The sequence below is a fragment of the Amycolatopsis sp. 3B14 genome (assembly GCF_050958625.1).
In the GTDB taxonomy this organism is placed as follows: Bacteria; Actinomycetota; Actinomycetes; order Mycobacteriales; family Pseudonocardiaceae; genus Amycolatopsis_E; species Amycolatopsis_E thermoflava.
In genome coordinates this window covers 55,697-157,454 of sequence record NZ_JBHZEN010000043.1, presented here as the reverse complement: position 1 = coordinate 157,454, position 101,758 = coordinate 55,697, and the positions used below count along the sequence as shown (strand labels likewise).

Sequence of the window (101,758 nt, the reverse complement as noted above, 5' to 3'; positions counted from 1 at the left end):
ACGGGATGACCACCCAGCTTCCTGTGTTTTGGTCCTGCCAAAGAAAAAGCCGGGCTCCGTGAGCGGAGCCCGGCTTTTCTTCTTACGTGGCCGGTACGGTGAGCGCCGGCGGCGGGGCGCCCGTCAGCGCGTTCAGCAGTTCCGTGAGCTTCTGGATCAGCGTCTTCAGCAGGTCCGCCACGATGTCCAGGGGCGGCGGCGGGTTCTGCAGCGGCGAGGCCGACGGCGTCTGCTTGACGGTGTTCGCCTGGGACGGGTCCGCGATGATCCGGCTGGCCGTCTCGGCGTCGTTCTTCGCGGACGCTGCCGTGTCCCTCGTGTCCGACTGGACGGTGTACTTCTCACCCGCGGCGAGGTCGCCGAGCAGCGGGCTCATCTGGCCGAGCGCCCGTTGCGTGCCGGGGACGTCGGCCGAGTAAGCCGAGTCGACCAGCTGGGTGCGCAGCTGCAGCAGCTGCTCACCGGCGGCCTGGGTGCTGGACGTGCCCTTCCCGTCAGCCGCGGCGACAGCGGCTCCGGTCAGCGCCAGAACGCTGCCGGCCACCACCGCGGCGACGACCCGGGCGAACTTCCCTCTCATTCCCTACCTCCTGGTGTGGGTGACCTGACCCGGGCGTGAAGTACCAACCTCGTCGCCGGTGAATCGCCGCGCCACCCGATCCGGGAGTGTTCACCACCCTTCTGTGTGGGTGACCCCGATACGAAGGCCGCCCGGTGAGCCACAAAGGACTCACCGGGCCGCTGCTCCGTGGTGGGAGACTACTTGCCGAACGCTTCGGCGACCTTGTCGCCGAGGGTCTTGTCGACGTTGCGCCAGTACTCGAACACGCGCTCGAGCACCGGCTCGGACACGCCCTTCTTGGCGTGGCCGATGATGTTGCTCGCGAGGCGCTCGCGCTGCGCGTCGTCCATCACCTTGCGCACCAGGGTGCCCGCCTGGCCGAAGTCGTCGTCCTCGGCGTGCAGGCGATAGGCGGAGCGGATGACCTCGTCGACCACCCCGTAGGACGACACCGTCTCGCCGGCGTAGGCCGCGTCGGCGTGCGGGCCGCCGAACGAGTTCGGCGCGTACACCGGGTCGCCCGGGTTCTGGTAGCGCATCGCGCCGTCCCGGGAGTAGCTGTTCACCGGCGACTTCGGCGCGTTCACCGGCAGCTGCGCGAAGTTCGCGCCGATCCGGTAGCGGTGCGCGTCCGGGTAGGCGAACAGGCGGCCCTGCAGCATCTTGTCCGGCGACGGCCCGATACCCGGCACCATGTTGGCCGGCGAGAACGCGGCCTGCTCGATCTCCGCGAAGTAGTTCGACGGGTTGCGGTCGAGCACGTAGCGGCCGACCTTGATCAGCGGGTAGTCGCCGTGCGGCCACACCTTTGTCAGGTCGAACGGGTTGAAGCGGTAGTCCGCCGCTTCCTCGTACGGCATGACCTGGACGTAGAGGGTCCAGCTCGGGTGGTCGCCCCGCTCGATCGCGGTCCACAGGTCGCGGATGTAGTAGTCGGCGTCCTCACCCGCGATGCGGTCCGCGTCCGCCTGCGTCAGGTAGCCGATGCCCTGGTCGGTCTTGAAGTGGTACTTCACCCAGAACTTCTCGCCGCCCGCGTTCTCCCACAGGTAGGTGTGCGAGCCGAACCCGTCCATCTCGCGCCAGTTCGAGGGGATGCCGCGGTCACCCATCAGCCAGGTGACCTGGTGGGCCGACTCCGGGCGCAGGGTCCAGAAGTCCCACTGGATGTTGTGGTCGCGCAGGTGGTTGTCGGCGCGGCGCTTCTGCGAGTGGATGAAGTCGGGGAACTTGATCGGGTCCCGGATGAAGAACACCGGCGTGTTGTTGCCGACGATGTCGTAGTTGCCCTGCGTGGTGTAGAGCTTCACGGCGAACCCACGCGGGTCGCGCCAGGTGTCGGGCGAGCCGTTCTCACCGGCCACCGACGAGAAGCGGATGAGGCTCTCGGTGCGGGTGCCCGGCTGGAAGACGGCGGCCTTGGTGAACTGGCTGACGTCCTCGGTGACCTCGAGGAAACCGAACGCACCGCCGCCCTTCGCGTGCACCACACGCTCCGGGACGCGCTCGCGGTTGAAGTGCGCGTTCTTCTCGATGAGGTAGTGGTCCTGCAGCAGGATCGGGCCGTTGGCGCCCAGAGTCAGCGAATCGTTGTCGCTGGCCACCGGGATGCCCACGTTGTTGGTGGTCGGCTTGGTCACGCCGAGCCCTCCTTCTCGTGGTGGGTGGTGGAACAGGCGGGGCACAGGCCCCAGAAGACGACCTCCGCCTCCTCGACGACGAACCCGGCGGTGTTCGAGGGTTCGAGGCAGGGCGCCGCGCCGTGGACGCAGTCGACGTCCTCGGCCCGGCCGCAGCCGCGGCAGACGAGGTGGTGGTGTTTGTCCCCGGTACGCGTCTCGAACCGGGCCGGGTGCCCGGCCGGCTCGACGCGCCGCACCAGGTCCGCGTTCGCGCAGGCGCCCAGGACGTCGTAGACCGTCTGGGTGGACACCGATCCGAGCACGTTCCGCACGCCGGCCGCGACCTGGTCGGCGGTCGAGTGGGGGTGCCCGGCGAGCCACTCGAGGACGGCGACCCGCGGAGCGGTGATCCGCAGGCCGACGGCCTTGAGCTGGTCCCGCACGGGGCTGGTCTGGTGGGGCATCGACAACCACCATGCCGCCTAATCTGGAACGAGTCAAGATAAAAACTGGAACGAGTCCAGAAAACTGCCCGAGTGGGTGAGGCGAGCCGACAGCCCACCCGCGCGCGAGGCACCTACAGCGGCAGCCCGTCCTCCAGCAGCGTGACCGCCTTGTCGATCACGTCCACCAGGTTCTCCGGGGCCTCGGCCGCACTGAAGTACGCCGCGAAGACCACGCCGATCACCGCTCCGGACCAGACCCGCACAGTGAAGTCGCCGGGGTCCCGGCCTGCTCGTTCGGCCGCGGCCTCGGCCAGCATGCCGAGCCCCGCGGCGATGTGTTCGATCATCCGGTTGCGCAGTTCGGGCACGCTGAACACCAGCCGCTGCCGGGCACGCTCCAGTTCGGACTCCTCGGCGTCCAGCCGCGCGAACACCTGGGCGCACGCGGCCCGCACCGCCTGGAGCGGGGTCAGCTCGGCGGGCTGCTCCACGAACGCCTTCATCAGCACCGGATCGAGGCGGTCGTAGAGGACCGTGTCCTCCTTGGTCGGGAAGTAGCGGAAGAAGGTGCTCTGCGAAACCTCGGCCGCCGCGGCGATCTGCTCGATCGTCGTCTCCGCGTAGCCCTGCGCGGCGAACAACCGCAGCGCGTGGCCCTGGATCGCGGCCCGCGTCCGCGCCTTCTTCCGCTCCCGCAACCCGAGCGGCTGCTCACCCCGCGACGAACTCATGCCCCGATTCTGCCCCCGCCACGTCCTGCGCCTGGCGCGGCAGGAACAGCGCGGCGAGCACGGCGCCCACCAGCGCGAACCCGGCGCACACCCACAGCGTCGCCGACATGCCCGCGACGAAGGACTCGCGCACCGACCCGAGCAGCGCGGGCACCCGCGCGGCGACCTGCACACCGGCCGCGGCGCTGTCCCGGACCGCTTCGGCCACGTCGTCCGGCAAGCCGGCGATGTCGACCCCACCCCGGTACCCCGCGTTCAGCACCGTGCCGAGGATCGCGACGCCCAACGTGCCACCGACCTGCCGCATCGCCTGCAGCACGCCACCGCCGACGCCGCTGCGGCCCGGGCTCAGCGCCCCCATCGCGATGTCCATCGACGGCGGCAACGCGAAGCCCAGCCCGAGGCCGACCAGTGACACCCACACCGCCGCGTAGCCGTACCCGTCGCCTGTCCCGGTGGCGGTCCCGGCCACCAGCCCGCCGGTCATCAGCACAAACCCCGTGCTCACCAGCACCCGCGCGCCCAGCCGCGGACGCAACCACTCCGCGACCCGCACCCCGACGAGCAGACCGCCGACCACCGGCAACAGCCGCAACCCGGTGCCGAGCGCGTCCGTGGCGTACACCGCCTGGAAGTATTGCGGCAACAGGAACAACGCGCCCATCATCGCGAAGGACGCCAGCGTCGCGAGCACGGCGCCCCAGCGGAACCCGGGCGAGGCGAACAACCCGAGGTCCAGCAACGGCTGGGCGGCCCGGGCCTGGTGGACGACGAACCCGGCCAGCAACGCGAGCCCGCCGAGCACCGGCCCGAGCACGGCGGCCGACCCCCAGCCGCGGTCACCCGCCTCGACCAGTCCGTAGGTCAGCGCGACGAGGCTCGCGCTGGACAGGACGACACCAGGGAGGTCGACCCGCCTGCCGCGGTCGCCGGGCAGATCCGGCACCAGCCAGGCCAGCAGGACCAGGCCGACGAGCACCGCGGGCACGTTGAGCAGGAACACCGAGCCCCACCAGAAGTTGTCCAGCAGCCACCCGCCGACCACCGGCCCGAGCGGGATGCCGACCGCCATCGCCGCGGCCCACACGGCGATGGCCCGCGCGCGGTCGGCGCCCGGGAACAGCGCGTTCAGCACCGACATCGACAGCGGCACCAGTGCCGCCGCGCCCAGGCCGAGGAACGCCCGCGCCGCGATCAGCATCCCGGCCGAACCGGCGTAGGCACAGGCCACCGAAGCCAGGCCGAAGACCGCGAGACCACCGAGCAGGAACCGCTTCGTGCCGAACTTGTCGCCGAGCAGGCCGGCCGGGAGCAGCCCCGCGGCAAGCACCAGGGTGTACGCGTTCGAGAACCACTGCAGCTCGCTCGTGGACGCGTCCAGGTCGACGGCCAGCGTCGGCAAGGCCACCGACAGGACTGTCACATCGAGTCCGAACGCCAGCAACGCCACGGCCAGCGCGCCCAGCGCCCACCACCGCTTCGACCCGTCCATCCCGCCTCCAAACTGAGAGTCACTACTTTTTGATAGTAACTGTCAGTTTTCCGCAGCGGCAAGCGGTGCAAAAGGAGTTGCACGGCCGTGCCAGAGTGGGAGCATGTCCCTCCAGCCGTATCGCCAGGTACTCGCCCTGCCCGGGGTCCGCACGGCGATGCTGCTGTTCTTCTTCACCCGCCTGCCGATGACCGCCACCGGGATCACGCTGACCCTGCACGTCGTCAGCGACCTCGGCCGCGGGTACGGCGAGGCGGGTCTCGTCGGGACAGCGACGATGCTGGGCAGCGCACTCGGCGCGCCGGTCGTCGGCCGGATGATCGACCGCTACGGGCTGCGCGCGGTCACCTCGGTGTGCGGTCTCACCTCCGCGGCGTTCTGGCTGGCCACCCCGCACCTGCCGTACGCGGCGCTGCTCGTGACCGCGCTGCCGGCGGGCGCGCTCGTGCTGCCTGCCAGCTCGATCGCCCGCCAGGTGCTGACCGCGCTGGTGCCGCCCGAGTCGCGGCGCTCGGCGTACTCACTCGACTCGATCCTGCTGGAGACGAGCTTCATGGTCGGCCCGAGCGCGGGCATCGCCCTGTCGACGCAGCTGTCCTCGACCGTCGCGCTGAGCGGGATCGGCGTCTGCTTCGCGCTCGGCACGCTCGCGCTGTGCTGGTTCAACCCGCCGATCCGGCACGAGGCCGAGGCGGTCACCGCCGAGCGGCCGCCGATGCGGGAGTGGCTCACCCCGCGGCTGGTCGGCGCCCTGCTGGTCGCATCGGGGGCGCTGTTCTGCCTGATGGGCACGGAACTGGCGACACTAGCCGCGCTGCGCGCCACCGGCGAGGTGGGCTGGACCGGCGTGGTGATCGCCGTGATGTGCGTCGCCTCGGCAATCGGCGGGATCGTGCACGGCGCGGTGCGGAAGTCGCTCTCGCAGGCGCGGCTGATGGTGCTGCTGACCGTGCTCGTGATCCCGGTCGGGCTGGCCACCGGACTGCCCTGGTGGCTGCTCGCGCTGGCCCTGGTGCCGACGAACCTGGCCTGCGCGCCGACGCTCGCGTCGACCGCCGAAGAGGTCACCGGCCTCGCGCCCCCGCGGGTGCGCGGCGAAGCGATGGGGCTGCTCGACGCCGCCACCCGCCTCGGCATGGCCGCGGGCAGCCCGGTGGTGGGGTTCGTGATCGACCACAGCGGCCCCGGCTGGGGCTTCGCGGCGGCGGGCCTGTTCGGGCTCGGCTTCGCCGCGGTCGCGTTCGGCCTGCGCCGCCGTTCGGCCCGGGTGCCGGCTGTGGCTCCGCTGTGAATGACCGGTTTGACCTATAAGTGCGGAACGCGGGTGGCGTGATCACGCGTTGGCCCGGTATGGACAGCACAGCCGGCGCCACCCTGCAGATGACGATCGAACCGCGGGCGCTGCTGGTCATCGCCGGGCTGCCCGGTTCGGGCAAGAGCACGCTGCTGCGCAGCACGCAGGCCAGCCGCCCGGTCGAGGTGCTCGACTCCGACCAGATGCGCGACCGGCTGGCCGCCGCACTGCGGCCGGGAACGCCGTACCGCCGCTACCGCCCTGCGGTGCACGTCCTGCACCGGCTGCGGGTGGTGCTCGCCGCGGTCCGCACGCCCGGCCCGGTCGTCGTGCACGACCCGGCGACCGGCGCGGCGACCAGGGCGTGGCTGATGCTGACCGGGCTGCTCACCGGTCGACGGCGGCACCTGCTGTGGGTGGACTGCACCCCGGAGGAGGCGCTGGCCGGGCAACGCGCGCGCGGCCGGGTGCTGCGGACCGCGTCGTTCTGCCGCCACCTCCGCCGCCTGCCGCGGGTCCGCGCCCTGCTGTTCGAGGGGCGGCCCCGCGGCTGGAACGAGACCACGGTCGTCGACCGGGAGACGGCGCGCCGTGGTCTCCACCTCGTGGTGCGTTAGGCGATCGCGTCGAGTTCGCTGATCGCGTCCGCCGGGAGGTCCATGGACGCGGCGGCCACGTTCTCCCGCAGGTGGGCGAGCGACGACGTGCCCGGGATGAGCAGGATGTTCGGCGACCGCTGCAGCAGCCAGGCCAGCGCGACAGCCATCGGGGTCGCGCCGAGGCGGGCGGCCACCGAGTTCAGCACCTCCGACTGCAGCGGCGAGAACCCGCCGAGCGGGAAGTACGGCACGTACGCGATGCCCTGCGCGGCCAGCGACTCGACCAGCTTGTCGTCCTCGCGGTGGGCCACGTTGTAGGCGTTCTGCACGCACACGACCGGCGCGATCGACTGCGCCTCGGCGACCTGCTCGGCGTTCACCGTGCTGATGCCGAGGTGCTTGATCAGCCCCTCCTGCTGCATCTCGACCAGCGCGGCGAACGGCTCGGCGATCGACCCGGGCACCGCGGAGTGGCCGTCGTCCCCGCCGCCGACGCGCAGGTTGACCACGTCGAGCGCGTCCACGCCGAGGTTGCGCAGGTTGTCGTGCACCTGGGCGCGCAGCTGCTCCGGCGAGCGCTGGTGCACCCAGGCGCCCTGGTCGTCGCGCACCGCGCCGACCTTGGTCACCACCACGATCCCGTCGTAGGGGTGCAGCGCCTCGCGGATGATCTGGTTCGTCACGTGCGGGCCGTAGAAGTCGGCGGTGTCGATGTGGTTGACACCCAGCTCGACGGCTTCGCGCAGGACCGCGACCGCGGCGTCCCGGTCCGCGGGCGGCCCGAACACGCCCGGGCCGGCCAGCTGCATCGCGCCGTAGCCCATGCGCCCGACGGTGAGCCCGTCGGTGAGGGTGAACGTGCCGCCGGCCAGTGTGTTCGCTGTCATGGAAATCCCTTCTCGGCTTGTTCCGGCTCCACGATCCCCCGCGTGCCGCGGAACAGGCAGAGCCCCGCCGATCCTAGGAGTCCCGGGGACAGCCGGCCTGCCGCCGCCTCACGTGCAGGCCTGACGCAGCCGGTCCAGGTTGGCGGTGTTCGTCTGGACCCAGTCGTTCACGTCGGACAGACCCTGTGACTTGCGCTGCTCCAGCGCGACGTAGGAGTCGGCGATCGCGAACAGGTTCTGCTGCAGCGTCTGGTCGGCCACCTGGTTGCCGAGGTCGCGCAGCTCCTCGGCCTTCTGCTGCGCCTGGGCGGACACCTCCTGCGCCGAGGCGTACGGGTTGAGGTTCGCCAGCCCGAGGGCCTGCGAGCACGCGCTCACCCGGTCCGCCGTCTCCGCGGCCTCCGCACAACCGGCCAGCACGACCGCCATCCCGACGACTCCGAGCACCCGCAGAATTCTCATAACGCCCAAACTACCGGTTCACGCTCCGGGCTCGGCGGCCTTCCACCAGCGCACTCCGACGACCGCGCCGATCACCGCCACGACACCGAACAGCACCCACCCGACGGGGAACCCGCCGCCGTTCGGGGACTCCTGCGCGGCCGGCACGACCGCCGGACTGGCACTGACCAGGCCGATCCGCACGGACAGGTCCTCCCGCGGCTTCGGGCCGACCGTCACCGGCCCGGCGCAGCCCGGGTCGCCGCCGGTGCCTGCGATCCGGAAGCCGCGGAACTCCTCGGCGAGGCCGGTGAGGTCGAAGCACACCCGGTACGACCCGTCGGGCAGGTCGTCGAGCAGGTACGAGCCGTCCGCGGCGGTGCGGGTGGTCGCCACCGGGCGCCCGCCGTCGTCGGCCAGCGTCACCGCGACGCCCGCCGCGCCGGGCTCACCCGCGTCCTGCGTGCCGTTGCCGTTGCGGTCCACCCACAGCAGGTCGCCGAGCCGGTTGCGCGCGGGCGTCAACCCGACGCCGATCGTGCTTTCGTCGCGGTGGCCGACACCCACGGCGACCGGCGGGGCGCACCCGCTCGCCAGGTCCACATCGGAATCCTTTGTGGACTCGCCGGCGCGCGGCTTGGTGAACTGGTACCCGGCGACCGGCGCGGGCAGCGCGGCGCGGTCGACGCACACCTGGTACGCGCCGTCCGGGATCCCGGTGAACTGGAACCGGCCGTCGGCGCCGGTGGTCGTCGACGCCTCCTCGCCACCGCCGGCGCGGAGCAGCTTGACCGGTACGCCGCTCGGGCCGGACTCGGTGGCGTCGGCGATGCCGTTGCGGTTCGTGTCCGCCCACACCCGGTCGCCGATCCGGTTGGCGGGCGCGGTCAGCCCCAGGTTCAGCGCGGTGTCCTCGCGCTTGCCGAGGCCGAGGGTCACCTGCGGGGTGCAGCCGGTCGCCGGGTCGGCGCCGGAGACCTCGCTCCCCTCCACCGGTGTGAAGTCGGCCGCGGCCTGCGGCAGGTTGGCCAGGTCGAAGCACACCGCGAACGAGCCGGACGGCAGGTCGTCGAAGGAGTACTTCCCGTCCTGGCCGGTGGTGGTCATGGCGAACTGGGTGCCGTCCGCGCCGCGCAGCTTCACCGGCACCCCGCCGATCCCCGGTTCCAGCGCGCTCGGCCGACCGTCGCCGTCGACGTCCTGCCAGACCAGCGCGGCGATTCGGTTGACCGGCGGGGCCAGACCGGCATCCATCGTGAAGTCCTGGGTGCGGCCGGGCGTCAGCTCGGCCGGCGCGGTGCAGCCGGTGGCCGGGTCGGGCGCCGAGTCCTGGCCCGGAGTGCCCGCGCGCTGCCTGGTGAGCTGGTAGTCGCCGTACTGGGGCGGGAGCTTCGCGGTGTCGAAGCACACCTGGTAGCTGCCGTCGGGCAGGTGCGAGAACTGGTACTGGCCGTGCGGGCCGGTGCTGGTCCCGGCGACCGGGGTGCCGTCGGCCTTCTGCAGCCGCACCCCGACGTCGGCGATGCCGGGCTCGCCCGGGTCCTGCAGTCCGTTGCGGTTGATGTCGGCCCACACCAGGTCGCCGATCCGGTTGAGGCCGCCGACCACGCCCGCGTCCACGGTGTGGTCGACCGAACCGGGCGGCCCGATCGCGACGCGCACCGAGCCGTTTTCGGGGTCCACATCGGAATCGAGCGACTGGTCGCCCGCGTGCGGGACAGTCCACTTCAGACCCTCGACCGGCGGGGATCCGGGCAGCGGACCGGTGTTCACCCCGCTGAAGTCGAACCGCAGGGTGTAGCAGCTGTTGGGCTGCAGGCCCTCGGCCGGGCCGAACAGGTAGCGCCCGGCGCCGTCGGTTGTCTCCTCCGCCAGCGGCGCCCCGCCGCCGTCGCAGCCCAGCAGCTGGACCCGCACGCCGGGCAGCGGCGGCTCGTCGCCGTCCTGCACGCCGTCGCCGTCGGTGTCGAACCACGTCCGGTCGCCGAGCTGCACCGGGCCGTCCATACCGCCGACGCCCATCGTGAGCGTGACGGCCTTGCCGCCGCCGACGTCGACGAACTCGGTCAGGCTGGCGCGGCTCTGGTCCTCGGCCGCGGGCTTGACGTCCGGCATGGACGCCGGGATCGAGGCGTCCACGCGGTACTTCCCGCCGGACAACGTCGTGGTCGTGAGCTGCGCCGTGCCGTCCGGCCCGGTGACGCCGCTGACGCTGGCGCCACTCGGGTCGGTGGCCACGACGAGGATGCCGCCGACCCCGGTCTCACCCCGGACGACCCGCACCGTGAGCGGGCCGTCGGTGTCGTCCGCGGTCGCCACGAGCAGGGGCGTGCCCATGCCGAGCACCACCACCGCGCACACGAACGCGGCCAGGACATGCCTTGTCACCGCGAGCTCCCCGACTTCTCCCTGCCATTGACTCGGCCCACACTAGAAGCGCGCCGACGTCGGGCCAGGGAGAAGTTGCCTCACTGTCGAGTGAATTCAGCGAGGCCGGGGCAACTCTGCGTGGCCGTCAGCTGAACTCGGGAGCCAGCTGCTCGGCGATCTCGTAGGTGTTCAGGGCCGCGCCCTTGCGCAGGTTGTCCCCGCACACGAAGAAGTCGAGCGTGTTCGGGAAGTCCAGCGCCTGGCGCACCCGTCCGACGTACGTCGGGTCGCCGCCGACGACCTCGGCCGGGCTCGGGAACTCACCCTTCTCCGGGTCGTCGACCAGCACGATCGACGGCTGCGCGGCGAACACCTTGTGCGCGGCCTCGACGGTGACCTCACGCGCGAAGGTGGCGTGCACCGCGAGCGAGTGCGTGGTGACGACCGGGACGCGGACGCAGGTCGCGGACACCTTGAGGTCCGGGATGCCGAGGATCTTCCGCGACTCGTTGCGGACCTTCAGCTCCTCGGAGAACCAGCCGTCGCCCTTGTAGGAACCGGCGGCCGGAACCACGTTCAACGCCAGCGGGGTGCCCGCGAACGGGCTGTCCGACAGCGGCAGACCTGCCGCCTCCAGCGCGGCCCGCACGTCGCCCGCCTTCGCGCCGAGGTCCTTTCCGGACACCGCGGCCAGCTCGGCCTGCAACCGGTCGATGCCGGGCTGGCCCGCGCCGGACGCCGCCTGGTAGGAGGCGACCACCAGCTCGGTCAGGCCGAACTCGCGGTGCAGCGCACCCAGGGCCGCCATCATCGACAGCGTCGTGCAGTTCGGGTTGGCGATGATGCCGCGCGGCCGCTCCCGCACCTTGTCCGAGTTCACCTCGGGCACCACCAGCGGTACGTCGTCGTCCATCCGGAACGCGCCGGAGTTGTCGACCGCGACCGCGCCGCGCTCGGCCGCGATCGGCGCCCACTCGGCGGACACCTCGTCCGGCACGTCGAACATGGCGACGTCGACGCCGTCGAAGGCCTCCGGGGACAGCGCGATGACGGTCAGTTCCTCGCCGCGCACGGTGATCTTCTTGCCCGCCGACCGCGGCGAGGCGATCAGCCGGATCTCACCCCACGGCACGCTCTCGCGCCCGTTGATGATGTCGATCATGACGGTGCCCACCGCGCCGGTCGCACCGACGAGAGCAAGGGTCGGAGACTGCTTTCCCATGATCAGCGACCACTCCCCGCGTACACGACGGCTTCCTCGTCGCCGCCAAGTTCGAATGCCTCGTGGATCGCGCGCACCGCGTCGTCCAGCTGCGCGTCCCGGATCAGGACCGAGATCCGGATCTCCGAGGTGTTGATGATCTCGATGTTGACGCCGACCTTGGCCAGCGCCTCGCAGAAGGTCGCGGTGACGCCGGGGTGCGAGCGCATGCCCGCGCCCACCAGCGAAACCTTGCCGACCTGGTCGTCGTAGAGCACGGAGTCGAACTCCAGCTCGCCCTTCAGCTTCTCCAGCTCCGCAACGGCCTTCGGACCGTTCGCCTTGGACAGCGTGAAGGTGATGTCGGTGCGGCCCGCGGTGTTGGAGACGTTCTGCAGCACCATGTCGATGTCGATCTCGGCGTCGGCGATGACCCGGAAGATCCGCCCCGCGGCGCCGGCGTGGTCCGGCACCCCGGTGACGGTGACCTTGGCCTCCGACCGGTCGTGCGCCACACCGGTGATCAACGCTTGTTCCACGGGGATCTCCTCAATCGAACCGGCCACGGTGGTGCCCGGCTTGTCGCTGTAGGACGAACGCACCCGGATCGGCACGCCGTAGCGGCGGGCGTACTCGACCGAGCGCAGGTGCAGGATCTTCGAACCGCTCGCGGCGAGTTCGAGCATCTCCTCGTACGGGATGGTGTCGAGTTTGCGCGCGTTGGGCACGATCCGCGGGTCGGCGGTGTACACGCCGTCCACATCGGAGTAGATCTCGCACGCGTCCGCGTTGAGCGCCGCGGCCAGCGCCACCGCGGTGGTGTCCGAACCGCCGCGGCCGAGCGTGGTGATGTCCTTGGTGTCCTGGGCGACGCCCTGGAACCCGGCGACCAGCGCGATGTAGCCCTGGTCGAGGGCCTCGGTGACCCGGCTCGGGGTCACGTCGATGATGCGCGCGTTACCGTGCACGCCCGTCGTGACCACACCCGCCTGGGATCCGGTGAACGACCACGCCTCGAAACCGTGTGCCGAAATCGCCATCGCGACAAGCGCGTTGGAAATGCGCTCCCCAGCGGTGAGCAGCATGTCCATCTCTCGTTCGGGCGGCACCGGGTTGACCTGCTGGGCCAGGTCGAGCAATTCGTCGGTGGTGTCACCCATGGCGGAGCAGACGACGACCACGTCGTTGCCCGCCTTCTTGGTGGCCACGATCCGTTCGGCCACGCGCTTGATGCGATCAGCGCTCTCCAGCGACGAACCGCCGTACTTCTGGACCACGAGCGCCACTTGTCTGCCGACCTCCTATTTCGCACCTTTCGGAGCAGCCTACCGGGGGTTACGGCCCTGGCCACCCCGTTATGTGGCTCCGGCCACTGCCACCGGCCGGACTCGTGGGAAAATGACCAACCGTGCAGGGCAGTGGCCAAACCGTTCGGCGACCGGAGCAAGCGGCCCCTGGCCTGCTGCTGGACCTGGCTGACCGGATCACCAGACGCCGGGCGCTCCTGCTGCCCGCGGCCGTGTACCTCGGTGTGCGGGCACTCGGTGTTGTGGTGCTCACGGTGTTCGCCGCGCTGCACGACACCGACCTGTTGTCTAGGATCGCCGCCTGGGACGGCCAGTGGTACCTCAAGATCGCGGCCTCCGGCTACGAACTCGAACCGACGACGGACGCGCTCGGCCACCTGAACCCGCACACGCCGCGGGCCTTCTTCCCGGGATACCCGTTCCTGATCCGGCTGCTGGCGCCCGCGCTCGGGTTTCCCGCGGCGGCGCTGGTGGTGTCGCTGTCCGCCGGGCTCTTCGCGGCGTACGGCCTGGCCCGCCTCGGCAGGCTGGCGCGCGGGGGCTCGCGCCGGGCGGGCTACATCCTGGTGGCCCTGTTCGCGGCGACGCCGATGAGCGTCGTGCTGACCATGGCCTACACCGAAGCGTTGTTCTGCGCGCTGGCGGTGTGGACGCTGGTCGCGGTACTGGAGCGGCGGTGGGAGCCGGCGGGCGTGTGCTGCCTGGCGGCCGGGTTGGTGCGGTCGACGGCGCTGGCGCTGGTCGTCGCGGTGGCGGTGGCCGCGCTGATGGCGTTGACGCGCCGGCAGGACGGCGGGCGTCCGCTCGTCGCGCTGGCGCTGGCGCCGGCCGGGTTGTTCGGTTACCTGTGGTGGACCGGGATGCGGGTGCGGCCGGAGTCCGGGTTCGAGGCCCAGCTGAGCACCTGGTCCGACCTGGAATGGCAGGGGTGGCGGACCCGGTTCGACGGCGGGGTGTCGACGGCCCGGTTCGTGGCCGAGGTGCTGACGGGCAGCGATTCGGCGATGAGCGTGCTGACGGTCGCGGTGATCGCCGGCGCGCTGATCGGCATGGCGGTGCTGGCCCGGCGCGAGACGGTGCTGGTGGCATACGCGGCCGGGGTGCTGATGATGTGCCTGGGGTCGAGCGCGCTGATGCACGCCAAGCCGCGCTTGCTGCTGCCCGCGTTCACGTTGCTGGTGCCGGTGGCGCTGGCGCTGGCCAAGCGGCGGACGAACACCGTGCTGTGGGTCTGCTCGGGAGTGGCGCTGGCGAGCGCGTGGTTCGGCGCGTTCGCGCTGACGGTTTGGCAGTATGCGATCTGATGCGAAAGCCAGCCGATTCCAGCGCGCCCCTGACCGACGTGATCGCGCAGCGGTGGAGCCCGCGCGCGCTCGACGAGACGCGGGAGGTCAGCTGGGACCAGCTGCGCGCCCTGCTGGAGGCCGCGCGGTGGGCGCCGTCGTTCGGGAACACCCAGCCGGCGCGGTTCCTGGCCGGCCGCCGTGGTGATGCGACGTTCCGGCAGATCCTCGGCACGCTGACCGAGCGGAACCAGGCGTGGGCGCACCGGGCGGGCGCCCTGCTGGTCGGGATAGTGGTGGCACGCAACGAAAAGGGCGAGATCCCCTACGCCGAGTACGGGCTCGGGCTGGCCGCGCAGAACCTCGTGCTGCAAGCCGTCGCGGAGGGGCTGGTGGCGCACCAGATGGCCGGCTTCGACGCCGACGCCGTCCGCGAGCGGTTCGCGGTGCCGGACGGAGCGGTCCCCCGGGTGGCGATCGCCGTCGGGCACGCCGGCGATCCCGCGGTGCTGGAGGTGGAGAAACTGATCGAGCGCGAACGGGCGGCCCGGAAACGGCTGCCGCTGGGCGAGTTCGCCTACACCGGCGAGTGGGGCACGCCCGCGTTCTAGCCGACGGAGGCGCCGCCGATGCGGCGGACGATCCGCGTGACGATCGACGAGACCACCAGCCAGAAGATCGCCGCGATGCCATAGTTCACCAGGACGCGCAGCTTCTCGTCGGCGGGCTCGAACAGGTCCTTGAAGCCCAGCGCCAGGCCGTCGGACCAGTCACGCACGAACGAGACGATCCCGTTGTCCCGGTTGGCCCCGCCGACCACGAAGATCACGTGCAGCACCAGGATGAGCGCGAAGATCAGGCCGACCCAGCGGACGATCCCGGCGATCAGTCCGACCGCCTGGTCCTTCACCCGCCCCCACGGCACCTGGCGCTTGGGTCGCGGCGAGGCGTCTTCGTCGACGTCGCTCTTGCGCTTCTCGGCGTGCTCGGCCATGCCGCCGAGTTTCCCACGCCACGCCCGCCTTGGCTACCTGCCAGTAACCGACCGGGTCACTTTCCAACATCATCGCGCCCGGGCTACAGTGAATCCGTGGCGCGTGCTCTCCTGCTTCGCTGCCGCGACGGGGCCTGATCCTGACCGGCCCCCCGTCGCGGGGCTTCGTCACGCCGCCGGTCGCCCGAAAACCCGGCAGGAGAGTTTCCCAGCAATGACCAGCTCCGATCCCACCGTGAGCCGCATCCGCAAGCCTTCGCGTCCCGCCCCCGCCGACCAGCCCGCGTGGAACCCGCAGCGCGGCAGTTCGATGCCGGTGCACCGCTACCAGCCCTGGTACAAGCTGGTGGAGAACATCGAACTGCCCGACCGCACCTGGCCGGACAAGCGCATCGAGCGCGCGCCGCTGTGGTGCGCGGTCGACCTGCGGGACGGCAACCAGGCCCTGATCGACCCGATGTCGCCGGCCCGCAAGCGCAAGTTCTTCGAGCTGCTGGTGCGCATGGGCTACAAGGAGATCGAGGTCGGCTTCCCGGCCGCGAGCCAGACCGACTTCGACTTCGTCCGCGAGATCATCGAGGACGGCGCGATCCCCGACGACGTGCGCATCCAGGTGCTGACCCAGTGCCGCCCCGAGCTGATCGAGCGCACCTTCCAGTCGCTGGAGGGCGCGCCGCAGGCGATCGTGCACATCTACAACTCGACGTCGATCCTGCAGCGCCGCGTGGTGTTCCGCGAGGAGCGCGAGGGCATCAAGAAGATCGCGCTGCAGGCCGCCGACCTGGTGGTCGAGTACGCGCAGAAGTACTCCGACACCGACTTCCGCTTCCAGTACTCGCCGGAGTCCTACACCGGCACCGAGCTGTCCTACGCCGCCGAGGTGTGCAACGCGGTCACCGACATCTGGCAGCCCACCCCGGAGCGGCCGGTCATCCTGAACCTGCCTGCGACCGTCGAGATGGCCACGCCGAACGTCTACGCCGACTCGATCGAGTGGATGGGCCGCAACCTGGACCGCCGGGACTCGGTGATCCTGTCGCTGCACCCGCACAACGACCGCGGCACCGGCATCGCCGCGGCCGAGCTGGGCTACCAGGCAGGCGCGGACCGCATCGAGGGCTGCCTGTTCGGCAACGGCGAGCGCACCGGCAACGTCGACCTGGTCGCGCTGGGCATGAACATGTTCAGCCAGGGCATCGACCCGCAGATCGACTTCTCCGACATCGACGAGATCAAGCGCACCGTCGAATACTGCAACCAGCTGCCGGTGCACGAGCGCACCCCGTGGGGCGGCGACCTGGTGTTCACCGCGTTCTCCGGCAGCCACCAGGACGCGATCAACAAGGGCTTCGACGCGCTGCACCGCGCCGCCGAGAAGGCCGGTGTACCGGTCGACGAGTTCCCGTGGGAGGTGCCCTACCTGCCCATCGACCCGAAGGACGTCGGCCGCAGCTACGAGGCCGTCATCCGGGTGAACTCGCAGTCGGGCAAGGGCGGCGTCGCCTACATCATGAAGACCGAGCACCAGCTCGACCTGCCGCGACGGCTGCAGATCGAGTTCTCGCAGGTCATCCAGCGCTACACGGACAGCGAGGGCGGCGAGGTCGACCCGCGCACGATGTGGGACGCGTTCGCGAAGGAGTACCTGGAGCCGCAGACGCCGCTGCAGCTGATCAGCCAGCACGTCACCGCGAACGGCGACTACCAGCTGCGCGCCACGGTGCGGGTGGACGGCGAGGAGCAGGAGATCACCGGTTCCGGCAACGGCCCGATCGCCGCGTTCTTCGACGCGTTGTCCACCGTGGGCTACGACCTGCGGCTGCTGGACTACAGCGAACACACCCTCACCCCCGGCGACGACGCCAAGGCCGCCTCCTACATCGAGTGCGCCATCGGCGACAAGGTGTTCTGGGGCATCGGCATCGACCCGTCCATCGTGACGGCTTCGCTGCGGGCGGTCGTGTCCGCGGTGAACCGCGCGCACCGCTGATTCCGGGAGAAGGCCGGCCGCTGGTGTGCGGCCGGCCTTTTCTCGTCAGTTCGCGACCGCGGCGGCGAACATGCCGGGCTGGTAGGAGCCGCCCTGGTTGCGCACGATCACGTTCATCCGGTTGGCGGCGTTGATCATCGCGACCAGTGTCACCAGCGCGGCGATCTGGTCGTCGTCGTAGTGCTTGCGCACCTGGGCCCACGTCTCGTCGGACACGCCCTGGTGCGCGTCCGCCAGGCGGGTGCCCTCCTCGGCGAGCGCCAGCGCCGCCCGCTCGGCCTCGGTGAACACCGTGGCCTCGCGCCAGACCGCGACCAGGTTGAGCCGCACCGCGCTCTCCCCGGCGGCCGCGGCCTCCTTGGTGTGCATGTCGACGCACGGGGCGCACCCGTTGATCTGGCTGGCGCGCAACGACACCAGCTCCTGTGTGGACTGCGGCAGGGCCGAGGTGTGCAGCACCGCGGCGACGTTCGCGAACCGCTTGGCGAGCTTGGCGCCGATCTCGTTGGACATCAGGTCGAACCGGGTTTCCACGGCTTCCTCCTCGTGTGGGGAACTGCTCGAACACGAGGCACCGGCCGTGCCGTGGATGTGACAGTGACGCCGGCCACAGTGTCAGTCGCGGAGCCGGGCCGCTTCGCAGAGCTCCTCGGCGCGGGGGGGAGGCGGCACGCCGCCGACCGGTCGAACACCAGGGGGTGGGCATGCTCCCGGGCTCCCACGGCCTGATCCGGTTCACCGGGCGGCGCCGGCGCGCCGGGCTAGGGCTGCTTCGTCACCGCGGCGGCCTCGGCGTGCAGCAGGTCCAGCACGGTGGCCACCGGCGGCCGGGTGCCGGCGCCGGTGCGCAGGACGGCTTCGATGAGCCGCGCCGCGCGGATGCCCGCCAGCGGCCGCCGCACGATCCGGCGCGACCAGGTCCCGGCCAGCGTGTAGCGCGGCAGCAACGCGATGCCGTGCCCGGCCGCGACCAGCGCCTCGATGATCCGGAAGTCGTTGATCCGCTGCTTGACCTGGGGACGCACCCCGGTCCGCACCGCCAGCGAGCGCAACACGTCGTCGACCGGGAAACCGACGTCCACCGAGATCCACTGCTCGCCGGCCAGCTCGGTGAGGTCCACGCGGCGGCGCTTCGCGAGGCGGTGGCCGAGCGGCAGCGCCACGTCCAGCGGCTCGCGCAGCAGCGGCACCACGTCGAGCCGCGCCGACGGGAACGGCTCGGCGTGCTCGTCCCGGTGGGTGACCACGATGTCGAAGTCGGCGACCAGCCCGGGCACCTCGGCCGGCGTCATGTCGACGTCCCGCACCTCGACGTCCAGGCCCTCGACCTCGGCGAACCGGTGCAGCAGCCCGGGCAGCAGCATCAACGCGGCGGACGGGAAGATCGCCACCCGCACCCGGCCGCGCGGCAGGCTGCGGAACACGTCCAGCTCGGCCTCGGCCCGGTCCACCGCGGCGATCACCTCGTCCGCCCGCACCACCAGCGCCCGCCCGGCGTCGGTGAGCCGCAGCCCCCGCCCCGCCGGTTCGGTGAGCACCAGCCCGACCTCCGCCTGCAACGCCCGGAGCTGCTGCGACACCGCCGACGGCGTGCAGTGCAGCGCTTTCGCCGCCGCCGTCACGCTCCCGCGGTCCGCGAACTCACGCAGCACCCGCAACCGCCCGACGTCCATGAAGCAACGCTACACAGTAGGTGCAAACAATCTCGATTGTTCTTCATAGTTGCGGCAGGCACGCTGAACAGGTCCCCACCCGCCGCCCCTCAAGGAGGCGCTGCGCGCCCATGTCTGTCCGCGACCGACTCCTCGCCCTGTTCGTCGTCGTCCTGTGGGGCCTCAACTTCATCGCGATGCACCCGATGCTCGGCCACTTCCCGCCACTGTTCGCCGCGGCGCTGCGCTTCGCCGTGATCGCGGTCCCGACGATCCTGTTCATCCCGCGACCGAAGGTGAAGCTGCGCTGGCTGATCGGGTTCGGGCTCGGCTTCGGCACCGGCCAGTTCGCGTTCCTGTTCCTCGCGCTGACCAACGGCATGCCGACCGGCCTCGCGTCGCTGGTGCTGCAGGCGTCCGCGCCGTTCACCGTCCTGCTCGGCGGGATCTTCCTGCGCGAACCGCTGTCCGCGCGGCAGCTGACCGGGATACTCGCCGCGGTGGCCGGGATGGGCGTGATCGCCTGGCACCGCGCGGAGAACGCCGTGCTGCTGCCGGTCGTGCTCACGCTCCTCGGCGCGCTGTGCTGGGCCGCGGGGAACCTCTGCTCACGTCAGGCCAGGCCCGACAACCCGATCCACTTCACGCTGTGGATGTCGGTGGTCCCGCCGATCCCCATGTTCGCGTTGTCCACGATCTTCGAAGGTCCGGCCGTGCAGTGGGAGTCGCTGGTCACGTTGGGCACCGGCGATGGCCTGCTCGGCCTGGCCGGGTTCACCTACGTCGTGCTGATCGGCACCGTCCTCGGGTCGAGCATCTGGACCGTGCTGATGCGCCGCAACCCGGCCAACGTGGTCGCGCCGTTCTCGCTGCTCGTGCCGGTGGTCGGGATGTCCGCGGCGTTCTTCGTGCTCGGCGAGACCCCGGCGCTGGTCGAGGTGCTGGCCGGCCTGGTCGTGGTGGCCGGGGTGCTGTACGGCTCGCTGCCGAGGCGTCAGCGCTCGGCGGGCGCGCTCCCCGACCTCGTCTCCTCGTGACGGCGGCCCATCCGCTTCTTGATGACGAGGCTGACCACCACACCCACCACAACGGCGACCGCCAGTGCGATGTAGGAGAACCGCGACAGCCACTTCTCCGCGACCACGCCGAGCGTGTACACCAGCGCCGTGGTGCCGCCCGCCCAGACGATCCCGCCGAGCGCGTTGGCGAGCAGGAAACGCGGGTAGTGCATGTGCAGCGACCCGGCGAGGGGACCGCACAGAATGCGCAGAATCGCGACAAAGCGGCCGAAGAAAACCGCCCAAACACCGCGTTTCCGGAACAATCTCTCGGCGGCCGCCACATGCGCCGGTCCGAAATGCTTGGGGAATTTCCGGCCCGCCCAGTCGAACAGGCGCTGTCCGCCCTTCCGCCCGATCAGGTAACCGATGCTGTCCCCGGCGATGGCGCCGCCGCTGGCGACGGCACCGATCAGCCAGGGGTTGAGCCCGTCGTGGTGCGAAGCCAGGAGAGCCGCGCTGACCAGCACGATCTCTCCCGGCAACGGGATCCCGAGGCTCTCCGCGCCGATCACCACGCCGACCGTGAGGTAGACCAGGAGCGGCGGGATGGTCTCCAGCCACGCGTCGATGTGCACGGTAAAGCCCCCTCGGGTACCCCGGCGGAATCGTCGCCAGGGTACCCCGGTCAGGGCTCCAGCATTTCGGCCACCGAAGCGGCCTGCGGAATAGCCGCATCGGGTGACAACTGCGCGGTCACCAATTCCGGTTTCACCTCGTGCGGCGTGATCCGGCCTGCCTGGATGTCCTCCGCCCAGTGGCAGGCGACCCGATGCCCGGCGCCGAGCTCCCGCAGCGCGGGCCGCTCGGTGTCGCACTTGGTCTCCTGCCGCCACGGGCAGCGGGTGTGGAACCGGCAGCCCGACGGCGGGTTGGCGGGCGAGGGCAGGTCGCCGGCGAGCAGGATCTGCTCGCGGCTGTCCTCCACCACCGGGTCCGGCACCGGGATCGCCGACAGCAGCGCCCGCGTGTACGGGTGCAGCGGCTCGGCGTAGAGCGACTCCGAGTCGGTCTCCTCCACCAGCGAGCCCAGGTACATCACGCCGATGCGGTCGGAGATGTGCCGGACGACCGCCAGGTCGTGGGCGATCACCAGGTAGGTCAGGCCCAGCGAGTCCTGCAGCTCCTCGAGCAGGTTGATCACCTGCGCCTGCACGGACACGTCCAGCGCGGACACCGGCTCGTCGGCGACGATCAGGTCCGGCTCAACGGCCAGCGCCCGCGCGATGCCGATGCGCTGGCGCTGCCCGCCGGAGAACTCGTGCGGGTACTTCCGCAGGGAACTCTCCGGCAGGCCGACGGCGTTCAGCAGCTCACGCAAGCGCTTGCGCGTGCTCTCCCGGTCCTTGTCCAGGCCGTGCGCCCGCATGCCCTCGATGAGGATCGATTCGACCGACTGCCGCGGGTCGAGGCTGGACAGCGGGTCCTGGAACACCATCTGCATCCGCCGCCGCATCTTCCGCAGCGACTCGCCCTTGAGCGTCGACAGGTCGGTGCCGTCGAACACCGCTCGGCCACCGGTCGGCTCCACCAGCCGCAGCAGGCTGCGGCCCAGCGTCGTCTTGCCACAGCCGGACTCGCCGACCAGGCCGTACGTCTCGCCGCGCTGGATCTCCAGGTCGACCCCGTCCACCGCGTAGACGTGCCCGACCGTGCGGTCCAGCACGAGACCGCGCTTGATCGGGAAGTGCACCTGCAGGCCTTCCACGCGCACCAGCGGTTCGGACATCAGCGCACCCCCTCGCCCGCGGCGACCGGGCGGCCCACCGGGTTGTGGCACCGCAGCATCCCGCCCGTGTCCGGTTCCAGTTCCGGCGTGACCTCCCGGCACAGGTCCAGCGCGTTCGGGCAGCGGGGCGCGAACGCGCACCCCTGCGACCACGGGATGTTGTCGGCGACCGACCCCTTGATCGGCACCAGCTTCTCCCCGCGCGGCGCGTCCAGCCGCGGGATCGAGGCCAGCAGCCCGTGCGTGTACGGGTGCCGGGCGGAGGCGAACAACGCGTGCCGCTCCGCCCGCTCGACCACCCGGCCGCCGTACATGACGTTGACCTCGTCACACAGCCCGGCGACCACGCCGAGGTCGTGCGTGATCATGATCAGCGCGGTGCCGGTGTCGCGCACCAGCTCGGACAGCAGCGCCAGGATCTGCGCCTGGATCGTCACGTCCAGCGCGGTGGTCGGCTCGTCCGCGATCAGCAGCCGTGGACGGCAGGCCAGCGCGATCGCGATGAGCGCGCGCTGCCGCATGCCGCCGGAGAGCTGGTGCGGGTACTCCGACAGCCGCCGGTTCGGGTCCGGGATGCCGACGCGGTCGAGCAGGTCCGCCGCCTCGGCCGTCGCCTGCTTGCGGTCCATCTTGCGGTGCCGTTCCAGCACCTCGGTGATCTGCAGCCCGATCGGGATCACCGGGTTCAGCGACGACAGCGGGTCCTGGAACACCATGCCCAGGTCGCGGCCGCGCCGGTCGCGCAGCTGCTTGTCGGACAGCCGCAGCAGGTCGGTGTCCTCGAACAGCACCTCGCCGGTGACCGTCGCGCCGCGCTTGGGCAGCAGGCCCATGATCGCGAGCGCGGTCACCGACTTGCCGCTGCCGGACTCGCCGACCAGGCCGACGGTGCGGCCCGGCTCGACGTCGAAACTGACCCCGTCCACCGCGGTGAACGGGCGGGTTCCCTTGCGGGAGAAGACGACCGACAGGTCGCGTACTTGCAGGAGACTCAACGCGCTACCGCCTGTTCTTCGGGTCGAGCGCCTCGCGCAGCGACTCGCCGAGCAGCGTGAACCCCAGCGCCACCACGACGATCGCGATGGCCGGGTAGAACGCCAGGCTCGGCTTGACGTCCAGCAGGGTCTGGGCCTGTGCCAGCATCAACCCCCACTCGGCGCGGCTGGGATCGTTGTCGCCGAGACCGAGGAACGACAGCGCCGCCACGTCGATGATCGACGTCGCCAGCGTCAGCGTCGCCTGCACGACCACCGGCCCGAGCGAATTCGGCAGCATGTGCCGGAACACGATCGTGCTGCGCCGCACGCCCAGCGCGGTCGCCGCGAGGACGTGGTCGCTCGATCTCTGCGAGAGCATCGCGCCGCGCAGCAGCCGCGCGAACACCGGCACGCTCACCACCGCCACCGCGATGATGACCGTCCACTGTGTCCCTTGCGAGAACAGCGCGGCCACCGAGATCGCCAGCAGCAGGGAGGGGATCGCGAGCAGGATGTCGGTGAACCGCATCAGCAGCGTGTCCACCCAGCCGCCCAGCGCGCCGGCCAGACCGCCGACGACCATGCCGACCACCAGCCCGATCAGGGTGGCGACGACACCGACGATCAGCGTCTGCTGCGCGCCGACCAGCAGGCGGGAGAAGAAGTCGTACCCGCGGTGGTCGCTGCCGAGCACGAACCCGTCCATCGGGCCGGGGATGAAGTCCGGCCGCAGGTTCACCCGCAGCTCGTCGTAGGGGATGTAGGGGTTCTTCGGCGCCAGGAACGGGGCCAGGATCGCCAGCAGCACGAACAGCACCGTGATGACCGCGCCGGTGATCGCCACCGGGTTGCGCAGCATCCGCCGGACCGCGTCCGCCGCGAGGCTGGTGCCGCCGGACTCGGCGAGGTCGTCGATGCGTTCGGCCTTGCGCCGCAACATGGAGGTCATCGCACCCGCACCCTCGGATCGATGATGGCGTAGGAGATGTCCACCAGGATGTTGACGACGACGTACACCAGGGCGGCCAGCAGCAGCAACGCCTGCAGCCGCGGGTAGTCGCGGCGCTCGATGCCCTGCGCCAGCAGGGATCCGAGCCCGTTCCAGTTGAACACCTTCTCGGTGAGCACGGCCCCGGCGAGCAGCAGGCCGGTCTGCAGGCCGATCGTCGTCGACACCGGCAGCAAGGCGTTGCGCAGCACGTGCCGCTGGCGGATCGTCGTCGTGGTCAGGCCCTTCGACTCCGCGGTGCGCACGAAGTCCTCCTGCTGCACGTCCAGCACCGAGGCGCGGGTGATTCGCACGATCACCGCGAACGGGATGCTGGCCAGCGCGACCGCGGGCAGGATCAGGTGCTTGATCGCGTCCCACGTCGCGTCCAGCTCGCCGGTGAGCAGGCCGTCCAGCGTGAAGAACCCGGTGATGTGGGTGGCGTCGATCGTGACGTCCTGACGCCCCGACGGCGGCAGGATGCCCAGTTTCTGCGCGAACACGTACTTGAGCAGCACGCCGAAGAAGAACACCGGCACCGCGACGCCGACCAGGGTGGTCAGCACGGTGGCGTTGTCCAGGAGCCTGCCCCGGTGACGGGCGGCCAGGTACCCCATCGGGATGCCGAAGCCGACCGCGAGGACCAGCGCCGCGATCGCGAGTTCGATGGTGGCGGGGAAGGCGCGCCCGATCTCGGCGAGCACGCTGTCGCCGCTGATCAGGGAAGCACCGAAGTCACCGGTGAGGACGCGGCCGAGGAACTTGAAGTACTGGACGAAGATCGGTTGATCCAGCCCGAGCACCGAGTTCAGCGACGCGATCTTCTCCGGCGTCGCCTTGTCGCCGAGCAGCGCGGTGGCGGGGCCACCGGGCAGCAGGCGGAGCCAGGCGAAGACCAGGATGGAGAGCACGAGGAGCGTCGGGATCGCTTGCAGCAGCCGACGGGTCAGGAATCGGAGCATGTGAGTGCCTCGGAATCCGCACCAAGGCGGGAAAGCGTGCCGGGCACGCTTCCCCGCCCTCGGTAGCGGAACTCAGCCCTTGGTGACCGTGTAGAAGCGCTCGTCGGTCAGCGGGGTCGGAATCAGGCCCTGGACGTCGGACCGGACCACGATTCCCGGAGGCGACGACGACAGCGGAACCGCGGGGACGTACTGCGAGATCAGCACGCTGGCGTTCTCGTAGGCCGCCTTCTTGGCGTCCGGGGTCGTCTGCGCGTCCGCAGTGGACAGCGCGTCGAAGATCTGCGGGTTGTCGAAGCCGAACTCGGCCTTCGGGCGCCCGAAGAACGTGCCGACGAAGTTGCCCGCGTCGGCGTAGTCACCGGTCCAGCCGAGCAGGTGCAGGTCCTGCTTGCCCGCCTTCTGCACGGAGTCCTTGTACCCGCCGTTCCACGGCTCCTGGACCACGTTGACCTTGATACCGACGGCCTTGAGGTCGTCGGTGATCGCGGCGGCGATGTCCACCGGGTTCGGCATGTAGGGCCGGGTGACCTCGGTCGGGACGTAGAAGTTCAGCGTCAGGTCGGACGCGCCCGCCTGGGCCAGCAGCTGCCTGGCGGTGTCCGGGTTGTAGCTGTACTTGGCCACCGCGTTGGTGTAGCCGGGCACGTTGTTCGGCAGGAACTGGTCCTGCGCGTAGGCGCCCTGCGGGAGCCGGTTCCTGACCAGCTGGTCCTTGTTGATGGCGTACTCGATCGCCTGGCGGACCCGCACGTCCTGCAGCTTCGGGTTGTTCTTCTGGTTGATGCCCAGGTACAGGATGTTGAAGGCGGGCCGGATCAGGACCTGGTCGCCTGCCTGCTTGAGCGAGTTGTAGTCCGCCGGGCTCGGGAAGTCGTAGCCGTCGATGGTGCCGGCCGCCAGCTCCTGCTTGCGGGCGTTCTCGTCCGGGATGATCTTGAAGATCAGCCTGGCGGTCTTGGCCTTCTCACCCCAGTAGTCCTCGTTGCGGACCAGGGTGATGGTGTTGTTGGCCTTGTCGAAGCTCTCGAACTTGTACGGCCCGGTGCCCGTCGGGTGGTCGGTGGCGTACGCCGGGTACGTGAACGCCTCACCGCTCTGCGTCACGTTGTCGGCGTCGTACTTCTTCAGCGCGTCCGGGCTCGACATCGACAGCGAGGTCAGGCCGAACGCGTCGGGGAACGCGCCCTTGGCCTTGTTGAGGTTGAGGACGGCGGTGGTCTCGTCCTTGGCCTCGCAGCTCTTGTAGACCGGGTCGCCGCTGATGTCACCTTCGTTCTGCGCGAAGCCCTCGAAGACGTCGCCGTAGTAGATCATCTGGCTCTGGGCGGCGGCGCCCTTCATGTTGTACCAGCGGTCGAAGTTGAAGCAGACCGCCGCGGCGTTGAACGGGGTGCCGTCGTGGAACTTGACGCCCTCGCGCAACGTGAAGGTCCAGGTGGTGTTGCCGTTGCTCGGCGTCCACGCGGTGGCCAGGCCGCCCTCCAGCTCGGTGGTGCCCGGCTTGTAGGTGACCAGGGTGTCGAACATCTGGCGGGCGGGGCGGAAACTCTCGCCGTCGTCGTTGAAGATCGGATCGAAGTTCTTCGGGGCGCCGGCCGCGCCGAAGATGAAGGTGTCGCTGGCGCTGTCGCCCGAGCCGCGCTCGGAAGCGCAAGCGGCCGTCGTGACCGCGAGGGCGCCGGCAAGCCCGATCAGGGCGATGCGGCGCAACCCAACTGCCCGCGTTGGGAGCATGGTGGCACTCCTAGGAGAATGTTCGGGTACGTGATCGACGACCCTAGTCCGCATGTTGGGAATTCGTTAAGTGCGTGAGGTTACGATCGCGCTACGTCAAACCGGACGCACGAACACATTCGGCTCATAGCGTTACGTTCAGTGCTCACCCTGCGTAAGATCGGACGAAAGTATTAGGCCGTTCGGGTGCACGTACTGGTGGGTAAGGTCAACGGCGAACCAACCACATTCGAACTTCTGCCACGCGGTCAGCGGGCCGCGAATGCCCTCGCCGTCCCTGGAGACTGCCCGTTCGAGCCGAGTTTCGGCGTCCGGGCCCGCGACCCAGCACAGCGCGGACAGGCGGGGCCGGATCGAGGCGCGGCCGGCGGACACCCCTTCCAGCACGACTACGTCGACCGGGTGAACCGTGCGCACCGGCCCCGGCCGCGGGTCGCCGGTGGTCCAGTCCAGCGGACGGTAGACGGCCGGGCGGCCCGCGGCGAGGGGGTCGAGGACCTCGGAGACGAGCCGCGGCCACCAGGCGACCGGGTCGTCCCATGTCGCGTAGTGGTCGGTGGCGACGACAGCGGTCGCCGCGCCGCGTGCCCGGAAGTCCGCGGCGAGTTCCGCCGCGAAGGTGGTCTTGCCCGCGCCGGACGGGCCGTCAACGGCGACCAGCCGGACCCGCCCGCAGCGGGGCGGGCCGGCCAGCACGTCGTCGACCAGTGTCAAAGGGCGCGGCGGCCGGAGAGGGCCCGGCCGAGGGTGAGCTCGTCGGCGAACTCGAGGTCGCCGCCCATCGGCAGACCGGACGCGAGCCGGGTGACGGTCAGGCCGGGGAAGTCCCGCAGCATCCGCACCAGGTAGGTCGCGGTGGCCTCGCCCTCGGTGTTCGGGTCGGTCGCGATGATCACCTCGGTGACCTGTTCCGCGCCGAGCCTGGCCAGCAGCTCGCGGATGCGCAGCTGGTCGGGGCCGATGCCGGACAGCGGGTCGAGCGCGCCGCCCAGCACGTGGTAGCGGCCCTTGAACTCGCGGGTGCGCTCGACGGCGAGCACGTCCTTCGGTTCCTCGACCACGCAGATCAGCGACGTGTCGCGCCGGGCGTCCCGGCAGATGCGGCACTGCTGCTGTTCGGAGACGTTGCCGCAGATCTCGCAGAACTGCACACCCTCCCGGACCTTGCCGAGCACGTCCTGCAGCCGGGCGATGTCGGCCGGGTCGGCGGCGAGCAGGTGGAACGCGATCCGCTGCGCGCTCTTCGGACCGATGCCGGGCAGGTGTCCCAGCTCGTCGATCAGGTCCTGGACTACGCCTTCGTACAACGGGGCCCGCTACTTCAGGCCGGGCAGACCGAGTCCGCCGAGGTCGGGCATGCCGCCGCCACCGCCGAGGGCGCCGGCGACCGGGCCGAGCTTCTCCTCGGTGAGCTTCTGGGCGCTGCTCATCGCGTCCCGCACCGCGGCGACCACCAGGTCGGCGAGCGTCTCGGTGTCCTCCGGGTCGACCGCCTTCGGGTCGATCTGCAGGGACTTCAGCTCCATGCCGCCGGTGACGGTCGCCTTGACCAGGCCACCGCCGGACGTGCCGGTCACCTCGGTGCGGGCGAGCTCCTCCTGCGCGGCGACGAGCTGCTGCTGCATCTGCTGCGCCTGCTGCAGGATGGCCTGCATGTCGGGCATTCCACCGCCGGGTTGCACCATGATCCCCGTTTCGTCGTGCTGTCCTGTGGGTCCCAGCGTAGCTCGCACGGCTGTGGCACCGTGTTCGCCGTGCGCAGTCTCGTGGGGTTGGTGTTGAGCGGGGTGTTCCTGGTCGCCGGGTGCTCGTCGCCGCCTGTTCCGTCCGACGTGGCCCGGGTGTCTTCGGCTCCCGCACCGTCGTCGTCGGTTGCCTCGTCGGTGGCGCGGGAGCCGCTGACGGTGGTGCTGGACCCCGGGCACAACGGCGGCAACGCGCGGCGGCCGGACGTGATCGGCGCCCCGGTGCCCGCCGGACGCGGCAAGACGAAGCCGTGCAACACGACGGGCACGGCGACGGACCGCGGGTACGCGGAGCACGCGTTCAACTGGGATGTGGCGCAGCGAGTGGGTTCACTGTTGGAGGCGCAGGGGGTGCGGGTGGTCTACACGCGCGCGGACGACACCGGGGTGGGCCCGTGCGTGGACGAACGCGCGGCGATCGGAAACCGAGCCGGTGCGGCGGCGGTGGTGTCGATCCACGCGGACGGCGCGACGGCGGCCGGCGCCAGGGGCTTCCACGTGGCGTACTCGGCACCCCCGCTGAACGCGGCGCAAGGCGCGCCGTCGGTGGACCTGGCCGAGGCGATGCGGTCGGGGTTGCTCGCCGGTGGGTTCCCGTTGTCCGACTACCTGGGTTCGGACGGCCTGGCCCCCCGGGACGATCTGGCCGGCCTGAACCTTTCGGAACGCCCGGCGGTCCTGGTGGAGTGCGGGAACATGCGGAATGCCGGAGAGGCCGCGGTGATGTCCAGTGTGGACGGACGTCAACGCTACGCCTCGGCGATCGCCGCCGGGGTGGTTGCGTTTTTGCGGGAGCACGCGGGTTTCTAAGCCCCAGCGCGAGTCCCACCTTCGCGGGCGCGAGTCCGACGCTCCCCGGCGCGAGTCCCACGTTGGCGGGCGCGAGTCCCACCTTCGCGGGCACGAGTCCCACGCTCCCCGGCATGAGTCTCACCTTCGCGGGCGCGGGTTGGTTGATCAGGCGCGCACGCAGTCTTCGGTCAACAGGTGTTTCCGGGGCCGCCGCCACGCGCGGCTTCCGCACGCCCCACTCCGTTGGGCCACTGGCTCCGCCGAGCCGCCCGCGCCAGGCGAGCGCGGCCGCCAACGGCTTCCGCATGAACGCGCTGCGCGCGGGTCAGTCGATCGGCTGCGCGCCCAGGTGTTCGGCCAGCAGGCGGCGCGCCAGTTCCTCCGGGTCGTTCTGCGGCGCGGGCATCGCGTCCGGCACTGGGCCGCCCGATTCGGCCATCATCGATTCCTCGTCGTCCGGCTCGGGCGGGAGGGGGATGTCGTCCGCGGGCTCCGGGGGTGGCTGCGGCGCCCTCGGCGCGGGCTCGGGCGGCGGGGCCGGGCTGGCCGCCGGTGTCGGGCGCTGGAAGGTCCGCTGTTGCTGCTGCGGGGCCTCCCTGGTGGGCGGATTCGGGCGCGGGCTCGGGCCGTCGCGGCGGGCCGAACCTCCTCCACCACCACCGCCGTGCACGCACCGCACCTGCCACGTTCCGCCGAGCACCTCGTGCAGCGCGCCGGCGATGAAGTCCGCGTTGCGCGGCTCCGACAACCGCCGCGCGAGGGGCTCCGCGCTGTGCGCCAGCACGACCACCGAACCCTCGACGCTCTGCACCGTGGCATTGATCATCATCGCCTCGGTGCTGCGGCTCGTCTTCCGGATGGCGGCCAGCAGGTCCGGCCAGACCCGGCGGATCGCGGCCGCGTCGATGCCTCCCGGCGCGGCCGCCTCGGCGGGGGCCTCGTCAGGGACCGCGGGCTCGGTGGGGCGGCGCACCGGCGCCTCCGGCGCCGCAGGACGCGCCACCGCCGCCGGACGCGACTCCACAGGACGCGCCTCCGCCGGAGCCGGAGCCGAAGCCGGGCGCACAGCCGCGGGGCTCTGCTCCGGCGCGGCGGTCGGCTCGGTGGCCCGGCGGGCGGGCGCTTCCGGCGCCGGACGCGCAGGAGCCTCGGCCGCCGGCCGCGACGGCGCGGCAGCCGCCGGGGCCGCCGCGCGTTGTGACGGCCGCTGGAACCGCTCGGGTGCAGCAGCGGCGACCTGACCGTCGGCGGCGGGCAGGCTTCCCCCGCCGCTCACCGTGACCCGCCGCTCCAGGCGCTCCAACCGCTGCAGCACCGCCGCTTCGCTTTCCGACGCCGACGGCAGCAGCATGCGGGCGCACAACAGTTCCAGCAGCAGCCGCGGCGCGGTGGCGCCCCGCATCTCCAGCAGGCCGTTGTGCACGATCTCCGCGTACCGGGTCAGCGTCGCCAGGCCGGCGCGCTCGGCCTGCGCCGTCATGCGGTCCAGTTCGTCCGCGGGCGCGGACACCAGGTTGCGCGCCGCCGCGTCCGGGACCGACCGCAGCAGCACCAGGTCACGCAGCCGGTCCAGCAGGTCGCTCGCGAAGCGGCGCGGCTCGTGCCCGGCCTCGACCAGGCGCTCGACCGTGCCGAACACCGCCGCCGAGTCGTCCGCGGCGAGGCCGTCGATCATGTCGTCGATCAGCGCCGAGTCGGTGACGCCGAGCAGCGAGATGGCCCTGTCGTAGGTCACGCCGTCCGGGCCCGCGCCGGCCAGCAGCTGGTCCAGCACCGACTGCGTGTCGCGCGCCGAGCCGCCGCCCGCGCGGATCACCAGCGGGTACACGGCCGGGTCGACGTGGATGCCCTCGGCTGCGACGTTGCGCTCCAGCAGGTCGCGCATCGCGCTCGGCGGGATCAGCCGGAACGGGTAGTGGTGCGTCCGCGACCGGATGGTGGGCAGCACCTTGTCCGGTTCGGTGGTCGCGAAGATGAAGATCAGGTGCTCCGGCGGCTCCTCGACGATCTTCAGCAGGGCGTTGAAGCCCTGCGTCGTGACCATGTGGGCCTCGTCGATGATGAACACCCGGTACCGCGACTCGGCAGGCGCGTAGAAGGCACGGTCACGCAGCTCGCGGGCGTCGTCGACACCACCGTGGCTGGCCGCGTCGAGTTCGGTGACGTCGATGCTGCCCGGCCCCTCCGGCGCCAGCGCGCGGCACGAGTCGCACTTGCCGCACGGGTCCGGGGTGGGGCCTTCGACGCAGTTCAGCGAGCGGGCCATGATGCGCGCGCTGGACGTCTTGCCGCAGCCGCGCGGCCCGCTGAACAGGTACGCGTGGTTGATGCGGCCCGCGGTGAGCGCGGCACGCAGCGGTTCGGTGACGTGCTCCTGCCCGACGACCTCGGCGAAGGTCGCCGGACGGTACTTGCGGTAGAGAGCCAGGGCCACGAGGCGAGAGTACCGGCCGCCACCGACAAGCTCGGACTAGCCTGCTGGGCGTGACCCGCCGCTTCTACGACCGGCTGGCCGCGGACTACCACCGCATCTACGCGGACTGGCCGTCGAGCGTCCGCCGTCAGGGCGAAGCACTGCACCGGCTGCTGGGCGGACACCCGCGGCGGGTGCTGGACTGCGCGTGCGGCATCGGCACCCAGGCCGTCGGCCTCGCCGCGCAGGGCCACGAGGTGACGGGCACCGATCTCAGCCCCGCCGCGCTCGCGCGGGTCACCGGCATCCCGGTCGCCGCCGCCGACATGCGTGCCCTGCCGTTCCCGGACGCGACGTTCGACGCGGTGGTGTGCGCCGACAACTCACTCCCGCACCTGCTGACGCCCGAGGACGTGCGCCGGGCGCTCACCGAAATGCACCGCGTCCTCCGCCGAGGCGGCCGGCTGATCGTGAGTACCCGCGACTACGACGAGGCCAGACGCACCCACCCCGCCGCCACGCGCCCATCAGTGCACGAGGCCCCGGACGGCCGCACGATCACTTTCCAACTCTGGCACTGGCACCCCGACGGCACCCATTACGACGTCGAACTCTTCCAGGTGTTCCCGGACCTGACGACGACGGTCCACACAACGACGTACTGGGCGATCACCCGAGCCGAACTGCAGGACTTCGTCGAAGCCGCTGGGTTCTCCACCCCAACATGGCACGAGCCTGAGGAGAGCGGATTCTTCCAGCCAATCCTGACGGCAAAAACCTGAGCTGGTCCAAACCCAACGCGCCCAGCGCCCGCCAGACCGAGGAGCTCGCACCGTGGGGGTCCGGGGGGTCGCCCCCCGAAAAAACACAGTGGACGAAGTCCCCTTTCAAGAAGGGCGAGGCCCTTCATGAAAGGGGACCCCCGCACCCGTCAGAGCCTGCTTATCCTTGCTGCCTTCCGGCCCTGGGGAGGTTCACAGGATGGACGCCGCGGGGGTCCGCCTCCAGTGTACTCAACCGGTCGTCGCGCCTGTCGTCAGGTCGTAGACCGTGCTGCCGCCCACCGTCTGAGCTGTGAAGTTCTCCGCCACCCACTGCGCGATCTCGCCGGAGCCGCCCCGGCCCATGCCGCCCATGCCGCCGGAGACGTAGTACGTGATCTCGCCGCGGGCGACGTACTGCTGGAACTCCGCCAGCGTCGGCGCGGGGTCCCCGCCGTTGAAGCCGCCGATGGCGATCACAGCGGTGTCGGAGTTCAGCGCGAGGCCGGCCGCGGACTGGGAGCCGTTGGTCGCCGCCGACCACTTGGTGGTCGTCTGCCGGAGCAGCGCGATCAGTTCGGCCGACTCGGCTCCTGCCCGGTCGCCGAAGCCCATGGAGTTGCCGGACGGCCCGGACGTCGGGATGGACCCGGTGTGCCCCTGGCTCGCGGTGACCACGGCGTACGCGGCCGGCGCGAGCAGTCCGGTGATCACCCCGGCGACGGCGAGGACGATCCCCGCGCGCCGGATCCGGTCGAGCCCGAAGAGCAGCCCGGCCACCACGAGCGCGGTCAGCACCAGCAGCACCCAGCGCAGCCACGGCTGCCAGTCCGGGGTGCGGGCCAGCAGGATGAAGTCCCACACCCCGGTCGCGGCGAGCATCAGCGCGAGCACGATCCGGGCGGCGAAGTTGTGCCGTCCGCGCCACAGTTCGACCGTGCCGATGCCGACCAGCCCGGCGATGCCCGGGGCGAGGGCCACCGTGTAGTACGGGTGGATCGTGCCGCTCATGAAGCTGAACACCAGCGCGGTGACGACCGTCCAGCCGCCCCACAGCAGCAGCGCGGCACGCGTGCGGTCCAGGCGCGGCGCGAACCGGGTGAACCACAGCCCGGCGGCCAGCGCGATCAGCGCGGCGGGCAGCAGCCACGAGATCTCCAGGCCGAACGCGGCGCCGAACATGCGGAACAGGCCGGTCTCGCCGCCGAACATGGTGTTGCCGCCCATGCCGCCGCCACCGCCGCCGTTGCCGTCGCCGCCGAAGATGCGGCCGAGGCCGTTGTAGCCGAAGGCCAGCTCCAGCGGCGTGTTGTCGGTGGACCCGCCGATGTAGGGCCGGGACTCGGTGGGCCACCACGCGACCGCCACGATCCACCAGCCGGTCGCCACCACGAGCGCGACCGCGGCGCCGAGAAGCTGCAGCAGCCGCCTGCCCAGCCCGGTCGGCGCCGCGACCAGGTACACCAGCGCGAACGCCGGCAGCACCAGGAACGCCTGCAGCATCTTGGTGAGGAACCCGAACCCGAGCGCGGCGCCGGCGAGCAGCAGCCAGCCGGTGCTCGCCCGGTCCAGCGCCCGGACGGTGCAGTAGGCGCCGGCCACCATCAGCAGCACCAGCAGCGCGTCCGGGTTGTTGAACTTGAACATCAGCGCCGCGACCGGCGTCAGCGCGAGCGCCGCCCCGGCGATCAGCCCCGCCAGCGGACCCGACGTGCGCCGCACCGCGGCGTACAGCAGCGCCACCGAACCGACGCCGCACAAGGCGTTGGGCAGCAGCATGCTGAAGCTGGAGAAGCCGAGCAGCCGCCCGGACAGCGCCATCAGCCACAGCGACGCGGGCGGTTTGTCGACCGTGATGACGTTGCCCGGGTCGAGCGACCCGAAGAACAACGCCTCCCAGTTCTTCGTCCCGGCCTGCACGGCCATGGCGTAGAAGTCGTTGGCGTAGCCGGACGCGCTCAGGTTCCACAGGTACAGCGCGGCGGTCGCGACCAGCAGGACGGCGACCGCCGGACGGACCCACGGGGGCCGTCCGGCCGTCCGCGTTCGCGCCGCGGCGGGGACCGGCCCGAGGCGGGCCGGATCGGAGGAAACAGCCGCAGTCGACATGTCGAGTCGGTTCTCCTATCGGTTCTTTCGGAAGACCCAGTTGCGGAACAGCAGGAACCGCAGGACGGTCGCGGCCAGGTTGGCCAGCACGAGCACCACCAGCTCGGCGAACCGGCCCGGTTCGGCGCCGGCGTGCAGGAGCGCGAGTGATCCGCTGGTCAGCGCCAGCCCGAGGCCGAAGACGATCAAGCCTTCGAACTGGTGCCGCCCGGCGCCCTTCGACCCGCGCACGCCGAAGGTGAACCGCCGGTTGGCCGCGGTGTTGGCGACCGCGGTGACCAGCAACGCGATCAGGTTCGCCGCCTGCGCGCCGACCCCGGTGCGCAGCAGGAGGTAGAGCACCAGGTAGGCCAGGGTGCTGCCGACGCCGATCGCGGCGAACCGGACGAGCTGCCTGGCCAGTTTCGGCGGGACGCCGGGTTCGGTGACGGCGATCGGGTGCCTCCCCAGCTGGGCGCGGATCTGGCTGATGGGCAGGGTGCCGCGGGCGAAGCCGCGGATCATCCTGGCGACGCCCTTGAGGTCCGCGGTGGCGGTGGCGACGATGTCGACCGACGAGTCCGGGTCGTCCACCCAGTCCACCGGCACCTCGTGGATGCGCAGGCCGGAGCGCTGCGCGAGGACGAGCAGCTCGGTGTCGAAGAACCAGCCGGTGTCCTCGACCAGCGGCAGCAGTTCGCGGGCGACGTCGGCGCGGATGGCCTTGAAACCGCACTGCGCGTCGGTGAACCGGGCGGCGAGTGCGCCGCGCAGGATCAGGTTGTAGCAGCGCGAGATGAACTCGCGCTTGGGTCCGCGCACCACCCGGGCGCCGCGCGCGAGCCGGGAGCCGATCGCGAGGTCGGAGTGCCCGGAGATGAGCGGCGCGACCAGCGGGAACAGTGCGGCGAGGTCGGTGGACAGGTCGACGTCCATGTAGGCCAGCACCTGGGCGTCGGAGGCGGACCAGACGGCGTTGAGCGCGCGGCCGCGGCCCTTCTGGTCCAGGTGCCGCACCTCGACCTCGGGCAGCTCTTCGGCGAGCGCCCGCGCGATCGCCAGCGTCGAGTCGGTGCTCGCGTTGTCGGCGACGGTGATGCGGAACGGGTAGGGCAGCGCGTCGGACAGGTAGGCGTGCAGGCGGCGCACGCAGGGCGCGAGGTCGGTCTCCTCGTTGTACACGGGGACGACGACGTCGAGGACCGGGGACGTGCTCCGTTGCGGTGGGTCGGCCGGCCGAGGTGCGGGAGAGGCGTCGGCGGAGGTCGTCATGAACACTGACGGTGGCCCGCCGCGTTGTGGCGATCATGTGCCCGAGCTGTGCGGAGCCTGTGAGCGGCTCCCGAAGGAGCTACCTGGGGAAACGCACCGTGAATTCGGTGTGACCCGGCTTGCTTTCGACGCCGACGCGGCCGCGGTGGGCGGCGACGACGGCGGCCACGATCGCCAGCCCGAGACCGGTGCTGCCGGCCGCGCGGGACCGGGACGTGTCGCCGCGGGCGAAGCGCTCGAACACCGTCGGCAGGACCTCCGGCGCGATGCCGGGACCATTGTCGGACACCCGCAGCACGACCTCGTCGCCCTCGACGGACAGCTTGGTAGTGACCACCGTGTCCGGCGGGGTGTGGGTGCGGGCGTTGTTGAGCAGGTTGAGCACGACCTGGTGCAGCTGGTCGGCGTCGCCGACGACGGTGATCGGGTCGGCCGGCACGTCGAGCAGCCACCGGTGGTCGCGCCCGGCGACATGCGCGTCGGACACCGCGTCGGCGACGATGCGGGAGAAGTCGACCGGCTCGTAGACGCGGTGCCGCCCGGAGTCCAGGCGCGCGAGCAGCAGCAGGTCCTCGACCAGGGTCGTCATCCGGGCCGATTCGGACTCGACGCGGCCCAACGCGAACGCGATGTCCGGCGGCACGCTGTCGCCGCTGTCGCCGCTGCGCCGCGCCAGCTCGGCGTACCCGCGGATGGCCGCGAGCGGCGTGCGCAGCTCGTGGCTGGCGTCGGCGACGAACTGCCGCACCCGGCTTTCGCTGGCCTGCCGCGCGTTCAGCGCCGCGCCGACGTGCCCGAGCATCTGGTTGAACGCCGCGCCGACCTTGCCGACCTCGGTGCGGGTGTCGGTGTCCACCGGCGGCACCCGGATCGACAACGCCACCTCGCCGCGGTCGAGCTGCAGCTGGGACACCTTCGATGCGGTGTCCGCCAGCCGGTCCAGCGGGCGCATGGTCTGCCGGATGGTGATCGCGCCGAGCCCGCCCGCGATGAGCAGCCCGCCGAGCGCGACCCCGCCGAAGATGAAGCCGAGCCGCCACAGCGTTTCGTCCACCTCCGCCAGCGGCAGCCCGGTGATCAGGAGCGCGCCGTCCGGCGCGCGCACCGACACGACCCGGTAGTCGCCGAGCTCGCCGAGGTCGACGCTGCGCCGCTTGCCGTCGGACGGCAGCGAGAGCAGCGTGCGCAGCTCCGCGGACGGCACCGGGTCGCTGGGGAACGGGTTGTTCGAGGACGTCGAACCCCCGCGCAGCACCCCGGCCCGCACGGCGCCGTCCGGGAACACGACGACGGCCAGCGTGCCGATGCCCTGCCCGGGGACCCGCAGCGAATCCGGCGGCGGCTGGTTGGGCGAGCCGTTCCAGGAGCCCGGCGGCGGCTGGCGGGTGCCGCGTTCGCTCGCGGCGGCCAGGCGGTCGTCGAGCTGGTGGTAGAGGAAGCTGCGCAGCGCGATCTCGGTGACCAGGCCGACGACCAGGCACACGAGGGCGAGCAGCGCGATGACCTGCGCGATCAGCTTGCCGCGCAGGGAGGAGGGCAGGAGCCGCCGCGGGCGGGCGTGCTCAGCCTGCCGGTTTGAGGACATACCCCGCGCCACGCATGGTGTGGATCATCGGCTCCCTGCCTGCGTCGATCTTCTTCCGCAGGTAGGAAATGTAGAGCTCCACGATGTTGGCCTGACCGCCGAAGTCGTAACTCCACACCCGGTCCAGGATCTGGGCCTTGGACAGCACCCGCTTCGGGTTGCGCATCAGGAAGCGGAGCAGCTCGAACTCGGTCGCGGTCAGCGAGATCGGGTCGCCGCCGCGGAACACCTCGCGGCTGTCCTCGTCCAGGGTCAGGTCGCCGACTGTCAGCGTCGACCCCTCGTTGGCGGACACCACCCGCGAGCGGCGCAGCAGCGCACGCAGCCGCAGCACGACCTCTTCCAGGCTGAACGGCTTGGTGACGTAGTCGTCGCCGCCCGCGGTCAGCCCGGCGATGCGGTCCTCGACCGCGTCCCGCGCGGTGAGGAACAGCACGGGCAGGTGCGGCGCCTCGGCACGCAGCTTGCTCAGCACCTCCAGGCCGCTGGAGTCGGGCAGCATCACGTCGAGGACGACGGCGTCCGGGCGGAAGTCGCGGGCGACGCGGACCGCCTCGGTGCCGGTGCCCGCGCTGCGGGTCTCCCAGCCCTCCATGCGCAGGGCCATCGACACCAGCTCGGCCAGGGTCTCCTCGTCGTCGACCACGAGGACGCGCACCGCCGAGCCGTCGGGGTGCTTGAGGTCGGCCTTGCCCGAGCCGGTCGGCGCGGCGTTCATGCTGGTCATGGTCCCATCTTCGGCCGCCCCCGTGGGTCCTCCCTGTGACCCGTCTGTGTGTTCCCTGTGAGCGGTGGCCGCGCACAGCGTCCGCCCACCTCGCACACAGCCTGCGCACAGCCGGGCCGCCGAACCTGTGGGGTGGCAGGGGTGGACCCTGCCGCGACCGAACGCGAAAGGGACACGATGAGCACGGAGCCGACGACCACCGAGGCACCTGCCGCCGCGTGGGGCGACCCGCAGCCGCCCGCGCCGAAGTGGTCCGGCAGGAAGACCGCGATCGCCGCGGCCGTCGCGGTCGTCATCGCCGCCGTCGGCGGGGTCGCGATCTACGCGGGCACCTCATCCGAGGCGAACCAGCAGGGCGGGATGGGCGGCTTCCCGGGTGGGGGACGCATGATGGGTGGCGGCACCGCGTCGATCCTGCGCGAGGCGCTGCACGGCGACTTCACGGTGTCCGCCGACGGCGGTTACGCGGTCGAGCGGTTCCAGACCGGCGAGGTCAGCGCGCTGAGCGCCACCTCGATCACGGTGAAAAGCAAGGACGGCTACACCCAGACCTACGTGATCGACTCGTCGACGGAGAAGGCGGACAACCTGGCGACCGGCTCGACGGTCACGGTGCTGGCGAAGGTCTCCGGCGACACCGCCACGGCCACGTCGATCACGGACGGCTCGGCCCAACAGAGCTTCCCCGGTGGGCAGCAGGGCGGCTTCCCCGGTGGTCAGGGCGGGTTTCCGGGCGGCGGCAGCAGGCCGTCGAACTGATCCGGCCGGCGCTTCCGGGTCGTCCGGCGACCCGGAAGCGCCACTCGCCCGTATGTGGTCAATAACACACGAGTTTCGATAATCCCGGATCAGTGCAGGTCGAACTGGCCCGCCTTGACCCCCTCGAGGAAGGCCGCCCACTCGCCGGCGTCGAACACGAAGACCGGGCTGCTCGCCAGCTTGGTGTCGCGCACCCCGACGAGCCCTGGCGCGGCGAGGTTGACCTCCACGCAGTTCCCGCCGTTGGGCTCGCTGGCGAAGGACTTCTGCCACTTCGACTCGTCGAACAGGTGCGCCGCCGTCTGCGGGTCGTAATCCACCGGTCGCGGGTATTCCGGCATCAGTCCCTACCTCCGTGCCTGAGGTTCCGTCCCGCCGCGTGGCGAAGCGGGGCGATCCCTGGTCCTTTCGTTGGAACCACATGGGTCCAGTCGGGTGATGCAAACTTTGACCACTCGACACTGGGATTATTCCAGGAGTAGGATTATTCCCGCCGGTCGGGTCGATCACAGACCCGAGTCGCGTGTTCTGGGGGAGGTCGACGGTGCTCGGAGTGGACGTCGCGGAGCGGCCCGCGGCCCCGTGCCGGCCGGACCCGTTCATGGTCGTCGGCAAGGTCAACGGCCGGGACGAGGCCGCTCGCGTCGGCAGCCCGGCGGAAGCGCTTTCCCGGATGCTCGCCTGGCTCGCGGCGGACGCCGACGCCTCGGCGGTCTGGTACCTGCGCGAGGACTGGCCGGGCCCGGTCACCGTGATCGGCAGGCAAGCACCTGGCACCGTCCGCGAGACCCGCCGGTGCGCGCACCTGTTCCCGCTCGAACCCGGCGCGGTCCTGTGCGGCGCGCTGACCGCCGGCTGCGGCGCGCGCCTCCGGCTGCCGGAGATCGAATGGCTGCCCCTCGGCGCCGGCATGCCGTGCGAGCACTGCCTCGCCACGGCCGGCGTCTGCCGGAATCCCCGGCCGCTACTGGAAGGGGGACGGAGATGACCGTCCGGATCCTGACCGACTCGACGGTTCCGCACCGGAGCGAGCCGGCGGTGGAGACACCCGCCCGCCGCCGGTGGACGCTGCTGCCCCGCTCGTTCCGGCGGCACTGGCACGCGTGGCGGCACAGCGCGGAACTGGCGCTGCCCCGACCCCGCGGCTGACGGCTACCGCCCCGCCGCGCAACCGCAGCACCGCGTCGCCGAACCGGTACTCGTAGCGGCACTCCTCGCCGACCGCGGGCGGTTTCGGCAGATCCTGGCGGTCATCCCCGCTTCCGGCCCACTCCGCACCACCCGATCGACATCGACGGGTTCGCCACGAAGTTCCGCGTCACCGGGGACGGCGCCTCGTCCAGCCGCCACTGCGGCAGCCACACCACGCCCGGCTCCACCATTTCGAAGTCGCCGAAGAACGACACGATCTCGTCGTGCCTCCGGGAGAACGCGGGCGTGCCGGACTTCTCGTACAGCTCGAACGCCGCCCGGATGCTCGCCGCGTACTCCGCGGGCACGTCCAGGTCGTCGAACGTCGCGTGGGAGATCACCAGGTACGAGCCGGCGGGCAGGCGCGCGCGGTAGCGGGCCAGCATTTCGCCGGCGGGCTCGGCGTTCGGGATGAAGTGCAGCGCCGCGCAGAAGATCAACGCGATCGGCCGGGTCCGGTCGAGCACCCCGGCGCCCATCGCGGCCTGCCACACCGCGTCCGGGTCGCGCTGGTCCGCGCGGACGATCGCGTGCCGCTCCGGGTCGCCCTCGCGCTCCAGCAGCAACTGCCCGTGCGCGACGGCGACCTGTTCACGATCCACGTACACGCAACGGCTGCGCGGATCGAGCGCGTCGGCGATCCGGTGCACGGTGCCGACCGTGGGCCCGCCGGAGCCGACGTCGAGGAACTGGTCGATCCCGTTGCGCACGCAGTAGCGCAGCACCCGCTCCAGGAACTCCAGGTTGGCGCGCGCGATCAGGGGCGCGAACGGGACCTCGGCCAGCACCTTGTCCCCGAGGACGCGGTCCATCGCCCAGTTCCCCGTGCCGCCCAGGTAGTAGTCGTACATCCGGACGGCGTTGGGCCGGTCCAGGTCCACGTTGTCCTGATCCGGTTCAGCCACGCCCAACCCCCGACAAGTTGATCTTGAACGAAGCCTAGGCTCCCATCGCGACGCGGTACTGATCGGCCATGTTCTTCAGGAACTCGCGCGTCTCCTGCCGTTCCAGCGCCGCGCCGCGCAGGCGGTCCCACGCGTCCACGAACAGCTGGAAGTCCTTCTGGTCGTCCAGGTAGATCCCGCCCGCCGAGTGTTCGATGTAGACGAAGTCCCTGGTGCGGTCGGGGAAGCGCATGATCGTGAAGTCGTTGGGCACCGCGGCCAGCCGGGCCCCGAACGGCAGCACGTGGATGTACACCCGCTGGCGCCGGTCCAGCTCCAGCAGGTGCTCGATCTGGTCCAGCATCACCGCGGGCGCCCGGCCGCCGGGAGCGCGGTGCAGCGCGGCCTCGCTGATGATGAACCGGTAGTACGGCGGCTGCGGCTGGTCGAAGACGGACTTGCGGTCCAGCCGGTTGCGCACCAGCGACGTCACGTCGGTGGCGCCGAACTCGGTGAACTGCTTGAGCATGTAGTGCTCGGACTGCAGCGGGCCGGGGATGCGCTCGCCGTGCCACGTCATGATCTCGACGGCCGCGGGCTCGAGGTCGGTGAACGTCCGGAACCAGTGCGGCACGACGGACCGGTAGCCGGACCAGGCGCCCCGCTGCCCGGCCGCGGCGCGCGCCAGGCTCATGAGCGCCTCCGACTCGTCGCCGTTGATGCCGAACGCCTCCAGCATGGTGCGCACGTCGCCGAGCTTGACGCCCACCGCGCCGGACTCGATCTTGTTGACCTTGCCCTGCGTGCACCCGAGCACCTCGGCGACCTGCTGCTGGGTCATCTTCGCGGCCAGTCGCGCGTGCCGGAGCTCGTTGCCGAGTTGCTTGCGACGGGAAGTAACGGTGCTAGCCATTGCCTATTTCCGCGCCCTCACCCGCTCCACGGCACCTCGTCCCGCCTCGTCCCCTGGTAGTGGAACCCATGACCGTACTCCATGCCGCACCGTAGCGCGGCGATGACTGGATGGAGTTTGGCAGGAAAAGTGGTTGAACGCTAGTTACCCACGCGTTCACCTGCGGGAACAGGGCTTCGCGCTAGGGTGCGGAGAGAGCTTCGAGAGGGAAGGCTGCGCATGAGCAAGAAGGCGAGCATCGGCGTCACGGGCCTGGCCGTCATGGGCCGGAACCTGGCGCGCAACCTGGCGCGGCACGGGCACACCGTCGCCCTGCACAACCGCTCGGAACAGCGCACACGCGACCTGGTGGAGCAGTTCGGCGACGAAGGCGAATTCATCCCCACCTACTCCGCGCAGGAGTTCGTGGACGCGCTCGAGCGGCCGCGCAAGCTGGTGATCATGGTCAAGGCCGGCGCCCCGACGGACGCGGTCATCGAGGAGTTCGCGCCGCTGCTCGAAGAGGGCGACGTGATCGTCGACGCGGGCAACGCGCACTTCGCCGACACCCGGCGCCGCGAGGCCGCCCTGCGCGAGCGCGGACTGCACTTCGTCGGCACCGGCGTCTCCGGCGGCGAGGAGGGCGCGCTGCACGGGCCGAGCATCATGCCCGGCGGATCGAAGGAGTCCTACGAGTCGCTCGGGCCGCTGTTCGAGAGCATCTCGGCGAAGGTCGACGGCGACCCATGCTGCACCCACATCGGCCCGGACGGCGCCGGGCACTTCGTGAAGATGGTGCACAACGGCATCGAGTACTCCGACATGCAGCTGATCGCGGAGTCGTTCGACCTGCTGCGCGGCGCGCTCGGGTACGAGCCGGCGCAGATCGCGGAGGTGTTCCGGACCTGGAACACCGGCAGGCTGGACTCGTACCTGATCGAGATCACCGCCGAGGTGCTGGCGCACACCGACGCCGCGACCGGCAAGCCGTTCGTCGACGTGGTGACCGACCAGGCCGAGCAGAAGGGCACCGGCCGCTGGACCGTGCAGATCGGCCTGGACCTCGGCGTGCCGATCAGCGGCATCGCGGAGGCGGTGTTCGCGCGGTCCCTGTCCGGCAGCGCGGACCTGCGCACGGCCAGCCGCGGCCTGCCCGGCCCGTCGCGTGCCCCGCTGACCGGTGCGGCGGCGGAGACCTTCGCCGACGACGTCGAGCGCGCGCTGTACGCGTCGAAGATCGTCGCCTACGCGCAGGGCTTCAACCAGATCCAGGCAGGCGGCGCGGAGTACGGCTGGGACATCGACCTCGGCGCGCTGGCCGCGATCTGGCGCGGCGGCTGCATCATCCGGGCGAAGTTCCTGGACGACATCCGCTCCGCCTACGCCGCCGAGCCGGGCCTGCCGACGCTGCTCACCGCGGGCGACTTCCGCAAGGCCGTCGAGGACGCGCAGGACTCGTGGCGGTCGGTGATCTCCACCGCGGTGCGGCTGGGCATCCCGACGCCGGGCTTCTCGACCGCGCTGGCCTACTACGACGGCCTGCGCGCCGAGCGACTCCCGGCCGCCCTGGTGCAGGGCCAGCGCGACTTCTTCGGCGCGCACACCTACCGCCGGGTCGACCGGGAGGGCTCGTTCCACACCCGCTGGGCCGAGGACGGCCGTCCCGAGGTTGAGGCATAGCTGGACGCAAAGCGTCGCCGTCGAGGGTGGTGGCACGGAAGCGGCCGGCCCTGATCGGCGCGTGACGGGCGCCCGCGCGGCGCCCGTCACGCGTCCGGGAACATGCCCCGCAGCATCTCCCGGATCTGCCCCTCGACGGCGTCCTTCGTGATCCCGAGTTCGGTGAGCACGTCGTAGGCCGGGCCCTCGGCCTGGTCGAGCAGGGCGAGCAGCATGTGCTCGGTGCCGACGTAGTTGTGCCCCAGCCGCAAGGCTTCCCGCACGGTGAGCTGGATGACCTTGCGGCCGCCGGCACTGAACGGGATGTGCGCGGGCAGCTCGCCGTCCACCGGCGGCGGGAGGGTCGCGTTGACGCGTTCGCCGACCGATTCCGGTGTCACGCCGAGGTTTTCCACCGCCTTCGCCGCGAGCCCGTCCCGCTCGCCGATCACGCCGATCAGGATGTGCGTGGTCTCGATCTGCTCGTTGCCCGCACCCCGCGCGACCTTCTCGGCGTTGACGATCGCCCGGCGGGCGCGTTCGGTGAAGCGGCTGAACGCCTCCAGGCCGGCGCCGGGGGAATCCTTCGGCACGAACCGCTTCTGCGCCGCCTGCTTGGAAACGCCCATGCTGGCGCCGATTTCCGTCCACGACGCGCCGCTCCGCCGCGCCTGGTCGACGAAGTGGCCGATCAGGTGGTCGGCCACGTCGCCGAGGTGCTCGCCGAGGAGCACCGCGTCGGAGAGCTGCTGGAGCGGGTCGGAGTCCGGGTGCTGCCGCTTGATGGCCTCGATCAAGTCGTCGAGGCGGACTGAACTGGTCATGCGTCAACCCTAGGTTGACGATCTTGGGCCGTCAACCCGGGGTTGACGTTTCCGCTTCAGGCGAACGGCAGCCCGACCGCTTCGGCGAGCGCTTCTGGACGCGGCTCCCGAACCCGGCCAGATCGAGAACCGTGGCGTTGGGCGATGCGGACGCCGACGGTTGTAGCCGGTCTGGCTGGGCAGGTAGCGGAACGCGCCGGGCATCCGGGCGGGCAGGAACCGCAGCCAGCGGGCCTCGGAGGTGAACCCCCCGCAGCGCCTGACCCACGGCCAGGGTGACCAGCTCGGCGTCAGCTTCGGCGGTCTGCTTGTTCGGCGCCGGCCCGCCAGGTCTGTCGTCACAAACGGAACCTGGACACCCTTCGTCCCTCTCCGGTCACCACCCAGACTTACGCATTACTCGTCCAGGCGAACGGCAGCCCCACGTAGTTCTCCGCCACGCTCGTCGCCGCGGCACGGGACGACGCTGTGTACCGCAGTTGCGACAGCTGGAGCCGCCGGGTGAAGTCGTCCGCCGACGGGTCCACGTGCAGCATCGAGGTCATGTACCAGGAGAAGTGCTCGGCCCGCCACACGCGCCGCAGGCAGGTGTCCGAATAGGACTCCGCCAGCTCGCTCCGCTTGTGCTGCAACAGTTCCACCAGCGCACGGGACAGCACGCGCACGTCGGCGACGGCCAGGTTCATGCCCTTCGCCCCGGTCGGCGGCACGATGTGCGCCGCGTCGCCGGCGAGGAACAGTCGTCCGTACTGCATGGGCTCGGTGACGAAGCTGCGCATCGGCGTGATGCCCTTGTCCAGGATCGGCCCCTCGCGCAGCACGAAGTCGTGCGCGTTCGTGGTGAGCCGGACGTCCAGCTCGGACCAGATGCGGTCGTCGGACCAGTTTTCGATCTTCTCGTCGCTGGGCACCTGCAGGTAGAGCCGCGTGATCTCCGGCGAGCGCATGCTGTGCAGGGCGAACCCGCGCTCGTGGTGGGTGTAGATCAGCTCCTCGTGCGACGGCGGGGTCTGCGCCAGCACACCCAGCCAGGCGAACGGATACTCGCGGTCGAAGGTCTTGACCTTGTCCGCGGGGATCGTCGGCCGGCTGACGCCGTGGAAGCCGTCGCACCCGGCGATCACGTCGCACGCCAGGGTCTGCGCCGCGCCGTCGGAGTCCCGGTAGGTGATGCGCGGGCTTTCGGTGTCCACGTCGTGCAGTTCGACGTCGCTGACCTCGAACCGGATCGGGTAGCCCTTGGCCTCGTGCGCGGCGATCAGGTCCTTGACGATCTCCTGCTGCCCGTACACCGTGATCGACTTGCCGGTCAGCTCGGTGAGGGCGATGCGGTGGTCCTGCCCGTCGAACCGCAGCGAAAACCCGTGGTGCGGCAGGCCTTCGGCATCCAACCTCGTGCCGACGCCGATCTCCCGCAGCAGCTCGACCGTCGGGTGCTCGCAGACCCCGGCGCGCACCCGCTTCTCCACGTAGGCGCGGCTGCGCGTCTCGAGGACCACGGCGTCGACACCCTCGGCGTGCAGCAGGTACGACAAGAGCAGACCGGCCGGCCCGGCGCCGATGATCCCGACCTGTGTGCGCGTCACTGCGTCCTCCAAACTCCGCTGTTCCGGCACCCAGCATGCGGGTCGGCCCGGGCCGTGGGCCAGCAGGGCTTCCACTCAGCGGGAGCTCAGTGCTGCTCGGCGAGCCAGTCGTCGAACGAGGTCGGCGCGAGCCGGGCGCCCTCGCCGGGCAGCATCACCTCACCGGCCATCTCCGGCCCGAACAGGCCGGACCAGGTCGGCACGAACTTCGCCGACCGGCCGCGCGCCGCGTACGTGCGGCGCGCCATGTCGACGAGGTCCTGCGGATCCGGGCCGGCGAGGTCGAGGCGGTCGCGGAGCGGTTCGCCGGTGGCGACCTCGGCGAGCACGGCGGCCACGTCCGCGGGGGCGATCGGCTGCACCAGCAGCGGCGCGATGGTCACCACCCCGTCCTGCTCGCCCCAGCCCGCGACCATCTCGGCGAAGTCGTGGAACTGGGCGGCGCGGACGATCGACCACGGCACCCGGCCGGCGGCGACCAGGCCCTCCTGCTCGCGCTTGCCCGCGTAGTGCGCGTTGCCCTCGACGCGGTCGACGCCGAGGATCGACAGCAGGACGTGGTGCCGCACCCCGGCGCGTTCCTCGGCCGCGAGCAGGTTGCGCGTGGCGTTCCCGAAGTAGGCGACCGTCTCGTCTCTGCCCATCGGCGGTGCGCTGAGGGCGTCGACGACCGCGTCGACGCCGGTCAGGGCGTCGTCCAGGCCCGCGCCGGTGGCGAGGTCGATCCCGAGCGAGCGGCTGATCCGCACCACTTCGTGCCCGTCCCGCTCGAGCGCGGCCACGGTGCGGCTGCCGATGTTGCCGGTGGCGCCGGCGACTGCGATTCGCATGCTTCCTCCTATTGTGGATTTCTTAGGTCCATAATATCGGAGATACACTGTGGTTGTGAAGCTGCCATCGAGCACCGAGTGGGTTCTGCACTGCGCCACCTCGCTGGCGCAGCTCGAGCCCGGGTCCACCGCGTCGACGGCGCAGCTCGCGGAGTACTTCGACCTGCCGGCGCCCTACCTCGCCAAGCAGCTGAAGGCGCTGGTCCGGGCCGGTGTGCTGACGGCGACGACCGGCCCCCGCGGCGGCTTCCGGCTGGCGAGGCCCGCGTCGGAGATCACACTGCTGGAGATCGTCGAGGCGGTGGATGGGGCGTCCGCGCCGTACGAGTGCCGGGAGATCCGGCAGCGGGGCAGGGGCGCGCTGCCGCCCGAGGACTGCCGTGACACGTGCGTGCTGGCCGCGAAGATGGCGGAGGCCCACGAGGCCTGGCGGGCCAGCCTGGCGGCGGAGTCCCTGGGCGACATCGTGGCCGGACTGCCGGAGTGGGCGCCGGACCGCACGCGCCGCCTGCTGACCGGCATCACGCCGGCCCGCCGGACCAGCTGACACGCGGAGCAGCCGAGCCGGGGCACAACTGAGCCGCGGCGCCCGGGCACGCAGGTGCGCGGCAGCGCCCCACGGGGCACCGGCATCACACCCGCCCCGCCGGACCCAGCCACCCTCGGTGCTCAGCAGGACCGCAGCGGCTGGAGGCCCCGCGCCATCCCGGTGCCGCGCCTGGACTGCTCGAGCGCCCGCGGCGCCCAGCCCCCCCAGATCAGCGCGGCTCAGCGGGCGCCCGCGCGGGCTTCGGGCGTCGGCATCGGGTCGCGCACCGGGGCTGCCGCCGCGCTCACGGCGTCCCGCGCCGCCGAGAGCCCCGCGCGGGCACCGGCGTCACCACCAACCCGCCCCCTCAGCTGGGCTGCCGCAAGGCTCGCGGCGCCCCCAGCGTCCGCGAAATCCCCCGCGCCGCAGCGCGCACGGCCGGCACCATCGATCTCGGATCCGGCCCCGCGGCCGGGATGACGATCGAGATCGCCGCCACCACCGCGTCGTCCGCCCCGTACACCGGCGCCGCCACGGACAGGGACACCATCTCCACCTGCCGGTCGCTGATCACGTACCCGTCGCGCCGCACGTCGGCCAGTACCCGGCGCAGCTCGTCGGCACCGGTGATCGTCTTGGGGGTGTACCGGCGCAGCGGCGCGGCCAGCACCTGTTCCTGCACGTCGGACGGCGCGTGCGCGAGCAGCACGAGCCCGACGCCGGTCGCGTGCGCGGCCAGCCGCCCGCCGGGGCGGGACACGATGCTCACCGCGTTGCGCCCGGATATCCGCTCCACGTAGACGACATCCGGCACGTCGAGCACCGCGAGCTGCACGTTCTCGTGCGTGGCCTCGTACAGGTCCTCCAGGAACGGCATCGCCGCGTCACGCAGCACCGGCCCGCGCGGCGACAGCGACGCGACCTCCCACAGCCACAGCCCGACCCGGTACTGCCCGTCGTCCTGCCGTTCCAGCGCCCCGCGCCGCGCCAGCTCGCCGACCAGCCGGTGCGTGGTCGACAACGGCAGCCCGGTGCGGCGGCTCAGCTCGGACAGCGTCATCGCCGGGCGCTCGGGGGTGAACGCGGCCAGCACGTCCAGCACGCGGTCGACGACCGAGGGCGCCTGCGCCGATGTGTGCCGCATCAGCCCAGGTTAACGGCCCCACACGAGCTCGGCGGTTTCGACGATCCGCTCCAGCTTCGCCTTCTGCTCGTCCTGGGTGAGGTCGTTGCCCTCCTCCGTCGAGGAGAACCCGCACTGCCCGGACAGGCACAGCTGGTCCAGGTCGACGTAGCGCGCCGCCTCGTCGATGCGCCGCCGCAGCGAGTCGACCGACTCCAGCTCGCCGCGCTTGGTGGTGACCAGGCCGAGCACGACGTACTTGCCCTTCGGCACGAACCGCAGCGGCTCGAACCCGCCGGAGCGCTCGTCGTCGAACTCCAGGAAGTAGCCGTCCACCTCCAGCTCGTTGAACAGCGCGTCGGCGACGAAGTCGTACCCGCCGGAGGCCACCCACGAGGAGCGGAAGTTGCCGCGGCACAGGTGGGTGGTGACCGTCAGGCCCTCCGGGCGGCCGGCGAGCGCGGCGTTCATCGTCTTGATGTTGCGCACGTGCTGCTTGTCCGGGTCGCCGCCCATCTCCGCGACGAGCTGCCGCTGCGCCGGGTCGTTGAGGTAGGCGAGGCTGGTGTCGTCGAGCTGCAGGTAGGTGCAGCCCAGTTCGGCCATCCCGGCGATCTCCTTGGCGTACGCGGCGGCCAGATCGCGGTAGAACTCCTCCAGGTCGGGGTAGACCTGCTCGGAGACGGCGCGGCGGCCGCCCCGGTAGTAGATCATGCTGGGCGACGGGATGGTCTGCTTCGGCGTCTGTGTTTCGTCCACAATGGACTTGAGGAACGCGAAGTGGTCACCGAAGATCGTGCCGGACAGCCCGACCTTGCCGTCGACCTTCAGCCCAGCCGGGCTGAACTCGATGTCCCCGGCCGCGTTGTGGAACTTGACGTGCAGCCTCTCGTCGCTGCGGGAGATCCCGTCGAGGGCGTAGATGAAGTCCATGTGCCAGGAGGCGCGGCGGAACTCGCCGTCGGTCGCCGAGCGGAGCCCGACCTCGCGCTGCATCGCGACGACGTCGCGGATGGCGCTGTCCTCCACGGCCTTCAGGTCGTCGGCGCCGATGGCGCCATTGGCGAAGTCCTCGCGGGCCCGGTGGAGTTCGGCGGGCCGCAGCAGGCTGCCCACGTGATCGGCGCGGAACGGCGGTGTCGTGCGCACAGTCATGCCCCGATCTTCGGACAGCGCACCACCGCGCACAAGCCCGCCTTCCGCCCCGCGGCAACCCCCTTGCCGGCCGCGGGGCGGAGGCCGCGATCAGGCGGGCGGGCCGAGCACGACGACCGAGTTGTGGCCGCCCATGCCGAGCGACGACTTCACGGTCAGGCCGTCACCGATCGGCACCCGGCCGGTGAGCAGCTGCGGGTGCCCAGGGGCCACCGCGGGCGGCGCCGGGACGTACCCGCGGTCGTACCCGAGCGCGGCGACCGACACCTCCACCGCCGAGGCCGCACCCTGGCAGTGCCCGACGAGCGGCTTGACCGAGTACACCCCGGTCAACGGCCCGAACTCCTCTTCGAGGATGGTCGCCTCGGCGGTGTCGCACTGCTTGGTCCCCGGCCCGTGCGCGTTGAGGTAGCGCACCGCGGCGGCGGGCACCCCGGCGTTGGCCAGCGCGTCCCGGAAGCAGCCGCGGACCTGGCCGAGGTCCGGGTCGACCGAGGTCACGTGGTACCCGTCATGCGTCATCGCGCCGCCGAGGGCGACCGCGTACGGGCGGGTCGCGTTCCGCGACAGCACGAACGCGACCGACGCCTCGCCCATCAGGAACCCGCGGCTGCCCTCCTGGAACGGACGGCACGCCTCGAGCGGCTCGGTGTCGGTCACCGCCACCCCGAGCCGGACGAAATGCAGGACGTTCTCCGGCGTCGCGGAGATGTCGGTGGCGACGAACACCACGTCGTCCACGATGCCGGCGTCCAGCCACGCCTTGGCGGTGAGCAGCCCGGCATTGCCGGAGGCGCACATCGCCGAGACGTTCATCGCCGGGCCGTGGAACCCGTACTCCTGCATGAAGGTGGACATCGGCGTGGACGGCATCAGCCCGAGGTACTCGCGGGGCCGCAGGTCACGGCCCCGGTCGAGGTAGAACTCCCGCCAGAGGTCCACCTCGCCGAGCACGACGGCGTGCAGGAGTCCGACGCGCTTCCCGGGCTGCCAGCCGCGCTCCCCCGCGTCGGCGATCGCCTCCCTGGCCGCGGCGCGCATCGCCCGCGCGAACCGGCTCGGTCCGTCCATCGGGTTACCGCCGTCGGTCACCTTCGCCACCCAGCCGGGTTCGTCCGGGTGGGCGCCGTACCCGGCTTCCAGCCCGGCCGCGGGCTTGCCGGACGTCAGGCCGTCCCACAGGTGCTCGCGGCCCCAGCCGTAGCCGGTGACCGCTCCGATTCCGCAGATTGCCATTTGCCGCGAGTCCATCGCACTCGCCCCTCCTTCGTCATTGCCTCTACGATCCGTCCCGAGGAACGGACTCGTTCCAAGCCAACGTCGAGCAGCCGGAAGGGCATAACCGAGCGCAGTCCGCTGCCGGAGATTGGTGCGCAAGGACCACGGTGAAGCGGCCGAATGGTGTAATCGGACAGCAGAAGATGCTCGGCGGATCGGACGGAAGATGGAGCCAAACGCCAACCCCGGGGAAGGCGTGGCCGGCCTGTCCGTCGATCATGAACAAGTGATCGACCTGGCCCTGTCCGCCGATCGCGCCGTGATCTGGTCCTTCGGCTTCGCCGACGACGTCCTCACCTGGCGGCCCGGCCTCGACCGCCTGCTCGCGCTGCCCGGCGCGCCCGACGCGGAGATCCGCGCCAAGCTCGCCGAGCTGGTCGAGCCGCTGATGCTGGCCGCCCGCACCGCGCCGGTGTGGCACGACCTGGAGCTGGAGCAGCCCTACGAGACGCCGGCGGGCGACTCGCGGTGGATCCGGTTCCGCGCCCGCACGTTCGACGGCGGGCTCTTCGGCATCGCCACGGACGTCACGGACCGGCACGAGGACCGCCGCGAGCTGGCTGACCTCGCCGACCGCTACCGCCTGCTGGTCGAGCTGAGCCCGGACGGCATCGTCGTGCACCAGTACGGCGTGCTGACCTACGCCAACCCGGCCGCGGTCCGGTTCGTCGGGGCGGTCACCGCGTCCGAGCTGATCGGGCGCCCGATCACCGACTTCGTGGACCCGCCGTCGGTGCCGTCGATGCTGCGCCGGATCGCCGGGCTGAACGAGCCGGGCGCCACATCCGAGCCGGCGGAGGCGGTGCTGACCAGGCTGGACGGCGAACGGATCACCGTGGAGTCGGTGTCGGTGCGCACGACCTGGGAGGGCAAGCCGGCCTTCCAGGTGATCATGCGCGACGTCAGCGCGCAGAAGGCCGCCGAGGCCGCGCTGCGCTACCAGGCCGCGCTCGTGCAGCACGTCAGCGACGCGCTGATCGCGACCGACGCGCGGGGCCGCGTGACCAGCTGGAACCCGGCCGCCGAGAACATCTACGGCTGGCGCGCGGCCGACGCGCTGGGCCAGGAGGTCGGGCGGCTGGTCGGCGCGCCGCTCGACCCGGCCGACGTGCTCGCCCACGGCGGTGTCGCGCAGGCGACCCACCGCGCCGCGGACGGGTCCGCGCTGGCGGTGCGGGTGTCGGCGGCCGAGATGGACGACGGCTACGTGCTGGTGTGCGCGGACGAGACCGCCCGCCGCCGCGCGGAACGCCAGTTCAGCACGGTCGTCGCGGCCCTGGACGAGGGTGTGCTGGTGATCGGCCCGAACGGCCGGGTGATGTCGGCGAACCCCGCGGCCGAGCACATCCTCGGCGCGACCGAGGCGGAGCTGATCGGCGCGCCGCCGGACGCCTGGCCGCTCTACGACGAGGACGGGCGGCGGCTCGACCCGTCGGAGTACCCGTCCGCGCAGCTGCGCCGCGGCGGGGAGCCGCAGCAGGGCCGGGTGATGCGGGCCAAGCGCGCGGACGGCCGGATCGTGTGGCTGTCGGTGTCCTGCCGGGCGATGAACCCGGAGGACATGGCCTCCTCGGCGTTCGTGCTGTCGTTCAGCGACATCACCGAGCGCAAGGCGATCGGCGAGCGGCTCGCGCACGACGCCACGCACGACCCGCTGACCGGGCTGGCCAACCGCACGCTCGTGCTGCAGCGGCTCAACGCGGCCCTGCACGAGGAGGGTTACGGCACCACCGCGGTGCTGTTCATCGACCTGGACAAGTTCAAGGTCATCAACGACTCGCTGGGTCACACGATCGGCGACCGGGTGCTGCAGATCGCCGGCGAGCGGCTGCGGCACGCGGTGCGCGCCGGGGACGTGGTGGGTCGGCTCGGCGGGGACGAGTTCGTGGTGATCGCGTTCGGCGTGCACGACGAGTCCGGGGTGCGCGCGCTGACCAACCACATCCGGGACGCGATGACCACGCCGATCTCGGTTGACGGGCGCCGCCTGCACGTCGACGCGAGCATCGGGATCGTGCTGACCGGCCCCGGCGACCAGCGCGAGGCCGACGAGCTGCTGCGCGACGCGGACGTGGCGATGTACCACGCGAAGACGCTGGGCCGCGGCCGCTACGAGTTCTTCGACGTCGAGCTGCGGATGCGGATGCAGCGGCGCCTGCGGCTGGAGCAGGACCTGCGCGACGCGGTCCGGCACGGCCGCCTGTGGGCCGCCTACCAGCCGGTCGTCGACCTGCGCACAGACGAAATGGTCGCGGTCGAGGGCCTGCTGCGCTGGACGCACCCGGTGCACGGGCCGATCTCGCCCGCCGAGTTCATCCCGCTGGCCGAGGAGAGCGACCTGATCAACCTGCTCGGCTCGCACATGCTGCGGGAGACCACCCGGGAGGTGGCGGCCCGCCGGGCGGAGGGCGCGAAGGTCGGGCTCAAGATCAACCTGTCCACCCGCCAGCTCGACGACCCGGCGCTGGTCCTGGCCGTGGAGGAGGCGCTGGCGGTGACCGGGCTGCCCGCGGACGCGCTGTGCCTGGAGATCACCGAGAGCGCGCTGATGCGAGATTCCACGGTCACCAGCAAGACGCTGGCCGCGCTGCGTGAGCTCGGGGTGTGCCTGGCGATCGACGACTTCGGCACCGGGTACTCGTCGCTGGCGCAGTTGCAGCGGCTGACGCTGGACACGTTGAAGATCGACCGGTCCTTCATCACCGGGCTGGGCGAGTCCGGGGACGCCGAGGTGATCGTCACGAGCATCATCGCGATGGCCCACGCCGTGCACCTGACCGTCGTCGCGGAGGGCGTGGAGAACGCCAAGCAGCTGGAGATCCTCAAGCGGCTCGGCTGCGACCAGGCCCAGGGCTACTACCTGGGCCGGCCGCTCCCGGCCGCCGAGCTGTGGTCCTGATCCTCGGCGCGGCTGCCGCGGAAGGTGTAGCGGTAGCCGCTCGGTGACACGCCGAGCGCGGCCTGCAGGTGCTGGCGCAGCGAACCGGCACTGCCGAACCCGGCGTCCTCGGCGACCCGGTCGATCGGCAGGTCGGTCTCCTCCAGCAGCTGGCGGGCGCGCTCGACCCGCTGCTGCGTGAGCCACTGCCCCGGTGAGAGGCCGACCTCCTCGCGGAAGCGGCGGGTGAAGGTGCGCACGCTCATCGACTCGCGCGCGGCGAGCTGCCGCAGCGTCAGCGGACGGTGCAGGTTCTCCAGCGCCCACGCCCGCGCCGCGCCGGTCGAGGACACCGTCGGCTGTGGCACCGGCCGGGGGATGTACTGGGCCTGGCCGCCCTCGCGGTGCGGCGCGACGATCGTGCCGCGCGCGACCTCGTTGGCCACCGCGGCGCCGTGGTCGCGCCGGATCATGTGCAGGCACAGGTCGATGCCGGACGCGACGCCGGCCGAGGTCAGGACGTTGCCGGACTCGGTGTAGAGGACGTTCGGGTCAACCTGAACGCGCGGGTACAGGGTGCGCAGGTCGTCGGCGGACTGCCAGTGCGTCGTGGCGGGGCGGCCGTCGAGCAGCCCGGCCGCCGCGAGGACGAACGCGCCGCTGCAGATCGAGGCGATGCGGGTGCCCGGTTCGATCGCCGCGAAGGCGTCGGCGAGCGGGCCCTGCAGCGGGCCGCCGGGCTGCGGGCCGTAGTCCTCGTCGGAGGAGGACACGATGACCGTGTCGGCCTCGGCGAGGGCGTCCAGGCCGTGCTCGACGTTGACCGTGAAGTCGGCGTCGGTGCGCACCACGCCGGGGTGGAGGGTGCAGGTGAGCACCTCGTACAGCGGCCCGCCACCCGCCCTGGCCTGCCCGAACAGCCGGTGCACGATCCCGACCTCGATCGGCAGCAGACCGTCGCGGACCAGCACGGCCACCCGGTGCCTGCCGTCGTTCGCGAAAACCGTCATGGCCCGATCCTGACACATGCTGACCATCGGGCCACTCGTCGCGGGCGCGGTGACGGCGGAGCCTGGTGACATGAACGTGTTGTGGATCTTCGCCCACCCGGAGGGACGCTCGCTCAACGCCGCGCTGCGCGACGAAGGGCTGAAGGCGCTGGACGAGTTCGGCCACTCCTACCGGGTGTCGGACCTGTACGCGATGAAGTGGAACCCGGTGGTCGACTACGGGGACTTCGAGCACGACCCGGCCGAGCGGATGCTGGTCGCCTCGGCGTCGCAGGAGGCGTACGAGTCCGGCCGCCTGCCCGCCGACATCCGGGCGGAGCAGGAAAAACTCGACTGGGCGGACGCGATCGTGGTGCAGTTCCCGATGTGGTGGTACGGGCTGCCGGCGATCCTCAAGGGCTGGTTCGACCGGGTCTTCGTGAAGGGCCTCGGTTACGGGATCGCCGACGAGGACGGCACGGTCCTGCGGTACGGCGACGGCAAGCTCACCGGCAAGCGTGCGATGGTGGTGACGACGATCGGTGCGCGGCCGTCCAGCATCGGTCCGCGGGGTGTCCACGGTGAACTGAACGACCTGCTGTTCCCCTTGCACCACGGCACTTTCTGGTACACCGGCATCGCGCCGCTGCCGCCGTTCGCCGTGCTGAGCGCCGACCGCCTCGACGAGGCCGGGTTCGACGCGGCGGTCGCCGGACTGCGGGACCGGCTCCGCACCCTGGAGAGCGCGGAGCCGATCCCGTTCCGCCACCAGAACCGCGGCGACTACGACGAGGACCTGGTGCTACGCGCCGACCTCGCGCCTGGCCGGTCGGACCTGGCCGTACACCTGCGCGACTGACACGACCATGAGCAGCGCGCTGACCACGACCGGCGAGCGGAACCCGAGACCCGCGTCGAGCGCGAGCCCGCCCAGCGCGGGACCGAGCGTGTTGCCGACGTTGAACGCGGCCGTGGTGAAGCCGCCGGCCAGCGCGTTGCCCGGGGCCTGGTAGAACACGCGCGCGGTGAGCGCCGGCGCCAGCCCGAACGCCAGCATCCCTTGCAGGAACACGAGAACGAGCGTGACGACCGGGCTGGCCGCGCTCAGCGCGAGCGCGACCCAGCCGACGGTCAATGCTGCCGTGCCGGTCAGCAGGACCGTGCGCGGCCGCGCGTCGGCGACGCGGCCACCGAACACGATGCCGACGCACGCGCCGATGCCGAACAACACGAGCGTCGCGGGCACCCACGCCTCGGACAGCCCGGCCACCTCGGTGACCAGCGGCGCGAGGTAGGTGAACGTGCAGAAGGTCGCGCCCTGGACGAGGGCGTTCGTCGCGTAGGTCAGCAGCAACGGACGGCGCAGCAGCGGCCGGACGGCGGTCGCCTCGGTGTCCGGTTTGGACACCGGGATGGTGCGCACCACCGCGATCGTCGCCGCGACGGCGAGCGCGGCCACGGCCCAGAACGCGGAGCGCCAGCCCCACGCCTGGCCGAGCACGGCGCCACCGGGAACGCCCGCGACGCAGGCGAGCGTGACCCCGCCCATCACGACGGACATCGCGCGGCCCTTGGCGTCCGGCGCGACCAGCGCGACGGCGACCGTGGTGGCCAGCGCCCAGAACCCGGCGTTGGCCAGCGCCGCCACGATCCGCGTGACGAGCAGGACGGCGTAGCTGGAGGTGAGCGCGCCGAGCACGTGCGCGGCGGCGAACATGACGAGGAACGCGGTGACCGCCCGGCGTTGCGGCCAGCGGCGGGCGAGGATGGCGAGCAGCGGCGCGCCGACGATCATCCCGACCGCGAACGCCGAGGTCAGGTATCCCGCGGCGGCGATCGAGACGTCCAGGTCCGCGGCGATGTCCGGGACCAGGCCGGACAACATGAATTCCGAGGTGCTCTGGGCGAAGACGGCGAGCCCGAGCAGGTAGACGGCAAAGGGCATGACAAAGCTCCCGAGTCGGAGAAACAGGGGTCAGCGGGTGGTCCGCTCGCCTCTGTCCGACTCGGGGCTGTTCACGCCCGGCAGCATAGCCGGCGCCGGTCGCGGTGATCGACTCATTTTCCGTCGAACCGGCGCAGGTCCTCGATTTCCGCGGTCAGGTCCGGCAGGTCTTCGAAGGGCTGAACCTCGACGCGGCCGCCGGTGCGGGTCCAGGTGCCCGCGACGCGGCCGTCGACGAGGACAGCAGCCCTGACGATGCCGCCCCCGGGGTGCACGAGCCTGCGGTGTTCCGGGGCGACGGCGTGGTCCCGGGTGCGCCACCCGAGGAGGTACTCGTCGAAGGCCGGGATGAGGCGGACCGTGTCGCCCGCCTCTTCGCCGTCTACTGTGGACTCCCGCCAGTGGGGTTTCAGCCTGGTGACGGGGATTCCGGACCAGGCGGCGAGGTCCGCGGGCTCGGCTGGTTCGTGCGCGGCCCGGTAGCGGGCGACGAGCTGTCCGAGGGCGGTGTCGCCGGGATCGGTCGGCAGGGGTGCGCCCAGCCAGTCGCCGGCGTGGACGTAGGTGGGCTTGCCGCCGCGTTCCGGCCCGAGCACGACGAGCCCGCGCGCGGCGGCGAGCATCGCCAGGTGGACCGTCGCCTGCCCTTCGGTCCCGGTGCGCTCGCCGAGTTCGGTCTTGGTGAGCGGGCCGCGGCCGTCGAGGGCCTTGGCGGCTCGCGAGGCGTCGGGGTTGTCGACGCCGAGTTCCTTGAGCCGCCGGAGCGAGTTGACGGGATTCGGTTTCACCAGCGGGAACAGCCAGGGCAGGTCGTCGCGGGCGATCAGGTGCAGGGTGCCGCGCGGACCCCAGCAGCGGACGAGCGTGGCGTCCCGGCGGGCGTTGTCGAGCTCGGCGGCGGTCAGCCCGGGCACCCGGGCCCGCAGCGCCAGCGGGAAAGCCGTCGGTTCCTGGGCCTGCACGGCGAGGAGGTGGCGCACGGCGTCGACGAGCGTCGGTGTTTTCGACCGATCCAAGAGCTGGGCCGCCACCCGCCGGCGCCGTACGTCCATGGGGGCAGGCTACCGACGCCGGCGCTCCGCGTTGTCGAACTTGCGGACCGCGAACTCGTAGGCCTCGTCGAGGAGTTTCCGCGCCTGCGGCCAGGTTTCGTCGGGGTTGATTACGCAGACCCAGTGCTGGCCGCCGTAGAGCGGGTGCGGGAACAGGGCGTCCAGGGCGGTGACGTCGTAGTCCCCGTCCGGCACGACTTCCTTGAAGCGGTCACGGGTCAGCCCGATGTTGAGGCGGAAGACCCCGGGCCGGTCCAGGTTCGACGTGTTGTCGTACGGGTTGTCCGAGGTCACGATGGTCGCCCAGGGCATCTGACGCTGGGGCGGCAGGTCCCCGCGGGGGTCGTAGATGGCGAAGACGTCCCCGTTCGCCTCGACGATCCGGGAGCCTTGGAAGGTGGCCAGTTCTTGTCGAATGTGCTCGATGTCCACTGCGCCAAAGAAACACAATACAGATGATCAATGTGCGGAACAAGTGACGACCATCACATCAACTGGATGTCCGCCGCGAGCCTGCGCAGTTCTTCACCCGCCTCGAGGACCACCACGACCGACGCGCTCCAACCGCCCGCGACGGCGCCAGCCCATCCTGCCTACCGCAAACCCGCCCACCGCGAGGAAAACCACCGCGCCCCAGTGCCGCGCGCTTCAGAGACGCCCCGAGCCGCAGTGCCATTCGCCACCTGCAAATCGGCCCACCGCTGGAAACCACCGCCCACTACCGCGCCCCGCCAAGGCGCCCCGTCCGGCAGTGCCACCACCCAACCGCGAACCGCCCCACCCCAAGAACTCCACCGCATCCAACTACCGCGGCCCGCCAAGGCGCCCCGCACCGCAGTGCCACCACCCAACCGCGAACCGCCCCACCCCCAGAACCCACCGCATCCAACTACCGCGGCCCGCCAAGGCGCCCCGCACCGCAGTGCCACCACCCAGCCACGAACCGCCCACCCCGAGAACCCACCACATCCAGCCACCGCCCCCGTCAAAGCGCCGCCGCAGCGCCGACATCCGCCCCCACGGCGCTCGTCCCGCTACCGCGGCCCCACCAGCTCGTGCGCCCCCTCCGCACCCAGCGCCGGCTCCGTGTGCACCACCGCCGCCGTCAGCCGCGGCACCCGTTGCGTCAGCCGGTGCTCCACCTGGTGCGCGAGGTGGTGCGCCGCGGTGACGGTCAGCGCCGGGTCGACGGCCACCGCCAGCTCGGCGCGCAGGCTGTGCCCGATCCACCGCACCCGCACGTCCCGCGCCGCGCGCACCCCGTCGACGGACCGGGCAGCCTGCTCGACCAGGTCGACGGTCGCCGGATCGACCGCGTCCATCAGCCGCCGGAACACCTCCTTCGCGGCGTCGCGCAGCACCAGCAGGATCGCGACGGTGATCACGAGCCCGATGATCGGGTCGGCCATCGGGAACCCGAGCGCGACGCCGAGCGCGCCGAGCACCACCGCGAGCGAGGTGAACCCGTCCGTCCGCGCGTGCAACCCGTCCGCGACCAGCGCCGCGGAGCCGATCTGCCTGCCGACCGTGATGCGCCACCGCGCGACCAGTTCGTTGCCGAGGAACCCGATCACGCCTGCCGCGGCCACCACCCACAGCCCGGTGACCGGCCGCGGCTCGATCAGCCGCCGGACCGCCTCGTAACCGGCCAGCGCCGCCGAGCACGCGATGATCAGCACGACGACCACGCCGGCCAGGTCCTCGGCCCGGCCCAGCCCGTAGGTGAACCGGCGGGTGGCGGCGCGGCGGCCGAGCGCGAAGGCGATGCCGACCGGGACCGCGGTGAGCGCGTCGGCGAAGTTGTGGATGGTGTCGCCCAGCAGCGCGACCGAGCCGGTGAACAACACGACGACCAGCTGCGCGGCCGCGGTGACGAACAGCGCCAGGAACGACCAGACCAGGGTGCGCATCCCGCGCCTGCTGGTCTCCAGCGCGCTGTCGAACCGGTCGGCGCTGTCGTGGCTGTGCGGCGTGACGAGGTGCCGCAACCGCCGCGATGGGTGGCCGTGTCCGTGCCCGTGGCTGTGTCCGTGTCCGTGCGAAGTTCGCATGGCATCATGCAAGCATGCGCGCGCATGACGACACAACTGACCCGGCCCGGCTGCGGGTGGCGGCGGAGGTGCTGGGCCACCTGGCCGACCCGACGCGGCTGCACCTGCTGCGGTTGTTGTCGGTGGAGCAGGACGTGTCCAGCCTGGTCGCGCAGGTGGCGGCGTCCCGGTCGTCGGTGTCCCAGCACCTCGGCAGGCTGCGGCTGGCCGGCCTGGTGCGGGCGCGCCGGGACGGCCGCCGGATGCTCTACCGCATCACGAGCGACCACCTGGCCGATCTGGTCGCCGAGGCGCTCGGGTACGCCGACCACGCCGTGCTCGGGATCCCCCACCACGTGGTCGACGAGGCTCCCGCGGAACGGGTGAATCCGGCAGGATGACCGATATGTCCGAACGAAGACGCCGCGCGGTCTCGCTCGCACTCGCCGCGTGGCACCGCGGCCTCGCCACCATCGGCCTGACGCAGTCCGAGCGCCGCATCGCCGCCGATGCGCAGTCCTTCTGGTCCGACCGGTCCGACGTGGACTGGAAGGACAACTCGCACTGGGCGGACGCCCCGGTGTTCGGCGAGAAGGTGCCGTGGCAGGAGATCGGCAGGCGGCACCTGGACATGTTCCGCCGCGGCGCGCGGATGGCAGGTTTCGACCGCCCGTGGGACCGGGTCGTCGAGTGGGGCTGCGGCGGCGGCGCGAACGCGGTGCACTTCGCGCCGCACGCGACGGAGTTCGTCGGCGTCGACATCTCGACGGAAAGCCTGCTGGAGTGCGAAAAGCAGGTGAAGGCGGTGTGCGACACCCCGTTCCGCGGCGTCGCCGTCGACGTCCCGGCCCCGGAAGCGGCGCTGCGGGAGATCCCCGGGCCGTGCGACGTGTTCCTGTGCCTCTACGTCTTCGAGGTGTTGCCGACCCCCGAGTACGGCGAACGCATCCTGCGGCTCGCGCACCGCATGCTCGCCCCCGGCGGGCTGGCCTTGATCCAGATCAAATACGACGAGGGCCGGTGGCTGACCCGGCCGCGCCGCCGCTCGTACCGGACGGGCCCGTCGCAGATGACGACCTACGCGATCCCGGAGTTCTGGAAGCTGGCCGCCAGGGTGGGTTTCCGGCCGGAGGCGATCGAACTGGTGCCGGAGAACGAACTGGACGAGCGCTACGCCTACTTCTTCCTGACCAGGCCCTGATCGCGGCGTTCCAGCAGCAGGTCCGCGACCACCCACAGGAGGAAGGGGCTGAGCCACACCCCGATGCTCACGGCGCCGTAGGTCATCAGCTCCGCGCTCCCGCGGAAGGTCGTGTCCACCTGGGGCGTCAGGACGATCGTGGCGACGACGTTGACGACCCGGCTGAGCACGATCGACATCGCGAGCGCGAAGCTGCGCGCCATCCACCTGCGGTGATCGCCGAAACGGCGCCGACGGGCGGTGCGCCACCCGATGTACAGCCCGAGCAGGCCCGCCGGCAGTGCGCCCGCGAAGACGTAGATCCGCCCGGTGATGCGGTGCCCGCGTGGGTGTTTAGCCCGGAACGCGGGCCAGCTGGCATGGTGGCGTTCCTGACCTTCGCCCCCCGCCCGGTCCCGGCTGGAACCGCCGCCGGACAACGACCTCTACTACACGCTGCTCGTCGGGCATGTCCTCTTCGGCGCCGTCGCCCGCGGTCCGGATCGCGGACGCGGACGGCCTGGAGGCGCTGTCGATGCAGCGCATCGCCGCCGGAGCTCGACGACACGGACGACTTCCGGCTGCACCTGACCGCGGTGGTGCGCGGCGTCGCCCAGATCAGCCTCGGCATGCACAGCACGCACAAGACCGAGGACGGTTTTCCGCGCAGCGAAGCCGAACTGACGCAGGTTTTTGGCGAGCTGATCAACCCGGCGGACTACCCGGCGCTGGCCGCCGTGCAAGCTGCCGAGTCCGCCGAGGACCTCGGGGACGGCGAGGCACTGCCCGCCGCGCTCGCGTTCGGGGTGGACCGGTTCCTGGACGGCCTCGAAGCCTGGGTGGCGGCCCGCTGACCGGTCAGACGGTCGCGTCGGCGGGCACGCGCCCGGTGGGCCGCTCGGCGATGATCTCCATGTTGCCGGCGCCGTCGATCAGGAGGACGGTCGGCACCAGGTCACCGCTCGTGTCGGGCGAGGTGCGCACCCAGTCCTCGATCTCCGCCACCCAGCCGGAACTCGCGCCCGCCACGTAGATGTGGTCCGGGCTGACCAGCCCGACGACCAGCCGGTCCTCGTCGACGTGGTGGGCGACGTTGTCGTGGAACTGGCCGAGCACGATCGCCGAAGCCGCGCACAGGTTGTCGTCGCCGCGCTCAACCGTGACCAGGCGTCCCTTCTGCTCGTCGTCGTGCACCCCGAAGAGGAGGCCGCGCGCGAGGTTGCCGCACGCTTCGTCGAGCAGTTCCTGCCACTCGTTCCCGGTCATCGCCTCGAACCGGTTCTTGAGCAGGTGGGACATGCCGATCCGACCGGCGGGGGTGATCGTCGTCCTGGCGAAGCCGAGGTGCAGGCGGCTGTCGACGAGCGGGAGGGAGGCGTAGAGCTTCAGCGGGCCGTCGTAGGTGTGCAGGATGGGCAGCCACTCGCCGTCCCGTTCGGTCGGGACGAAGTTGTCCTCGGCCGCGCGGGCCGCTTCGATGGCCTTGCTCCAGTCGTCGCCCGCCGGCCGGTCGAAGTCGTGGGTGCGCTCGGCGTGGGGGAACGTGCCGGCCAGGAAGACGCGGTCCACGCGAGAGGGTTGCCAGGTGCTGTGGATGCGGGTGATCTCGCTCGCCTGGACGTCGCGTTGTTCGCGCACCTGGCGCCACGCCTGACGGACGGCGTCCTCGGCCCGCGCCGGGGCGGCCCCGTGGAGCAGGTCGTCATCCCTGCCGTTGACCTGGAAGACGACGAGGTTGAGATCCGCGGGCGAGTCCATAGCGGGCCCACCCTACGCGGCGCCGCTGACGCTCCGTAGTCGCGCGAATGGCCTCGAACACGGTGTCGCCGCTGTGCGGTACGGGAGAACTACGGTCAGCGCCATCGGTAGACACCGGGCGAGGACTCGACGACCTCGCTCGGCCACGCTTCCCGCACGGACCGAAGCCGCGCCCGGTGGTCGTTGACCCACCCACTGTTGACGGGCAGGTCGAGGGTCACGGAGACCCCCGAGACAGGCTCGTCGAGCACCGTCACCCGGACCAGGCGCCCTCGCTCCAGCACGGACAGCTGGACTTCGGGTGAGCGGCCACCGTCCAGCCACCGAACGCCGCCGCCGGCGGCCAGCGCGTCCAAGGCGTGCTCCCAGTCCTGGAGGTCCGCGGGCGTGAGCACGAGATCGAGCTTGCCGCTGACGAACTCCGTCGCCACGACGACCTCCGCGGCGAGGTGGTCGTGGAACTGCAGACTCCCCGCCCCGAAGCGACCGAGCACCCGCACCACGACACCGTTGAGTTCGTCCCCGAGGCGAACCAGCTCCACAGCACCCTCCAGCCAAGACCCGGCAATCGGCGGTCAACCAAGATCACCACCGGCCAGTGGTGCGACCATGAACACGAAAAAACCGCCCCGACGTGCATCGGAGCGGTTTTCGGAAGGTGGCCAGGGCCGGGGTCGAACCGGCGACCTTCCGCTTTTCAGGCGGACGCTCGTACCAACTGAGCTACCTGGCCGGAAACGCCGGCTGAAGCCAGACGCTACTGCGACCCTGACGGGACTCGAACCCGCGACCTTCGCCGTGACAGGGCGACGCGCTAACCAACTGCGCCACAGGGCCATATGCATTTGTCATGCGTACTCCCAACGGGATTCGAACCCGCGTTGCCGCCTTGAAAGGGCGGAGTCCTAGGCCGCTAGACGATGGGAGCCCGGCCGGTTCGGGTGACCGACCGACCGCGCTCTCAGGTCTCCCTGGGAGCGATTACAAGCATAGGGCACTCCACGAGCCCCCTTCCACCGGGTATCCCTTAACGGTAAAAACCGCCCCTGAGCTGCGGAAACACCGCGGCCGCGACCCCGGCGGCCCGGCTTCGGCAGCCGTCGACCGCGAACGTGTCCCCGGTCACTCTTCGCGACCGAGATCCGCCAGCGAGCACACCAAGGCATCCCGCTCCGCCGCGGACAGCACCTCCAGCAGCTCACCCATCCGCTCATCCGTCAGCGACTCCGCCCGCCGCCGGCGCGCTTCCAGGTCCGGGCGCCGCCGCGCGCGGGCGATCAGCTCGTCGGCCGCCTCCGGGGACCACGCTGTGCGCAACAGACGCGCGCGGCCGCCCTCCGGGTCCGCCACCACTGCCTCCGGCACCGTCAGCCCCACCGCCCGCAGCGCCGCGAAGTGCACCCCGCCGCGGTACTCGCGCAGCAACATCAACCCATGGCCGATCCGAGCGACCGGATCAGCCGGCCACGAGACCTGCTTCCAGCCCGCGAACAACGCCAGCCCGCTCGCGTCCGCAGCCGCCACCAAGCGGGGCAGCAACTCGCCGAGCGCCGACTCGCGCAGGTGCGCCTTCGACCACCGGTACAGCGCCTCGGTGTACGCCGAGACCGCCGCGTCCGAACCCAGAACCTCGGTCGCCGGCGGCAGCACGACGTCCACCACCCATCGCGGGAAGATCCCGAACAGCTCGGCGACCACGGACGGTGACGGGTCGCCGAGCACGGCGGACCGGCCGCGGAAGTACAACGCACGCTGTCCGAGCCCCACCTCGCGCTCGACCTCGGCCAGCTCCGGCGACGTCATGAACGCACCGCCGTACTTCTGCACCGCGGGACGGATCTCCCGCGCGATCTCCACCGGCACGACCGGCCCCTCTCGATCGGTAACGCCGTTATGTTACCGCGCAAAGAAACCGTGACGGCAATTTCACCGACAGCGAAGCAACTAGGTGGAAATTGTTTGCCCCGAGCAGAGGAACGCCGGTATCTTTCCGGACCTGGGGCCGGTCAGGGGTGCGACCAGGGGGTGCACCCCTGACCGGGAAGCACCGGGAACTTCACCGCTGGACCGGGTTCACGCCTTCCTCGTCCGGCACCAGTCCGAGCATGTCCAGCAACTGGGCGCAGTCCTGCGCGTCGATCGCGCCGGCGGCCACCGCCAACCTCGCACGTCGCACCTGGTCGTCCGACACGCGTGGCGCGTCGGCCTGCCCGGAACGCTGCGTGGGGACCCCGGCCGGATCGCCGCCTTCGTATCGAAGGAGGAACTGCCGAACTTCCACAGACCCGCTCATAGCTCCTCCCGAAAGGACTGTCACGCCAACAACTTCGCCGCGAGGCTAGCGAGCGGGACGTCGGGCACGCAGCCCCCCGCAGAGTGAACCTGTGAACACGCAACGTTCCCGTTCCGGGTCCTCGCAGATGAACCGCGGGCGACGACGCGATGACAGGTTGGGGCAATTTTTCCCGTCCAGCACTCGCGTCATCGGGCCGCATCATGTAACAATCGACTTGCTGACACACCCCCGGTCAGCGCCTGTGGAGATCCCCTCCGGCCCCCGCGTTCCTCCCCCTGGCGCGGGGGCCCCTCCATTTCCAGGGCACATTCCGCCCACGCATTTCCGGCCTGCGTGAATGACCCGCAGTCAGCCCGGTATTGCGACATGTGGGCGTACGACCCACCCGAACAGCCCAGCCGATCACGAAGAACCCGTGTGTCGTGCACCACAATGAGGGTCGCCCCGAGACCTAACCGTTATCGTGTCCGGGTGCCTCTTCCCTCTCTCGGACGCCGGAACACCCGGACCAACCTGAAGCCGGTCAACCCGGGCAAGCACCGGAACTCGGCGGACAAGGAATCGCAGGGCGCCGTCGAGGACCACGAGCTCACCAGCTACCTCGCCGCGCTCGCGCCGGAAACCGGCCCGGAAAGCACCGGGACCGGCAAGCGCTTCGGCGAGGCGCAGGTCTACCAGCTGCGCATGAACCTGGTCGCGAGCTCCCAGCTCAAGGACATCGCCGCCGAGCGCGGCACCTCGCCGCAGGCGCTGGCCCGCGAATGGGTGCTCGAGCGCCTCGCCTGGGAGGCGCAGGCCGCCTCGCAGGAGCGCCGCCAGTTCGCCGACCACACCGGCGTCGCCGACACCGACCAGCACCACTTCGACCAGAACTGGGACCGGCCGCGCGCCGGCCGCGTCTGACCGCAGAAAAAACCGTCCCCGGCGGAGGACCGCCGGGGACGGGACGTTCGTGGACAGGTGAGCGTCAGATGACGCGCACCTTCTGGGCCTGCGGCCCCTTCTGCCCCTGGCCGATCTCGAACTCCACGCGCTGGTTCTCTTCGAGGGTGCGGAACCCGCGGCCCTCGATCTCCGAGTAGTGCACGAAGACGTCGCCCTCGCCGCCGTCCTGGGCGATGAAGCCGAAGCCCTTCTCGGCGTTGAACCACTTCACAGTGCCTTGCGCCACCGCTGTTGCTCCTCGTCAATAACTCGGGCCGCCCGGATGGTTCCGACGGGATGAGCGACGAGCGCGTGCGGCTCCCGGCTCGCGTCGAAAGTTCCGCGAGTGTGTAGCCACGACCACGCAAAACAACGGCCTGCGCGGAAGCCTACCCGGATGTGGGCGATTTCGGACCCCATTCATTCTGTCACCGAGATGGCCTAGAGCGGTCACCCGGTCACTGTCGGACCCACTCGATAGGCTGATCAACTAGCGGCCAACCGTGGCGTTCCGGCATCGAGGGTCCCTCCACAGTGAGGCGAGTCACACTCCTCAGCGTCAACGATCACCTACGGACGCGCGTCTGTCTGGCGACAGGGGAGAAGGGGCTTCAGAGGTGACAGGACTCCACAAGCGGCGCAAGCCGCTGGCGCTGATCGGGCTCGGTCTGGCCGCGCTGCTGACGCTGAGCGCGTGCAGCGGCGGCGACTCGCCGGGCGCCACCGGGGCCGGGCAGAGCACGTCCGCCGACGCGCAGCAGACCTCGGCGGGGCCGGCCAAACTCGCCGTGCAGCCCGCGGACGGCGCCAAGGACGTGGCGCCCGCGGACTCCGCGCAGGTGACGGTCACGGACGGTGAGCTGCAGTCGGTGACGCTCACCAACCCGGAGGGCAAGCAGGTCGCGGGCCAGCTCGGCGCGGACAAGCGCAGCTGGACCATCACCGAACCGCTCGGCTACGGCAAGAAGTACACGTGGTCGGGCACCGCGCTGGGCAGCGACGGCAAGCAGGTCGCCATCGGCGGCTCGTTCACCACCGTCAGCCCGCGCAAGCAGCTGTCCGCCAGCCTGAACGTCGGCGACAACCAGACCTACGGCATCGCGATGCCGATCGCGCTGACCTTCAGCTCCAAGGTCACCGACAAGGCCGCCGTCGAGCGCTCGCTGACCGTCGAGACCACGCCGAAGACCGAGGGCTCGTGGGCCTGGGTCTCCGACACCAGCGTGCACTGGCGGCCGAAGGAGTACTGGCAACCGAACACGCAGGTCAAGGTCGCCGCGAACATCTACGGCGTGAAGATCGGCGACGGGACCTACGGCAAGCAGGACGTCACGGCCGCGTTCTCGATCGGCCGCTCGCAGATCGTCAAGGGCGACACCACCACCCACCGGATGCAGGTCATCCGCGACGGCGTGCAGATCGCCGACTACCCGGTGAGCTACGGGCTGGACTCCGACCCCGGCCGCGTCACGCACAGCGGCATCCACGTGGTGATGTCGAAGCACGCGACCTACTCGATGAGCAACCCACGCTACGACTACTACGACGTGAACGTGCCGTGGGCGGTGCGGATCTCCAACAACGGGGAGTTCATCCACGGCCTTGCGTCGTCCATGTGGGCGCAGGGCAAGCAGAACGTCTCGCACGGCTGCCTGAACCTGTCGCCGGCGCGGGCGAAGGAGTACTACGACGGCGCGCTGATCGGCGACCCGGTGGAGATCACCGGCAGCACCCAGACGCTGTCCGCGAAGGACGGCGACTACTCGGACTGGACCTACTCCTGGGCGGACTGGACGAAGCTGTCCGCCCTCGCGGGCTGATCCGTCGAGGCGTGAAGGCCACTCCCGCCACGGGGGTGGCCTTCACTGTTTTCTAGAGCGCGTGGCCGTCCAGTGCGGGCGGCGGCGCGGGCACCGTCGGAACCTCGTCCGGTTCCGGGAGATCGAGCAGGGGCGGCACCACGACCATCTGCTGCGTCATGTCGTCCAGCAGCCGCGCCGCTTCACCCACTCCGGGCCGACGTTGCTCGCCCATCCCGCAGCCGCCTCCTCTGGGATTCCGGTTCTGCCACGGTTCATTCTGCCGTGGGCGAGATCACCCCTCAATGGGGGTCTGTCGGAGAAATACTCACCAACTTCGCGGCGATGAGTAACAAGGGGAACATCCCCCGACCACACCCCTGTAACACGGCGCGGTGAACAGCCGCGCCCGAACACTCACGAGGAGGAAGCAATGGTGTTCGCTGCTCTGCTGGTGGAAGCCGGCTTGGCGGTTGCGGTGGCATCGGCCCTCACCACCTACGCACGGCGGCACTTCGCTCCTCGTGCCGACGCCCGCGCCGAGGTCACCGAGTGAGCAAGGGCCGGGCCCCATCGGGGACCCGGCCCTCTTCCGTCCGGTGCGGCGTCAGTTCGTGGCAGCCTTGGCCGCCGGCTGCGCGGTCACACCCTCTTCGTTGATGTGGTCCATCGGGACCCGCGCCGTCTCCGGGATCTTGAAGATCGGGAACAACGCGATCGCCGCGGCGATCATCAGGTAGAACGCCGGCCAGTCCTCGTTGCCGGTGCCGTGGATCAGAGCGGTCACGACCACACCGCAGGTACCACCGAAGATCGACGTCGAGACGTTGTAGCCGATCGCGAAGGCGCCGTAGCGCACGCGGGTCGGGAACATCGCCGGGAACGTCGACCCGATCACCGCCAGCATCAGCACCAGCAGCAGGGCCACGATCAAGAACCCGAGGAACAGCAGCACCGTGCTGCCGCTCTGCATGAGCTTGATCGACGGGTAGCTCAGCACGAGGAACCCGATCGCCGCGGTCATCAGCATCGGTTTTCGCCCGACCCGGTCGGAGAGCGCGCCGATCGGCGCGATCAACGCGATCTGGATCAGCTCCACGATGATGATGATCAACGTCGCCGTGTTGTCGCTGATCTTCAACGTGTCCGTGAAGTACGTCGGCATCGTCGTCAGCAACATGTAGTCGGCGATGTTGAGCAGCAGCACGATCCCGATCAGGTTCATGATCATGCGCCAGTTGCGGGACAGGGTCTCCTTCAGCGGCGCCTTCTCCGCCTTCTCGCCCGCGGCCTCCAGCCGCCGGAACTCCGGCGTGTCCTCGAGCTTGTTCCGCAGGTACAGACCGATGAGGCCGAGCGGGAGCGCAACCCAGAACGGGATCCGCCACGCCCAGCTGTCCACCTGGTCCGCGGTGAACGACAGCGTCACTGTCAGCACGACCAGGTTGCCCAGCACGTAGCCGGCCAGCGTGCCCATCTCCAGGAAGCTGCCCCAGAACCCGCGCTTGCGCGTCGGGGCGTACTCGGCGATGAACGTCGCCGCGCCGCCGTACTCGCCGCCGGTCGAGAAGCCCTGGATCAACCGGAGCAGCAGGACCAGGATCGGGGCGCCGATCCCGATCGCGTACTCGCCCGAGTACGTCGGCAGGCAGCCGACGAGGAACGTGCAGCCGGACATCAACAGGATCGTGATCGCCAGCACGCGCTGCCGCCCGATCTTGTCCCCCAGTGGGCCGAAGAACGCTCCGCCGAACGGCCTAACCACGAACCCGATCGCCACCAGCGCCAGCGATTTCAGAATCGCGTTCCCCTCGCCGGGAAAGAACACGGTGCCGATGCTGGCGGCAATCGCACCCGAGGTGAACACCCCGTAGTCGTACCACTCTGTTGCGTTACCCATTGCCGACGCGATGACGGCTCGTCTGACCGTCTTCTCGTCGACCTCGGGTGCCTGCGCTGTGTTCGTCATGTTCGCCCCGACCTCCTCAAACTGTTTCGTGCCAGCGCGGTCAAGGTTGCGACCTTAGTGCCATCGGGTAGTGATTTTCTCTCCTGTCGTGGTTTTTGTCTCTTCGAAGCCGGGGTGGCCAGACGTTTTCGCGGTAGAACCGGTTACCGTGTCCGGTGTGAGCGACAAGCGCCGACCTGCGAATCCGTGGCCGCCGGTCCAGACCGAACAGCCGGAAATCCACCCCAAGGCGCCCGGACCGGGCACGAAGCTCGAGATGCACTACGCCGAGTGCTTCGGGTGCGGGGAGGTCGACAACGGTCTGCACATGCACTCCACCGTCGGTGACGCCGGAGTCGTGTACTCGCAGTTCCCGGTCACGAGCGCGCACCAGGGCGCGCCGGGGCTCGCCCACGGCGGACTGCTGGCGTGCGCGTTCGACGAAGCGCTCGGCTCGACGGTCGGCAACCTGCTCCGCCGACCCGCGGTGACCGGCAAGCTGGAGACCGACTTCCTGCGGCCGGTCCCGGTCGGCACGACGCTGTTCATCGCGGCGCGCGTGGACGGCGTGGCGGGCCGCAAGATCTACGCGAGCGCCGACGGGCACCTCGACTCCGCCGACGGCCCGGTGGCCGTGCGGGCGCGGGGACTGTTCGTCCAGGTGGGACTGGAACACTTCACGACGCACGGCGATCCCGAGGCGCTGCAGAAGTTCGCCCCGGCACGGACCAAGGGCCGCGAGGAGTGGGACATCAATCCCTGACGCTGGGGCGGGTTTCGGACCGGTCAGCTCGGCGGGGTTGGGCCACCTCCGGGACGTTCAGCGGCAAGCACGGCGCAGCGAGTGGCGAACACGCCTGCACTCAACCTTGGTCCGGCCCGCGCATCCGCCGCCCAGGCGGTGGGCGGCTGCTCCCGGCGGCGTGTCTGGCGCCCCGGATGGCGGTGTGCCGGCGGGCGCGGGTCAGGTGAGTGTGCGCGGGCGCACCGAGTTGGCCCGGTCGACCAGTTCGATCCGCTCGCCCGTCGTGTGGGCCAGTCGCGCCAGGGTGCGGTAGCAGCGTTCCAGTCCGAATCGGATGTCCCGTTCGGACAGATCGCAGCCCAGCACCTTCGCGCTCGTCCGGTATCCCGGCGGCGCGCCCTGCACGTACGTGAACGCCGCCTCCAGCACCTCCGCCGAGATCCGCGTCCGCCGCTCGGCGTCCAGGCGCAACTGCTCCAGCTTCACGCCCGCGTCCACCAGATCAGCCTCGCTGACCGAGGTGTTCGGTCCGCTCGCCCTGGTCTTGATCTTGATAGCCGCCACCTGCGCCGCCACGTAGTGCGTCGACGCCGAGGGCACCGACTCCAGCACCTCGATCGCGCCCGCCCGCGCGCCCTGCGCCAGATACACCCGCGCCAGCCCGAACGCCGCGCTCACGTACGCCCGGTCGGTGCGCCACACCTGCTCGTACAACCGCGCCGCGGTGAAGTAGTCGCCGATGCCCTCCGCGCTGACCGCCAGCGCGAGCTTCGGCGCGATCTCGCCGGGCAGGTCGTCGTACACGGTCTCGAACGCCACGTTCGCCACCCGCGGCCGCCCGCCGGCAAGCTCGATCAGCCCCCGGTGCCAGTCGATCCGCCAGTCGTGCGGGTACCCGGCCCGGATGGCCAGGTACTGCGCCGCCTGCAGCTGGCGGTTCGCCTCGGCCAGCTCGCCCAGCTCGATGCGCGCGCGGACGATCCGCAGCCGCACCTCGATCGAGTCCGGCGGGGCACCGGCCAGCGCGTCGATCGCGGCGCGCGGGTCGACGGCCGTCGTCGTCGCCAGCACACCGGCCGCCGGGTCGTCGGTGTCGACCTGCGGGATCGGCAGGCCGGACACCACCTCGACGGCGTCCGGCATCGGCACCGTCCAGCCCGCCTCCGGCACCACCAGGTCCACGCCGAACGTGTTGGTCTCCGGACCGAACACAGTGGACACAGCGGGCCGCGGTTTCCCGGTGCCCATCGAGATGATCTCGCGCAGCACACCGGCGAGCTGGTCGGCCATCTCCTCCGCCGACAGGAACCGGCGGTCCGGGTCCGGGTGTGTGGCGCGCTTGAGGAACCGGTAGTACGAGCCGAACAGCTTGAACAGCGGGATCTCGTCCGGTGTCGGCAGCCCGGCCTTGTACTTCGTGGTGTAGCCGTTGAACTCGAAGCTCAGCACGGCCAGCGTGCGGCCGACGGTGTAGAGGTCCGACGCGATCGACGCGCCGTGGGTGGTCAGCTCCGGCGCGCTGTACCCGGTGGTGAAGAACAGCGGGCTGGTGTAGTCGTCGATCCGCCGCACCGCGCCCATGTCGATCAGCTTCAGCTGCTCGTGCGTCTGGATCACGTTGTCCGGCTTGAGGTCGCAGTACAGCAGACCCTGGCTGTGCAGGTACCCCAGCGCGGGCAGGATCTCCAGCCCGTACGCGATGACCTGCGCGATCGGCAACGGCTCCGGCCGCCCGGCGGCGCGCTGGTGCGCGAGCGCGAGCTGGCGCAGCGACTGGCCGCCGATGTACTCCATCACGATGTAGCCGATGGCGTGCCCGGTGCGCGCGTCCGGGTGCTGGACGAAGTTGTAGATCTTGACGATGTTCGGGTGCTCGACCTCGGCCAGGAACCGGGTCTCGTTCACCGCCGCCGCGACGGCCGTCGGGTCGCCGGTGTCGATCAGTCCTTTGAGGACGACCCAGCGGTCGTTGACGTTGCGGTCCTTGGCGAGGTAGATCCAGCCGAGCCCGCCGTAGGCGATCGCGCCGAGCACCTCGTACTGCCCGCCGACCAGGTCACCCGGCTGCAGCGTGGGCAGGAACGAGTAGGCGGTGCCGCACTTCTCGCACACGCCCTCCGGGCCGGCCGAGCCGCGGCCGACCTTGGCGGAACAGTTGCCGCAGTACCGCTTCTCCTCCGACACCACCGGGTTCGTGAGGACCGCCGACGCCGGGTCGCGGTAGGGCACCGGCGGAACCTCGACCAGGCCGGCGCCGAGACGGCCGCGCCGGGTCCGCCGCCCGGTGCGCCGCGAGGTGCCCGGGAACGCGCCGGTGCCGGTGCCCGCTCCCGTGCCCGGCCCGGTGCCGGGCTGGCTGCCCGAGCCCGTGTGACCGCTGGACCGCTCGGGCAGCACGCTGTCGGTGCCCGGGTCCGGCAGCACGGCCGGACCGCTCGGCTCCGGCGGCGGCGCGGGCGGCCGGATCATCTCGGTCATCGGCGCCGGGGAGGCGAGCACGCTGGTGAGCTGCACGTCGTCCGGCTGCACGGGTTCCGCGGGCGGGCGGACCGGCTCGATGATCTGCGTCTCGGCGGCCGAGGGCACCGGTTCGCCGATCGGCGTCGGCCGGGCGCCGCTCAGCTCGTCGGCAGGCCTGTTCCACCCGGTGCCGGGCTCGTCGGCGAGCGAACCGGTGATCGGCCGGTCGTCCTGCCGCGCGTGGCGCGGGCGACGCTCCTCTTCGGACACTGTGGACACCCCCTCAGCGGTAGGACACGGACGGCGGCGAACCCGGTCCGAGCGCCGGCTCGATCCAGTACTTGTACGTGTTCTGCCAGGCGCTGCCGTTGCGGACGTTCTCCAGCACGGCGTTGACGAACCGGACCATGTCGTCCTGGCCCAGCGGGATGCCGACGCCGTAGAACTCCCGCGTGAACGGCTCGCCGACGACCTCCAGGTTGGGGTCCTGCCGCGCCATGCCCGCGAGGATCACGTCGTCGGTGGAGATGGCGTCGACCTGGCCCTGCTGGATCAGCACCAGGCAGTCCGACCAGTTGTTCACCGACACCGGCACCGGGCGCGACGGTGCGCTGCTGATCGTCGACAGCGAGGTCGAGTTCTTCGCCGCGCACACCCGCTTGCCGCCGAGGTCCTGCAGGCCGCGGATGCCGGAGTTCTTCGCCGCCAGCACCGCCTGCCCGGCCTGGTAGTAGGGCGCGGAGAACGCGACGTCCTTCATCCGCGTGCAGGTGATGCTGTAGGTCCGGACGACGATGTCGACCTGGTGGTCCTTCAGCACGTCCTCACGAGCCGACGACGGGATGGCCACCCACTGGATGTGCCCCTCCCATCGGCCGAAGATCGACGCCGCGATCTGCTTGACGATCTCGATGTCGAAGCCCTCCAGGTTGCCGCTGGAGGGGTTGAGGAAACCGAACAGGAAGTTGGTCTGGTCGACCCCGGCGATCAGGCGGCCGCGGTCGCGGATCTTGTCCATCGTGGACCCGGACGGGATCGAGCCGTTCGGCGAGAGGCTGCGCGTGTCGCAGTTGTTGTCCGCGCCGCTGCCGCTGCCCGTGTCCCCGCCGCCGACCCCGGCGGGCAGCGGCGCCTGCACGTCACCGACCGGCGCCGGGTCGGCCGGCGTCCCGGCGCTGCCGCAACCGGCGGCCAGCAGCGCGACGGCCGCCACGAGTGCGGCCACCTTCCCCCGAGCCATCAGCGGTACTCCCTCAGCCTGTCCCTGATCCCCATCGTGGCGCCGGCCGCGGCGACCACCGCGAGCACCGCGAAGCCGGGCGCGAGCAGCGTCAGCGCGCGGTCGGCGCCGCGCGTGTCGTCGAGGAACGCCTGCCTGCCGTGCCCGATCGCGGCGACCAGCGCGTCGTCGAGGTTGGCGAACGTGGTGGCCGCGCCGCCCTGCACCGACGAGTCGACCGCAAGCTTCACGGCGTCCGAATAGGCGCCGTCGACGTCCTTGGCGCGGATCTCCTGGTGCGTGTTCAGCCACCGCTCGGCGCTGTCCGCCGCGCCCTGCACCTCGCGCGCCATGTCGCCGGTGGCGAACCCGCGCGCCTCGTTCAGCAGGCCGGTGACCTGCGGCGCGAGCGTGTTGAAGACCTGTTCGTACGATCCGCCGTCCCCGCGCGCGACCAGGGTCAGCATCTCGTTCGCCCTGGCCTGCAGCGCCGCGATACGGGCGCGGACCAGCACGTCGACCTGGTGGCTGCCGTCCTCGTCACCGCTGCTGACCAGCACGCTCTGCACCGTCACCGCGACCCCGCCCCAGAGCAGCGCGAGCACCGTCGCGGCGGTGGCCACGACGAGCCCGACGTTCAGCACGCGGTTGGTCTTGCGGGTCAGGTAGACCTGGGTCGTGATCAGCGCCGCGAGCAGCGCGAGCACGAGGAACGTGGTGACCCACGGGAAGCTGCTCGCGTCGTCCTGTTCCTCGGCCAGCCGGTCGGTGTCGATGCGGTACAGGTCCTGCGCGGCGGGCAGGATCGTGGTGCGCATCAGGCTCGAGGCCTCGAGCAGGTAGGACGAGCCGACCGGGAAGCCCTGCCGCTTGTTCGCGCGGGCGGTCTCCACCAGGCCGGTGTAGACGGGCAGCTGGCGGGTCAGGATCTCCACCTGCGCCGCCGCCTCGGGCACGCCGGCCGAGTCGGACGCGGCCTTGGCGAGCGCGACGCCGGCGCGCGCGATCGCGGTGTCGTACCGCTGGCGCAGCGACGGCGGTTCGACGCCGATCGCGAGGAACGCGCTCGCCGCGGTCGCGTCGGCGTCCGACAGCGAGCGGTACACCTCCTGCGACGCCGCGGCCAGCGGCTCGCGGTGGTCGATGAGGTCGTTGATCGTGTTCTTGCGCTCCTGCAGCGTGATCGTCGCGACCACGCCGGTGACCAGCGCCAGTACGACGAGCCCGACCGCGATCACCGTCAGGCGGCCCGGGGTGGTGCGGGCCGAGTGCGCGATCCCGCGTACCGCGGCGCCGGGCAGCTCGAACAGGCCGGCCAGGCCACCGCGCGGGGCGTTCGGGGGCGCGGCGGGTTCCGGCACTGCACCGCCGGGGCCACCGGGCACGGCAGGCCGCGTCGCGGTAGCAGTCATCGGTTCCACCCCTCGCCCTCGAACCACACCCGCATGAAGGTACCGGACGGCGCGATCTTCCGGACCGAGGTCGCCGGGATTGCGCACACCGCTTCGAAGGGCCGGAAAACGAAGGCAGCCCCCGCCTCACGAAGAGGTGGGGGCTGCCGTTCGAAGTCGAATCAGAGGACGTTGACCCCGGTCGCCTGCGGGCCCTTCTGGCCCTGGCCGATCTCGAACTCAACCCGCTGGTTCTCCTCCAGGGTGCGGAAGCCGCGGCCCTGGATCTCCGAGTAGTGGACGAAGACGTCGCCGCCGCCATCGTCGGGAGTGATGAAGCCGAACCCCTTCTCGGAGTTGAACCACTTCACGGTGCCCTGAGCCATGAAAAAATCTCCATATACTGCAAACAAAACGGCACACCGCTCCGGTGCGCCGGGTCAATGACGGATCGGTTTGCCTCCCCGAGTGGGGAACCACTACGCCCGCCAAATCTTGCGAGCGTGCCTGAACACGAACACAAAATCTTCGAAGACCGACACCAGTAGATCACAGATCCGTCGCGAACGCTAGCTCTTGCGCGGCCGCTGGAACAGCGCGGACAGCCGGGTGTCCGGATCGATCACGTCCGGATCGGTCCGCACGTCGATCACGCTCGGCCGCTGGTGCTGCAGCGCCCGCCGCATGGTCGGCTCCAGCTGCTCGGGCGATTCGATCGTGTAGCCCGCCGCGCCGAACGAGCGGGCCCAGGCCGCGAAATCCACCGCGGTGAGCGACACCCCGTTCAGTCGGCCGTGCTTGGCCGCCTGGTGCATGGCGACGTCGGCGTACAGGCCGTTCTGGAACACCACGACGAGGATCGGCGCGCGGTACCGCACCGCGGTCTCCAGCTCCTGCCCGGTCATCATCGCCGCTGCGTCCGAAATCACCGCGACCACCGTGCGCTTCGGGGCGGCCAGCTTCGCGCCGAGCGCCGCCGGCACGGCGTAGCCCCGCACCCCGTCCGGCGGCTCGATCTGGGTGTTCGGCTCGGTGAAGCACCAGTACCGGTGCACGAACCGGGCGGTCTTGTCCGAGTCCGCGGCCACCACGGTGTCCTCGGGCGCCACCTTGCGCAGCACCCGCACCACGTCGGCCGGGTGCACCAGCGGGTGGTCCGGGCTGGTGCGCGGCGGGGTCATGTGGGTATGCGTGGCCGCGTTGGCCGCCGAGCTGCGCCGCGACCTGGCGACGCCGACCGCGACCAGCTGCCGCAGGAAGGGGCCGACCTCGCAGTCGATGCGGAAGGTCAGGCCGCGCCGGTGCGTGGCGGGCAGGCCGGGGCCGATCACCACAAGCGTCTGCGCGGGCAGCGGGTACCGGTTGTTCTGCGTGGTCACCTCGTCCAGGCGGGTGCCGATGGCCAGCACCACGTCGGCCCGCTCCAGCGCGTCCAGCTGCCCCGGTGGGATGCCGACCCCGAGGTGGCCCGCGTAGCGCGCGTGGTTCTCCGGGAAGCTGTCCTGGCGGCGGAACGCGGTGTAGACGGCCAGGCCGAGCTGCTCGGCGGCGGCGATCAGGTCCTTGCGGGCGCTGCGCCCGATGCCGCCGGCGATCACCACCGGGTAGCGCGAGTCGGCCAGCAGGGCGGCGACCTCGTGCGCGGACCGCAGCACCGCGCCGGTGTCGTCCGGGCGCTGTTCCGGCTCCGGGATGACGCCGTCGAACGGCGCGACCCAGAAGTCGGCGGGCACCGCCAGGATCGCCGGCCCCTTGCGCCCGTCGCGCGCGGCGCGGGCCGCCTGCGCGGCGAGCACCGGCACCTGCGCGGCCGTCTCGGCGCGGCCGGTCCACTTCGCGAACGGGCCGAACAACGTCAGCGGGTCCAGCTCGGCGAGACCGTCCTGGATGCCGGGGCCGGCCAGCCGGACGCTCGCGCGGTCCTCGACCAGCACGACCATCGGCGAACCGTCCTGGTAGGCCGAGCGCACGGCGACCAGGAAGTCCGCGATGCCCGGGCCGGGGCCGCCGAGCAGCAGCGCCGGGACCTCCCGCAGCTTGCCCTCGGCCTCGGCCATGAACGCGGCGCCGGTGTCCTGGCGCGCTGTGACCAACGCCATCAGCGGCTCGAACCGGAGCGCGTCGAGCAGTTCCAGGAACGCGTCCCCGGCCACGGTGTAGGCACGCCGTATCCCGGCGTCGACCAGCACGCGGACCGTGATCTCGGCGACGGTCCATCCCTCTTGGTACCCGATGGGAAGAGGTTCCCAGCGCGGCGCTACTCCGGTCAAGTGATCTTGAGATTCCCTACGAGTGAACGATCATCTCAGAGTAGAGGCCCTAAGCTCCCGGCCGTGACCTCGTACCCGCACTGGCAGCAGGTTCCCACCCGCTGGAAGGACAACGACGTGTACGGGCACGTCAACAACGTCGTCCACTACGCCCTGATGGACACGGTCATCAACACCTACCTCATCGAGCGCGGCGGGCTCGACATCCACGACGGCGGCGTGATCGGGCTGTGCGTCGAGTCGCACTGCAACTACCACGCCTCGGTCGCGTTCCCCGAGGTGCTGTCGATCGGCCTGCGTGTCGCGCACCTCGGCCGCAGCAGCGTGCGCTACGAGATCGGGATCTTCCGGTCGGACCGGGGCGAACCGGTCGCCGAGGGTCACTTCGTGCACGTGTTCGTGAACCGCGAAACCAGGCGCCCGGTGCCCGTCGAGGGGAAGCTGCGGGAGTCGCTGGAGGCGCTGGCCTGACACGGGCAGGCGCGCTGCGGGCAGCGGCCCGGCGGCCGCAGGCCCGGCACCCGGTCCGTGGCCATGGCGAAGATCGTCGTGAATATCCGTTCCGGGTTTCCGCGCCAGTTCAACTGGAAGATCACCCGATCCCCCTCGATCGCTACCACTGCCCTGCCCACGTGCCATGGTCCTCGCGGGCGACGGCCGGTCGCACCGCCGAACCGGCGGCGTGACAAAGGTTTCAGGTTTACGGACAGTGAGCCCCGTCGACTTTCCACCACCCGTTTGCCGCGTCTTTCCGGGGCGCGGGCCCCTCTGCACAGGTCACCGCCGTGTCCGTGGCACGGGCCCGGTACGGCCATCCGGGTGGACGGGAAACCGGTGGGTGATTTTCCGCTGGCCCAGCTCCTCTCAGCTGGTGCCGCGCGCCACGCGGCTAAGCTGCGACCGGTAATGGCGTTCGACGGTGGGTGAGGACCGGTGATCACTGGGTTCGGCGTGGCCGTCGCGGTGAGCGCGGCGCTGGTCGCCGTGTGGGCCTTCGTGTCCGCCGCGCGGGGCCGGGAGCCGGGGCGCGCGCTGCTGGTGGCGCTCGGGGTGGTCGAGGTCCTGCTCGTCGCGCAACTGGTCGTCGGGGTCGTGCTGCTGATCGGCGGCGACCGGCCCGGCAGCATGGTCACGTACCTGGCCTACCTCGTCGGGTCGCTGGTGATCCTGCCGGTCGGGGCGGCGTGGGCGCTGGCCGAGCGGAGCCGGTCGAGCACGGTCATCCTGGGCGTCGCGTGCCTGGCGATCCCCGTGATGGTCGAGCGGATCCACCAGATTTGGAGTGCCGGGCATGGCTGAGCCTTCGGAGCGGGGGACGCGGCGCACCGCGGCGACGGGGCCGGGCCGGATCCTGGTCGCGGTGTACGGGATCTTCGCGCTGGCCGCGACGTCCCGCGCGGCGGTGCAGATCTCGACGAAGTGGCACGAGGCGCCGCTGGCCTACACGCTGTCCGCGCTGGCCGCGGTGATCTACATCGTGGCGACGGTGGCGCTGGCCCGCCGCGGCGAGGGTTCGTTCCGGCTTGCCGTGGCGGCGATCGGGATCGAGCTGCTCGGCGTGCTGGTGGTCGGGACGCTGAGCGTGTTCGACCAGGAGGCCTTCCCGGACGCCACGGTGTGGTCCGGTTACGGCGAGGGTTACCTGTTCATCCCGCTGGTGCTGCCGGTGATCGGCCTGCTCTGGCTGCGGCGGACGGCTCGCCGCTAGATGGCGTCGGACCCGCGCTCGCCGGTCCGGACCCGCACCACGGTGTCCACGGGGGTCACCCAAACCTTGCCGTCGCCGATCCGCCCGGTCCGGCACGCCCCGACGACCGCCTCGAGCGCCCGCTCCACGACTTCGTCGTCCAGCAGCACTTCGACGCGGAGCTTCCGCACGAAGTCGACCTCGTACTCGGCGCCGCGGTAGACCTCGCGGTGCCCCTTCTGCCTGCCGTAGCCCTGCACCTCGGTCACGGTCATGCCGAGAACCGCGAGCCGCTCGAGCGCCTGCCGAACGTCGTCCAAGACGAACGGGCGCACCACAGCGGTAAGCAACTTCACCCGACGCACCCCTTCTTCCCGCGCGTCCGGCCACACTAGAAGCGCGCACGCGGCGGGAAGCGCACCCACCCCAGGCCGGAGGGGCGGGTGATGGTCGCTAAGCTGAGCTCACGGGGCGTTAGCTCAATTGGTAGAGCTGCGGACTTTTAATCCGTAGGTTCTGGGTTCGAGCCCCAGGCGCCCCACTCTTTCGCCTGGTCAGCGGGGTTGCGGGGCGCCCGGGACAAGATCATCTCCCCGCTTTATCCCCACTTTTGCCCCTGGACGGGTTATCCAGGAGCCCTTCGAGGACGGCCGCGTCTTCCGGAACGTGTGCGAGGTGACCCACAGGAACTCCTCACGGCCCCGCGTCTGCCGGATCACCCGCAGCACGTCGCACCTGCCGCCGAGCGCGCGTTCTTCGGGGTCGGCCCGGTGAGCATCGGCGTGCCGTACCGCTACCAGACGACCGACCGCGAACGCCCGCTGATCGCCGCCGAGGACGCCGAGACCACCAACCAGCTCGAAGCGCTGTTGACCGCGCTCTCGCTCGCGACCTCCCGCTACCAGATCGAGCCCGACCGGACCGAGCCGCCGGCCGGAGACACGGTCGTCGTGTGCGGTCCGAAGTCCGCTCCCATCGGCGCTGACCTGCTCTCCCGCGATCCCGCCTTGGCGATGACCGAGGACGACGGCCGGTCGTGGATCGAGCAGCGCGAGGACGGCACGCGGATCGGGTCGCCTTCCGACGAGCCCACGCCGCAGTCGGCCGACGTGGCGTATGTGGCCCGGCACGTGATCGACAACTGTGTGATCGTCCACATCGCGGGTATCCATGGCATCGGATCACTCGGCGCGGCGCACTACCTCCGAGCGCATCTCGCCGACGTGTTCCGGCAGGTCGGGCAGCGGCCGATGTCGCTGGTCGTGCGAGCGACCTACGACGGGCTGACCATCACCGACAGCGAACTTGCCGCAGGACCCTACGTTTGGTGAACACATGCGAGTCACAACCGCGCAGCTCCCGCCGATGGAGGAGAGCGCCGACAAGATCTTCGTGACCCCGCACGCGGTCATCCTTCTCGACGGCGCATCCGCCTTCGTCCCGGTGCTCGTCCCAGCCTCCGCCTACGCCGACTACCTCGGCCGCTTCCTCGCCGACGCCCTCACAGGTGATCCGACCGCCGACCTCCAAGCAATCCTGGCCGAAGGCATCAAAGCCACCGCGGCCCACTACGACCTTCGCGCAGGGGAGTCCCCATCCAGCACGGTCACGATCGCCCGCGAACGCGACGAGCACCTCGACGTGCTCCTCCTGGGCGACAACACCGTCATCCTCCCCGGCGGGGAGATCCTCACCGACGACCGCATAGACCGCCTGGACCGCGAACCCCGCCGTAGGTACCGCAAACGCCTCGCCGCCGGCCACGGCTTCGACGAGGAACATCGCCGGTTGCTCCGCGAGTTACAGCGGCAGCAGGCGCAACACCGCAACAAGCCAGGTGGCTATTGGATCGCCGAAGCTGACCCATACGCTGCCGCGCAAGCGCTCAGTTCACTCCGGTCCAAGGACGCCACTCCGTGGTTAGTCATTACTAGCGACGGCGCCTTCAACACAATAACTCACTGCGAAAACATCGAATGGGACTTGATTTCCGTCACCAGCCCACCCGAACTGAAGCAACTGCTTGAGTCCGGGAAACGATGGGAAAGCATGGTCGACCCCGGAGCGCGACATTTACCTCGCGCGAAACGCCACGATGATAAATCAATCGTCGTAATTCGATTGCGTGAATAATTAATGGAAGTGCTAGACGTGGTCGGATTGACCATCTGCACCACGATGCAACTCATCCGCAAGCTCACGATCACGCAGCTTCGACGATGATTCTTTCCTACGCGCGTCAACCAGCCGTGCAGCTATCGAGACGCGATGCTTTTCGGAAGCAAGCTCCGCAGCCCTGTTCAACTTTTCGCGAATCTCGTCGGAATACTCAGCATCGGTGTATGCAATCGCCAAAAGCCAAGCGACCTTGACGTCCTCGGCCAACTGGTATTCGGGCAACTGTGCGAGGATTCCATCCCACAGTTTGCTGCTTCTGACAAGCTTAACTTCAACTAGTGCTTGCGCCGACCAGCCTCGAGTGAACTTGAAGTCCACTGGTCCCCTGCCAGCGTTCGCTTCGCCGGCTAGCCCGATCTCCTGCGACCTGCAGTAGTGGATAACGACAGACCTGAAGAGAGCCTGAACCGCTCGCTCTGCCGCCCCTCTGCCTGTCTGCCAAAGCAATTCCCACGCGTCTGAGTGCTCGATCCCATGAACGTACGAGTCAACAATTGATTCAACGAGCTTCGGGAAATCGTCGACCCCTTCCGGCGAGACCTTATTCGCGGCTACGTGCTCGATGACACCGCCTTCTCCGTACCAATTGACCAAGACTTTTGGATCCTGCTCGATCGGATAGGGCTTCTTCTCCAAAGTCTCGACGTGTCGCAGATACAGCGCGACAGCATCGGGATTCTCCCGAGCTAGCCGGGCCTTCTCCCGCCTGTGAACGTTTCTGGCGATGTCGAAGTTAAAATTTCCGCGCAATTCAGCACCAAGAGTCGCCCACGAGTGAGTCCAAAAATCGTTCGAGTTCGCAATTGGGAGATCCCGCAGGAATCGCTCCGGGACGAGCAGAGTAGGAATTTTTCGCGAGCGGGCTACTCCTCTTCGAACATAAAGAACTTCATTTACGGGCAAATCATGGCACTCGTCGTTCCACTTGCAGAACTCTTCAGACCACGATGCGTTCTTGACCAAGATCCTCTCAGTAGCAATTTGAGGATATTTCTCGCACACCTGCTTGGTGTATCGGATAAAGTAGCTTTTCAGTACATTACACACTGAGTCGCTGATGCGATCCGGGCCCATCCCCCCTTGAAAGAGCCCGATGGTCTCCATATGAGCTATCCGCGTCATACCGACGTTCACTGCGGACTTTGCACCACTCAGCATATCCTCCTGCAAGCCCTTCGCGGAACCAGAGCCCAACGGTGATCCTTCAGCTACTCCGAGGCAAAACTCGTATGGCTCCGGGAAGAGCAGCAGCTGTGCAGCCTTTTTCCAATATGGACTAGACTCGACCCCCCTAGATTCTCTAATCAAGTCGAAAACCATGTTGAAGAAGTCGAGAAGGTGCGCATGCGCATCCTTCCAAAATCCGTCCTTCTCTTCCCAAATCAAGAAAGGGTCGACATATAGTGCGGTGTCAAGGGGCAGTAGAGCATCGTACCAATCATCGAATTTATCACGATCAATGCGGTACTTCTCCGTGAACTTCATCGAACCCCTATCACTCGGACATCAAGTCCGAATACTGACGCATCCGAGCAGGCCTCGGAAAGGAATGATCACATTTCGTTACCAATTTCGCTCGAATGTCGCAAAGACATTGACTACAACTTCGAATGCGATCGGTTGCGACACCCGTCGCAACGAGAGCCCAATCAACGCATACGCTTGCCGAAATTAGCTCTATGGAATCAAGAGCGCTCGGCCTGCCGCTCCGCTTCGGCCGGCGGCACGAGCACGAAGCGCCGGTCACCCTCCGCTGGCACATGCGTAGCGGAAGTGGCGTCCCAGGCGACCAGATCAGCATGGCGTGGGAGTGGGTAGCACCGGTGTCAGCCGCTGGTGGAGCAACGATTGGCGCATTAACCACGTGGCTAGCCGGATTTGGCAGCCGAAGGCATGCCGCGACCTTGGCGCGTGAAGAACGGCGTCAGCAGCGTTTCGCCGACGCATACATCGAGCTACTGATCACAGTCGAAGCGATGGGGCAGTGGCTCAACTCGTCAGACCGATGCTCGACGGTGGACAGGTTCCGCCAACACTTCCCACCTTCGAACAGCAAGCACGGGTCCAAGCACTGCTGGCGGGCCACGCGACTCCGGAGGTCAAAGCCCTCTTCCAGACCTACAGCGATGCCGTTTTGGAGATCATCAAGGTCGACCAGTTGCCTGGCGACCTCATCCAGCATGGCGACCGCGAAATCGGCGTCAGCCGGGGGGAGCTGTGGCAACGCCTGGACACAAAAATTACGTCCTGCGGAGGAAGCAGCACGGAAGCGCTCGCCGACCGGGTTTCAGCCGAGCTCAGAGGCTAGTGGGCTTCCGGCGGCCAGGGCTCCGCCCTGGACGCGGCACCGCTTCGGAGATCAGGGGAAGGCCCCGGTGACCTCCTCGCAGCGTATGAAGAAGATCATCAAGAAGTGCGCGGCTGGGTTGCCCGCTGCGGTGATTGGTGTCCGGCACCTCCTCACGGCAGCGTCGAGCTGAGCCCACCAGTGCACTCCCGGATTAAGATCATCCCCACTTTTTCCCACGAAACGACGGCAGACGCCGAAAAGCAGCCCGCGACGGCGAGCGTTTGCACTCGCGATCTGTGCAGCTCATCACTACTGTCGGCAACCAACGGCAGACGGCCCGCCGAGTGGTCAACTAATCCGTAGGTTCTGGGTTCGAGCCCCAGGCGCCCCACTCTTTCGCCTGGTCAGCCGGGCTGTGGCGGTTCGCCTGTCGATCTCGGTGCCGCTTTACTGCCGTTTTCGGCCCACCCAGCACGTTGAGGACCTGGGCCGGCCGCCGAAACAGCACGCGCGGAAGCCTCCTCGATGCACATCAGGGCACCGGGATAACTGGCGGTTCCACGTGTGCTTTCACCTGGGCATAGTGGCCACGACGGAGGAGGTGCGCAACCATCTCGGGGCTCTGCCCCGGACCCCGGCACCGCTTCGGAGATCAGGGGAGCGGCTGCGATCTCTTCGAGGGGTGGTTCTGGCTCCTGGGCCAGAAACGTCGTTCCGATGGAAGTCGACTCATCCGCGTAGTCCTGGCGGCCGTCCCGGTACAGGTCCACCTTCCGGGCCTCATAGCCGTCGTCGCCGGTCTCGCTGTAGAGGAGAACCGGCTGGTCAGGGTAGTCGTGGCGCCAGATCACCTTCTTGTAGCTGGGCATCGGTTCTCCCTCGTGCTTGTCCCTGCTGAGGTGATCTCCTCGCGGCGCGGGTTGAGCACTGGTCACCCACAAAATCGTTTCCCCGCGTTTCCCCACGAAACGACGGCCCCATCGACAAACAGCCCGCCCCGCCCTGCTTCCCTCGCTACGACCTCCGCCTCGGCCAGCGCAGGTCGATGTTGGGGCATCGCCGGTACCACCAAGCCAGCTCGAGAGGCGCGAGCGGATACGGCAGGGTGCGCTTGGCGTATTCACGGTCCGCCGAGGCAACCAGCCGTCTCAGACGGTCGGCTGCGAACGCAGGTAGCACGCGCATGACCTCTTCCAGCTCCGATCTGCAGTACGGCATCCCGCAACAATCGGAGTGGTCCGTCGCAGGCCAGCCGTGTCGAGCGGCCTCGCACCACTCGTCGAACATCCGAGCTGTCCAGCCGGGTGAAGGCTCGGCACTTGCGATGTAGTCGTGGACCACCGGAGACAGGCCCCGAATCTGCCATCGTCGGTAACGCCGTGGACGGCAGGAGAGCGCGGCACGCACCGCGCCTGCGGACCTACGCGGCATCGTCCTTTCGGGAGATCGTCACGCGCCCATCTTGGCACTCTTCAAGCCTGCGCGGTGAGCGTGCCGCTTGCCGTCGCTGGTGCCGCGGCGTCAGAATCTCTCGGATGAGCGCGGTCCAGGACCTGATCGACGACTTGCTCCTGCTTCTGCGCACGGGCGAGCAGGACGTCTCCTGGACCCGCTACGAATCCGTCGACCAACTGATCGCCGAGTTGGAGCGGCTTCGTGCGCGGGGCGACGACGCGGCGGGCGAGGTTCGGCGGTTGTGCCTGCCCACCGGCGTCATCGACGAGATCGCCGTCTCCAGCGGCTGGTCCGAGGCCTGGCTGCGGCTCACCACCGGCAAGCACCGGGACGTGCTCTCCCCCCAGCACGGGTAACGGCCGTCCTCAAGGGACGGTCGCAAACCTCAGGCGCGCAGGGCGGACACCGCCGCCGCGAACATCGTCGACTTGATCGCGCCCAGCGTGCCGGGGTCCTTGCCGGCCAGGGGGCGCACCCTTGCCACCGCCCGGTCGCGCAGCTCGGCCTCGCTCGCGGTGTCGTCGACCAGTCCGAGCTCCCGCGCCTCCGCGCCGCCGAAGCGGGTTCCCGTGGTCATCGACGCGATCGCGGCGGCCGGGGTCAGCTTGGCCTGGATCAACGCCGCCATACCGGGGGTGAACGGGATGTTGATGTCGGCCTCCGGGAAGCAGAAGAAGCCCCGGTCGGCACGCATGATCCGGAAGTCGTGCGCCATCGCGAGCATCGCGCCGGCCCCGAACGCGTGGCCGTTCACCGCCGCGATCGTGGGCACCGGCAGCGTCAGCACGCGCGCCAGCAGGTCCTGCACGTCGGCGACGTAGGTCTGCGCCTGGTCGCCGTGCGCGGAGAGCCAGTCGAGGTCGAGGCCGTTCGAGTAGAACTTGCCGGTGCCGATCGTGACCAGCGCGGACGAACTCCCGACGACCGTGTCGAGCGCGGTGTGCACGCTCTTCAACCAGTCCGGCCCGAACCGGTTCTCGTCGGCGCCCAGGTCGAGGACGTACACCGGGTCTTCGAAATGCAGCACGATCATCCCTTCGGTCGAAGTGGCACAGCGAGAACAGCCCGCACGGCGGCGGCGAGCCGGTCCCGGTTGTCGGCGCCGGTGTCCAGCCCACGCCGGAAGAACGCGGTCGGCAGGTCGACCACACACGTCGTCATGACCTCGACCGCAGCCGCGTCCCGCCGGTCCCACATCGCCCGCGACAGCCGGATCAGCAACGCCACCACGCGCTTGTCCAGTGCGAACAGGGCGTCGGCGAGTTCGGTCGGCAGGCCGGGGCCGAGGAGCTGGTCCTTGTCGACGGTCAGCAGCATCCGGGCCGCGTGCGGGCGGCGCTCGGCGAACACAGCCGGGGCGTCGGCGGCGGCGACCACCGCGTCCTCGGCCGACGCGGCGGCATCGGCGAGTTCGGCCTGCAGGTCCAGGAAGTCCGTCGCCGCCCGCAGCCACACCCGGCCGAGCAACGCCGCGATCGAGCCGAACGCGTGGTAGATCGCCCCGTTCGACACGCCGGCGGCGCTCGCCAGGCTGCGCACGGACACCGCGCCGTCCTCGGCGACCAGTCGCTCGGCGGTGTCGAGCAGCCGGTCGAGGTCGTGCACGCGTGGCCGTGGCATGACCGGACAGTAACAGAGCACCTGCTCTAAAACTAGCGGCAGCGGTCACAGCGCGGCTCGGGGCGCCAGGCGCCGGCCTGCGCGTCGAGTTCACGGCGGACCTGCCACCGCGGCTTGAGGTTCCCGGACGCGTCGTGCCGCGGCGTGCCGAACACACGCATTTCCCGCCGCCGCCGTCCGCACCGGGGACACCGCACGCGCTGGAACACGCGGCGGCTCACCGTGTCGCTCCGGCGCCATCTCGACATGTCGCCCCTTCCCGACCCGGAAGTCGGACGGGCCGGAGGGCCCGTTACCCCAACCAGTGAAACGTTTGGCCGACAAGGACATGGAGGCTATGCGGGCCAACCGGGCCATGGGCCGCGCGGCTCCGGCCGGTCACCCAATACGGTGACGATCATGACTGCACGCCGACGTACGGTGGGCTCGGGTGAACTCGCCGCCGAGCTGGGCCTGTCCCGGCGGTCGATCAGCCGTTACGCCGAGCGCGGCTGGATCCGGCCGGCGCTCGTCACCCCCGGCGGCCAGTACCGCTGGGACGTCGAGGACGTGCGCAAACAGCTCGACGCGCTACGTGAACGCCGGCCGGGCCGGGAGAACTCGTCCGGTTAGGACGGTCCGCCCACACGGTAAGCGCTTTCCCCGGCACCGAACCGAGCAGAACCACGCCCGCCGCGCGACGATGATCGGCGAACGCGACGCGGGAGGTGCGGATGCCGGAGTGGCTCGAGGCCGGGGTGTGGGGCCTGGTCGGCGGGGCGGCGCTGGTGATCGGCGCCGCGGTGGCGTGGTTCGCGCGCGTGCCGTCGCGGGTGGTCGCCTGGATCATGGCCTTCGGGGCGGGTGTGCTGATCTCGGCGCTGGCCTTCGACCTGATGGACGAGGCCGAGCGGACCGGCGGCCTGCTCCCGACGGCGCTCGGGTTCCTCGGCGGGGCCGTGGCGTACGTGCTGGCGAACGTCGCGCTGGCCCGGCGCGGCGCACGGCACCGGAAGCGGTCGCACGACCGCCAGCCCTCGGAGGACGAGGTGCAGGGCAGCGGCAGCGCGATCGCCGTCGGGGCGCTGCTGGACGGGGTGCCCGAGTCGGTCGTGCTGGGGTTGTCGCTGCTCGGCGGTGGCGGGATCGGCGTGTCCGTGCTGGCGGCGGTGTTCATCTCGAACGTGCCGGAGGGTTTGTCGAGCGCGGCAGGCATGAAGCAGGCGGGCCGGAGCGCGCGGTACGTGTTCGGTGTGTGGGGTGGCATCGCGCTGGCCAGCGGCGCCGCGGCGCTGCTGGGGAACCTGCTCCTCGCCCGCGCGGCGCCGGAGACGATCGCGGTGATCACGGCGGTGGCGGCGGGCGCGATCCTGGCGATGATCGCGGACACGATGGTGCCGGAGGCGTTCGAGGAGGCGCAGCTGGTGACGGGCCTGATCACGGCGGCCGGGTTCCTGACGGCGTTCGCCCTGGAACGGCTGTGAAGCGGACTCGTGCGGCCCTCGCCACACCCGAGAAGTGTTAGCAGCGGCCGCTGTCGCCATCGACACAAGGACAGCTCGCTGACCCGCCGGTAGCGTGGTGACGCGCCTGGGCGAGTGCCCAGAAAAGCAGGCCCTGGCCCCGACCGGCCCAGGCCTCAAGCACGTCCCACCGCCGGGACCCGTTCGGGACTACCCCGGCTCTTTTGGAAGGAAACACCCTTGCGGCGAGAACTGCCGCCGATGATCCGCGCGCTCGGAAACCACAACTACCGCCTGTGGGCGACCGCCGACTTCGTCTCGGTGACCGGCACGTGGATGCAGGTACTCGGCCTCAACTGGGTCGTGATGGCTCGCACCGGCTCGGCCACCTCGGTCGGTCTGTCGGTCCTCCTCTCGACCCTCCCGGCGCTGCTCATCGGCCCCTGGGCCGGCGCGATCGCCGACCGGTTCCCGCCACGGCGGATCATCCTCGCCGGCCAGACCACCCACCTGGTCATCGCTCTGCTGCTCGCGTTCATGGTCTGGCAGGACATGCCGCTGGCCACCATCTACGGCCTCACCGCGCTCGCCGGCGTGGTCGGCGCCTTCGAATCCCCCGCGCTGGGCCGCTTCGCGGCCCAGGTCGTCCCCCGCCACGACCTCGGCAACGCCCTCGCGCTCGGCAGCATCATCAACTCCGCCGGCCGCGTGCTCGGCATGAGCCTGGCCGGCGTGCTCGCCGCCGCGGTCGGGGACGCGCTCCTGTTCGTGCTCAACGCGGCCAGCTTCGTCGCCGTCATCGTCACCGTCCTGGTGATCCGCACGGCCGAACTACACCCGCTCGCCGTCGCCAAGGCCGACCGCGCCGGGGTCCGCGCCGGGCTGGCCTACGTGCGCCGCAGCCACGTGCTGATCGTCCTGTTCACGCTCGGCTTCGTGCTGTCCGGCCTCGGCCGCAACTACCAGGTCACCATGGCCGCCATGGCGGAAGGGCCGCTGAACTCGGGCGCCGCGGGCTACGGGCTGCTGTCGTCCGTGTTCGCCGTCGGCACGGTGATCGGTGGGATCATCGCGGCCCGCGTCCGCGAGCTCACCCTCCCGCTCCTGCTCGGCGCCGCCGCGGTGACGAGCTTCCTGCAGACCGTCAGCGGTTTCCTGCCCGGCATGCTCGGTTTCGGCGCGGTGATCCTGCCGATCGCGGCGGGCGCGGTCCTCATCGACACCGCGAAGAGCACCCGGCTGCAGCTCGACTCGGCCGAGGACATGCGTGGCCGCGTGCTCTCGATCGACGGCGCGGTCGCCGCGGCCGCGGGCGCGACCGGCGCCCCGCTGCTCGGCTGGATGTGCGAGCGGCTGGGCGCGGGCGAGGCCCTGCTGGTCGCGGGTGTGGTCACCCTCGCCGCCACCGGTGCGGCGACGCTCGCGTTGCAACGGGCGCGCCGCCAGGTCGTCGAACCCGTGCTCGCCACCTCAGCGGCGTGACCCGGTCAGCTCCTCCGGGCTGACGATCGCCGGGGAGCCCTGCAACGGCCGTCCCGCCGACTCCCGCGTCAGGTAGATGCAGATCGCGCCGACGACCCCGGCCGCGATCAGGTAGTACGCGGGCCAGTTCAGGTCGCCGGTGCCGGCCACCAGGGCTCCCATCACGGTCGACGTGGTGCCGCCGAACAGCGACACCGAGATGTTGAACGCGATCGACAACGCCCCGGCGCGGATGTGCGTCGGGAACATCGCGGGCAGCGTCGAGGGCAACGTGCTGGAGAAGCACACCAGCGTCAGGCCCATCACGGCCAGCCCGGCGAACGTCGCGACATTCCCGCCGACGCGGAGCAGCAGCACCGCCGGCAACGACAGCACGACCAGCCCGAGGCACCCCGCCATCACGATCCGCCGCCGCCCGAACCGGTCCGACAGCCTGCCGAGGAACGTGACCACGACCATCAGCAGCACGAGCACCACGATCTGCAGCACCTGCGCCGCGGTCTCCCCGACCCCGTCCTCGCCGTGGCCGGGCAGCGTGTCGGTCAGGTAGGTCGGCAGGTAGCTGGTGAGCATGTAGTTCGTCACGTTCCAGGCGAGCACCAGCCCGGCGCACAGCAGCATCGCGGGCCAGTAGCGGCTGAAGATCGTGCGGAGCTCCTGCCCGGCCGATCCGCGCTGCTTCCCCTCGCCGGACACATAGTTCGCGAAGGCCGGGGTCTCCTCCAGCCGCAGCCGCAGGTAGAGGCCGACCAGGCCGATCGGCAGCGCGATCAGGAACGGGATCCGCCAGCCCCAGCTCAGCAGCTGGTCCTCGGTGAGCACCGCGGTCAGCACGGTCGCGATCGTCGCGCCGAACGCGTACCCGGTCAGGGTGCCGAACTCGAGCCAGCTGCCCAGGAACCCGCGGCGGCGGTCCGGCGCGTACTCGGCGATGAACGTCATGGCGCTGCCGTACTCGCCGCCCGTCGACACGCCCTGGACCAGCCGGGCGAACAGCACCAGCAGCGGCGCCGCGATGCCGATCGCCTCGTACCCGGGCACCACGCCGATCGCGAACGTGCCCAGCGCCATCAGCACGACGGTCAGCGACAGCACGCGCTTGCGGCCGATGCGGTCGGACAGCGGCCCGAAGAACAACCCGCCGAACGGCCGGATCAGGAACGACACCGCGAACAACCCGAACGTGGCGATCGTCGCGACGGGACCGGACAGGTCGGTGAAGAAGACCTTGCTGATCGTCGTGGTGAGGTAGCCGTAGACGCCGAAGTCGTACCACTCGGTGATGTTGCCGATCGCCGCCGCGCCGACCGCCCGCTTGACTACCGCCGGATCCGCGACGCTCACGTTTTGGTCTGGCACCGTCGCCGCGTACCCGTTGCCTGGACCGGGAAAACCACCCGGTCCAGGGGATCCGCGACGAGCCGCACCACACGCGAAGGGGCCGTACCCCGAGCGGTCGAACCCGCCGCCACCCGGATTGACCTGCGCTGATCCGGGTATCCGCCGGAGCAGACCAGTCGACGGCGACCCAGGGGCGGCCCATGTTGAGCCGGAACGAGCAACAGCAGCTCAGGGCGATCGAGCGGTGGTTCGAGATCAGCGATCCCGACCTGACCAGAGCGCTGCGCGAAGGCCGCTTCCGCCACCTCGGCCGGCTGCGCAGACTGGGGTGCCTCGCGCTGATGACGTTCGGCGCGCTCCTGATCGGGCTGGGCGCGGTGGCCGCGAACGTGTTCCTGTTGTTCGTCGGCATCCTCGCCCTGACGACGGGCGTGTGCCTGCGGATCGGCGCGCTCCGGCCGTGACGGCGGGGCGGACGCCCGCCCCGCCGCCCGCTGGTCAGGCGAGCATCGCCTGCATCTCGGCGATCTCCGCCTGCTGGCTGTCGATGATCCGCTGGGCCAGTGCCTTCGCGTCGGCGTTCGACCCCTCCGCCAGCTCCGTCCGCGCCATCTCGATCGCGCCCTGGTGGTGCTCGATCATCATCCGCAGGAACTGCCGGTCGAACTCCACGCCGGTGGCGTGCTCGAGCGCCGTCATGTCGTCGTGGCCCATCTCGCCGGGCATCGAGTGGTCCATCGGCGTGGCCGGCGCGCCCCACTGGGTGAGCCAGCCGCGCATCTGCTGGATCTCCGGGTCCTGCGCCCGCTGGATGCGGGCGGCGAGGTCGAGCACGCGCTGGTCGGTGCTGCGGCCGGGCGCCAGCCCCGCCATCTCCAGCGCGCCTTCGTGGTGCGGGATCATCATCCGGGCGAAGTCGACGTCGGCCTGGTTGTGACCGGCCTGCTGCTCGGCCGCGGTCGTGGTGGTGCCGTGGGATTCGTGGCTCTGGCTGCCCGCACCGCATCCGGCGAGCAGGGCGGCGGCCAGCACGAAGCCGCCCACGAACATGGTCTTGCGCATGGGAAGGGAAACCTCTCGTGTGTTTGCTACTGCGAATTCGGCGGACGAGCGCCGATCACAGCCGCAGCACGCAGAGGCCGGCGAGCACCGCGCGACCGGAGGGGCGGTCCGGCGCCCGCGAGCGGGGACGGCCGGCGAGGCGACGGGGGAGCGGCGGGTTGCGCACCGCACGCAGCAGCGTCCACAGGCCGAGCAGCACCCCGGCCAGCAGCACGGCGAGGCACAGGTGCAGCACGTCGTGCGTCATGCCGTGGCCGTGGTCGCCGTCGGGTTGCCCGGCGTGGGCGACCACGGTCACGACCGTGCTCTCCGGGTGATCCGCTCCGGCGATGTGGTGCATGCCGACCAGGCCGAACGCGAGCAGGCACAGCAGCACCGCTCGTCGCCAGCCGGTCACCGTCACGCGATCAGGATATGCCCAGCGGCGGATCGGGCGGCGGCATCGGGGGCTCCGGCGGAGTCGGCGGCACCGGCGGTTCGGGCGGTGGCGGCGGCACCGGATCGGGACCCGGCCCGGGCGGGATGGGCTCGGGACCGGGAGGCACGGGATGCACCATGGCGTCCTCCTCGGTCGTTGTCGACATGCCCGGTATACCCGGTTCCGGATCGCGGCGCACGTCGTCGATCTGCGCCTAGACTGGTCGCATGCGGCGGCACCGGCCGGTAGTCGAAGTGCCCGACGTCGTTGGCCTCGGCGCGGACGACGCGTGCTCGATCGTGCGCCGCGCCGGACTGGTCCCCGCCGGGCCCGAGGGTATGCCCGCACCCGAGGAGGGCGTGGTCGTCGCGCAGGCGCCCATCGGCACGGCAGGCGCCGAGCAGGGCGCCACGGTCGTCCTGATCACCCAGCACGGCCGCCGCCCGTCGGACGATCCGATCACGCCGCCGCCGACCGAAGAGGCCGACACCCTCCAGCCTGCCTGATCGGGCAGCCACCCCTTCCCGGCCGTCCCGCGACCGGACAACGGCTGTCAGCACTTCACCTGATGAGCCTATTGTCCGTTACCGCGCTCGCCACTCACATTGGTATAGACCACCCACCCGATCGGATGAAAGGGTCTGCCGATGCTGAGTCGCCGGAGCTTCCTCCTCGCCGCGAGCGCCGGAGCGGTGGCGCTCTCCGTCAGACCGGCGAGTGCGGCCACCGCGCTGCCCCTGACGATCGTCAACAACAGCGGCGAGTTCGCGAACACTTCGATCTGGTGCTACCTGGTCGGCACCGACAGCGCGGGCAACCAGTTCCGGGTCCACGCGGACGGGTCGATCGCGCCAGTTTCGTTGTCCGACAACGGTTCTGATGGCTTCACCGACTACGCGATCCCATTGAACGCGAGCGGCGCCACCACGATCAACGTGCCGCCGATGTCCGGGCGCCTGTACTTCGCGCTGGGCCAGAAGCTCAAGTTCAAGGCTGTGACCGACGGCGCGGGCCGCCCGGCGCTGCAATACCCCGCGGGGTGGGTGGCCGGCGACCCGAACTACCCGGTCCTGCACGACTTCGTCGAGTTCACGCTCGACGACCTGGGCATGCACTGCAACACCACGATGGTCGACCAGTTCAGCGTGCCGCTGTCCATCCAGCTCACCGGCGCCGGGTCGCAGAGCACCGGCACGCTCAAGGCGGGCGGCCGGGCGCAGATCTTCGACCAGGCCCGGGCGCAGCCGGACTTCGCGAACCTGGTGGTGGACGACCTGCGGGTGATCGCGCCCGGTCACGGCCTGGACGCCGGCCGGTTCTCCGCCACGTACTTCGACAGCTACACCGACGCGGTGTGGGCCAAGTACGCGGGCACGGACCTGCGGCTGGACACCGGATCCGCGGTCTTCACCGGGCGCGTCGGGTCCGACGGCAACCTCGTCGTCCGCGACGGCTCCGGCCGCACCGCCTCGCCGATCCGCCGACCGTCCACACGCGACATCCTGTTCTGCGACGGCGCGCTGGCCGCGCCGAACGACGGGCTCACCGGCCCGGTCGCCGCGCTGCTCGGCGCTGCCTTGAACCGCTCGACCCTGCTGGACAACCCGAACCAGCCGGTCTCCGACCCCGGCGCGTTCTACCGCACGGCGGTGACCAACCACTACGCGCGGATCATGCACACCGCCACCACGGACGGGCGGGCGTACGGCTTCGCGTTCGACGACGTCGGCGGGTTCGCCTCCTACATCGAGGATCCCGCCCCGCGGTCCTGCACCGTCACCCTCACCCCGTTCTAGGAAGGGCCCGCACATGAAACGACTGATCGTGATCGTGCTCGCCGGGCTCCTCGTCGCGCTCGGCTGGACGCCCGCGCAGGCCGCGTTGCCGTCCAAGCAGCTCACCGGCTACTGGCAGAACTTCGTGAACTCGGCGCAGCCGCTGAAACTGTCGCAGGTGCCGGACGCCTACGACGTCATCGTGCTGGCCTTCGCCAACGCCGACCCCGCCACCCCCGGCGCGGTGACCTTCGGCGTGGACCCGGACCTGTCGAACGCGCTCGGCGGCTACACCGACGCCGACCTGAAGGCCGACATCGCGGCCAAGAAGGCGGCGGGCAAGTCGATCGTGCTGTCGATCGGCGGCGAGCGCGGCAACATCGACCTGAGCAGCGCGGACCGGGTGAGCGCTTTCGTCGACTCGTTCACCCGCGTCGCGACCGAGTTCGGCATCCAGGGCATCGACGTCGACCTGGAGGGCACCTTCGACGCGGCGAACACCGCGAGCGCGGTGACGCAGGTGCACGACCGCATGGGCGACGGCTTCCTCGTCACGATGGCGCCGCAGACGCTCGACGTGCAGCCCGGCGGCCGGTACCTGACGCTGATCGAGAGTGTGAAACCGCTGATCACCGTCGTGCACACGCAGTACTACAACTCCGGCTCGATGCTCGGGTGCGACGGGCAGGTGGTGTCGCAGGGCAGCGTCGACTTCATCACCGCGCAGGCCTGCCACCTGCTGCGGGTGCTGCGGCCGGATCAGGTCGCGATCGGGTTGCCCGCGACCGCGCAGGCGGCGGGCAGCGGCTACGTGGCGCCCTCGGTGGTGAACGCGGCGCTCGACTGCCTGGCGACGCGGACCGGCTGCGGGTCCTACGTGCCGGCGACCGCGTGGCCGGGCATCAGCGGCGTGATGACGTGGTCGGTCAACTGGGACGCCTCGTCGGGCTGGGCGTTCTCCACCCCGGTCCGGGCGCACCTGGACGCGCTCGGCTGACTGTCCGTACTGGACACCCGCCCCGTGTCACTCGTCAGGGTGACACGGGGAACTTTTTGCGTGGGTTATTCCCAACCTTTGACACTGCTTTGACACCCGTCGGCGCCGCGCGGAACCATTCCGTTCCGCCCAATTCCCGGGCACAGATTCAGGGAACGGAACATGGAGAAGGCATGCGCCTGAAATCGCCGTCATGGCGAAAAATACTGACCGGCACGGCGGCCGTCGCACTGGCCGCCGGCGCCGTGACCTACACGGGCACGAGCAGCGCCTATGCCGACGTGCAGGTGGTCACCGATTCGAAAACCGGTGCGGACGGAAAGCAGTACTGGGTGGAGAACCACCTGGTCGGCGGGGACGTCAATAAAATTCGCAGTGAAAACAATGGGCAGCGCAAGGAATGGCTGCTCGTGTGGGCGGGCGACGAGAACATCGCGGACACCGTCGTCAAGGACGTCAAGAACCTGCCCGGCACCATCAGCGGCGGTCTCAACAAGGCGAAGAACGCGCTGCCCGGGCCGGACTTCCTGGCCGTCATCGACGCGACCGAGGGCTCCCCGACGTACGGCAAGGTGGTCAACACCGCCACCGTCGGCCCGCTGGTCGAGAACGAGCCGCACCACATGCAGTACGTGTGGCACAAGGGCGACACGATCTACGCCGGCGCGTTGTTCGCGGCCGCGACCTACGCGTTCGACGTGAGCGCGTTGCCGCAGCTCAAGCTCAAGGGCGTCAGCCTGCCGACGCAGACCCTCGGCGGGTCGGTCCCGGACGCCTACTGGGTGCTCAAGGACGGAACGGCCTACGGCACCTACATGGGTGGCCCGGTCGCGCCCGGCCCGTACACCTACGCCAACGGCCAGACCGTGATCAGCAACGGGTTCGCGGGCAGCCCCGGTGAGGTCGTGCGGTTCGACCAGAACGCGCAGGTCCTGTCGCAGACCTCGGCGGCCACGCCGCAGGGCGACAACGCGAAGCTGTGCGAGAACCTCCCGACGCTGGGCCAGCCGACCTGCGCCAACCCGCACGGCATCCAGGCCCGCGAGGACCTGAACACGCTGGTGACCAGCGACTACGCCGAGCCGCGGAACATCATCCTCGACCCGGTCAAGCAGCCGTCGCCGTACCTGCGCCGCCCGACGGTCCGGACCTGGGACATCTCCGACCGCAACAACCCGAAGCTCAAGGCCGTGTCCTACCTGCCGGACGGCCCGCGCGCCGGGGACTACGACCCGCTCTACGCGGAGAGCCGCGCGGTCATGGAGACCACGGTGACCAACCTGCCCGGCCACAAGGGCGCCTTCGCCCAGACCATGCAGGGCGGCGCGGTGTTCTACACGCCGGACATCACCAAGGCCGAGCCCCACTGGTACCAGGTGTGGGACGACGGCGCGGCGAACCGGGCGCTGGGCAACAACGACAGCATCGGCGCCAGCTCCAACGGCGGCTGGATCCAGACCAGCCCGGACGACCGGTTCCTCTACCGCGCCATCCAGGGGCGGCAGAAGGGCACCCTCGGGCCGGACGACCCCGGCACCACCGGTGGCGTCTACGTCCTGAACATCGAGAACCTGCTCGCGCAGGGGCCGGACTGGGCCGGTCCCGGCATCCAGACCAAGGAGCAGGCGCGCAGCGGCGCGGACAACGGGGTGCTGCCCACGCTCGCCGGCGCGGCGCCGATCAACCCGGGCACGCCGGGGGCGGGCCCGCACTGGGGCGCGTACGACAACTTCGAGCTGGGCGAGGACGGCTTCTACCACGAGGTCACCTCGCCGGACCGGCTCGCGGTGTCGAACTACTTCGTCGCCCGGTCCGGTTTGGACGGCGACCACAAGGTCAACATCGTGAAGTTGTCGCCGGACGGCAAGGCCACGGTGGACCAGAACTTCCGCGACGAGTTCACCGGCCAGGTGGGCATCAACTTCAACCGGAAGTCGTGGCCGCACGGCGATTTCGGCAACGCAAAGCCCCACTCGGAACTGTTCGTCGTCGCTGACGCGGACGTGAAGTAAGCACGTGGCCGTGCGTGGCCGGGCCGGACCCGGCCACGCACGGCCCCGGTGCGGAAGAGGTAACTCATGGACCACGGGTCCCATCCGGTCACCGGCTCGGCCGGGCTGGATCTGGCCGCGCTGATCGTGCGGCTGGTGTTGCTGCCCGCCACGGCGTTCGTCGCGGGGATCGGGCTGCTGCGGCCGCAGGTGGACACGCTGCCCCGCCGGTTGTGGCAGGTCACCGCCGTGCTCGGCGTGCTGTCGGCGGTGCTGGCCGTGGTGTCGGCGGTGGCCTTCGACGTCAACGTCGTCGGCGCGGTCGTGCACGCGCTGCTGGTGCTGGCCGTGCCGGTGCTGACCACGCGGCGGCCGCCGGTGGGCCGCTGGGTGGCCACCGCGCTGCTGGTGTTGCTGGTGCTGGAAACCGCGCTCGGCCGGTCCGGTGTGGAGTTCGCGATCGACACGGTCTACGTCGCCGCGACGGCCGCTTGGTTCGGGCTGGCGTCGCTGGCGCTCGCGCGTGCGGAGACGCCCCGGCTCGGTCCGCTGTCGTGGACGCTCGGCGGTGTGCTGGCGCTGGCGGGCGCGGTGCAGCTGGCCCTGTCCGGGGTAGCGTTCGACCGGCGGCTGTACGAGACCGGGTTCGGGATCGCGCTGCTGGCCGCGTTCGTGCTGCCGATCGTGGCGGCCGTGTTGTGGCGGCGGGTCGCGGTCGTCGGCGTCGCGGCCGCGTTCGTGGCCTGGAGCGCGTTCGTCGCCCTGCCGGAACCGGCCGAGCTGCCGGTGCCCGGGGTGCCGTTGCTCGCCGACGCGGGTGGCACGCCGGTCCTGGTGAGCCCACAGCGGCCCGGCCGGAACCTCGTCCACCTGCCCGCGGCGGGCTCGGTCGCGGTCGGGGACGGGCCGGCCGTCCCGGCGGTCGCGCGGCCGGGCGCCTCCGGGTACTGGGCCGAGGTCGACCTGCCCGCGGGACGCAGCTCGCTGGTGGTTTCCGGCCGGACCATCGAGGTGGACACCGGTTCGGACAGCGGGAACGCGACGGCGTCCGGCCCGGACGGGCCGGAGTGCGCGACGACCGCGCTGGGCGGGTTGGTCGCCGGGCGCAAGGACGTGCTGACGACCTGCCCGGCGGACACACTGTCCGAAGCGGACGCGGACGCGCTGCGCAAGCTCGTCGGTTTCCTGGCCGCCCGCGGGACCGGCTCGATCACGGTCGTCGGCGATTCGTCGGCGCGGGGCACGGAGGCGGCCCGGGTTGTCCGGGAGGCGGCCGCGGCCGGCGGGGTGGCCGTGCGGCCGGATGGTGCGGCGCTGGTGGTGGTGTCCGGATGGGCGCAGGCGGCGTCGGCGCTGGACGGTGCGGCCGCGGCGCAGCGGGAGCGGCCGGCGTACCCGTACGGGTTGTACGTCGCGCCGTGGTTGCTGACCGGGCCGCTGGTGAACACGGTGGCCAGCTCGACGGTGCCGCTGCGGTTCGACCCGCGGGAGCAGGCCGCGGTCAGTTACGCCGTGGCGCTGGACAACGCGTTCCCCGGCGAGGCGGCGACGGTGACCGGGTTCCGGCAGTGGCTCGGCCCGGAGCAGCCCGAACCGCCGCGGGTGCAGCTGTTCGCGGCGGCGCAGGTCAACGCGATGCCGATGGCGCCGGGACAGCCGCACGCGCCGGGCATGGACGTGCCGGGTGAGGGCGCCGGGTTCTTCGTTCCACAGGGGACGGTCGTGCCGATCAGTTTTCCGCTCGGTTGAGACGGGCGGAGCAGAAAGGAGAGTGCAAGTGCGCAGGAGTGTGGCGAGGGTGCTGGCGGGCGGCGTGATCGCGGCCGCGGCGCTGGGGCTGGGCGGCGGCGTCGCGAGCGCCGACGAGGTGCCGATCTGGCTCGTCCCGGGAGTCGACGCGGGCCCCCTGCTCGACCCGACGATCGGGGCGCCGACCGCGGTGCTGGCCCCGGTCTACGGCCTGCTGACCGAACTGGCGGGCTGAGCCGGAACAGGAAGGGCCCCGCGCCAGGTGGGTGGCGCGGGGCTCTTTCGTGCTCCAGCCCGGCCCTCCGCGAACCGCGGGCAGGTAGCGACCGTGCCCGGCTCGTGCAGCCCGGCTCCGGCACACCTGCCCACCGTTCCCCGGCGGTCCGAACTGGAAGAGCCGTGCTCCAGCCCGACCCCTCCGCAAACCGGCGCCGGGCGCCGGCCCATGCCCCCGCGCCAGGCAGCTCGCGGCACCCAGCTCGCGCAGCCCGGCCCCGGCCAACCCGCCGACCGTCCCCGACGGTCCGAACAGGAAGAGCCCCGCGCCAGGTGGGTGGCGCGAGGCTCATCTGCACTCCAGCCCCACCCCTCCACAAACCGGCGCCGGGCACCGGCCCATGCCCCCACGCCAGGCAGCTCGCGCCACCCAGCTCGCGCAGCCCCACCCCGGCCCGCCCGTCGACCGTCCTCGACGGCCCGAACAGGAAGAGCCCCGCGCCAGGTGGGTGGCGCGGGGCTCTTCCGTGTTCAACCTCAGCCGAAGCTCGGCAGCAGCTTGCCCGGCGCCGCGTTGATCGAGCGGACCAGCCCGATCACCGGCACGCCCAGCGGCGCGAAGGTGTAGGCGTTGTTGAGGTTGGTCGTGTCCGGCTCGTCCACGACGGCCACGTCGCCCGGCGCGGGAGCGGCCAGCGCGGGTGCCGCGGCGCCGAGCACGGCCGCCCCGGCGAGGGCGCTCGCGACGAGGCCCCGGATCACGGTCTTCTTCATGTTCCCACCTTTCTCTGTCGGGGATTTTCCTTCCCCGCAACGAAGAATGGCAGGACAACCCGGCGGTTGTCCTGCCATTCCAGGGCTTGGGAACCTCAGCAGATCGAGTCGGCCGGCTTCGGGTTGGCGAGCCCGAACAGCGGCCGCAGCTTCAGGCCGATCCACGTGCCGCCGAGCGCGAAGATGCCCCACAGCCAGCCGTGCAGGCTGCCGGTGGAGATGCCGGCCAGGTAGGCGCCGATGTTGCAGCCGCCGGCGAGCCGGGCGCCGATGCCCATCAGGATTCCACCGAGGACGGACGCGATCGCCGTGCGCCACGGGATCTCCGAGTGGATCTTCCAGGTGCCCGCGGCCGCGGCGGCGACGGCGGCGCCCAGGATGATGCCGATGTCGGTGAGGCTGGTCTTGTCCGTCCAGATCGGACTCGCCAGCGACTTGGCGTTGCTGGTGGTCTGCCAGAACTCCCACGTTTCCGGGTGCAGGCCGATCAGCTGCAGGAACTTCGCACCCCACAGGGCGAAGGCGAACGTGACGCCCCAGGTGCCACCCGAGACGAGCACGACCGCGGCGGCGAGCACGGCCAGCACGACCGCGCCGACGAGCAGCGGCCACGAGCCGCGGAAGACGCGGGCGAAGCCCTTCGCGGTGGGCGGCACGCCGACCGGCGGCGGGTTGCGGCGCGCCTGGACCACCCGCGTCACGACGACGACCAGCCCGAGCACCGCGATGGTGATGGCCCACGAGCCGAACCAGCCGACGTGGTCGGCGAGCAGCACGCCGGACACCTGCGGCCAGCCGTCGAAGAGCGGGAAAGCCCAGGTGTAGAGGACCGACCCGGCGATGAACCCGCCCAGCGTGAGCACGATCGACGACTGCCCGGACCCGACCGCGAACAGCGTGCCGGACGCGCACGCGCCGCCGAGCTGCATGCCGATGGCGAACAACGCGGCGCCGACGAACAACGCGAGCCCGATCGGGCCGGCCGTGGCCTTCGGCGTGGTGCCGAACAGGCCGGTGCCGGTGCCGATGAGCAGGGCGATCAGGGTCGCGGCGGTGCCGAGCAGCAGGGCGTGCGCGCGCAGACCTTCACCGTTGCCGACCGCGATGAGCTGCCGCCACGCCGAGGTGAACCCGAAGCGCGAGTGGTACAGCGCGAGGCCGAGGAACAGCCCGATGACCAGCAGCGCGCCGAACTTGCCGCCGTAGGTGGCCCAGACGTACCAGCTCAGCGCGACCGAACCGGCGGCCGAGATCGCGAGCGGAACCCAGCGGACGGGCGCCTCCGGCTCCGGGATCGGCGCGGCGCACGAGGTGGGCGAGCGCAGCAGGAAGTTGCCGGCCGGGGGCCGGTCGGTGACAGCGGACACAGAGCACTCCAAAACGGGCCATGGGGGTCAACCACGGACAACGTTAAGACCCCGTGAACCATTCGCCCAGGTCATCCCAGAGTGCGGTACGCCATGGGCCTGCCCGGTCACATCCGCGATCGACCCCACGGCTCCGGGTGGAGTTCTCGCCCACTGCGATCCCTGAGCTCCCCTGGTCAACTGCCCGGCGTGCTGCCGCGAGCGTGGCTCACCGCCGGTGCGCTCACATCGGCTGCTTCGCCGAGGCCAGCCCCTTCGGTGCGGAGGCGATCGCCCGGTGGATCGCGTCCGCCAGTGCCAACGCGGCCTCCTCGGTCAGCTCCACCGGCACCCGCGCCGACGGCCCCTCCGCCGGGTTGAGGAAGTCGATGTTCACCGTGTGCGCGTACTGCGCGTGCGTCGGGTGGTCGACGTACACCGAGGCGTGCGTCAGCGGGATCCACCCCCGAGCCGACTTGCCGCTGCCGTCGATCTCGATCTGCTCGGTCAGGTAGGTGCACATGTCGGTTCTCCTCACACCAGGTGCTTGCCGAAGAAGTCGAAGACCCGCCGCCACCCGTCGACCGCGGCCTCCGGGCGGTAGCTGGGCCGGTCGACGGAAAAGAACCCGTGCCC

Annotated in this window: 105 protein-coding genes, 4 tRNA genes, 1 other RNA gene and 1 pseudogene (1 of these 111 only partly in view); 40 read left to right on the top strand and 71 right to left on the bottom strand. The window is 70.7% G+C overall.

Annotated elements, in window-relative coordinates:
• Positions 1-82 precede the first annotated feature (82 nt).
• From ACCP09_RS24365 to ACCP09_RS24345, 5 genes are all read right to left on the bottom strand, one after another.
• Complete coding sequence (locus tag ACCP09_RS24365) at positions 83-580, bottom strand: hypothetical protein (RefSeq protein ID WP_027933544.1); 498 nt, start codon at positions 578-580, stop codon at positions 83-85.
• Between the two features lie 179 nt (positions 581-759).
• Positions 760-2,202 (bottom strand): catalase, encoded by a 1,443-nt coding sequence (locus ACCP09_RS24360; protein WP_378333616.1) that lies wholly within the window; start codon positions 2,200-2,202, stop codon positions 760-762.
• Positions 2,199-2,648, bottom strand: a complete 450-nt coding sequence (locus ACCP09_RS24355) for a Fur family transcriptional regulator (RefSeq protein WP_433750496.1) — start codon at positions 2,646-2,648, stop codon at positions 2,199-2,201. Before ACCP09_RS24355 ends, ACCP09_RS24360 begins: the two co-directional genes overlap by 4 nt.
• A gap of 113 nt (positions 2,649-2,761) precedes the next feature.
• Positions 2,762-3,361, bottom strand: a complete 600-nt coding sequence (locus ACCP09_RS24350) for a TetR family transcriptional regulator (RefSeq protein ID WP_433750493.1) — start codon at positions 3,359-3,361, stop codon at positions 2,762-2,764.
• Positions 3,342-4,853: a DHA2 family efflux MFS transporter permease subunit gene (locus ACCP09_RS24345; RefSeq protein ID WP_433750490.1), complete on the bottom strand. Its 1,512-nt coding sequence runs from the start codon at positions 4,851-4,853 to the stop codon at positions 3,342-3,344. The genes ACCP09_RS24350 and ACCP09_RS24345 overlap by 20 nt, the downstream gene beginning before the upstream one ends.
• Before the next feature lie 103 nt (positions 4,854-4,956).
• Between ACCP09_RS24345 and ACCP09_RS24340 the strand changes: the two genes are divergently transcribed.
• Positions 4,957-6,144, top strand: a complete 1,188-nt coding sequence (locus tag ACCP09_RS24340) for an MFS transporter (RefSeq protein ID WP_433750487.1) — start codon at positions 4,957-4,959, stop codon at positions 6,142-6,144.
• Between the two features lie 59 nt (positions 6,145-6,203).
• Positions 6,204-6,764 (top strand): AAA family ATPase, encoded by a 561-nt coding sequence (locus ACCP09_RS24335; RefSeq protein ID WP_433750484.1) that lies wholly within the window; start codon positions 6,204-6,206, stop codon positions 6,762-6,764.
• Here the strand turns inward: ACCP09_RS24335 and ACCP09_RS24330 are convergent.
• The 5 genes from ACCP09_RS24330 to ACCP09_RS24310 form a co-directional block, all read right to left on the bottom strand.
• Positions 6,761-7,633, bottom strand: coding sequence for an aldo/keto reductase family oxidoreductase (locus tag ACCP09_RS24330; protein WP_431901220.1), 873 nt, complete (start codon positions 7,631-7,633; stop codon positions 6,761-6,763). The genes ACCP09_RS24335 and ACCP09_RS24330 overlap by 4 nt on opposite strands.
• Positions 7,634-7,741: 108 nt before the next feature.
• A complete protein-coding gene (locus ACCP09_RS24325) occupies positions 7,742-8,095 on the bottom strand; it encodes a hypothetical protein (protein ID WP_378333624.1) in 354 nt (117 codons plus the stop codon).
• 18 nt (positions 8,096-8,113) lie between these two features.
• Positions 8,114-10,462 (bottom strand): SdrD B-like domain-containing protein, encoded by a 2,349-nt coding sequence (locus ACCP09_RS24320; protein ID WP_433750479.1) that lies wholly within the window; start codon positions 10,460-10,462, stop codon positions 8,114-8,116.
• Positions 10,463-10,589: 127 nt separating this feature from the next.
• A complete protein-coding gene (locus ACCP09_RS24315) occupies positions 10,590-11,666 on the bottom strand; it encodes an aspartate-semialdehyde dehydrogenase (protein WP_027933534.1) in 1,077 nt (358 codons plus the stop codon).
• A 2-nt stretch (positions 11,667-11,668) separates the two neighbouring features.
• The gene (locus ACCP09_RS24310; RefSeq protein WP_020420288.1) at positions 11,669-12,931 is read right to left on the bottom strand and encodes an aspartate kinase; all 1,263 of its coding nucleotides are present in this window, start codon (positions 12,929-12,931) and stop codon (positions 11,669-11,671) included.
• A gap of 122 nt (positions 12,932-13,053) precedes the next feature.
• On the opposite strand from ACCP09_RS24310, the gene ACCP09_RS24305 reads away from it, so the two are divergent.
• Entirely contained in the window at positions 13,054-14,256 is a 1,203-nt protein-coding gene (locus ACCP09_RS24305) for a mannosyltransferase family protein (RefSeq protein ID WP_433750474.1), read from the top strand.
• Positions 14,256-14,846, top strand: coding sequence for a nitroreductase family protein (locus ACCP09_RS24300; protein WP_123684589.1), 591 nt, complete (start codon positions 14,256-14,258; stop codon positions 14,844-14,846). Before ACCP09_RS24305 ends, ACCP09_RS24300 begins: the two co-directional genes overlap by 1 nt.
• On the opposite strand, the gene ACCP09_RS24295 is transcribed toward ACCP09_RS24300, so the two are convergent.
• Positions 14,843-15,229 (bottom strand): hypothetical protein, encoded by a 387-nt coding sequence (locus ACCP09_RS24295; RefSeq protein ID WP_027933531.1) that lies wholly within the window; start codon positions 15,227-15,229, stop codon positions 14,843-14,845. The genes ACCP09_RS24300 and ACCP09_RS24295 overlap by 4 nt on opposite strands.
• Before the next feature lie 214 nt (positions 15,230-15,443).
• Between ACCP09_RS24295 and leuA the strand changes: the two genes are divergently transcribed.
• Complete coding sequence (gene leuA, locus ACCP09_RS24290; RefSeq protein WP_027933530.1) at positions 15,444-17,219, top strand: 2-isopropylmalate synthase; 1,776 nt, start codon at positions 15,444-15,446, stop codon at positions 17,217-17,219.
• Positions 17,220-17,264: 45 nt separating this feature from the next.
• On the opposite strand, the gene ACCP09_RS24285 is transcribed toward leuA, so the two are convergent.
• Positions 17,265-17,753 (bottom strand): carboxymuconolactone decarboxylase family protein, encoded by a 489-nt coding sequence (locus ACCP09_RS24285; protein ID WP_378335887.1) that lies wholly within the window; start codon positions 17,751-17,753, stop codon positions 17,265-17,267.
• A gap of 227 nt (positions 17,754-17,980) precedes the next feature.
• On the bottom strand, positions 17,981-18,892 hold the full coding sequence (locus tag ACCP09_RS24280; RefSeq protein WP_027933528.1) for a LysR family transcriptional regulator: 912 nt from the start codon (positions 18,890-18,892) through the stop codon (positions 17,981-17,983).
• A gap of 110 nt (positions 18,893-19,002) precedes the next feature.
• Between ACCP09_RS24280 and ACCP09_RS24275 the strand changes: the two genes are divergently transcribed.
• On the top strand, positions 19,003-19,908 hold the full coding sequence (locus tag ACCP09_RS24275) for an EamA family transporter (RefSeq protein WP_027933527.1): 906 nt from the start codon (positions 19,003-19,005) through the stop codon (positions 19,906-19,908).
• Here ACCP09_RS24275 and ACCP09_RS24270 read toward each other — a convergent pair.
• From ACCP09_RS24270 to ACCP09_RS24230, 9 genes are all read right to left on the bottom strand, one after another.
• Positions 19,866-20,507: a DedA family protein gene (locus tag ACCP09_RS24270; protein WP_378335886.1), complete on the bottom strand. Its 642-nt coding sequence runs from the start codon at positions 20,505-20,507 to the stop codon at positions 19,866-19,868. The genes ACCP09_RS24275 and ACCP09_RS24270 overlap by 43 nt on opposite strands.
• Positions 20,508-20,557: 50 nt before the next feature.
• Complete coding sequence (locus ACCP09_RS24265; protein ID WP_027933525.1) at positions 20,558-21,658, bottom strand: ABC transporter ATP-binding protein; 1,101 nt, start codon at positions 21,656-21,658, stop codon at positions 20,558-20,560.
• Positions 21,658-22,653 (bottom strand): ABC transporter ATP-binding protein, encoded by a 996-nt coding sequence (locus ACCP09_RS24260; protein WP_027933524.1) that lies wholly within the window; start codon positions 22,651-22,653, stop codon positions 21,658-21,660. Before ACCP09_RS24260 ends, ACCP09_RS24265 begins: the two co-directional genes overlap by 1 nt.
• A gap of 4 nt (positions 22,654-22,657) precedes the next feature.
• Positions 22,658-23,584 (bottom strand): ABC transporter permease, encoded by a 927-nt coding sequence (locus ACCP09_RS24255; protein WP_123684585.1) that lies wholly within the window; start codon positions 23,582-23,584, stop codon positions 22,658-22,660.
• Positions 23,581-24,585: an ABC transporter permease gene (locus tag ACCP09_RS24250; protein ID WP_027933522.1), complete on the bottom strand. Its 1,005-nt coding sequence runs from the start codon at positions 24,583-24,585 to the stop codon at positions 23,581-23,583. Before ACCP09_RS24250 ends, ACCP09_RS24255 begins: the two co-directional genes overlap by 4 nt.
• Positions 24,586-24,657: 72 nt before the next feature.
• Positions 24,658-26,322, bottom strand: coding sequence for an ABC transporter substrate-binding protein (locus ACCP09_RS24245; protein WP_208722384.1), 1,665 nt, complete (start codon positions 26,320-26,322; stop codon positions 24,658-24,660).
• Between the two features lie 138 nt (positions 26,323-26,460).
• Positions 26,461-27,018 carry a uridine kinase family protein gene (locus ACCP09_RS24240; protein WP_123684584.1) on the bottom strand — a complete coding sequence of 186 codons (558 nt, stop codon included), beginning with the start codon at positions 27,016-27,018 and terminating at the stop codon, positions 26,461-26,463.
• Between the two features lie 14 nt (positions 27,019-27,032).
• Positions 27,033-27,629 (bottom strand): recombination mediator RecR, encoded by a 597-nt coding sequence (recR, locus tag ACCP09_RS24235; RefSeq protein ID WP_017985548.1) that lies wholly within the window; start codon positions 27,627-27,629, stop codon positions 27,033-27,035.
• 9 nt (positions 27,630-27,638) lie between these two features.
• Positions 27,639-28,007 (bottom strand): YbaB/EbfC family nucleoid-associated protein, encoded by a 369-nt coding sequence (locus ACCP09_RS24230; protein WP_026153601.1) that lies wholly within the window; start codon positions 28,005-28,007, stop codon positions 27,639-27,641.
• Positions 28,008-28,067: 60 nt separating this feature from the next.
• Here ACCP09_RS24230 and ACCP09_RS24225 point away from each other — a divergent pair, with 60 nt between their 5' ends.
• Positions 28,068-28,877: an N-acetylmuramoyl-L-alanine amidase gene (locus tag ACCP09_RS24225; RefSeq protein WP_433750461.1), complete on the top strand. Its 810-nt coding sequence runs from the start codon at positions 28,068-28,070 to the stop codon at positions 28,875-28,877.
• A gap of 307 nt (positions 28,878-29,184) precedes the next feature.
• Here ACCP09_RS24225 and ACCP09_RS24220 read toward each other — a convergent pair whose 3' ends face one another.
• Complete coding sequence (locus ACCP09_RS24220; RefSeq protein ID WP_433750458.1) at positions 29,185-31,293, bottom strand: DNA polymerase III subunit gamma and tau; 2,109 nt, start codon at positions 31,291-31,293, stop codon at positions 29,185-29,187.
• Positions 31,294-31,343: 50 nt separating this feature from the next.
• On the opposite strand from ACCP09_RS24220, the gene ACCP09_RS24215 reads away from it, so the two are divergent.
• Entirely contained in the window at positions 31,344-32,054 is a 711-nt protein-coding gene (locus ACCP09_RS24215; RefSeq protein WP_433750455.1) for a class I SAM-dependent methyltransferase, read from the top strand.
• A gap of 126 nt (positions 32,055-32,180) precedes the next feature.
• Here ACCP09_RS24215 and ffs read toward each other — a convergent pair.
• The 5 genes from ffs to ACCP09_RS24190 all read right to left on the bottom strand — a co-directional run bounded on the left by ffs (position 32,181) and on the right by ACCP09_RS24190 (position 37,705).
• Positions 32,181-32,277, bottom strand: an RNA gene (gene ffs / locus ACCP09_RS24210) — signal recognition particle sRNA small type.
• Positions 32,278-32,285: 8 nt separating this feature from the next.
• Positions 32,286-34,142 carry an ArnT family glycosyltransferase gene (locus ACCP09_RS24205; protein ID WP_433750452.1) on the bottom strand — a complete coding sequence of 619 codons (1,857 nt, stop codon included), beginning with the start codon at positions 34,140-34,142 and terminating at the stop codon, positions 32,286-32,288.
• 15 nt (positions 34,143-34,157) lie between these two features.
• On the bottom strand, positions 34,158-35,393 hold the full coding sequence (locus ACCP09_RS24200) for a glycosyltransferase (RefSeq protein ID WP_433750449.1): 1,236 nt from the start codon (positions 35,391-35,393) through the stop codon (positions 34,158-34,160).
• A gap of 79 nt (positions 35,394-35,472) precedes the next feature.
• On the bottom strand, positions 35,473-36,978 hold the full coding sequence (locus tag ACCP09_RS24195) for a HAMP domain-containing sensor histidine kinase (protein WP_433750446.1): 1,506 nt from the start codon (positions 36,976-36,978) through the stop codon (positions 35,473-35,475).
• Positions 36,956-37,705, bottom strand: a complete 750-nt coding sequence (locus tag ACCP09_RS24190; protein ID WP_433750443.1) for a response regulator transcription factor — start codon at positions 37,703-37,705, stop codon at positions 36,956-36,958. The genes ACCP09_RS24195 and ACCP09_RS24190 overlap by 23 nt, the downstream gene beginning before the upstream one ends.
• A gap of 177 nt (positions 37,706-37,882) precedes the next feature.
• Between ACCP09_RS24190 and ACCP09_RS24185 the strand changes: the two genes are divergently transcribed.
• The gene (locus ACCP09_RS24185) at positions 37,883-38,464 is read left to right on the top strand and encodes a hypothetical protein (protein WP_123684578.1); all 582 of its coding nucleotides are present in this window, start codon (positions 37,883-37,885) and stop codon (positions 38,462-38,464) included.
• A gap of 89 nt (positions 38,465-38,553) precedes the next feature.
• On the opposite strand, the gene ACCP09_RS24180 is transcribed toward ACCP09_RS24185, so the two are convergent.
• Positions 38,554-38,805, bottom strand: a complete 252-nt coding sequence (locus tag ACCP09_RS24180; protein ID WP_027933510.1) for a DUF397 domain-containing protein — start codon at positions 38,803-38,805, stop codon at positions 38,554-38,556.
• Positions 38,806-39,008: 203 nt separating this feature from the next.
• Between ACCP09_RS24180 and ACCP09_RS24175 the strand changes: the two genes are divergently transcribed.
• Complete coding sequence (locus tag ACCP09_RS24175) at positions 39,009-39,452, top strand: hypothetical protein (protein WP_433750440.1); 444 nt, start codon at positions 39,009-39,011, stop codon at positions 39,450-39,452.
• Positions 39,449-39,613, top strand: coding sequence for a hypothetical protein (locus ACCP09_RS24170; protein ID WP_167499064.1), 165 nt, complete (start codon positions 39,449-39,451; stop codon positions 39,611-39,613). The genes ACCP09_RS24175 and ACCP09_RS24170 overlap by 4 nt, the downstream gene beginning before the upstream one ends.
• A 101-nt stretch (positions 39,614-39,714) precedes the next feature.
• Here ACCP09_RS24170 and ACCP09_RS24165 read toward each other — a convergent pair whose 3' ends face one another.
• Together ACCP09_RS24165 and ACCP09_RS24160 are read right to left on the bottom strand one after the other, a co-directional pair.
• A complete protein-coding gene (locus ACCP09_RS24165; RefSeq protein WP_269462662.1) occupies positions 39,715-40,560 on the bottom strand; it encodes an SAM-dependent methyltransferase in 846 nt (281 codons plus the stop codon).
• 34 nt (positions 40,561-40,594) lie between these two features.
• Positions 40,595-41,452, bottom strand: coding sequence for a helix-turn-helix domain-containing protein (locus ACCP09_RS24160; protein WP_027933507.1), 858 nt, complete (start codon positions 41,450-41,452; stop codon positions 40,595-40,597).
• A 219-nt stretch (positions 41,453-41,671) separates the two neighbouring features.
• On the opposite strand from ACCP09_RS24160, the gene gndA reads away from it, so the two are divergent.
• The gene (gene gndA, locus ACCP09_RS24155; RefSeq protein WP_027933506.1) at positions 41,672-43,111 is read left to right on the top strand and encodes an NADP-dependent phosphogluconate dehydrogenase; all 1,440 of its coding nucleotides are present in this window, start codon (positions 41,672-41,674) and stop codon (positions 43,109-43,111) included.
• An 86-nt stretch (positions 43,112-43,197) separates the two neighbouring features.
• Here the strand turns inward: gndA and ACCP09_RS24150 are convergent, their stop codons facing one another.
• The 4 genes and pseudogenes from ACCP09_RS24150 to ACCP09_RS24135 form a co-directional block, all read right to left on the bottom strand.
• Positions 43,198-43,914 (bottom strand): Clp protease N-terminal domain-containing protein, encoded by a 717-nt coding sequence (locus ACCP09_RS24150; RefSeq protein WP_027933505.1) that lies wholly within the window; start codon positions 43,912-43,914, stop codon positions 43,198-43,200.
• 153 nt (positions 43,915-44,067) lie between these two features.
• A pseudogene (locus ACCP09_RS24145) lies at positions 44,068-44,209 on the bottom strand (IS982 family transposase); the annotation flags it as partial.
• Positions 44,210-44,303: 94 nt separating this feature from the next.
• A complete protein-coding gene (gene pobA / locus ACCP09_RS24140) occupies positions 44,304-45,500 on the bottom strand; it encodes a 4-hydroxybenzoate 3-monooxygenase (RefSeq protein WP_123684576.1) in 1,197 nt (398 codons plus the stop codon).
• 86 nt (positions 45,501-45,586) lie between these two features.
• Positions 45,587-46,330 (bottom strand): SDR family oxidoreductase, encoded by a 744-nt coding sequence (locus tag ACCP09_RS24135; RefSeq protein WP_123684575.1) that lies wholly within the window; start codon positions 46,328-46,330, stop codon positions 45,587-45,589.
• A 55-nt stretch (positions 46,331-46,385) separates the two neighbouring features.
• On the opposite strand from ACCP09_RS24135, the gene ACCP09_RS24130 reads away from it, so the two are divergent.
• Positions 46,386-46,877 (top strand): RrF2 family transcriptional regulator, encoded by a 492-nt coding sequence (locus ACCP09_RS24130; RefSeq protein ID WP_378363329.1) that lies wholly within the window; start codon positions 46,386-46,388, stop codon positions 46,875-46,877.
• 349 nt (positions 46,878-47,226) lie between these two features.
• Here the strand turns inward: ACCP09_RS24130 and ACCP09_RS24125 are convergent, their stop codons facing one another.
• The 3 genes from ACCP09_RS24125 to ACCP09_RS24115 form a co-directional block, all read right to left on the bottom strand.
• Positions 47,227-48,003: an IclR family transcriptional regulator gene (locus tag ACCP09_RS24125; protein WP_020418264.1), complete on the bottom strand. Its 777-nt coding sequence runs from the start codon at positions 48,001-48,003 to the stop codon at positions 47,227-47,229.
• A gap of 9 nt (positions 48,004-48,012) precedes the next feature.
• Positions 48,013-49,137, bottom strand: coding sequence for a 5-methyltetrahydropteroyltriglutamate--homocysteine S-methyltransferase (locus tag ACCP09_RS24120; protein WP_027933501.1), 1,125 nt, complete (start codon positions 49,135-49,137; stop codon positions 48,013-48,015).
• Positions 49,138-49,227: 90 nt separating this feature from the next.
• On the bottom strand, positions 49,228-50,388 hold the full coding sequence (locus ACCP09_RS24115; RefSeq protein WP_433750429.1) for a beta-ketoacyl synthase N-terminal-like domain-containing protein: 1,161 nt from the start codon (positions 50,386-50,388) through the stop codon (positions 49,228-49,230).
• Positions 50,389-50,581: 193 nt separating this feature from the next.
• Between ACCP09_RS24115 and ACCP09_RS24110 the strand changes: the two genes are divergently transcribed.
• Positions 50,582-53,314, top strand: coding sequence for a sensor domain-containing protein (locus ACCP09_RS24110; RefSeq protein ID WP_027933499.1), 2,733 nt, complete (start codon positions 50,582-50,584; stop codon positions 53,312-53,314).
• Here the strand turns inward: ACCP09_RS24110 and ACCP09_RS24105 are convergent.
• Positions 53,272-54,303, bottom strand: coding sequence for a GlxA family transcriptional regulator (locus ACCP09_RS24105; protein ID WP_323807244.1), 1,032 nt, complete (start codon positions 54,301-54,303; stop codon positions 53,272-53,274). The two genes, ACCP09_RS24110 and ACCP09_RS24105, sit on opposite strands and share 43 nt — an antisense overlap.
• A gap of 70 nt (positions 54,304-54,373) precedes the next feature.
• Here ACCP09_RS24105 and ACCP09_RS24100 point away from each other — a divergent pair, with 70 nt between their 5' ends.
• Positions 54,374-55,141 carry an NAD(P)H-dependent oxidoreductase gene (locus ACCP09_RS24100; RefSeq protein ID WP_231960707.1) on the top strand — a complete coding sequence of 256 codons (768 nt, stop codon included), beginning with the start codon at positions 54,374-54,376 and terminating at the stop codon, positions 55,139-55,141.
• On the opposite strand, the gene ACCP09_RS24095 is transcribed toward ACCP09_RS24100, so the two are convergent.
• The 4 genes from ACCP09_RS24095 to ACCP09_RS24080 all read right to left on the bottom strand — a co-directional run bounded on the left by ACCP09_RS24095 (position 55,085) and on the right by ACCP09_RS24080 (position 59,330).
• Complete coding sequence (locus ACCP09_RS24095) at positions 55,085-56,227, bottom strand: Cmx/CmrA family chloramphenicol efflux MFS transporter (RefSeq protein WP_433750423.1); 1,143 nt, start codon at positions 56,225-56,227, stop codon at positions 55,085-55,087. The genes ACCP09_RS24100 and ACCP09_RS24095 overlap by 57 nt on opposite strands.
• A gap of 113 nt (positions 56,228-56,340) precedes the next feature.
• Positions 56,341-57,279, bottom strand: a complete 939-nt coding sequence (locus ACCP09_RS24090) for a winged helix DNA-binding domain-containing protein (RefSeq protein WP_433750420.1) — start codon at positions 57,277-57,279, stop codon at positions 56,341-56,343.
• A gap of 9 nt (positions 57,280-57,288) precedes the next feature.
• Positions 57,289-57,711, bottom strand: coding sequence for a DUF6194 family protein (locus ACCP09_RS24085; RefSeq protein WP_433750417.1), 423 nt, complete (start codon positions 57,709-57,711; stop codon positions 57,289-57,291).
• Between the two features lie 602 nt (positions 57,712-58,313).
• The gene (locus ACCP09_RS24080) at positions 58,314-59,330 is read right to left on the bottom strand and encodes a cation diffusion facilitator family transporter (protein WP_433750414.1); all 1,017 of its coding nucleotides are present in this window, start codon (positions 59,328-59,330) and stop codon (positions 58,314-58,316) included.
• 14 nt (positions 59,331-59,344) lie between these two features.
• Here ACCP09_RS24080 and ACCP09_RS24075 point away from each other — a divergent pair, with 14 nt between their 5' ends.
• Both ACCP09_RS24075 and ACCP09_RS24070 read left to right on the top strand, forming a co-directional pair.
• Positions 59,345-59,710, top strand: a complete 366-nt coding sequence (locus ACCP09_RS24075; protein ID WP_037322807.1) for an ArsR/SmtB family transcription factor — start codon at positions 59,345-59,347, stop codon at positions 59,708-59,710.
• A 5-nt stretch (positions 59,711-59,715) separates the two neighbouring features.
• Complete coding sequence (locus ACCP09_RS24070) at positions 59,716-60,510, top strand: class I SAM-dependent methyltransferase (protein ID WP_433750410.1); 795 nt, start codon at positions 59,716-59,718, stop codon at positions 60,508-60,510.
• On the opposite strand, the gene ACCP09_RS24065 is transcribed toward ACCP09_RS24070, so the two are convergent.
• Positions 60,486-60,713 (bottom strand): hypothetical protein, encoded by a 228-nt coding sequence (locus tag ACCP09_RS24065; protein WP_433750407.1) that lies wholly within the window; start codon positions 60,711-60,713, stop codon positions 60,486-60,488. The two genes, ACCP09_RS24070 and ACCP09_RS24065, sit on opposite strands and share 25 nt — an antisense overlap.
• Positions 60,714-61,085: 372 nt before the next feature.
• On the opposite strand from ACCP09_RS24065, the gene ACCP09_RS24060 reads away from it, so the two are divergent.
• Complete coding sequence (locus tag ACCP09_RS24060; RefSeq protein WP_433750404.1) at positions 61,086-61,343, top strand: hypothetical protein; 258 nt, start codon at positions 61,086-61,088, stop codon at positions 61,341-61,343.
• Between the two features lie 4 nt (positions 61,344-61,347).
• Here the strand turns inward: ACCP09_RS24060 and ACCP09_RS24055 are convergent, their stop codons facing one another.
• From ACCP09_RS24055 to ACCP09_RS24025, 7 genes are all read right to left on the bottom strand, one after another.
• Positions 61,348-62,247 (bottom strand): hypothetical protein, encoded by a 900-nt coding sequence (locus ACCP09_RS24055; RefSeq protein WP_433750401.1) that lies wholly within the window; start codon positions 62,245-62,247, stop codon positions 61,348-61,350.
• Positions 62,248-62,342: 95 nt separating this feature from the next.
• Positions 62,343-62,789 (bottom strand): DUF5959 family protein, encoded by a 447-nt coding sequence (locus ACCP09_RS24050; protein WP_433750398.1) that lies wholly within the window; start codon positions 62,787-62,789, stop codon positions 62,343-62,345.
• 117 nt (positions 62,790-62,906) lie between these two features.
• Positions 62,907-62,980: transfer RNA gene (locus ACCP09_RS24045), tRNA-Phe, on the bottom strand.
• Positions 62,981-63,010: 30 nt separating this feature from the next.
• Positions 63,011-63,084: transfer RNA gene (locus tag ACCP09_RS24040), tRNA-Asp, on the bottom strand.
• An 18-nt stretch (positions 63,085-63,102) separates the two neighbouring features.
• A tRNA-Glu gene (locus ACCP09_RS24035) sits at positions 63,103-63,175 on the bottom strand.
• Between the two features lie 194 nt (positions 63,176-63,369).
• Positions 63,370-64,110 carry an SCO6745 family protein gene (locus ACCP09_RS24030; protein WP_433750395.1) on the bottom strand — a complete coding sequence of 247 codons (741 nt, stop codon included), beginning with the start codon at positions 64,108-64,110 and terminating at the stop codon, positions 63,370-63,372.
• 193 nt (positions 64,111-64,303) lie between these two features.
• Entirely contained in the window at positions 64,304-64,540 is a 237-nt protein-coding gene (locus ACCP09_RS24025; protein ID WP_020418281.1) for a hypothetical protein, read from the bottom strand.
• A 474-nt stretch (positions 64,541-65,014) separates the two neighbouring features.
• Between ACCP09_RS24025 and ACCP09_RS24020 the strand changes: the two genes are divergently transcribed.
• The gene (locus tag ACCP09_RS24020; RefSeq protein WP_027933480.1) at positions 65,015-65,446 is read left to right on the top strand and encodes a hypothetical protein; all 432 of its coding nucleotides are present in this window, start codon (positions 65,015-65,017) and stop codon (positions 65,444-65,446) included.
• 64 nt (positions 65,447-65,510) lie between these two features.
• Here ACCP09_RS24020 and ACCP09_RS24015 read toward each other — a convergent pair whose 3' ends face one another.
• Positions 65,511-65,714 carry a cold-shock protein gene (locus ACCP09_RS24015; RefSeq protein WP_017985566.1) on the bottom strand — a complete coding sequence of 68 codons (204 nt, stop codon included), beginning with the start codon at positions 65,712-65,714 and terminating at the stop codon, positions 65,511-65,513.
• A gap of 370 nt (positions 65,715-66,084) precedes the next feature.
• Here ACCP09_RS24015 and ACCP09_RS24010 point away from each other — a divergent pair, with 370 nt between their 5' ends.
• Entirely contained in the window at positions 66,085-67,287 is a 1,203-nt protein-coding gene (locus ACCP09_RS24010) for a L,D-transpeptidase (protein WP_433750391.1), read from the top strand.
• 52 nt (positions 67,288-67,339) lie between these two features.
• Here the strand turns inward: ACCP09_RS24010 and ACCP09_RS24005 are convergent, their stop codons facing one another.
• Positions 67,340-67,501 carry a hypothetical protein gene (locus ACCP09_RS24005; RefSeq protein ID WP_156131764.1) on the bottom strand — a complete coding sequence of 54 codons (162 nt, stop codon included), beginning with the start codon at positions 67,499-67,501 and terminating at the stop codon, positions 67,340-67,342.
• Between the two features lie 198 nt (positions 67,502-67,699).
• On the opposite strand from ACCP09_RS24005, the gene ACCP09_RS24000 reads away from it, so the two are divergent.
• Positions 67,700-67,822: a hypothetical protein gene (locus ACCP09_RS24000; protein ID WP_267283907.1), complete on the top strand. Its 123-nt coding sequence runs from the start codon at positions 67,700-67,702 to the stop codon at positions 67,820-67,822.
• A gap of 51 nt (positions 67,823-67,873) precedes the next feature.
• Here ACCP09_RS24000 and ACCP09_RS23995 read toward each other — a convergent pair whose 3' ends face one another.
• Entirely contained in the window at positions 67,874-69,235 is a 1,362-nt protein-coding gene (locus ACCP09_RS23995; RefSeq protein ID WP_027933478.1) for an MFS transporter, read from the bottom strand.
• A 256-nt stretch (positions 69,236-69,491) separates the two neighbouring features.
• Here ACCP09_RS23995 and ACCP09_RS23990 point away from each other — a divergent pair, with 256 nt between their 5' ends.
• Positions 69,492-69,977, top strand: a complete 486-nt coding sequence (locus ACCP09_RS23990; RefSeq protein ID WP_017985571.1) for a PaaI family thioesterase — start codon at positions 69,492-69,494, stop codon at positions 69,975-69,977.
• Positions 69,978-70,178: 201 nt separating this feature from the next.
• Here the strand turns inward: ACCP09_RS23990 and ACCP09_RS23985 are convergent, their stop codons facing one another.
• From ACCP09_RS23985 to ACCP09_RS23965, 5 genes are all read right to left on the bottom strand, one after another.
• Positions 70,179-72,689, bottom strand: coding sequence for a tetratricopeptide repeat protein (locus ACCP09_RS23985; protein ID WP_433750386.1), 2,511 nt, complete (start codon positions 72,687-72,689; stop codon positions 70,179-70,181).
• 13 nt (positions 72,690-72,702) lie between these two features.
• Positions 72,703-73,659, bottom strand: coding sequence for a glutamate ABC transporter substrate-binding protein (locus tag ACCP09_RS23980; protein ID WP_027933475.1), 957 nt, complete (start codon positions 73,657-73,659; stop codon positions 72,703-72,705).
• A complete protein-coding gene (locus ACCP09_RS23975) occupies positions 73,659-75,050 on the bottom strand; it encodes a hypothetical protein (RefSeq protein ID WP_433750382.1) in 1,392 nt (463 codons plus the stop codon). The genes ACCP09_RS23980 and ACCP09_RS23975 overlap by 1 nt, the downstream gene beginning before the upstream one ends.
• Before the next feature lie 161 nt (positions 75,051-75,211).
• Positions 75,212-75,415, bottom strand: a complete 204-nt coding sequence (locus tag ACCP09_RS23970; RefSeq protein ID WP_017985575.1) for a cold-shock protein — start codon at positions 75,413-75,415, stop codon at positions 75,212-75,214.
• 183 nt (positions 75,416-75,598) lie between these two features.
• The gene (locus ACCP09_RS23965; RefSeq protein WP_433750507.1) at positions 75,599-77,263 is read right to left on the bottom strand and encodes a thiamine pyrophosphate-binding protein; all 1,665 of its coding nucleotides are present in this window, start codon (positions 77,261-77,263) and stop codon (positions 75,599-75,601) included.
• Positions 77,264-77,362: 99 nt separating this feature from the next.
• Between ACCP09_RS23965 and ACCP09_RS23960 the strand changes: the two genes are divergently transcribed.
• The 3 genes from ACCP09_RS23960 to ACCP09_RS23950 all read left to right on the top strand — a co-directional run bounded on the left by ACCP09_RS23960 (position 77,363) and on the right by ACCP09_RS23950 (position 79,007).
• The gene (locus ACCP09_RS23960; protein WP_027933472.1) at positions 77,363-77,770 is read left to right on the top strand and encodes an acyl-CoA thioesterase; all 408 of its coding nucleotides are present in this window, start codon (positions 77,363-77,365) and stop codon (positions 77,768-77,770) included.
• A 462-nt stretch (positions 77,771-78,232) separates the two neighbouring features.
• Positions 78,233-78,598 carry a hypothetical protein gene (locus ACCP09_RS23955; protein ID WP_123684561.1) on the top strand — a complete coding sequence of 122 codons (366 nt, stop codon included), beginning with the start codon at positions 78,233-78,235 and terminating at the stop codon, positions 78,596-78,598.
• On the top strand, positions 78,591-79,007 hold the full coding sequence (locus tag ACCP09_RS23950) for a hypothetical protein (RefSeq protein ID WP_037324132.1): 417 nt from the start codon (positions 78,591-78,593) through the stop codon (positions 79,005-79,007). The genes ACCP09_RS23955 and ACCP09_RS23950 overlap by 8 nt, the downstream gene beginning before the upstream one ends.
• Here ACCP09_RS23950 and ACCP09_RS23945 read toward each other — a convergent pair.
• A complete protein-coding gene (locus tag ACCP09_RS23945) occupies positions 79,004-79,342 on the bottom strand; it encodes a P-II family nitrogen regulator (RefSeq protein WP_400986700.1) in 339 nt (112 codons plus the stop codon). The two genes, ACCP09_RS23950 and ACCP09_RS23945, sit on opposite strands and share 4 nt — an antisense overlap.
• Before the next feature lie 112 nt (positions 79,343-79,454).
• Here ACCP09_RS23945 and ACCP09_RS23940 point away from each other — a divergent pair.
• From ACCP09_RS23940 to ACCP09_RS23930, 3 genes are all read left to right on the top strand, one after another.
• A tRNA-Lys gene (locus ACCP09_RS23940) sits at positions 79,455-79,527 on the top strand.
• A gap of 229 nt (positions 79,528-79,756) precedes the next feature.
• On the top strand, positions 79,757-80,317 hold the full coding sequence (locus ACCP09_RS23935) for a hypothetical protein (RefSeq protein WP_433750376.1): 561 nt from the start codon (positions 79,757-79,759) through the stop codon (positions 80,315-80,317).
• A gap of 4 nt (positions 80,318-80,321) precedes the next feature.
• Complete coding sequence (locus tag ACCP09_RS23930; RefSeq protein WP_433750373.1) at positions 80,322-81,119, top strand: hypothetical protein; 798 nt, start codon at positions 80,322-80,324, stop codon at positions 81,117-81,119.
• A 12-nt stretch (positions 81,120-81,131) separates the two neighbouring features.
• Here the strand turns inward: ACCP09_RS23930 and ACCP09_RS23925 are convergent, their stop codons facing one another.
• Positions 81,132-82,649 (bottom strand): hypothetical protein, encoded by a 1,518-nt coding sequence (locus tag ACCP09_RS23925; protein ID WP_433750370.1) that lies wholly within the window; start codon positions 82,647-82,649, stop codon positions 81,132-81,134.
• A gap of 499 nt (positions 82,650-83,148) precedes the next feature.
• Here ACCP09_RS23925 and ACCP09_RS23920 point away from each other — a divergent pair, with 499 nt between their 5' ends.
• Complete coding sequence (locus ACCP09_RS23920) at positions 83,149-83,472, top strand: hypothetical protein (RefSeq protein WP_433750367.1); 324 nt, start codon at positions 83,149-83,151, stop codon at positions 83,470-83,472.
• A gap of 386 nt (positions 83,473-83,858) precedes the next feature.
• On the opposite strand, the gene ACCP09_RS23915 is transcribed toward ACCP09_RS23920, so the two are convergent.
• Entirely contained in the window at positions 83,859-84,323 is a 465-nt protein-coding gene (locus ACCP09_RS23915) for a DUF6881 domain-containing protein (RefSeq protein WP_433750364.1), read from the bottom strand.
• A 666-nt stretch (positions 84,324-84,989) separates the two neighbouring features.
• Between ACCP09_RS23915 and ACCP09_RS23910 the strand changes: the two genes are divergently transcribed.
• Positions 84,990-85,265, top strand: a complete 276-nt coding sequence (locus tag ACCP09_RS23910; RefSeq protein ID WP_400986696.1) for a hypothetical protein — start codon at positions 84,990-84,992, stop codon at positions 85,263-85,265.
• 29 nt (positions 85,266-85,294) lie between these two features.
• Here ACCP09_RS23910 and ACCP09_RS23905 read toward each other — a convergent pair whose 3' ends face one another.
• Positions 85,295-85,942: an enoyl-CoA hydratase-related protein gene (locus ACCP09_RS23905; RefSeq protein WP_433750361.1), complete on the bottom strand. Its 648-nt coding sequence runs from the start codon at positions 85,940-85,942 to the stop codon at positions 85,295-85,297.
• The gene (locus ACCP09_RS23900) at positions 85,939-86,529 is read right to left on the bottom strand and encodes a TetR/AcrR family transcriptional regulator (protein ID WP_027933467.1); all 591 of its coding nucleotides are present in this window, start codon (positions 86,527-86,529) and stop codon (positions 85,939-85,941) included. The genes ACCP09_RS23905 and ACCP09_RS23900 overlap by 4 nt, the downstream gene beginning before the upstream one ends.
• Before the next feature lie 399 nt (positions 86,530-86,928).
• On the opposite strand from ACCP09_RS23900, the gene ACCP09_RS23895 reads away from it, so the two are divergent.
• The 3 genes from ACCP09_RS23895 (at position 86,929) to ACCP09_RS23885 (ending at position 89,453) form a co-directional block, all read left to right on the top strand.
• Positions 86,929-87,141 (top strand): MerR family transcriptional regulator, encoded by a 213-nt coding sequence (locus tag ACCP09_RS23895; protein ID WP_433750357.1) that lies wholly within the window; start codon positions 86,929-86,931, stop codon positions 87,139-87,141.
• A 101-nt stretch (positions 87,142-87,242) separates the two neighbouring features.
• Positions 87,243-87,992 carry a ZIP family metal transporter gene (locus ACCP09_RS23890; RefSeq protein ID WP_433750354.1) on the top strand — a complete coding sequence of 250 codons (750 nt, stop codon included), beginning with the start codon at positions 87,243-87,245 and terminating at the stop codon, positions 87,990-87,992.
• A 219-nt stretch (positions 87,993-88,211) separates the two neighbouring features.
• Positions 88,212-89,453 carry an MFS transporter gene (locus tag ACCP09_RS23885; RefSeq protein ID WP_433750351.1) on the top strand — a complete coding sequence of 414 codons (1,242 nt, stop codon included), beginning with the start codon at positions 88,212-88,214 and terminating at the stop codon, positions 89,451-89,453.
• Here the strand turns inward: ACCP09_RS23885 and ACCP09_RS23880 are convergent.
• Positions 89,442-90,797, bottom strand: a complete 1,356-nt coding sequence (locus ACCP09_RS23880) for an MFS transporter (protein WP_051362864.1) — start codon at positions 90,795-90,797, stop codon at positions 89,442-89,444. The two genes, ACCP09_RS23885 and ACCP09_RS23880, sit on opposite strands and share 12 nt — an antisense overlap.
• Before the next feature lie 197 nt (positions 90,798-90,994).
• On the opposite strand from ACCP09_RS23880, the gene ACCP09_RS23875 reads away from it, so the two are divergent.
• Positions 90,995-91,258 (top strand): DUF3040 domain-containing protein, encoded by a 264-nt coding sequence (locus tag ACCP09_RS23875; RefSeq protein WP_027933463.1) that lies wholly within the window; start codon positions 90,995-90,997, stop codon positions 91,256-91,258.
• A 34-nt stretch (positions 91,259-91,292) separates the two neighbouring features.
• Here the strand turns inward: ACCP09_RS23875 and ACCP09_RS23870 are convergent, their stop codons facing one another.
• Positions 91,293-91,856 carry a DUF305 domain-containing protein gene (locus ACCP09_RS23870; protein WP_027933462.1) on the bottom strand — a complete coding sequence of 188 codons (564 nt, stop codon included), beginning with the start codon at positions 91,854-91,856 and terminating at the stop codon, positions 91,293-91,295.
• A gap of 55 nt (positions 91,857-91,911) precedes the next feature.
• Positions 91,912-92,259, bottom strand: a complete 348-nt coding sequence (locus tag ACCP09_RS23865) for a hypothetical protein (RefSeq protein ID WP_433750346.1) — start codon at positions 92,257-92,259, stop codon at positions 91,912-91,914.
• A 242-nt stretch (positions 92,260-92,501) separates the two neighbouring features.
• Between ACCP09_RS23865 and ACCP09_RS23860 the strand changes: the two genes are divergently transcribed.
• The 6 genes from ACCP09_RS23860 (at position 92,502) to ACCP09_RS23835 (ending at position 99,021) form a co-directional block, all read left to right on the top strand.
• Complete coding sequence (locus tag ACCP09_RS23860; RefSeq protein WP_228685023.1) at positions 92,502-92,780, top strand: PASTA domain-containing protein; 279 nt, start codon at positions 92,502-92,504, stop codon at positions 92,778-92,780.
• Between the two features lie 141 nt (positions 92,781-92,921).
• Positions 92,922-94,070 carry a beta-1,3-glucanase family protein gene (locus ACCP09_RS23855; protein WP_433750343.1) on the top strand — a complete coding sequence of 383 codons (1,149 nt, stop codon included), beginning with the start codon at positions 92,922-92,924 and terminating at the stop codon, positions 94,068-94,070.
• 13 nt (positions 94,071-94,083) lie between these two features.
• Positions 94,084-95,046: a glycosyl hydrolase family 18 protein gene (locus ACCP09_RS23850; protein ID WP_433750340.1), complete on the top strand. Its 963-nt coding sequence runs from the start codon at positions 94,084-94,086 to the stop codon at positions 95,044-95,046.
• A gap of 173 nt (positions 95,047-95,219) precedes the next feature.
• On the top strand, positions 95,220-97,058 hold the full coding sequence (locus tag ACCP09_RS23845; RefSeq protein ID WP_051079470.1) for a hypothetical protein: 1,839 nt from the start codon (positions 95,220-95,222) through the stop codon (positions 97,056-97,058).
• A 66-nt stretch (positions 97,059-97,124) separates the two neighbouring features.
• On the top strand, positions 97,125-98,786 hold the full coding sequence (locus ACCP09_RS23840; RefSeq protein WP_433750336.1) for a hypothetical protein: 1,662 nt from the start codon (positions 97,125-97,127) through the stop codon (positions 98,784-98,786).
• A gap of 28 nt (positions 98,787-98,814) precedes the next feature.
• On the top strand, positions 98,815-99,021 hold the full coding sequence (locus tag ACCP09_RS23835; RefSeq protein ID WP_231960702.1) for a hypothetical protein: 207 nt from the start codon (positions 98,815-98,817) through the stop codon (positions 99,019-99,021).
• 518 nt (positions 99,022-99,539) lie between these two features.
• Here the strand turns inward: ACCP09_RS23835 and ACCP09_RS23830 are convergent.
• The 4 genes from ACCP09_RS23830 to ACCP09_RS23815 all read right to left on the bottom strand — a co-directional run.
• Positions 99,540-99,776 (bottom strand): hypothetical protein, encoded by a 237-nt coding sequence (locus ACCP09_RS23830; protein WP_017985597.1) that lies wholly within the window; start codon positions 99,774-99,776, stop codon positions 99,540-99,542.
• A 95-nt stretch (positions 99,777-99,871) separates the two neighbouring features.
• A complete protein-coding gene (locus ACCP09_RS23825; RefSeq protein WP_027933456.1) occupies positions 99,872-101,143 on the bottom strand; it encodes a YeeE/YedE family protein in 1,272 nt (423 codons plus the stop codon).
• 223 nt (positions 101,144-101,366) lie between these two features.
• Positions 101,367-101,645: a DUF6295 family protein gene (locus ACCP09_RS23820; RefSeq protein ID WP_017985600.1), complete on the bottom strand. Its 279-nt coding sequence runs from the start codon at positions 101,643-101,645 to the stop codon at positions 101,367-101,369.
• An 11-nt stretch (positions 101,646-101,656) separates the two neighbouring features.
• Positions 101,657-101,758, bottom strand: partial view of a dienelactone hydrolase family protein gene (locus ACCP09_RS23815; RefSeq protein ID WP_433750330.1) — the 3' portion only. It continues 636 nt past the right edge of the window; the window shows 102 of its 738 coding nt (coding positions 637-738); its start codon lies beyond the right edge, outside the window; it ends in the stop codon at positions 101,657-101,659.

Coding starts and splice junctions, on each gene's coding strand:
- ACCP09_RS24365 (WP_027933544.1), bottom strand. CDS start 580: ATGAGAGGGAAGTTCGCCCGGGTCGTCGCCGCGGTGGTGGCCGGCAGC.
- ACCP09_RS24355 (WP_433750496.1), bottom strand. CDS start 2,648: ATGCCCCACCAGACCAGCCCCGTGCGGGACCAGCTCAAGGCCGTCGGC.
- ACCP09_RS24350 (WP_433750493.1), bottom strand. CDS start 3,361: ATGAGTTCGTCGCGGGGTGAGCAGCCGCTCGGGTTGCGGGAGCGGAAG.
- ACCP09_RS24345 (WP_433750490.1), bottom strand. CDS start 4,853: ATGGACGGGTCGAAGCGGTGGTGGGCGCTGGGCGCGCTGGCCGTGGCG.
- ACCP09_RS24340 (WP_433750487.1), top strand. CDS start 4,957: ATGTCCCTCCAGCCGTATCGCCAGGTACTCGCCCTGCCCGGGGTCCGC.
- ACCP09_RS24335 (WP_433750484.1), top strand. CDS start 6,204: ATGGACAGCACAGCCGGCGCCACCCTGCAGATGACGATCGAACCGCGG.
- ACCP09_RS24330 (WP_431901220.1), bottom strand. CDS start 7,633: ATGACAGCGAACACACTGGCCGGCGGCACGTTCACCCTCACCGACGGG.
- ACCP09_RS24325 (WP_378333624.1), bottom strand. CDS start 8,095: ATGAGAATTCTGCGGGTGCTCGGAGTCGTCGGGATGGCGGTCGTGCTG.
- ACCP09_RS24315 (WP_027933534.1), bottom strand. CDS start 11,666: ATGGGAAAGCAGTCTCCGACCCTTGCTCTCGTCGGTGCGACCGGCGCG.
- ACCP09_RS24300 (WP_123684589.1), top strand. CDS start 14,256: ATGCGAAAGCCAGCCGATTCCAGCGCGCCCCTGACCGACGTGATCGCG.
- ACCP09_RS24295 (WP_027933531.1), bottom strand. CDS start 15,229: ATGGCCGAGCACGCCGAGAAGCGCAAGAGCGACGTCGACGAAGACGCC.
- leuA (WP_027933530.1), top strand. CDS start 15,444: ATGACCAGCTCCGATCCCACCGTGAGCCGCATCCGCAAGCCTTCGCGT.
- ACCP09_RS24280 (WP_027933528.1), bottom strand. CDS start 18,892: ATGGACGTCGGGCGGTTGCGGGTGCTGCGTGAGTTCGCGGACCGCGGG.
- ACCP09_RS24275 (WP_027933527.1), top strand. CDS start 19,003: ATGTCTGTCCGCGACCGACTCCTCGCCCTGTTCGTCGTCGTCCTGTGG.
- ACCP09_RS24265 (WP_027933525.1), bottom strand. CDS start 21,658: ATGTCCGAACCGCTGGTGCGCGTGGAAGGCCTGCAGGTGCACTTCCCG.
- ACCP09_RS24255 (WP_123684585.1), bottom strand. CDS start 23,584: ATGACCTCCATGTTGCGGCGCAAGGCCGAACGCATCGACGACCTCGCC.
- ACCP09_RS24250 (WP_027933522.1), bottom strand. CDS start 24,585: ATGCTCCGATTCCTGACCCGTCGGCTGCTGCAAGCGATCCCGACGCTC.
- ACCP09_RS24245 (WP_208722384.1), bottom strand. CDS start 26,322: ATGCTCCCAACGCGGGCAGTTGGGTTGCGCCGCATCGCCCTGATCGGG.
- ACCP09_RS24230 (WP_026153601.1), bottom strand. CDS start 28,007: ATGGTGCAACCCGGCGGTGGAATGCCCGACATGCAGGCCATCCTGCAG.
- ACCP09_RS24205 (WP_433750452.1), bottom strand. CDS start 34,142: ATGTCGACTGCGGCTGTTTCCTCCGATCCGGCCCGCCTCGGGCCGGTC.
- ACCP09_RS24200 (WP_433750449.1), bottom strand. CDS start 35,393: ATGACGACCTCCGCCGACGCCTCTCCCGCACCTCGGCCGGCCGACCCA.
- ACCP09_RS24195 (WP_433750446.1), bottom strand. CDS start 36,978: ATGTCCTCAAACCGGCAGGCTGAGCACGCCCGCCCGCGGCGGCTCCTG.
- ACCP09_RS24190 (WP_433750443.1), bottom strand. CDS start 37,705: ATGACCAGCATGAACGCCGCGCCGACCGGCTCGGGCAAGGCCGACCTC.
- ACCP09_RS24185 (WP_123684578.1), top strand. CDS start 37,883: ATGAGCACGGAGCCGACGACCACCGAGGCACCTGCCGCCGCGTGGGGC.
- ACCP09_RS24180 (WP_027933510.1), bottom strand. CDS start 38,805: ATGCCGGAATACCCGCGACCGGTGGATTACGACCCGCAGACGGCGGCG.
- ACCP09_RS24170 (WP_167499064.1), top strand. CDS start 39,449: ATGACCGTCCGGATCCTGACCGACTCGACGGTTCCGCACCGGAGCGAG.
- ACCP09_RS24160 (WP_027933507.1), bottom strand. CDS start 41,452: ATGGCTAGCACCGTTACTTCCCGTCGCAAGCAACTCGGCAACGAGCTC.
- gndA (WP_027933506.1), top strand. CDS start 41,672: ATGAGCAAGAAGGCGAGCATCGGCGTCACGGGCCTGGCCGTCATGGGC.
- ACCP09_RS24150 (WP_027933505.1), bottom strand. CDS start 43,914: ATGACCAGTTCAGTCCGCCTCGACGACTTGATCGAGGCCATCAAGCGG.
- ACCP09_RS24135 (WP_123684575.1), bottom strand. CDS start 46,330: ATGCGAATCGCAGTCGCCGGCGCCACCGGCAACATCGGCAGCCGCACC.
- ACCP09_RS24125 (WP_020418264.1), bottom strand. CDS start 48,003: ATGCGGCACACATCGGCGCAGGCGCCCTCGGTCGTCGACCGCGTGCTG.
- ACCP09_RS24120 (WP_027933501.1), bottom strand. CDS start 49,137: ATGACTGTGCGCACGACACCGCCGTTCCGCGCCGATCACGTGGGCAGC.
- ACCP09_RS24115 (WP_433750429.1), bottom strand. CDS start 50,388: ATGGACTCGCGGCAAATGGCAATCTGCGGAATCGGAGCGGTCACCGGC.
- ACCP09_RS24110 (WP_027933499.1), top strand. CDS start 50,582: ATGGAGCCAAACGCCAACCCCGGGGAAGGCGTGGCCGGCCTGTCCGTC.
- ACCP09_RS24105 (WP_323807244.1), bottom strand. CDS start 54,303: ATGACGGTTTTCGCGAACGACGGCAGGCACCGGGTGGCCGTGCTGGTC.
- ACCP09_RS24100 (WP_231960707.1), top strand. CDS start 54,374: ATGAACGTGTTGTGGATCTTCGCCCACCCGGAGGGACGCTCGCTCAAC.
- ACCP09_RS24095 (WP_433750423.1), bottom strand. CDS start 56,227: ATGCCCTTTGCCGTCTACCTGCTCGGGCTCGCCGTCTTCGCCCAGAGC.
- ACCP09_RS24090 (WP_433750420.1), bottom strand. CDS start 57,279: ATGGACGTACGGCGCCGGCGGGTGGCGGCCCAGCTCTTGGATCGGTCG.
- ACCP09_RS24080 (WP_433750414.1), bottom strand. CDS start 59,330: ATGCGAACTTCGCACGGACACGGACACAGCCACGGGCACGGACACGGC.
- ACCP09_RS24075 (WP_037322807.1), top strand. CDS start 59,345: ATGCGCGCGCATGACGACACAACTGACCCGGCCCGGCTGCGGGTGGCG.
- ACCP09_RS24070 (WP_433750410.1), top strand. CDS start 59,716: ATGTCCGAACGAAGACGCCGCGCGGTCTCGCTCGCACTCGCCGCGTGG.
- ACCP09_RS24065 (WP_433750407.1), bottom strand. CDS start 60,713: ATGGCGCGCAGCTTCGCGCTCGCGATGTCGATCGTGCTCAGCCGGGTC.
- ACCP09_RS24055 (WP_433750401.1), bottom strand. CDS start 62,247: ATGGACTCGCCCGCGGATCTCAACCTCGTCGTCTTCCAGGTCAACGGC.
- ACCP09_RS24025 (WP_020418281.1), bottom strand. CDS start 64,540: ATGAGCGGGTCTGTGGAAGTTCGGCAGTTCCTCCTTCGATACGAAGGC.
- ACCP09_RS24005 (WP_156131764.1), bottom strand. CDS start 67,501: ATGGGCGAGCAACGTCGGCCCGGAGTGGGTGAAGCGGCGCGGCTGCTG.
- ACCP09_RS24000 (WP_267283907.1), top strand. CDS start 67,700: ATGGTGTTCGCTGCTCTGCTGGTGGAAGCCGGCTTGGCGGTTGCGGTG.
- ACCP09_RS23995 (WP_027933478.1), bottom strand. CDS start 69,235: ATGACGAACACAGCGCAGGCACCCGAGGTCGACGAGAAGACGGTCAGA.
- ACCP09_RS23990 (WP_017985571.1), top strand. CDS start 69,492: ATGCACTACGCCGAGTGCTTCGGGTGCGGGGAGGTCGACAACGGTCTG.
- ACCP09_RS23980 (WP_027933475.1), bottom strand. CDS start 73,659: ATGGCTCGGGGGAAGGTGGCCGCACTCGTGGCGGCCGTCGCGCTGCTG.
- ACCP09_RS23975 (WP_433750382.1), bottom strand. CDS start 75,050: ATGACTGCTACCGCGACGCGGCCTGCCGTGCCCGGTGGCCCCGGCGGT.
- ACCP09_RS23970 (WP_017985575.1), bottom strand. CDS start 75,415: ATGGCTCAGGGCACCGTGAAGTGGTTCAACTCCGAGAAGGGGTTCGGC.
- ACCP09_RS23950 (WP_037324132.1), top strand. CDS start 78,591: ATGGCTGAGCCTTCGGAGCGGGGGACGCGGCGCACCGCGGCGACGGGG.
- ACCP09_RS23930 (WP_433750373.1), top strand. CDS start 80,322: ATGCGAGTCACAACCGCGCAGCTCCCGCCGATGGAGGAGAGCGCCGAC.
- ACCP09_RS23925 (WP_433750370.1), bottom strand. CDS start 82,649: ATGAAGTTCACGGAGAAGTACCGCATTGATCGTGATAAATTCGATGAT.
- ACCP09_RS23915 (WP_433750364.1), bottom strand. CDS start 84,323: ATGCCCAGCTACAAGAAGGTGATCTGGCGCCACGACTACCCTGACCAG.
- ACCP09_RS23910 (WP_400986696.1), top strand. CDS start 84,990: ATGAGCGCGGTCCAGGACCTGATCGACGACTTGCTCCTGCTTCTGCGC.
- ACCP09_RS23905 (WP_433750361.1), bottom strand. CDS start 85,942: ATGATCGTGCTGCATTTCGAAGACCCGGTGTACGTCCTCGACCTGGGC.
- ACCP09_RS23900 (WP_027933467.1), bottom strand. CDS start 86,529: ATGCCACGGCCACGCGTGCACGACCTCGACCGGCTGCTCGACACCGCC.
- ACCP09_RS23895 (WP_433750357.1), top strand. CDS start 86,929: ATGACTGCACGCCGACGTACGGTGGGCTCGGGTGAACTCGCCGCCGAG.
- ACCP09_RS23890 (WP_433750354.1), top strand. CDS start 87,243: ATGCCGGAGTGGCTCGAGGCCGGGGTGTGGGGCCTGGTCGGCGGGGCG.
- ACCP09_RS23875 (WP_027933463.1), top strand. CDS start 90,995: ATGTTGAGCCGGAACGAGCAACAGCAGCTCAGGGCGATCGAGCGGTGG.
- ACCP09_RS23870 (WP_027933462.1), bottom strand. CDS start 91,856: ATGCGCAAGACCATGTTCGTGGGCGGCTTCGTGCTGGCCGCCGCCCTG.
- ACCP09_RS23860 (WP_228685023.1), top strand. CDS start 92,502: ATGCGGCGGCACCGGCCGGTAGTCGAAGTGCCCGACGTCGTTGGCCTC.
- ACCP09_RS23855 (WP_433750343.1), top strand. CDS start 92,922: ATGCTGAGTCGCCGGAGCTTCCTCCTCGCCGCGAGCGCCGGAGCGGTG.
- ACCP09_RS23850 (WP_433750340.1), top strand. CDS start 94,084: ATGAAACGACTGATCGTGATCGTGCTCGCCGGGCTCCTCGTCGCGCTC.
- ACCP09_RS23845 (WP_051079470.1), top strand. CDS start 95,220: ATGCGCCTGAAATCGCCGTCATGGCGAAAAATACTGACCGGCACGGCG.
- ACCP09_RS23840 (WP_433750336.1), top strand. CDS start 97,125: ATGGACCACGGGTCCCATCCGGTCACCGGCTCGGCCGGGCTGGATCTG.
- ACCP09_RS23830 (WP_017985597.1), bottom strand. CDS start 99,776: ATGAAGAAGACCGTGATCCGGGGCCTCGTCGCGAGCGCCCTCGCCGGG.
- ACCP09_RS23820 (WP_017985600.1), bottom strand. CDS start 101,645: ATGTGCACCTACCTGACCGAGCAGATCGAGATCGACGGCAGCGGCAAG.